The organism is Amycolatopsis samaneae, assembly GCF_039541975.1.
Lineage (GTDB): Bacteria > Actinomycetota > Actinomycetes > Mycobacteriales > Pseudonocardiaceae > Amycolatopsis > Amycolatopsis samaneae.
Genome location: NZ_BAABHG010000005.1, coordinates 564,766 through 680,108 on the forward strand (window position 1 = coordinate 564,766; position 115,343 = coordinate 680,108).

The following is a 115,343-nucleotide window of genomic DNA, read 5'->3' on the forward strand; positions in this document are numbered from 1 at the left end:
GGGTCCGTTGTGGACATACCGGTCGCCCCAGGCCATCAGCCCGAGCAGGATCGACTGGAGCGCCCGGCCCGCCTCGGTCGGCAGGTAGTCGTAGCGGGGCGGGTGATCCTCGTACTGCCGCTTCTCGAGCACGCCCGCCTCGACGAGCTTGCGCAGCCGCGCGGCGAGGATGTCCCGGCTCGCGCCGGTGTTCTCGGCGATCCGGTTGAACCGGCGCTCCCCCAGCATGACCTCGCGCAGGGCGAGCAGGCTCCACCGCTCGCCGATCACCTCCAGCGCCTCCGCGATCGAGCATTCCCGCCCGCGCGCCATCCCGCACCTCCTCAAGTCGTCAAATCCAACCTAGCACGTCATCGCGCTGCTCCTGTGAGCCAGGCGACATCGATCGCGCAGTGGGTTGTGGAATCCAACCCTCGGAGATATACCGGATTCCACACCACAGCTGAAGGAGGAACCGCCATGACCGACGCGGTGATCGTCGACGCGGTCCGCACGCCGATCGGCAAGGGCAAGCCGAACGGCACCCTCGCCGGGGTCCACCCGGTCGATCTGCACGCCCACGCCATCCGCTCGCTCGTGGAGCGGACCGGGATCGACCCGGCCCGGATCGACGACGTCATCAGCGGGACGGTCGGCCAGATCGGCGAGCAGAGCATGAACACCGCGCGCTGGGCCGCGCTCGCCGCCGGGCTGCCCGAATCGGTCCCGGCGGTGACGGTGGACCGGCAGTGCGGCAGCAGCCAGCAGGCCGTGCACTTCGCGGCACAGGGCGTACTGGCCGGGGCCTACGACGTCGTGATCGCCTCCGGCGTCGAGTCGATGAGCCGGGTGCCGATGGGCAGCCAGGTCGCCGGGCAGGATCCCTTCGGCGCCGGCGTCGCCGCCCGGTACCCGGAAGGCCTGGTGCCGCAGGGAATCAGCGCCGAGCTCATCGCGGCGAAGTGGGGGTTCTCGCGCGAGCGGCTCGACGCGTACGCCACCGAAAGCCACCGCCGCGCCGCCGCGGCCTGGGCCGACGGCCGGTTCGCCCGCGAGGTCGCCCCGCTCAAGGCGCCTCGCCCCGACGGCACCCTCGCCGACGTCACCACCGACGAGACCGTGCGTCCCGGTACGACCCCGGAGATCCTGGCCGGACTGCGCCCGGCCTATCGCGCCGACGTCTGGGAGCGGCGGTACCCCGAACTGGACTGGCGGGTCACCGCGGGCAACGCGTCGCCGATCAACGACGGCGCCGCCGCCGTGCTCGTCACGAGCAGCGAGACCGCGGCGAAGCTCGGGCTGCGTCCCCGCGCGCGGCTGCACAGCTTCGCCGTCACGGGCGACGACCCGCTCCTCATGCTCACCGGGATCATCCCGGCCACCCGCAAGGTACTCGCCCGCGCCGGACTGTCCCTTTCGGACATCGACGCGTTCGAGGTGAACGAGGCGTTCGCGAGCGTCGTGCTGGCGTGGCAGGCCGAACTCGGCGCCGATCCGGCGAAGGTGAACCTCAACGGCGGCGCGATCGCGCTCGGGCACCCGCTCGGCGGCAGTGGCGCCCGGCTGCTCACCACCCTGCTGTCCGTACTGGAACAGACCGGCGGGCGCTATGGCCTGCAGACGATGTGCGAGGCGGGCGGCCTCGCCAACGCCACCGTCATCGAGCGCCTCTGATCGGTCCCCGGTGCCTCCCCGGAGGAGCCCGAGTCCTTCGGGGAGGCACCGCGGACAATTCGGCCGGGCGCTCACCCGAAAACACTGGTCTTTTCGCGCAGCGGCGAGTCCCGCTTCCGACACCTCGGCAAAACCGAGGATTCCCTTGTGCGCGCCGGGTCGGCTCCGATAATATCGTCGCGTCGTTAAGCACATGTCCGGGTCAATTTCGACGATGGAAGTGGCCTGATGATCAACGGCTTTCGCAGAAAAAGACTGTCCCGTCATCGGGAAATCACCGTCCCGGTCGCCCTCGGCGACCCCGACGACCGGCTCACCCTGTGGGCTTCCCCCGGGGAGTACCCGGTCTACGATTCCTACGACTACGACTACATGGCCGAAGACAAAGTGTGTGAATCCGCGTACGAATCCGCGTTGCGCGAGGTCGCGGCCGGGCGCACGGTGCTGGACATCGGCGCGGGACGCGATCTGGACTGGGCCACGCTCGCGCTGGAGTACGGCGCGCTGGAGGCCACCGCGGTCGAAGGGATGGAAAGCACCGCACGGCTCGCGCGAAAAGCACTCGAGAAATCCCCGTACCGGGATCGGCTCACGTTGCTGCATTCCTGGTCGACCGACCTGGAAACGGACCGCCGTTTCGATCTCTGTGTCTCCGAGATCATCGGTTCGATCGGTGGTTCGGAAGGGGCGGCGATGGCACTGGCCGACGCGCACGCGCGGCTGCTGGCGCCCGGCGGCGTCATGGTCCCGCACCGGTGCGTCACGCTGGCCGGCGCCGTGTGCCTGCGGGACCTCGTCCCGGATCTGGCCTTCCACCCCGAATCACTGCCCTATCTCGACCGGATCTTCGACAGCACCGGTCATCCGTTCGACGTACGGCTGTTGCTGAGCCATTCCACGCCGGACGCGGTGACCACCGATCACGCCCCGGTGGAAACGCTCGACTTCGCCGAGGGCGCGGTGATCGAAGCGGAGGAAACCGCCGAACTCACCGTGCACACCGCGGGGCGCGTCGACGGGATCCTGTTGTGGATCAACCTGTGGGCCCATCCCGACGATCCGCCGATCGACGCGCTGGCCACCGAAACGGCGTGGGGCACCACCTATCTGCCCTGCTTCGACCAGCCCGTCGCGGTGCGGCCCGGCGACCGGCTGACCGTCCGGTTCGGACGGACGCTGAGCGACGACGGGCGGCATCCGGACTACCGGGTGCGGGCCCGGCTGGACACGGTTTCGGGCACGCACAACGGCGCGTTCCTGTCCACCCACCACGGCGAGGTCTTCCGGAGCAATCCCCTCTACGAAGAGCTTTTCTCCCTCCGCTGAGCCGGTTCCCGTCTCCCGGGAACCGGCGTCAGCCGGGGAATCGGCTGGGTCAGGCACCGGATGCCACCTCCGCCCCAGGCGAGTGCGCGCGCGGGAACGCCGACGACCGAGCGGTCCGGGAACTGTGCGCGGAGCAGCGCGAGCACGGCCTCGTCCTCGGGCACCCCGCCCATCGGCACCACCACGGCACCCGTGGGCAGGTAGAAGTTCACGTAGTTCACCGCGATCGCCTCGTCCCCCAGGAAGATCTCCGGGTACTCACGGATCTCCACCACCTCCAGCGCCCGCCCGCGGGCGTCGGTGCTCGCGCGCAGGACGTCGAGATTGCGCGCCAGCCGTTCCTCGTCCGGACCGCCACAGTCCTTTCCGGACTGGGCGAGCACCCGGCCCGGCCCGAGGAAGGCCGCGACGCCGTCGACGTGACCGTCCGTCTCGTCCCCGAACAGGCCGAACGGCAGCCAGATCACCACTTCGGCGCCGTACGCCCCGGCCGCGATCCGGGTCAGTTCCTCCTTGCCCAGTCCCGGATTCCGGGCGCGCAGGCACTCCTCGCCGAGGATCAGCGTGCCCTCGCCGTCGGTGAGCACGGCCCCGGCGTCGAGCACCGCCCCCGCCCGCCGGGACGGGACGCCGAGCAGCGCGCACAGCTCACGCGCCAGTCCCGCGTCGCGCCACCAGGCGAGGGCCTTCCCGCTCCAGCCGTCGAATCCGGAGTCCAGACCGGACAGCGCGCCGCGTTCGTCGATCGCGAACACCGGGCACGTGTCCCTCGCCCACAGGTCGTCGCAGGCGACCTCGGCGATCTTCACCTGGGGACCGCACCATTCGCGCGCCTTCGGCGCCGCCACGGGATGGGCCAGGACGAGCACGGGTTCGAACCGCGCGATCGTGCGCGCGGCGGTGACGAACTCGCGCTGCGCCGCGGCCAGGTGCCGCCCCCACACCCTGCTCAGCCACGGCCACACCAGGACGCACGCGCTGTGCGGTGCCCAGTCGGCGGGGACCCGGACCGGCGTCACCGCGGCGGACGTTCGCCGTTGGCGCGAGTACCGGGAGCGTCGACCAGCTCGCGGTACACCGGATCCGAGCGCAGCAGATCCTCGTGCCTGCCGACCGCGCGCACCTGGCCGTCCTCCAGGAGGACGAGCCGGTCGGCCTCCGCCGCGACCGACAGCCGATGCGTCACCGCGAGCACGATCCGGTCCCGTGCCTGGTGCGCGAGCGAATCCAGCAGCACCCGCTCACTGATCGCGTCGAGCTGCGAGGTCGCCTCGTCCAGCAGCAGCACGTCCGCGCCGCGCAGCAGGGCGCGGGCGACGGCCAGCCGCTGCCGCTGTCCGCCGGAGATCGCCACCCCGCGTTCGCCGACCCGGGTGTCGAGACCCTCGGGCAGCGAGTCGACCCAGCTCGTCAGCGCCACCGAGGCCAGCGCGTCGCGCAACCCCGCCTCGGCTCCCTCGGTCCCGTACAACGCCGCTTCCCGGACGGTTTCGCCCAGCAGCGGCGCTTCCTGCTGGACGTAGGCCATCCGGTGGCGCAGCTCGGCGCGGTCCAGCTCCCGCACGTCCACGCCGTTCAGCAGCACCCGGCCCTTGTCCACGTCGGCGAACCGTTCCATCAGGCTCAGCAGTGTCGTCTTGCCCGCGCCGGAGGTGCCCACGAGCACCGTGAGCCCGACCGGCGCCACGAACCCGACGTCGCGCAGCACCGGCTGGTCCCGATAGCCGAACCACACCCCTTCACACCGCACCTCGGGCGGCCCGTCGGGGATGCGCACGGACGCCGTCAGTGCCGGGCGGGGACGTTCCGCCGGCAGGTCCCGGACCGCCTCCACCCGGCGTACGGCGGCGAGCCCTTCGGCGATCTCGGAGGCGGCGTGGAACACCTCTTCGACCGGCTCGTGCAGGTACATCAGGTAGAGCAGGAACGCGACCAGGTCGCCGACCCCGAGAGTCCCGTCGGCCACCCGGGTGGCACCGACCGCGAGCACGATGAGGAAGGTCAGGTCCACCGAGGCGCCCGCGATCACCTCCACCCATGCCTCCGCGCGCACCGAGCGCACCCCGGCGCGGTAGGCGGCGTCGGCCTCCGAGCCGATCCGGTGCTCCTCGGCGCGCTCGGTGCCCGACGCCTTGACCGTGCGGAAGGCGATCAGCACCCGTTGCAGCGCCGAGGTCATCGACGCGACCTTGGCCTGTTCCTGTTCGACGGCCTCGCCCACCCGGCGCAACGCGAACTTCTCGGCGAAGGTGGTGACCGCGAAGAGACCGACGACGAGCCCGAGCATGCCCAGGTCGATCGTGCCCATCAGCACGATCGCGCCGAGCACCGCCACCGGCGCCGCCGCGGCGTTGATCACCGCGCCACCGACGGTCTCCTGCAACAGCGTGGTGTCACTGCCCACCCGGGACAGGAAGTCGCCGACCGGACGGCGTTCCACCGCCGCCACCGTCCCGCAGAGCACCCGCCGGGTCAGCCTGCGGCGCATGTCCCGGACGATCCGCATACCGGTGCGGCCGAGCAGGAAGGTGCACACCCAGGACAACACCATGCCGACGAGCGCGATCCCGGCGAGCATCAGCACCGGCCAGATCAGCGCCTGACTGCCCTCTTCCAGGTGTTCCATCACCCAGCGGGCGACCAGCGGCTGGACCAGGGTGGCGCCGTGCGCGAACAGTTCCAGGACCAGCAGGCCGCCGAGCAGGGCTCGGACGGGTTTCAGATAGCCCCACAGCAGCCGCGACGCTTTTCGCCGCGCCGCGGGATCCGCGTCGGTCTCGGATCCGGTTCCGGTTTCGGGGTGCGGTGGTGCCTGCACGGCGATCTCCTCGATCACACAGGTCCGCGCGCGAAAGGGCGCGCGGAAAGGCCGGAAAACAGGACGCCACAAGGATTCCGACGCGATTTCACCCGCGAACGCGGTCCCGCCGGGCCACGCCGGCCGCCCTCCGGGCCGTCCCGGAGGGCACGACCGGCGCTCCCGCGCTCAGATCAGCTGGAACGCGTACGAATACCGGTTGAGGTGCATGACCATGCACGAGAGCAGTGCGCCGCCCTTGTGGTACTCACTGAGGTTGATCAGGCTCAGCTCGAAGGCCAGGTTTCCGGCGATATCCTCCAGTACGCGGTTCTTCGCGAGCTCGGACTGGTAGTCCTCGGTGCCCACCTTGAGATCGTGGATGTGCGAGGCGTTGAGGATCGTGTTGTGCAGCCGTACCGAGTTGCAGATACCGGCATAGCACACATCCGCGCTCACGTCGACAATCTCGGTGTGGCGTTCGAGCTCGGCGATCTCGTCCTCCTCGTACATCTCGGTGCACACCAGCGTCTGTTCCCTGGTGATCGGGAAGACGGTGCAGTCGAGGTGGTAGAGGTAGCGGTCGGCGGCGGCGAGCTTGACGACCGTCATGTCGAACTCGCGTTCCATCCACTCGTAGGTCTCGCGCTGAGAGCGCTGTCCGTACCCGCCGACGTAGACGTTGTCGTGCAGGTGCTTGAGTTCGGCCTCGCCCTCGAACCAGGTCTCCGGCACGAAGGTCCGGTACCCCATCGACTCGAAGAACGGGACACCGACCGCGGTCTCCCCGCGCCGTGGTTCCGAGGCGTAGTTGGACACCACCACGGTGTTCTTCTCGGGCAGGTGCTCCAGGACGATCCCGAGGTTCGCGGTGAACACCAGGTCCTGCAGGCCCTCGGTGCGCGGGGTCGGCAGCAGGTACACCAGGGCGTCGCCCGCGAGGAAGCCGTACAGCTCCAGGAACTGCGTCATCGCCTTCCGGGCGTCCGGCACCCGCTCGGCCTCGTCGAGTTCCTCCATCCAGATGTTGTTGGCCACCTCGGTCCGATAGGAGAACGGCGCGTTGAGCAGGAAGGCGGGCCGTTGCAGCTGGGTCGGGTTGGCCGCGGGTCGCTCCGCGCCGTTGGCCGCGGCGGCGCCCGTCCGCGCCTGTGCCGGGGTGGTCGTGGTCATCGCGCCGCTCCTTCCGTCGCCGCGGCTTCGGCGGCGGGTTCTTCCCTGTCGGTGATCCGCACGAGCGGGTCGACGCCACCCTCGACGTGGTCGCCCGTCCGCTGCAGTGGCGTGAGGTCGTAGCGATCCGACACCGGGATGATCAGGTCCACCTGGGAGCCGTAGCGGATCTGCGAGAACCGGTCTCCCTGCGAGACCGCCTGGTTCTGCCTCAGCTCGAAGGGGGTGATCGAGTCGACGTCGTAGTCGGCGATCTGCAGGACGTAGTAGGGCCCGCTCAGATCGGCGTTTTCGAACCGGTTGACCATGCGCTGGTTGTTGTGCAGGTAGTCGGCGGCGCTGGTGGAGATGCGCAGGTCCTCGACCAGGTCCTTCTCCACCGCGAGCATCGGGAGGTTCAGCGTGTCGATCGCGTCGAGCTCCCGGTAGGACAGGCGCCCGGAATAGGGCACCCGGTTGACGTGCACGTCGAAGAAGGTCATGAAGATGCCGATGACCAGGCTGGTCCGGTCGTAGGAGGGATCACGCAGCGCGTCCCGCAGCGAATACGGCTTCCCCTTGATGTCGACCAGGCACTCGCCGGGCTCGACGACCTCCTGATAGAGGATGACCCCGTCCGCGGGCGAGAAGAAGTAATAGGGGTCGATGTAGGCCGGCCTGGTCGGATCGCGGAAGAAGTAGTACTGGGACAGCCAGGACAACGATTTGTCCTGCACCGCGCGCACATCGGTTTCGATCCATTCTTCCAGAGACTTCGCCATATTTTCGCAACTCCATCGCGTGGCTCTCGCCGCCACCGGCGGACACACCTGTTCGCAAACCCGCGTGGCGACGCTGAACAGAGGACGAAGAAAGACGAGGCCCGGAGGATCTTGTCGCAGACCAAGACGAAGCGTGGCCATCCAGCTCGAACGGCCGGGTCCGGACCTCGTCGCCGGTCACCATACCGCCTCCCGGATATGACGGGAAAGGTCCATTCGCCTGACCGGGATCGGTACCACCACAGCGGCACCGCACCCAGCGTGCATATCGGTCCCGGACGAAACAGTCGAATCGCCGGTACCGGCAAATCCACACCTTATACGCACATCACATGCGCATAACTTTCGACCATTCGGACCCACGCGGTCGGTCAACAGTCGCAAAAACCGGTTTTGTTACACATATTCGGCGACTTCTTCCCCGAGTACAAAAGTCGCGCTCCCCCGAGCCGGGCCGGAGTCCTCAGTGGACGGTGACCGGATGCGCCACCACCGCGCCGAACAGGTAGCCCTGGGTGTTGTACGGCGCGACGTCGGGCTGCGCGAGGCCGTCGGAGCCGGTGGCCCGCGCGCGGACGGTGTGGGAGCCCGGACCCGGCGGCCGCCACGGGATCGTCCAGCGCCGCCAGCCGTGGTCCGCGCCGGTCGGCGTGGCCGCCCGCCAGGTCCGGCCGCCGTCGGTGCTGACCTCCACCCGCCGCACCCGCCCGCTCCCCGACCAGGAACGTCCGCGCAGCAGGTGCGTCCGGCCGCCCGCCAGCTCCGCCGCCCACGGCAGTTCGAAGGCGCTCTTGGTGTTCTGCCGGGTGACCAGCGTGCCCTCGGCCGGGTAGCCGGGCCCGGTCAGCCGGTACCACTGGGTGTTCCACGGCGAGTACAACGGCCGGTCCGCGACCTCGATGCGGCCGAGCCACTTGATCGAGGAGATGCCGATCCAGTCGGGGACCACCAGGCGGACCGGGTGACCGTGATCCGGCGGCAGGGGTTCGCCGTTCATCTCGTACGCGAGCAGGACGTCGTGGAGTGCCTTGCGCACCGGCAGCGGGCGGCGGACCCGCCCGAAGTCGGCGCCGTCGGCCACGTACGGGCGGTCCAGGCCCTCGGGCAGGATGTCCACCGCGTCCGGGGTCAGTCCCGCGCGCCGCAGCACCGTGGCGAGCGGCACGCCGCGCCAGCGCGCGACACCGACCGCGCCGAGGCCCCACGCGGTTCCGGCGACCCGCTGTCCCTGCTGGCTGGTGAAGAAACTCCGGCCGTTCCCGGCACATTCGATCCGCGCGGTGACCGCGCGCGAGGGCAGCCGCCGCAGCTCGTCGTACCCGATCTCGATCGGCCGGTCCTCCGGCGGCGCGCCGCGCAGCCCGCTGCCCCACAGTTCCAGGCGCCACTTCGCGGCGTCGATGATCGGCGTCTCGGTGTGGTCACGCACGAAGAACCGGTCGACGGGCACGAGATCGCCCACCCCGCTCATCGACTCCCAGCGCATCTCGGCGTTGCTGCCGTGGACCACGAACCTGTCCGCGGGCAGCGGCTTCACGATCGGGCCCGCCGCCGCGGCCCGGCCCGTCCACAGTGGACCCGCCGAGGCCGCCGCGCCGAGGACCCCGGCCAGTTTCAGCGCGGTGCGCCGGGGCATGCCGGCCAGGCGGCGCCGGTCGTACTCGATCTCTTCCGTCTCCCGCATGGCACGTCACGATGCCGTGGCCGGGACCCGCTGTCCTCCCCGTCCATCTGGCGGGACACGCCTCAGGAGTCCTGCTCGTCGTCGAGGCCGTCGCGGTCGGCCCACTCCAGGAGCGTGTCGAGCGAGTAGGCCGTGTCGTCGATGCCCGCGTGGAGGTCGCCCAGCTTCGCGAACCGCGCCGGGACCGTCGCGATCGTGCAGTCCCCGGGTTCGACGTCGTCGATCTCGTCCCAGCGGATCGGGGTGGACACCGTGCCCTCGGGCACGCCCCGGACCGAGTAGGCGCTGGCGATCGTGTGGTCGCGGGCGTTCTGGTTGTAGTCGACGAACAACGCCGCCGGATCACGGTCCCTGCGCCACCAGGTCGTGGTCACCTCGTCCGGCGCGCGGCGCTCGACCTCCCTGGCGAAGGCCAGCGCGGCCCGCCGGACCTCGGTGAACCCCCAGCGCGGCTCGATGCGGACGTAGATGTGCAGGCCCCTGCCGCCGGAGGTCTTCGGCCAGCCGGTCACGCCCAGCTCGTCGAGCACCTCGTGCGCGACGTGCGCCACCCGCCGGACACGGTCGAACCCGCAGTCCGGCATCGGGTCGAGGTCGATCCGCCACTCGTCGGGCCGCTCGGTGTCGGCCCGGCGCGAGTTCCACGGGTGGAACTCCACAGTGGACATCTGCACCGCCCAGGCGACGCTGGCCAGCTCCGTCACGCACAGCTCGTAGGCGTGCCGTCCGTAGCGGGGGAAGTCCACCCGCACGGTCTCCAGCCACGGCGGGGCGCCGTGCGGGACCCGTTTCTGGTGCACCTTCTCCCCCGCCACGCCGGACGGGAACCGGTGCAGCATGCACGGCCGCTCGCGCAGCGCGCGCACGATCCCGTCCCCGACCGACAGGTAGTACTCGACCAGGTCGAGCTTGGTCTCGCCGCGGGCCGGGAAGTACACCCGGTCCGGGTTCGAGACGCGCACCGTCCGGTCCCCGACCTCGATCTCCACCGCGGAATCCTTCGCCATGGGAAGAACGTAACCGCACCCCGGCCCGATCCGCCTCCTCTGCCGCCGTCTCCCCGGCTCGGCCGAGGGACGCCCCGGGTGCGTCCACCGCACCGAGGGACGCCCCCGGTGCATCCGACGCGCCCAGGGACGCCCTTGTCGCACCCGGGCGCACCGCGACCCGGCACCGCTCAGACGGCGACCGCGTGCTTGCCGTGCGGCCGGTCGTCGGCGGCCTGGTCGAGGATGCGGTTGGCGACCCGCCCGAGCGCCGCGTGCAGCTCGTCGTGCCCTTCCGGGCCCCAGTCCCCCAGCCGTTCGGCCAGCCACTCCTTCCACGCCGCGATGAGCTTGTCGAGTTCCGCGAGCCCCGGTTCCGTGGTCGCCCACTGGCCACCGCGGTAGGTCAGGTGCCCGGTCAGCTCCAGTTTCGCGAAGGCGGGCTCGAACACCTCGGGCGGGACGCCGTAGCGCTCGCCGATCACCGGCAGCGAGGTCGGTTTGTCCCGGCGCTCGCGCAGCCGGACCTGCCCGACACACCAGAGGCCGCCGCGGTCCAGCTCGCACCCGGACCGCGCCACGATCCCGGCCGACGCGGCACGCCCCTCACGCGCGAGGATCCGGCCGACCGCGCGTTCCAGATCCTGGTCCCGATCACTGGGATCCGGCATCGCGAACCCGTCGCCCAGGTCCGGGGCACCGGCCCGCGCGGTGTCCCGCAGCGGCACCTCCTTGAGGAAGAAGGCCAGCACCAGCGCCACCAGCCCGACCGGGGCGGCGTAGAGGAACACCGAGTGGATCGAGTCGCTGTAGGCCTGGACGTAGGGCGCCGCGATCGGCTCCGGCAGCTGGTGCAGCGCGGTCGGGAGCTGCACCGCGCGTGGATCGATCCCCGGGGGCAGCGGGTGCTCGGCGGTCGCCTTCGCCATGTTCGGGGCCAGCTGGTTGGCGTAGATCGTGCCGAAGATCGCCGCGCCGAACGACGAGCCCATGGACCGCAGGAAGGTCACCCCGGAGGTCGCCACGCCCAGGTCACGGTAGTCGGCCGTGTTCTGCACGACGATGACCAGCACCTGCATGCTCAGCCCGATCCCGAGGCCGAGCACCGCGAAGTAGGCCGACATCTCCCAGAACCCGCTCGTCGGGCTGAGCCGCGAGAGCAGGTACAGGCCGAGGGTCAGCCCGACGCCGCCGAGGATCGGGAAGATCTTGTACCGCCCCGTTTTGCCGACCAGGTTGCCCGCGAAGATGCCCGCGATCAGCAGCGCGATCACCATCGGCAGCATCCGCACGCCCGAGCTCGTCGCGGAGATGCCGTGCACGTACTGCAGATAGGTCGGCAGGTAGGACAGCGCGCCGAGCATCGCGAACCCGACCACGAAACTGAGGATCGCCGACACGGTGAACACCGGGTTCCGGAACAGGCGCATCGGCAGCGTCGGCTCCTTCGCCCGTTTCTCCGCGAAGACGAACAGCACCAACAGGATCACCGAACCGGCGGCCATCCCGATGATGGTCGGCGAGTCCCACGCGTACTGCGTGCCGCCCCAGCTGGTCACCAGCGTCAGCCCGGTCGCGGCGAGGCCGATGAGCAGGATGCCCAGGTAGTCGATCACCGGTTTCGCCGCGGCCTTCACGCTCGGCATGGCGCTCGCCGCGACGATCAGCACCACCACCGCGACCGGGACGTTGACGTAGAACGCCCACCGCCAGGACAGGTGATCCACGAACAGCCCGCCCAGCATCGGGCCGAGCACCGTGACGACGCCGAAGACCGAGCCGAGCACGCCCTGGTACTTGCCGCGCTCGCGCAGCGGGACGACGTCGGCCACCAGCGCGGTCGCGGTGACCATCAGCCCGCCCGCGCCGAGCCCCTGCACCGCCCGCGCCACGATCAGCCAGATCATGTCGTTCGCGAACCCGCAGAAGAACGAGCCGCCGGTGAACACGATCACCGACAGCTGGAACATCAGCTTGCGGCCGAACAGGTCGCCGAGCTTCCCGACGATCGCGGTCATGATCGTCTCGGCGAGCAGGTAGGAGGTGATCACCCAGGACAGGTGCCCGGCGCCGCCGAGATCGCCGACGATCGTGGGCAGCGCGGTGCCCACGATCGTCTGGTCCAGCGCCGCGAGCAGCATGCCGAGCATGACCGCGGCGAACACCGCGTTGATGCGCTTGCGGCTCAGCTCCGGCGGCGCGGTGTCCTGCCGTTCACCGTCCACGGTCGTCGTCATCGCGCCCTCCTGGCTGTCCGGCCTTCAACGTATTGGCCGGGTCAGGTCCGCTCCACTGTGGATTGATCACCTGATGCGGTGAAACCGCCCAGGAACCAGCGCTCCGGCGGTGGTGGTTCGAGCGCCGTCGCGAGTTCGCCCGCCACCGCGTCCGCGATGTCCTCGACCTCCCAGACGTCCCGGTGCGGCACCGGGGGTTTGACCGCGGGCTGCCGGACGACGTGCAGATGTCCGCCGGCGAGCCGGAGCACCTGTCCGTTCAGTGCCGCCGAAAGGTCGCTGAGCAGATACGTGACCAGCGGCGCGACCAGGTCCGGGGTCAGCGCCGGGTTCCCGTGCAGCCGCGCGTCGCGGCTCTCCCGCATCATCCGTGTCCACGCGATCGGGCACACCGCGTTCACCCGCACGCCGTGCCCGGCGACGTCGGCCGCCCAGGAGTAGGTCAGCGACGCGACCGCGCCCTTCGACGCCGAGTACGCGGCGGCCCCGCGCTGCCCGATCATCGATCCGGACGTCAGGTTCACGATCGCGCCGGAACGCCGCGCGACCATGTGCTTCAATGCCGCCGCGCCACAGTAGAGCGGCCCGAGGACGTTCGTCTCGACCAGCGTCCTGGTCCGCGCCGCGTCGTCGTCCTCCCACGGTTCGACGTGGTAGTTCACCGCCGCGTTGTTGACCAGCCCGTCGATCCCGCCGAAGGCGCTCACACACCGCTCGACCAGTGAAGACGCGTACACGGCGTCCGACACGTCCCCGACGTCGGCGACGGCCCGTCCCCCGGCGTCGTCGATACTTTCGGCGGTCTTCACGGCCGTCTCCGCGTCGATGTCGTTGACGACCACCGCGGCCCCGGCCGCCGCCGCGTGCCGCGCGAACGCCCGCCCCAGCCCCTGTCCCGCCCCGGTGACCACCACGGATCGTCCGTCCAGAACTCCCATGGTCCCAGTGTGCGGCTCAGCGCACGGGTGCGCCGAGCCGCGCCAGCTGTTCGAGGTGCCCGGCCGCGGCAGGGGCTCCTCCCGCCGCGCGGAAGGAACGGCCGACCGCCGCCGCGGCGCGCCGGTAGCCGGGCTCGGTCAGCACCGTCTCGACCGCGGCCCCGATCCGCGCGGAATCCGCGCGGCCGAACCGCAGCCGGACGCCCGCCCCCGCGTCGGCGACCTGACCGGCCACGATCGGCTGATCGTCGCGGATCGGCGCGACCACCAGCGGGACGCCGTGCCACAGCGCCTCGCAGACCGTGTTGTGCCCGGCGTGGCACACCACCGCGTCCATCCGCGCCAGCAGCGGCAGCTGCGGGACCTCCCGGCACACCAGCACGTTCTCCGCGACCTCGCCCAGCACGCCACCGGGGTCCACCACGACCGCCCTGCGATCCGCGCCCTCGAACGCCGCCGCGGCCGCGGTGAGGAATCCCGCCGCGGCGTCGGCGTTCGCCGTCCCGAGCGTGACCAGCACCGTGGGCGACTCCGGTTCCAGCCACGACCACGGGAAGTCCGTTGTGGACAGACGGGCGGTGATCGACGGCCCGACCAGCCACACCTCGGGCGGCAGCTCCGCGGCGCCCAGCAGGCGCCGGGTAGTGAAGGCGAGCACGCCGTGCGGGGAGAACCGCGGATCCGCCGTGCCCCGGCCGTCGCCGATCCGGATCCGCAGGCCCGTGAGCAGCTCGTCGACCCACGCGGCGACCTTGGGCATCCCGGCCAGGGGATCGATCAGCTCGGCCGAGGTCGTCGCCGAGGTCACCCACGGCAGGCCGCGTGCCTCCGCGACGAGGCCGCCGGACAGGGCCTGCTGGTCGGCGACCACGACGTGCGGGGCGAAGGCGTCGATCGCGGCGTGCACACCGGGTGTCATCGCGTCGGCCAGCGGGATCAGGAACTCCTCCCACAGGAACCGCAGCGCGGCCGGGCCCTTGAGGTCGGCCCCGCGCGCGGGCGCGGTTTCCGGGACCGCGCAGCCGAAGATCTCCGCGTCGGGCCCGGCGAGCCTGTGCAGCAGCGGCTCGTGCCCGGCCCACGCGACGTGGTGCCCGCGCGCCGCCAGTTCGGCCGCGACGCCGGTCGCCGGGTTGACGTGCCCGACCAGCGGGGGCACGACGAACAGGAACCGCGCCACTAGGCCCGCACCGCCACCCGGCTGGTCACGTGCACCCAGTCGAGGATGACGTCGATCGTCTCCGCGGTGCGTTCCACCAGTACCGAATGGCCCTGGTCCGGCAGCACGACCGTCCGGCAGTACGCGAGGGTCTCCTCCAGGTGCGGTACCTGCTCGGACAGGCCCGAGTCGCCGCCGAAGACCGCCAGCACCGGGCAGCGCACGGCCGAGAGGTCCGGTTCGATCGTGCCGCTGCGCGGGATGTCCTCGGCCATCGTCGTGGCCTGGAGGATCTTGTGGGCGGACTTCGACAGCCGCGCGGTGTGGGCGCCGTGGTGGGCCGCGATCCAGTCGAACGCGCCGTCGAGGGCGAGCTGGTTCTTCGCGTCCGCCAGCCCGTCGGCCATGTGCCGGGTCCACACCGGCGTCGGCGGTTCGGCCTCGATCGCGATGACGCTGGCGACGCGGTCCGGGCGCGCGGCGGCGAGGCCGTAGGCGACCGAGCCGCCGAAGGAGTTGCCCACCACGTGCACCGGGCGCGTGACACCGAGCGCGCCGAGCAGCGCGTCCAGATCGTCGACGAACTGTTCGAGCCGGTAACCCGAGGCGGGACGGGTGGTGCGGCCGTGCCCCCGCAGGTCGTACATGATCACGTCGACGCCCCGCTCGGCGAACGCGGGCCCGAGGGTGAAGTAGTAGCTGGCGAGGCTGTCGGTCAGCAGCCCGTGCACGCACACCAGGATCGGCGCGTCGGTGCCGGGCGGGGACAGGCGCTGGACGTGCACGTCCAGCTCGCCCGCGCGGACCCTGCTCACGGCGTTTCCGCATCTTGCGGGACACCCGCACCCGGTCGACTGTCGCGAGCGGCTTCGCGATTATGGCTCACGCCAGCCTCCGCCGCGCGCAGCGAGGTCACGATGTACCGCACCAGCTCGCCCACGGTGAGCGCGATGATCTCCTCCAGATCGCGTTCGGCGATGAAGGTCGCGAAGTTGACCCGCTCGCCGTACCGCTCACGCAGGCTGCCCGACAACGCGACCAGATCGACGCTTTCCAGTTCGAGGTCGTCGTGGAACGTGGTGTCCATCGCGATCTCGGCGTCGTCCAGCCCGTACTCGTCCAGCAGTTCCCGCAGGATGGCGGTGAGGTCCGCCAGCACGGTCTCCTCGTCCGCGATCGGACGCGCCGTCTCGATGCTCACAGCTCTGTCTCCTTTTCCTCTTCCGTCCAGGCCACCACGTACGCGCGCGGCGCGTGGCCCGGCAGGTTCCCGATGTCGCGGCAGCGCACCGGGTACGTCCGCCCGGCCGCCCGCACGGCCAGGCGGTCCGGCCCGGCCTCGATGACGGCGAAGTCCCTTGGCTCGCCACGCAAACCGGTGCCGCGGAGCTTCGCGACGGCCTCCTTGGCGGTCCAGAACCGGGCGAACCACCGATCCGAGTCCTCCCGCGCGACGTCGTCGAACAACGCCCGCTCCGCCGTGCCGAACGCCGCCGACAGCGTGGCCGCCGCCCTCGGCGAGACCTCTTCGACGTCGATCCCGCACGGCCACGGCCGCGCGATCGCCACCCCGACGTCATCGCGATGCGCCAGCGACACCGTGAGTTCCGGCAGCGTCCGCCCGTAGGCGCCGGTCACGTACGGACGGCCCGCGTTGTCGTTGCCGACCCGCAGCTCCGCCGGGAAGATGTCGCCCTCGCCCCGGTCCCACAGCAGGTGCCGGACGGCGTCCTTCACCGCGATCCGGCCGAGCAGCCACTGCCGCCTGCCGCGCGGCGGACGCGCGTCGTAGGCCTCGCGTTCGGCGCCGGCCAGCAGGTTGCGCATGATCAGCTCGCGGGTCGCCAGGTCCGGCCACTGCTCGTGCACCAGCGCCCAGCCCTCCGGCCGCGCCCGCGACAGCGTATGGCGCTCCGGTCGGCGATCCACGCGGCGGATCACCGGATTGCTGTCGAACCGGCGGTCGCGCCAGCCCCGGAACTCCGCCCACACCTGTCCTTTGTGGACGAGCTGCATGTCGGCCTCGAGCTCGGTCTCGGTCACGTTCGTGACGCGGACCAGGCACTCCAGCCGCTCCCCCGGCGCCGGATGCGGACCGTGGAAGCGGATCTCGCGCATGCCGACCGGGAACACCGTGCTGCGCTCGGGCAGCCGCGACATGATCCAGTAGCCGAGCACCTGGCCGACGTTGTCCAGCAGGGCGCCGGGCGCCGCCGGCGTCGTCAGCACCGCGCGGACGTGCCGTTCCCCGGCCGCGGTCAGCTCCCGTACGCCCTGGAACCGCGGACCGTGGAACATCCAGCGCTCGGTGTACAGCTCGGCCGCGCTCAGCTCGGGTTCGCGCTCGTCGGCGGTGGCGAACCGCCACGGCTCCGGGGCGGTGGGCGCGTAGTCGGGCGCGAGCTCGACCACGGCCTGCGAGTAGCCGTCGAGGGACGCCAGCACCCGGTCCGGTCCCTCCGGCACCACGCGGACCGGGACGGTCACCGCCGGGGTGGCGGTGATCCACTGGGTCAGCCGCACGTCGTGCACGGCCACCGCCCGCCGCCCCGGCGCCGCCTGCTCGGCGAAGCCCATCAGGTGCTCGATCACCGTGGTCGCCGGGACCACCGGCCAGCGGTCGGCGGGCTCGGCCACCTCCGGCTGCCGGAAGAAGCAATGGTCGAGCAGGTACGGCATGGTCTCGACCGACACCGTCAGCGTGGTCCGCAGTTCCTGTGGCGCGACCGGCCGGGCCCGCGGGATGCCGCGGCGGGCGAGCACGTCCGTGGCCAGGTCCGCGGTGTCCTTCAGCAGCGCGGAGAACTCGGCGGCGAGCGGGCCGTGCGCGGCCAGCGCCCCGAGTCCATCCACAGTGGACTCAGGGCGCGGTGGCGTGCCGAAGCGGGCACGGGTCCGCTCGTCCAGCGAGACCAGCCCACCGCCCAGGTCCAGCTTCACCACGCGGCCCGCCCTGGCCGCCGGGCGTCCGCCGGGGAGCGCCGTCGTGTCGACGTCCACGCCGTCGGCCCACAGCGCGGTGGCCACCCGCCGCAGCTGGGCGAGCCCGTCGCGCTGCGACGCATGCGCCGACACCGCGAGATGTTCGCGCCCGTGCAGGGTGTCGCCGACGAGGGACCCGAGCTGGCCGGCGCCGAGCTGGACGAACGCGCGGAACCCCGCCGCGTACATGGCCTCGACGAGCGGGCGGAACCGCACCGGTTCCAGCAGGTGGCGCACGAACAGCTCCCGCGTCGCCGCCGTGCCCGCCGGGTACGGCGCCACCGTGGTGGCCGACCACACCGGCAGCCGAGCCGGGTGCAGGCGCAGCCGCTCCGCGCCCTCCCGGATCGGGCCGAGGTACGGGCGCAGCATCGGGGTGTGGAACCCGGACCGGAAGGGCAGCACCTGGGCGAGCACGCCCCGCGCGCGGAACAGCTCCACCAGCTCGCCGACCGCCGTGGCGGGCCCGCAGATCATCGCCTGGTTCGGGGAGTTGTCGTGGGAGAGCACGACATCCTCGCGCTCGCCGAGTACCTCCAGCACCCGCGAAGCGGGCGCGCCGACCGCGGCGAAGGTCAGGCCGGGCACCACCAGCGCGTCCGGGTCGAACCCGGCGAGGAAGGCGTCCACCTCGTCCTCGGCGTGGATCCCGGCCGCCGCCATCGCCGTCCACTCGCCGAGGCTGTGCCCGGCCAGTGCGTCCGGGGTCACGCCGAGGCGTCCCATGGCGGCGTGCAGCAGCCTGCCCAGTCCGAACACCGCGGCGCCGTGCCTGCCGACGTCGCCGACCTCGACCTCGCCGTCCTGCCACGGCAGGCCGAAGTGCCGCGCGACGTCGGCGCAGTTCGGCGTGAACTCCGCCTCCAGGCCCGGGAAGACGAAGGCGAGTTTTCCTTCGCGCAGCAGGGGTTCCGGGGCGAACCAGACGTCGTTGCGGCCCCGCCAGCCCCGGCCGCGCGCGATCGCCTTGCGCGCCAGCGCGAGACGTTTCGGGTTCGGGTCGACGATGCCGAGTCGCACCGGTCCGTCCGTGCCTTCGCGGGCGAGGACGTCTCGATCGGCGCCATCGAGCAACACCGCCATCTCGTCCACTGTGGACGCAGCGAGCCGAAGAACCCGCTCGGGTTCGCGGACCGTGACCACCGGCGTGGCGCTTCCCGGTGCCTGTTCGAGGACGACGTGGGCGTTGATCCCGCCGAAGCCGAACGCGTTGACGCCCGCGCGGCGCACACCCTCGCCCTCCCACGGGCGGGCGGTGCCGATCGGGGTGAACCGGGTCCGCGCGAGGTCCGGATGCGGATCGTCGCAGTGCAGGGTCGGCGGCAGGACACCGTGGTGCACGGCCAGCGCGGCCTTGATCAGCCCGGCGATCCCCGCCGTGGGCATGGTGTGCCCGATCATCGACTTGACCGACCCGATGACCGCGCTGTCCCCCGGCCGCCCGAAGACCTCGGCCAGCGTGGCGAGTTCGGCCGCGTCGCCCGCCGGGGTCGCGGTGCCGTGCGCCTCCAGCAGGCCCAGCGCGCCCGGCCGGGCGGGGTCGAGCCCGGCCGCCGCCCACGCCTGCCGGACCGCGCGGACCTGACCGCCGGTGTCCGGGCTGGCCAGGCTCGCGGTGCGGCCGTCGCTCGCGACCCCGGTCCCGGTGATCACCGCGTACACCCGGTCCCCGTCGCGTTCGGCGTCGGCGAGCCGTTTGAGGACCACGACCCCGGTGCCCTCACCGATCAGCACACCGTCGGCGTCGCGGTGGAACGGCCGGATCCGCTCGCTCGGCGAGAGCGCGCCGAGCTGGTTGAACACGCTCCAGAACGTGACGTCGTGGCAGTGGTGGACCCCGCCCGCCAGCACCGCGTCGCACCGTCCACTGTGGAGTTCGCGGACCGCGTGGTCGACCGCGATCAGCGAGGACGCGCACGCGGCGTCCACGGTGTACGCCGGGCCACGCAGGTCGAGCCGGTTCGCCAGCCGGGAGGCGGCCAGGTTCGGCACCAGCCCGATCGCCGACTCCGGTGCCTCCGGGCCGAGCCGCGCGGTGAACGCTTCCCTGACCTCGTCGAGCCGGTCAGCGCCGAGCTCGGGCAGCAGTTCGCCGAGGGTCCGGACCAGCTGGGTGGCCGTGCGGACGCGCTGGTCGAGCCGCACCAGCCCGGGCGTGAGGTAGCCGCCGCGGCCGAGGATCACGCCCACCCTGGCCCGTTCGGCGGGCAGCCGGCCCGGCCCGCCCGCGTCGGCGACCGCCTCGGCGGCCACCCGCAGCGCGATCAGCTGGTCGGGCTCGGTCGCGGGCACGGAGTTCGGCATGATCCCGAACCCGGTGACGTCCACTTCGGCCAGTTCGTCGACGAAACCGCCGCGCCCGCAGTAGATCCGGTCCGCCCGGGGCGGTGCGTCCGGGGCGTAGTGGACCGCGTCCCAGCGTCCGGGCGGGACGGTGGTGATGGCGTCGACACCCCCGGCGAGGTTCCGCCAGTAGGTACCGAGGTCGGGGGCGCCGGGCAGCAGTACCGACATCCCCACGATCGCGACCGGGCCGGACACGTCACCACCCCGAAGCGGTGTAGACGACCGAGGTGGCCTCGGCCGGGCCCCAGGCCAGCTCGCGCAGCAGGCTCATGGTGCCCTCCTCCGGGTCGATCAGCTCGATCCCGCGCCGGGCGTAGTCCCGCATCAGCGCGGGGGTGACCATGCCGTCGTGCGTCCCGGTCGGCGCCCACGGTCCCCAGTGGACGGTCACCGCGCGCCCGGACACCGGCCAGCGCCTGCCGAACGCCTCCAGCGCGTCGTTCGCGGCCGCGTAGTCGGACTGGCCCCGGTTGCCGAGCGTGGCCGCGATGCTGCCGAACAGCGCCACGAACCGCGGCGGCGCGGGGAGTTCGGCGGTCGCGTCGAGCAGTGCCTGCGCGCCGTCGACCTTCGTGCCGAACACTCGCGCGAACGACTCCGGCGGCTTCTCGGCGATGAGCTTGTCCTCGATGACACCCGCCGCGTACACGATCCCGTCGAGCCTGCCGTGTTCCGCGTGGATCTCCTTGATCGCGCGGTGCACGGCCTCGGCTTCGCGCATGTCGACCGACTGGTAACGCACCTGCGCGCCGAGCCCGGACAGCGTCCGCAGCGTGGCCCGCACCTCGCGCTCGCCGAGGATCCGTGTCACCGAGCGCTCGATCTCGGCGGGCACCCGCTGCCCGCTCGCGATCAGCGCGGCGCGGATTTCCTGGGCGTCACGGGCGTTCGCGAACGCCGGGTCCTCCTCGGCCGGCGGCACCGGGGTGCGACCGAGCAGTTCGAACCGGCAGCGCGCCGCTCCCGCCAGCGTGGCGGCGAACCGGGCGGTGATGCCCTTGGCCCCGCCGACCAGCAGCACGACCGAGTCGCGGTCGAGACCGATCGCCGCCGCCTCCGCCGCGCCGTCGCCCGCCGGTCCGGCACCGGTGCTGCCGAGCAGGCCCAGCGGTTCCTCGGTCATCCGCAGCCCACGGCGCGCGTCGCCGTCCCGCAGTACCACCGGTTCATAGTCCACAGTGGACAGTTCGGCGACCAGTCCGGCGGCGATGTCGCCGGGATCGGTGCCCGCCGGGTGTTCGACCACCCTGGCGATCGTGTCCGGGTACTCGCGCGCCACCGACCGGAAGAATCCGCGCAGGCCCGGCTGGGGCCCGGCGGCGAGCAGCCAGCGCGGCCCCGTCGCCAGCACGGCGCGGTAGAGCCCGAACGACTCCGGGAACACCGGGTCGGCGCCCGGGACGTGCAGGACACCCGCGAAGGTCTCCCCCTCCGGCACCTCGGTGCCCACGACGGCCTCGGCGCCCAGCGCGCCGAGGCGCGCGGCCACCGCGTCGGCGAGCGAGCCAGTGCCGAGCACCAGGAACCGGGAACCGGCGACGTCCACGACCGGGGGCTCGAGGTCGAAGGGTGTCATCACCAGGCGTTTCGGTGCGACGACGACGGCCTTGTCCGTCTCTTCGGGCTCCGTCCGGGCCGCCTGCCCGGCGACCGCGCCGCCGTCGATCAGCTCGGCGATCCCGGCCGCGGTCCGGGCCTTGGCCACTTCCTCGACGTCGAAGTCCGTTGTGGACAGACCCAGCCTGCCCGCCAGCTCCCCCGCGATCTCCGCCCGCTTGATCGAATCCACACTCAGATCCGCTTCCAGATCCAAACCCGGCTCGATCATCTCCGCCGGATACCCGGTCCGCTCCCCGATCACCTCCACCACCACCGACAACACCGACCGGCCCGGCTCCGCCGCCGCGGGCGCCGACGAGGCGGGCGCGCGATCGCCGATCAGCTCGGCGATCGCCGCGGCCGTCCGGGCCTTAGCCACTTCCTCGACGTCGAAGTCCGTTGTGGACAGACCCAGCCTGCCCGCCAGCTCCCCCGCGATCTCCGCCCGCTTGATCGAATCCACACTCAGATCCGCTTCCAGATCCAAGCCCGGCTCGATCATCTCGACCGGATACCCGGTCCGCTCCCCGATCACCTCCACCACCACCGACAACACCGGCCGATCCGGCTTCGGCGCCGGGACGACCGGCACCGGTTCCGGGAGCGCGGCCCTCGCCGGGGCGGTGTGACTCGGCATCGGCTCGACCTGGCGAAGGACCGGGGTGGCAGGCGGTTCGGTGCCGAGGTAGCCGAGCAGGACGTCCCGCTGCGCCGCGATCATCTCCCGGCTGGTGCGCAGGAAGTCGGCGATCAACGCCTCGGAACCCTGTTCGTGCTGGGGAGAAGTGCCCACGCCGACCTCCGTGTCGTACGACATCCGCGTGCCCGGCGTGATCCGGCGCGCGGGGTGCAGGGCCGCCTCGGGAACTGTCCCGCCGGCGGTACGCAGCAGCTGTCCGTCCACCGTCCACCCCGGACGGCGGGCCCGGGGCGTGGCCGCCGCGTCGACCGCGTCCCGGCCCCGGAACAGCCAGCCGGTCTCGATCGCGGCACCGCACACCGCCAGCTCGGCGAGCGCCGTCAGGAACCCGGGCAGCCCGTGCCCGCCGCTCCGTTCCATCGCGATGGTCCGGAATGGACGGTCACCGAGCACCGCCGAAACCAGTTTGGACAGTACCGCGCCCGGCCCGGCCTCGACGAAGACCCTCGCCCCCGCGGCGTACATCGCCTCCACCTGCTCGACGAACCGGACCGGCGCGCCCAGCTGGGCCGCCAGTTCCGTCCGCACGCCCTCGGCGTCGGCCGGATAGGTCCCGGCCGCGCGGTTCCCGTAGACCGGCACCTCCGGCGCGGCGAGATCGACGTCGGCGAGCGTCGCGCCGAAGGTCTCCCCCGCGGCCGCGACCAGCGGGCTGTGGAACGCGCAGGCGACCGGGATCCGCTTCGCGCCGAGCCCGGCGTCGCGCAGCAGCACGACGGCCCGGTCGACGTCGCCGGTCGGCCCGGAGATCACCGTCTGCTTCGGCGCGTTGTGGTTGGCGACGACCACCGAGGCGAACCCGTCCCCGGCCAGTGCCGTGCCCACGACGTCCGCGGGCCCGGCCACCGCGGCCATCGCTCCCGCGTCCCCCGTACCGGCCGCTTCGAGGATCGCCTCGGCCCGTGCCCGGCTGCACCGCAGCAACGCGTCCGGCCGCAGCGTCCCGGCCGCGGCCAGCGCCACCAGCTCGCCGTAGCTGTGCCCGCCCAGCATCGCCGGTCGTACCCCGGCCCTGGTCAGCAGGTGGTGCGCGGCGAGCCCGGCGATCCCCAGCGCGGGCTGGGCGACCCGGGTGTCGGTCACCCGCGCGGCCTGCTCGCGCCGTCCCGCCTCGTCGAACACCGGGGGCGGGAACACCGCCGCCGCGGTCCCCGGATCCAGCCGCAGGTAGCGGTGCAGTTCGGGGAAGGCGACGAACAGCTCGGCGAACATGCCCGGCCGCTGGCTGCCCTGGCCGGGGAACAACATCGCGACGTCGCCGCGCACCGCGTCGGCCGCGAAGAAGACGCCGGTGGTCCGTTCGCCGTCGATCGCCTTGCGCAGCAGGCCGGTCAGCTCGTCCACAGTGGACGCGACCAGGGCGACCTCGGTGCCGCCGCCCGCCGCCCGTGCCGTCTCCGCGCGCCCGGAGGCGGCCAGCGCGAGGTCCCGCAGCCGCCACGGCCGGTACTCGGCGGGTGTCTCGGCGAGCGTGAGCAGGTCCTTCAGCGCGGTCTCGTATCCCTTGCCCGCGAACGTGAACAGCTCGGCGGGCCACTCGTCGGCGGTCCGTTCGGGCGGGACGTCCGCGTGCGCGGCGAGCACCACGTGGAAGTTCGTGCCGCCGAACCCGAAGGCACTGACCCCGGCGATCCGCTCCGCGGGCGGGGCCGCCCACGGCCGCGCGGACGACGGGAACACGAACGGGCTGCGCTCCGCCTCCCAGGCCGGGTTCGGGTTCTCGACGTGCAGCGTCGGCGGTTTGACACCGGTGTGCACCGCCAGCGCCGTCTTCACCAGTCCCGCGAGCCCCGCCGCGCACTTCGTGTGCCCGATCTGGGATTTCACCGACCCGACCGCGCACGTGCCCGGTGCCGCGCCCGCCCCGGTGAACACGCTGGTCAGGGTGCCCAGTTCGGTCCGGTCCCCGACCACGGTCCCGGTGCCGTGCGCCTCGACCAGCCCCACCTGGGCCGGGGACACGCGCGCGTTGCGGTAGGCGCGGGTGAGCGCGGCGCGCTGGCCCTCCGGCCGCGGCGCGGTCAGCCCCAGCGCGCGGCCGTCACTCGCCGCGCCGACGCCCTTGATCACCGCGTACACCCGGTCGCCGTCGCGTTCCGCGTCCGCGAGCCGCTTCAGCGCGACGCACGCGACACCCTCGCCGAGCGCGATGCCGTCCGCCGCGCTGTCGAAGGTCGCCGAACGCCCGGTGGGCGAAAGCGCGTGCGCGGAGGCGAAGAGCAGGTAGTCGTTGATGCCGTTGTGCAGGTCCGCGCCCCCGCACAGCACGAAGTCGCTCGTGCCCGCGGTGAGTTCCTTGCAGGCGACGTCCACCGCGGTGAGCGAGGACGCGCACGCCGCGTCGACCGTGTAGTTCGCGCCGCCGAGGTCGAGCCGGTTCGCGATCCGTCCTGCGATGACATTCGCCAGCACGCCGGGGAAGGAGTCCTCGGTCAGCCTCGGCAGCTGTTCGTCCAAAGCGGACGGAAGCTCCCCGAGGTAGGAGGGCAGCACCGTGCGCAGGGTCATCGCGTTGGACAGGTCGCTGCCCGCCTCGGCGCCGAACACCACCGACGTGCGGGTGCGGTCGAACGGCCGGTCGGCGTACCCCGCGTCGGCCAGCGCGCGGTGCGCGGCCTCCAGCGCCAGCAGTTGCACCGGTTCGATGCTCGCCAGTGAGGAGGGCGGGATGCCGTAGGCCAGCGGGTCGAACGGGATCTCGGGCAGGAACCCGCCCCAGCGCGACGGCGTCCGCTCGCCCGCGCCGTCCCGTCCGTAGTAGAGGCCGGTGTCCCACCGTTGCGCGGGCACCTCGGTGACCGCGTCGTGTCCGGAAAGGACGTTCGCCCAGAAGGACGCGAGATCCGGGGCGCCGGGGAACATGCACGCCATCCCGACGATCGCGACGTCCAGCGGCTCCGGCTCCGGCGCGGTGGCTTCCGCCGCCGCTCCCCGCTGTTCGGCGCGGGCGCGGAGGAACGCGTCGGCGCCCGGCCCGACCTCGTCGTGCAGTTCGGTGACCGTGGTGGTCGCCGAACGGAGCACCGCGACCTCACCGGCCATGAACATGCCCTCGGCGAGCTGCCGGTCCTCGCCCACCTCGCGCAGTTCGCCGCCGACGCGCTCGATGCCCTTGCTGGCCAACCGGAGCCTGCCGACGTTGAGCTGTTCCAGCCGCTCCCAGGCGTCCCGGCTCGGGACACCGCGCTCGGCCAGCTCCCGCTTGGTCTGTTCGTACTCCTCGGTGAACGGGCTGCGGACGCACCGCGTCGCGTGCCCGGGCGCGGTCTCCAGCAGATCGGTCCGCTCCGCGGCCAGCAGCCGGCGCTGGAACAGCGGCAGTACCGCTCCCGCGTCCACCGCCTCGCGGGTGAACAGGTACGCGGTGCCCATCAGGACCCCCACCGCCGCGCCGCGCGCGGTGAGCGGCGCGGCCATCGCCGCGACCATCGCGCCCGACCGCGCGTCGTGCACGCCACCGGCGAACAGGACCCGCAGTCCCGCCGCCGCGTCCGGCGTGCCAGCGAGGAAGTCTTCCAGCACGCCGAGCTGGGCTTCCCACAACGGGAAGCTCGCGCGCGGGCCGACGTGGCCCCCGCATTCGGCCCCCTCGAAGACGAACTTGCGCGCGCCCGCTTCGAGGAACTGCTTGAGCAGCCCTGGAGAGGGCACGTGCAGGAAGGTCGAGATCCCGGCTTCCTCCAGCGCCGCGGTCTGCGCCGGGCGTCCGCCCGCGATGATCGCGTGCGACGGCCGGATCTCGCGGATCACGTCCAGCTGCGCGGCCTTCACCTCGTCCGGCGCGAACCCGAGCACGCCGACGCCCCACGGCGCCGTGCCGAGCGCGTCCCTGGTGCGTTCGAGCAGCTCCCGCGTCTGCCCGGGACCGGACAGGGCGAGCGCGAGGAACGGCAGCGCCCCGGCGGCGGCGACTTCGGCGGCGAACCCTGCCTGGTCGCTCACCCGGGTCATCGGCCCCTGGACCACCGGCAACGCGGTACCGAGCGCCCTCGCACCGGGCGAGTTCCGGCCGAGCACCGGACCTTCCACCCGCAGCGCGGCATCGATGGCCTCCCGGACGCCGCGGACGGTCGCGGCCACGGTGCCCCAGCGGTCGCGGAACCGCGTCGCGAGAAAGACGTCCTGGCCGACGGGGAGCGCTTCGCCTGCCCGGCCCGCACCGGGACCGCGCCGGGCCAGGGCCCGGACGCCGTCGGCGACCGTCGTCTCGGACCCGTCGAGTCCGCTCAACGCCGAGGTGACGGCGGGTGGGAGGTCGGCCTCGGCCAGCAGCGCCAGCTGGGTGTCGAGCACGACACCGGCCGCGCCGCCCGCCACGGCCGCCGCCGCGGTGTGTGGGCCGATCCCGCCCGCCGCCCAGACCGGGAGAGCGAGGCTTTCGTCCGCGAGTAACGCCTGGAGCAGGACGAACGTGCTCAGTTCGCCGACCGGGCCGCCGCTTTCCCCACCGCGGGCGATCAGGCCGTGGGCGCCGTCGGCCGCCGCGCGCCGGGCCTGCGCGCGCGAGGTGACCTCGGCGAGCACGCGGCGCCCGGGGAAGTCCCGGGCCGTCCGCGAGGAGCCGGGGGTGAGCAACACGGTGTGGGCGGCATCGGGCAACTCACCCAAGTGAGTGACACGTACGGCGAACCCGGTGACCGGCCACTCCGCCAGCAGGGCCAGCTCGTCGGCGGCCGACGGGCCGGGAACGGTCAGGTCGAGCACGCCGAGCACGCCGCCCTTCGCGGCGGCCGCGGTCGCCCGCGCCGACGGCCTGTTCAGCGGATTCACGGCGAGGACCGTGTCGGCGCTCTGCCGGGGAACGCCTTCCGACACACGCATGGGAACTCCCCAACACCAAAAGAGTGAAGCAGTAACGGGGAGTACTTAAGCGCCTCGACCGGAGTACGTCAACAACTCTCCGTGTTTTCTTCGCAGCGCTCCAAAAAGTCGCGGGAGAAACTGGTCCAGGACTCAAGAATTTAACATCCCCGCCATCCGACCACCACGCGGGACCCGCTTGCGCGTACCCCTTAATGCATAGTAGGGGCCACCCGATCACCCCGCCGCCGCCCAGTCAGGGCAACCCATCCCGGTCACCGGCGCGGCACGAATGGCCGCCATCCCCTACCCTGCGCCTTTTGCCCGCCGAGCACCGGAACCCCGCACACAAAGCCACCCGGATACCCCGGAAAGAAGCCCGAATCCGAAGCCATAACGACCATCCCCGGCCGAGTACCGACGTTTCTTTTTTCGCTGCCGAAAATGGCGTAAAGATATTTAGCCCGCACACTCGTTTACCCTCGGCTAACCCGCTCGCGAAGTCAACGGCCTGCCCGGCTCGCCGCATTCACGGTGGTCGGGCGGCCATGGCGGCGCCGAGGGCGCGACCGTGGCGAACCTCAACCCGCGCCCGGCGCGCCACCTGGATCGCCCATCCCGATACAGCGCGTACCACGCAAGCTCGCCGGTGAAAAATTCACCGAAAAGAACGTGAGCCAATTTCCCTAATGCCGCCGTTACCCGACGCGACGACACGCGCACGCGGTTGACAACCCCCCATCGACTTGGACACTCTGTCCACATCTGGACCAGTTGTTCATATCGGAAGGTGACCATGACCGCCCCGGGGTATCTCGACGAGCGATCCGGCCGGACCTACCCCCTCGACCCGCTCCGCTGGCGCGGCGACGACGGAACGCCGCTGACCGTGCCACCCTTGGCGGGCATCACGCGCGCCGATGTCGACTCCGGCACGCGTTCGTTGTGGCGCTACCGGGCCGCGCTGCCGGAGGGCATCCGGCGCCCGATCTCGCTCGGTGAGGGGTGCACTCCCCTGGTCGAGCTGCCCTGGGGCGGCGAAGCCACCCGGTTCAAGCTCGAGTGGTTCAACCCCACCGGCAGCTTCAAGGACCGGGGCAGCACCGTCCTGCTCTCCCTGCTGGCCGGGCACGGGGTGACCGAGGTGCTGGAGGACAGTTCGGGAAACGGTGGCTCGTCGATCGCGGCCTACAGCGCCGCCGCCGGGATCCGCGCGACGATCCTGGCACCGGAGTCGACGTCCCCGGCGAAGGTCCTGCAGAGCCGCGCCTACGGCGCGACCGTCGAACTGGTGCCCGGCACCCGCGACGACACCGCCGCCGAAGCCCTGCGACGCTCCGCCGAGACCTGCTATGCCAGCCACAACTGGCACCCGTTCTTCCTGCAGGGCACCAAAACCCTGGCGTACGAACTCTGGGAGGACCTCGGCTTCACCGCGCCGGACAACATCGTCACCGTGGCCGGCGCCGGCAGCATCGTGCTGGGCTGCGACCTCGGGTTCACCGAACTGCTCGCCGCGGGCGCGATCGAGCGGCGCCCGCGGCTGCTGGTCGCCCAGCCCGCGCACTGCGCGCCCCTGCACGCGAGCTTCCAGGCCGGCACGGACACCCCGGTGCCCACGACGTTCGCGCCGACCATCGCCGAGGGCACCGCCATCCGGGAGCCGGTCCGGCTGCCCGAGGTCCTCGCCGCGATCCGCCGGTCCGGGGGCACCACGGTCGCGATCGGCGAGGACGCCATCGCCGACGCGACCCGCCGCCTCGCCGCCACCGGCCTCTACGCGGAACCAACCAGCGCGACCGCGGCCGCCGCGCTCGACGTCTTCCGCGCCGGCGGCGTCATCCGGCCCGGCGAGACAACCGTGGTGGTCCTCACCGGATCCGGGCTCAAGGCCGCGGCCACGATGTCCGCGGTGTTCGGCCACGACCGGCCGTGAGCCGATCCGAAGTTGTCCGCTCCCTGTCGACCACGAAGGGTTGACCGGCCGTCACCCGAATGTCAGTCTGAGAACAGAACTCCACAACAAGCCACACAGCACTATGTATCCGTGTTGAAGTTTGTTGATATGGCGTGACGAGGGGGTTCGTCGCGCCTCCGCCCCCGGAGTGTTCAGATGACCTTCCGCGTGTCCGCGCGGCGTGCCCCCGCGCTCGCCGCGCTCGCCCTCGTCCTCTCCCTGCTCACCCCGCCCGCGCACGCCGCGGGACCCACCGCTCCCCCGGCACCACACACCGTCGGCTACGACGGCTACTCGTTCCTGCTCGACGGAAAGCGGACCTACCTGTGGTCCGGCGAGTTCCACTACTACCGGCTGCCCAGCGTCGACCTGTGGCGCGACGCGCTCCAGAAGATGAAGGCCGCCGGGTTCAACGCGACGTCGCTGTATTTCGACTGGGGCTACCACTCGCCCCGCGAGGGCATCTACGACTTCACCGGCGTGCGTGACGTCGACCGACTGCTCGACATCGCCGCGGAAGTGGGCGTCTACGTCATCGCCCGGCCGGGCCCCTACATCAACGCCGAGGTGGACGGTGGCGGGTTCCCGACCTGGCTCAGCACCCGGCCGGGCAACACCCGCAGCGCGGACCCGGCCTACCTCCGGTACTCCGACGAGTGGCAGGACCACATCGACCCGATCATTGCCCGGCACCAGTGGACCAGCGGCCGGGGTACCGTGATCGCCTACCAGGTCGAGAACGAGTTCTACAACGGTGGGCCGGACGGCCGCGCGTACCTCGGGCACCTGGAGAACCGGGCCCGCGCGAACGGGATCCGCGTTCCCCTCACCGGTAACCACCAGGGCACCTTCAACACCGGGGAGGCCGCGCTCGACGTCGACGGCGTCGACCACTATCCCCAGGGCTTCAACTGTTCCACCCCGGAGAAGTGGAAGCCGGTGCCGGACATCGGGAAGAACCGCCCGGCGGGCAAGCCGCTCTACACCGCGGAGTTCCAGGGCGGCGCGTTCGACCCGTGGGGCGGCCCCGGCTACGACCGGTGCGCGCAGCTCATCAACGACCAGTTCGCGAACGTGTTCTACAAGGCGAACATCGGCGCCGGCGCGACGGCGCAGAACTTCTACATGGTCTACGGCGGGACCTCGTGGGGCTGGAGCGCGATCCCGCAGAACTACACCTCCTACGACTACGGCGCGGCGATCACCGAGGCACGCCAGCTGGAGGCGAAGTACGGTGAGGACAAGCTCATCGGGTACTTCACCCAGTCCGTCGCCCCGCTGACGAAGACCGACCCGCTCGCCGTCGCGCCACCCGAATCGCCGGACATCCTGGACACCGCGCGCGTCAACCCCGACACCGGTACCCGGTTCCACGTGCTGCGGCACCGGGATTCGACCTCCACCGCGACGACGTCCACCCACCTCGCGCTCGACCTCGGCGCCGCCGGGAAGTACCCGGTCGTCCCCCAGGAACCCGGCACCGCGATCCGCCTCGACGGCCGCCAGTCGAAGATCCTGCTGACCGGCTACGACCTCGGCGCGACGCCGATGCGCTACTCGACCTCCGAACTGATGACGAACCTGACGACCGGCGGCCAGGACGTCGCCGTGCTCTACGGCGATCGCGGGCAGCCCGGCGAAACCGTCCTCCACTACGCGGAACGCCCCACGGTCACGGTGCTTTCCGGGGCCGCACAGTCCACTTGGGACAGTGTGAGGGGCGACCTCCGGCTGAACTACGCCCATGACGGGCTGACCCGTGTCCTGGTCACCGGCGGCGCCCGCCCCCTGCTGCTCCTGCTCGGCGACAAGGACACCGCGAAAACGTTCTGGCGCCAGGACACCACCGGTGGCCCGATCCTGGTTCGGGGCGCACACCTGCTGCGGACCGCGACCGGCCGCGGCGGCTCGCTCGACCTCGGCGGCGACATCGGGGACGACGGGTCCGTCGAGGTCTTCTCCGGCGCCCGGGCGCTGAGCTGGAACGACACCCCGGTCCGGTCGGCCGTCACCCCGAGCGGAAGCCGCGCGGCCACGGTGCCCACCGCGAAACCGGTCACGCTCCCCGCCCTGACGGAGTGGAAGCACCGGCAGGAGTCCCCGGAGGCCCGGCCGGACTTCGACGACTCCGCGTGGCCGGTCGCGACCAAGACGTCCTCGCACAGCAAGACCGCCCCGGCCACGCTGCCGGTGCTCTTCGCCGACGACTACGACTTCCACACCGGGAACACCTGGTACCGGGGCCGGTTCCGGCCCACCGGCAAGGAGACCGGGATCAGCCTGAGCAGCCAGAGCGGCGGGACCGCCGGCCAGGTCTCCGCCTGGCTGAACGGCGTCTTCCTCGGCTCGGCCGGCGACGGGCCGCACAACCTCGTCTTCCCGCCGGGCGCGCTACGCGACGGCGAGAACGTGCTTTCGGTGCTCACCGTCAACATGGGCCACGACGAGGACTACACGCCCTCCAACGGAAACAAGGCCGCGCGCGGGCTGCTCGGCGCGAGCCTCACCGGCGCCCCGCTGACCGCGCTGACCTGGCGGCTGCAGGGCACCCGCGGCGGTGAGACCGGCCTCGACCCGGTACGCGGGCCGCTCAACACCGGCGGGCTCTACGGGGAACGCGCGGGCTGGTCCCTGCCCGGATTCCCGGACCGGGACTGGACACCGGCCCGGCTCCCGGCCCGCGACACCACACCCGGTGTGTCCTGGTACCGCACCACCGCGACCCTCGACCTGCCGGAGCACCAGGACACCTCGGTCGGCCTCACCATCACCGACGACCCCGGACGGCACTACCGCGCGCTGATCTTCGTCAACGGCTGGCAGTTCGGGCAGTACCTCGCCGACGTCGGGCCGCAGCACAGCTTCCCCATCCCGAACGGGGTGCTGAATCCCCACGGTGCCAACACGATCGCGATCGCGGTGTGGAACACCGACGGGGAGACCGGCGGGCTCGGGAAGGTCGAGCTGGTGAACCACGGCAGCTACGCCTCGCCGCTCACGGTCCGCCAGAACGCGAGCCCCGGATACGACGCGCACCGGTACGCGATGCCCGATTCACCGGCCCGAGTCGCCCTCGCCGTACCGGACACCGTCCGGCCAGGAGACCGGTTCACCGTGACCGCGACGGTTTCCGTGCCGTCCGGTGTGGACGGTGTGCGGGCGGTGCGGCCCGAACTGACCCTGCCCGCGGGCTGGACCTCGGGACCGGCGTCGCCGCCGTCGGTGCCCCGGGTGGACCCCGGGCACCCGGTTACGTTCAGCTGGCCGGTCACCGCGGGCACGGCGGTGGCACGGGTCAACCCGCTGTCGGTGCGGGTGGGCTACCGGCACCACGGCCAGGAACTGTCCACAACGGACACCCGGATCACGGGCACGGTTCCGCCTGCCCCACCACCCGGCGCGAACCGGGTGAGCGTGCTGCCCTTCCTCGCCGCGTCCAACGGCTGGGGCCCGGTCGAGCGCGACACCAGTGTCGGCGAGGACAAACCCGGCGACGGGAGGCCACTCACCCTGCGGGGCAAGGTCTTCGCCCACGGACTCGGCACCAACTCCCCCAGCGACGTCCGGCTCTACCTGGGCGGCCGGTGCACGCGGTTCGCCGCCACCGCCGGGGTCGACGACGAGACCCACGGGGGCGGATCCGTGGTGTTCCGGGTGCTGCTCGACGGCAGGCCGGTCGCCACCACCGGCCTGCTCACCGGCACCTCCCCCACGGCGGGGATCGACGTCCCCGTCACCGGCGGGCAGGTGCTCGACCTCATCGTCGACGACGGTGGCGACGGTCCCGGCCTGGACCACGGCGACTGGGCCGAGCCCGTGCTGACCTGCTGACCGGGCACGGCGTGCCGGGACCCATCCCCCGGTCCCGGCACGCCGTGCGCACCCCCGGTCAGTGGCTCACCAGGCCACCGGCAGCTCGTGGACCCCGTAGATCCCCATGTCCGCGCGCATCCGGACGTCCTCGGCCGGGATCGCGAGGCGCAGCCCGGGGAACCGCCGGAACAGTGCCGGGAGGGCGATACGCATCTCGACCCGCGCCAGCTGCTGGCCGAGACACTGGTGCACGCCGTGCCCGAACCCGATGTGCCCGGTGGCCGCGCGGGTGAGGTCGAGCCGGTCGGGGTCGGGGAAGCGTTCCGGGTCACGGTTGGCCGCCGGCACCGAAACGGCGACCGACTCCCCCGCCCGGATCAGCTGGCCCGCCACCTCGACGTCCTCGACCGCGGTCCGTCCCGGCCCCACGTGGATGACGCTCAGGTACCGCATCAGTTCCTCGACCGCGTTCTTGACCACGTCCGGGTCATCCCGCATCAGCGCGAGCTGCTCCGGGTTCTCCAGCAGTACGAACGTGCCGAGCGCGAGCATGTTCGCCGTCGTCTCGTGCCCGGCGACCAGCAGAGTCATGCCGATGGTCGCCAGTTCCTCGTCGGTCAGGTCCCCGGTCTCGATCAGTCCGCTGATCAGGTGCTCGTCCGGCTCGGCGCGCTTGCGGTCGACCAGCTCGGCCATGTACGAGGTGATGCCGCCCATCGCCGTCGTGATCTCCTCGACGCTGGACTTCAGATTGAACAGCACCGAGGTGTTCTTCTGGAAGACTTCCCGGTCCTCGTAGGGAACTCCGAGCAGTTCGCAGATCACCAGCGACGGGATCGGCAGCGCGAAGGCGCGGACCAGGTCGGCGGGCGAACCCGCCGCCGCCATCCGGTCCAGGTGTTCCTCGGTGATCCGCGCGACCCGCGGTTCGAGCATCTGCATCCGCCGCACGGTGAACTGGCCGGTGAGGTGCTTGCGCAGCCGGGTGTGCTCGGGCGGGTCGAAGGCCGAGATCGCGCCCGGCATCGCGGGGCGCGGCTTCTCCTTGGCGAACGCGTGCGGGATCGGGGTCCGCCGCAGTTCGGCGCGGGAGCTGAACCGGACGTCCGCGAGTACCGCCCTGGCGGCGGCGTACCCGGTGACGAGCCAGCCCTCGTGGCCGTCCGGGTACACCAGCCGGCTGATCGGGGAACGCGCGCCGATTTCGGTCAGCGCCTCGGGCGGGTCGAACGGGCACCGGCCACGGGTGGTGGGCAGCGCCTGAACGAGCGGAACGGTCTGCGTCATCGCCGACTCCGAAAGTGGTGGGAGAGGTCGCGGCGTCCGCCCCAGGTCGATCGGCCGCCGCGCTGACTTGGTGGGCCCACTTCAGAAGGTACACAGCTTTCACAGATGTGTGAAGTCAAGAAAACGTATGAACCCGAACGGCCGAGCAAGATCGCCCTTTAGCGCGTCGCCACCCTCCAGACGAGCACACTTTCCCGAAAGGCTCGCGATCGTGTCCGCGTCCACCCCGTTACGGCGGTGTGAGCGCCGCCACACCTTAAGTCTTGCCTTGGTGCGCTAGATCACTAGCGGCTTGCCGTCTACCGTCTGGCAACCATGGATTCCTCCCAACGTCCCGAAGGGGGCGGCAGCTACACGAAAGCACTCGGCAACCGCCAGGTGCAGATGATCGCGATCGGTGGCGCGATCGGCGTCGGGCTTTTCCTCGGCGCGGGTGGAAAGCTGCATCAGGTCGGGCCGTCGCTGATCTTCTCGTACGCGGCCTGCGGCGCGGCGGCCTACTTCGTCATGCGCGCGCTCGGCGAGCTCGTGCTGCACGAGCCCAGTTCGGGCAGTTTCGTCACCTACGCGCGGAAGTTCATCGGCCCGTGGGCCGGGTTCGCCTCCGGCTGGCTGTACTGGCTCAACTGGGCGATGACCGGCATCGCCGAGATCACCGCCGTCGCCATCTACGTGCACAAGTGGCTGCCCGGCATTCCACAGTGGATCACCGCGCTGATCGCCCTCGGCGTGCTGCTGGCGGTGAACCTGTTGAGTGTCAAGCTGTTCGGCGAACTCGAGTTCTGGTTCGCCGTCGTCAAGGTGCTCGCGATCGTCGTGTTCCTCGTGGTCGGGCTCGGCCTGGTGCTCACCGGGACGAACATCGGCGGCACCACCGCCGGGGTGCAGAACCTGACCAACCACGACGGGATCTTCCCCGCCGGGCTCGGGATCACCCTGATGACGCTGCAGGCGGTCATCTTCGCGTACTCGGCCATCGAACTCGTCGGCATCGCCGCCGGCGAGACCAAGGACGCGCGCAAGGTGCTGCCGAAGGCGATCAACAGCGTGGTGTGGCGCATCGCGGTGTTCTACGTCGGTTCGGTGCTGCTGCTGGCGATGCTCTTGCCGTGGCCGTTCTACAGTGGTGACGAAAGCCCGTTCGTGACGGTGTTCTCGCGCCTCGGCATTCCCGGCATCGGCGATGTCATGAACGCCGTCGTGCTGACCGCCGCGCTCTCCTCGGTCAACTCGGGCCTGTACTCGACCGGCCGCATCCTGCGGGCACTGTCCGAAAAGGGCGAAGCGCCGAAGTTCGTCGGCCGGATGAGCAGCCGTCACGTGCCCTACGGCGGCATCCTGTTCACCTCGATCGCCTACCTGCTGGGCGTGGTGCTGAACTACCTGGTGCCGAAGGAGGCCTTCGACATCGCCATCGCGATCGCCTCGCTCGGCGTCGTGGCCACCTGGGCCACCCTGATCGTGTCCCAGATGCGACTGCGCCAGGCCGCGCTGCGGGGCGAGATCGAACGGCCGAGCTACCGGATGCCGGGCGCCCCGTACACCGGCTGGGCCACGCTCGTGTTCCTGGCGCTCGTGATCGCGCTGATGGGCTTCTCCGACGGGCCCGAGAAGATCGCGTTCTACTCGATCCCGGTGGTCGCGATCGTCCTCGTGGTCGGCTGGCGGTTCATCCGCCGCCGCGAGGACGCGCGCGTTCCCGTCGGCTCCCGGGACTGACCGGCCCCGCTTCCCGGCGTCCCCGTCGCACCGCGGCGGGGACGCCTTTTTTCTTGTCGTCCCTTCACTTCCAGCGGCCGAGTTCACCCGGCGCGGGCGGTGGACCGGGCAGCGGCGGACCGCCCCCGGCCAGTCCCGCGACGAGCAGCGCGAGATAACGACGCCGCAGCACCCGCGTCCGGTCCGGATCCGGGGTCCGCACCGCCGCGCAGCATTCCAGGAGCAGGCCGACGTCCTCGGTGACGACGTCCTCGCGAAGACACCCGGCCGCCTTCGCCCGCGCGACCAGCCCGGCGGTCAGCTCACCGGCCCGCCGCGCGTCCTCGCCCATGTCGGGTGTCGGGGTGAACGCACCGGCCAGGTTCACCGTCAGCGAGTGGACGTCGGCGTCCACGACACGGCCGAGGAACTCCGTGAGCGCGCTCCAGGCGTCCGGGTCCCGGCTCGCCGCCTCGGCCTCGGCGATGTACTGGCGCAGGCCGTCATGACACAGCCGGCACAGCAGCGCCTCCTTTCCCGGGTACCGCCGATAGAGGGCGCTGATCCCCACCCCGGCGTGCTCGGCGACCGCCGAGACCGGTGCCTTCGGATCGGCGAGGAACACCGTGCGCGCGGCGTCCAGGATCACCACGTCGTTGCGGGCGGCCTGACCACGACGGCCGGACAGGGCGGCGGATTCGGCATCTCGGGGCATGCGCCGAGGATAGCACTGGAACGGATCATTCCGCTCTGCTACAGTTCGGAACGAACCATTCCGTTCCACCACGAGGAGTCCCCGTGACCGAGATCCACCCCTTCCGCGCCGAAGTCCCCCAGGCCGCGCTCGACGAGCTCGGCGCCCGCCTGCGCCGGGCGCTGTGGCCGGACGAGCTGCCCGCCGCGTACGGCGTGACCAACGAGCGGGTCCGCGAGCTGGCCGAATACTGGGCGGACGAGTTCGACTGGCGCGCGTTCGAGGCACGGCTCAACACCTGGCCGCAGTTCGTCACCGAGATCGACGGCGAACAGATCCACTTCCTGCACGTCCGCTCCTCGCGACCGGACGCGACACCGCTGGTGCTGACGCACGGCTGGCCGGGCTCGATCGTGGAATACCTCGACGTCATCGGCCCGCTGACCGAGCCGGGCCCGGCCGCAGAGCCCGCGTTCCACCTGGTGATCCCCTCGTTGCCCGGGTTCGGTTTCTCCGGGCCGGTCCGTTCGGCCGGATGGGACCGCTACCGCACCGCGCGGGCCTGGGCCGAGCTGATGGGCCGCCTCGGTTACGACCGTTACGGCGTGGTCGGCAACGACGCCGGTTCGATGATCGGCCCCGAGCTGGGCCGTCTCGAACCGGAGAAGGTCGTCGGTGTGCACGTCACGCAGCTGTTCTCCTTCCCCTCCGGGGATCCGGCGGAGATGGCCGGTCTCGACGAGGCCGACCAGGCGGCGCTCGCCCGGCTGCAGTGGTTCTACGAGGAGAAGTTCTCGTTCAACACGCTGCACAGCCAGCAGCCGCACACCCTCGCGTTCGCGCTCGCGGACTCGCCGCTCGGGCTGCTCGCCTGGAACGCGCAGCTCTTCGACGAGAGCCTGGACGCCGAGTTCGTCGTCGCCAACGTGGCGCTCTACTGGCTGACCGGGACCGCGGGCTCGTCGATCCGCTTCTACTACGAGGAGAAGAACAGCACCGAGCGGCCACAGGGGCCGACCACCGTCCCGACCGCGCTGGCCATGTTCCCGAACGACTTCCAGTCGATCCGGCGCTTCGCCGAACGCGATCACGCGAACATCGTCAGCTGGAACTCCTACCCCGGAACCGGTGCCGGGCACTACGCCGCGCACGAGGCGACCGGCGTCCTCACCGGCGATGTGCGCCGGTTCTTCGCCGGGCTCGCGCAGCCGTGACCGGTGCTCGGTGCGGCCCACCGGGCGCTGCGTACCGTCGTGGCCGCCGTCCCCGAGGCGGGCTGGGAGTCGCCGGCACCGTGCGGCGAGTGGACCGTGACGCGGGTGCTCCAGCACGCCGCCGGGGATCAGCTTGCCTTCGCCTCCGCCCTCACCGGGCAGGGCGGCCCGGCCGAGAACCCGTTCGCGCACTCGGGCCGTATCTACGGCGATCGCGAGGCCTATCTCGAATCCGCGCTCACCGCGTCCGCGACGGCCTTTTCCGGGGTCGCCCGGCGGCGAGCGTGCCCACTCCCCTGCCCCAAGGTTCCTTCGCGGTGGCGAAGGAGATCGTGGAGCCACTTCGCCCGTTCGGTGCCTACGCCGCCGCGCTGGACGGCGCAGCGGGGGACGACGCCGTGGCGGCGCTCCTGCGTTACCTCGGCCGGGATCCACAGTGGACCGTCTGAGGCGGCCGAGCACCGTGGGCGACGGCCGGCGACCGTCGCCCACAGGCTGCCCCGCCGGTCTACGCGGTGGCCTCGAACTCGACCACGGAGTCGAGCGCGGCACCCATCGCGGCGTTCGCCTCCCGCTCGATCATGATCTCCACCAGCACCGGACGGCTGGTGCGCTCGGCCTCCTTGCCCGCCCACGCCAGCGCCGCGCGGATCTCGCCCGGCTCCCGCACCCGGGTCCCCGAGCAGCCGTAGGCCTCCATGATCTTGACGTTGTCCGAACCGGAGGTGTCGTAGTGGATGTCGACCTGGTAGTTCATCCCGTACCCGCGCGAAGCCTGGCGGATCAGCCCGAGGTACTCGTTGTTCAGCATGATCAGCACGAAACCGACGTCGTACTGCGCCGCCACGGCGAGTTCCTCCACCAGGAACTGGAACGAGTAGTCGCCGACCACCCCGACCACCCGCGCGTCCGGACGGGCCTTCTTGACGCCGATCGCCGCCGGGATCTCCCAGCCGAGCGGGCCCGCCTGGCCGCACACCTGGTAGTGCCGGGGCTTGTGGGCGCGCTGGAACTGCCCCGACCAGATCTGGTACAGCCCGATAGCGGTGACGAAGTAGGTGTCCTCGCCGTAGAACTCGTTGATCTCCTTGAACACCCTCGGCGCCTTGATCGGCAGGTCGTCGAAGTCCTCCCGCCGCGGCAGCGCGGCCTTCAGCTCGCCGATCCGCTTCACCCACGCCCGGTCGCGGGCGGTGTCCTGTCCGTCCATTGTGGCCAGCAGCGCGTCGAGGAAGGCGCCGGTGTCCGACACGACACCGAGGTCGGGCCCGAACACCTTGCCCAGCTGGGTCGGCTCGATGTCGACGTGGATGAACTTGCGCTCGCCCCGGTAGACGTCGAGCTCACCGGTGTGCCGGTCCCCGAACCGGGCACCGAGCGCGAGCACGAGGTCCGCCTCCAGGAACGCCGCGTTCGCCCAGCGCTGCGAGGTCTGGATCCCGGCCATCCCGGCGAACAGCTCGTGGTCCTCGGGGAAACTCCCCTTGCCCATCAACGTGACCTGCACCGGGATCCCGAGCCGTTCGGCGGCCACGCGCAGCCGGTCGCTCGCCTCGCCGAGCACCACACCACCACCGGCGAGGATCAGCGGCCGTTCCGCCGCGCGCAGCATCTCCAGCGCTCGCTCGACCCGGGCGGGTGCCGGGGTCACCGTGGCGAGCGGCAGCGGCGAGTCGATGCTGGAGTCCCATTCGATCTCCTGCTTCTGCACGTCGATCGGCAGGTCGATCAGGACCGGTCCCGGCCGGCCCGACCGGGCGATCCGGAAGGCCTCGCGGAAGATCCACGGCAGCTGGGCGGCTTCCTTGACCTGCACCGCCCACTTCGTGACCGGTTTCGCGATCTCGACGATGTCGACGGCCTGGAACGCCTCGGTGTGCAGCTTGCGGGAATCCGCCTGCCCGGTGACGCACAGGATCGGGATCGAGTCCGCGTGCGCGGTGTACAGGCCGGTGATCATGTTGGTCCCGGCAGGGCCGGAGGTCCCGATCGCCACCCCGACCTTGCCGGTGGTCCGTGCCCAGCCGTCGGCCATGTGGGTCGCGCCCTCCTCGTGGCGCACCACCAGATGTTCGATGCCGGAATCCTGAAGCGCCTGGTACAGCGGGAGGATCGCGGCGCCGGGGCAGCCGAAGGCGACGTCCACGCCCTCGCTCACCAGCACGTCCACGACCGCCTGCATCACGGGGATTCTCGTCATGTCCACGCCTCCGCCTCGGTGGCCGCCGCGCGGCCGGAAAGTTCTTCGACCACCTTGAGCAGCGCCGAGTGGTCGAGGGAGCCGTGGCCCATCGCCCGGCCCGCGGCGACGAGCTGGGCGACCAGCCCGGTGAGCGGGAGCGCGACATCGGCCTGGCGGGCGGCGGCCAGCGCGATGCCCATGTCCTTGTGGTGCAGGTCGATCCGGAAGCCCGGCCGGAAGTCCCGCGCCACCATGGACTTCCGCTTCAGGTCCAGGATGCGGCTGCCCGCCAGTCCGCCGGCCAGCACGTCGAGCCCGGTCGCGGCGTCCACACCGGACGCTTCGAGCAACACGATCGCCTCCGCGACCAGCCCGTAGACGCCACCCACGACCAGCTGGTTCGCCGCCTTCACGACCTGGCCGGCGCCATGCGGCCCAACGTGCGCGATCGTCTTCCCGACCACCTCGAACACCGGCAGCGCGGCCGCGAAGTCCGCTGCCTCGCCACCGACCATAATGGACAGTGCCGCCTGTTCCGCCCCGGCCTGCCCACCGGAGACGGGCGCGTCCAGCACCCGGATCTCCCTGGCCGCGGCGCGTTCCGCGAGCGCGATCGAGGTCTCCGGCCGGATCGTGCTCATGTCGGCCAGCAACGTCCCCGGCTTGGCGGACTCCAGCACCCCGCCCGGCCCCAGGACCACCGCCTCCACCTGCGGGTGATTGGGCAGCATGGTGATCACGACATCCGCCTCGGCGACGGCGTCGGCGACGCCCGTGGCGGCGCGCCCGCCCGCCGACTCCAGTTTCGCGCGCGCGTCCGCGTGCGTGTCGTACCCGCCGACCTCGTGGCCGGCGGCGGCCAGGTGCGCGGCCATCGGGGTGCCCATGACACCCAGGCCGATGAATCCGATCTTCGTCATGCCCGTCCCCTTTGCGCGATAGGCAGCCATTGCAGTGACGCGACGGTGTCGCCGGTCGGCAGGTACTCCACGCCGACCTCGCCGCGATACCCCGCGGCCTCGAGCTTTTCCAGGTATCCCTCGATGTCCAGCGAGCCGGTACCGGGCTCGTGCCTGCCCGGTACGTCGGCGATCTGGACGTGCCCGATCCGCGGGGTGTGCACCGCGACGAGCGCGTCGAGATCATCGCCGTTCGTCGCGAGGTGATACAGATCGGCGAGCAGCCGGACGTTGTCCCGGCCCAGCTCGTCGAGGATCTTGACGGCGTCGGCCGCCGTCTTCACCGGGTAGCGGTCCGCGCCGGACAGCGGTTCGAGCACCAGCTGCGCCCCGATCCCGGCCGCCGCGTCCGCGGCCGTGGCCAGGTTGCGCAACGCCAGCGCGTCCTGCCGGGCGGGCTCCGCCCCGTCCACTCGGTTGCCGTACAACGCGTTGAAGCTGCGGCAGCCGAGCCGCTCCGCGATGTCCACCGCGATGACGAGACTCTCCGCGAACTCGGTTTCCCGTCCCGGCCAGGACAGCACGCCGCGGTCCCCCGCCGGCATGTCGCCGGCGAAGAAGTTCAACCCGGTCAAGCGGACTCCGGCCGACCGGATCGCCGTCACGAAGGCGTCCACCTCGTCACCGGCGGGAACGGCGACCTCGAACGGCCACCAGAACTCGACCGCGGTGAAGCCCGCCTCGCGCGCCACCTTCGGCCGCTCCGGCAGCGGCAGTTCCTTGAACAGGGTCGACAGGTTGGCGACGTACGCCAGGGAATGACGCGCGCCGGCAGGTTCAGACATCGGTCACCTCGTCGAAGACTCGGGGGGTCGTTCCGCAGCTAGTTCCGTATTGCGGAATTTCTTTTTCGTATATCGATACCCTAGCTCTCCCGAGGAGCGCCGGTCAACGCACGCCACCGTCGAGCGGCGGGACGCGCGAGCCGTGAGAAACAGACAAAGACCGGACTTTTGGCGGTATCAGCCCCCGGCGAGCGCCGGTATACCTTGCGCAACACAGCTGAAAGGTCTGAACCAATCACGACCCCGGTACTGCCGCCGCCCACCACATACGGAATCGACAGTCCGCCTCGTCTCCTGTGGAGGAACCATGCACCGGCTCGACCCGGCCCGCGAACACGTACTCGGGCTTTTTCGCATCGTGACGGGATTTCTGTTCGCCTGTCACGGGGTGAAAACCATCTTCGGTGTACTCGGCGCCAAGGCTCCCGCCGCGGTCGGCCAGTGGCCCGGCTGGTGGGCGGCGGCCATCCAGCTCGTCGGTGGCGCGCTGATCTGCCTCGGCCTCGGCACCCGGGTCGCCGCGCTGATCAGTTCCGGTTCGATGGCGTACGCGTATTTCACCGTGCACATGCCGGAAGCCCTCTTCCCCATCCAGAACGGCGGTGAGGCTTCGGCCATGTTCTGCTGGGCGCTGCTGCTCCTGGTGTTCCTCGGTCCCGGCCGGTTCGCACTGGACAACGTGTTCGCCACCCGGACCGAAACCGCTTCCGCCGACTCCGCCCGGCGCGGACCCGGCGCCCGGCGGGCACCGATTCTGCGGCATCGCTGAGCAAACGCTGTCAGGAAAACGCTGCCACGACGCGCCGGCACGGTGCCGACCGTCGGCGCGTTCCGCGACCGCCGTCCGATTCCCCCTCGCGCCGGGAGGCGGCCCGATCACACAGCTTCGTGGCGTGGTCGGTCGCCGTGATCACCGCCTCCGCCGAGGCGAACCACCGTGGCGCGGCTTCGGTCCCGGCGCGTATCGGGTCCCTCCGAACTCCGACAGCGCGTTGCCGCGCGGCACCAGATCCGGGTGGACGTCCCCGCGATCGGGGCGAGTGCCCGCCACTCCGGCCGCACGCCTTCACCGCCCGGAGGAACCACACGGCAGGGCGAGACCGAGGTCCACGCCGCCGGCACCGATCCGGTTCACCTCGGGCACGGGCACCGGATCGGCCCGCACCGCGGCGGCCACGCTCACCCTCGGGGCCGATCCCGCCGTGGTCGCCGGGCACGGCGCGGCCGGGGCCCGGCTCGCTCAGACGTGCCTGTCCGCCTCACCGGCGGGACCACCCAGGCCGGGCGCGCGTACAGGCCGACGAGGCCTTGCCTTCCGGCCACAGAAAACGCCGGTCCGGGCCCATGTCGAACACGGCGACCGTGGACCGCCGCCGCGCGGTGATCGGCACCCGCCTCGGCGGCCGTCGTGCCCTCCCGCGCGGCGGCCGGAGCGCGATGCGGCCGGAGCGCGATCCGGCGCGGGCCCGGTCCACCAACATCGCCACCTCCGGCAGGCCGCCGCCGAATCGGCGAGACGCCGGTCGTCCCGGGCACTCTCGGCCCGCGTCGCTGACGTCCTGGAGGTACCCGCCGAGCCCGGTGGCGTGCGGGGTGGTGCCGTGGCAGCTGACGATCCGGCGTCCCCTGCCGTCGGGACCCGGGCCGACTGGTCACCACCCTCCCGCTTCCCGCTTCGTCGCCACAAGGCCGTGAAGTCCACAGTGGACATTCACTGGTGCTGGCCGCGCCGCCGAATGGTCAGCGTGCACCGGCGGGCGCGGGCTCGGTCGTCGTGATCCGATTCAGCAGCCCGACCGCCGCGTGCACGTGCCGCAGCGCGGGAGCGGGCACGCCGGTGAGGTCCGCGAGTTCCACGACCGCGCCGATGATCGCGTCGATCTCCAGCGGCTTCCCCGCCTCCAGGTCCTGCAGCATCGACGTCTTGTGGTGCCCGACGCGCCAAGCGCCGTCGATACGTTTCTCGACCGACACCCGCGGATCGCTCCCCGCGGCGCGGGCGATCTCCAGCGTCTCGGTCATCATCGTGGCGACGAGCGCGCGGGTTTCGGTGTGCTCGCACATCTGCGCCATCGTCGCCCTGGTCAACGCGCTCAACGGGTTGAAGGCGACGTTGCCCATCAGCTTGGTCCAGATCTCGTCCCGGATGCCGGACTCGACCGGGGCCTTGAGCCCGCCCGCGACCATCGCCTCACTCAGGTCCGCGCAACGCCCGGAGACACCTCCCGCCGGTTCGCCCAGCGAGAACCGGGTCCCTTCCAGGTGCCGGATCACCCCGGGACGATCGATCACCGTCGAGCAGTACACGACACAGCCGATCGCCCGCCGCAGGCAGAGCACCGCGCTCACCGCGCCGCCGGGGTCGACCGTCTCCACCCGGCGCCCCTCCAGCGGATGTCCGGTCAGCCCGTGGAAGTACCACCACGGCACCCCGTTCTGCGCGGCCACCAGCGCGGTCCGGCCGCCGAGCAACGGGGCGAGCAGCGGTCCCGCCGTCGCGTAGGAATGCGCCTTCAGGCCGAGAAAGACGTAATCCACTTCGCCAACCTCCGCCGGATCGCCGGTGACATGCGGCGCGGCCGAAAAGTCCCCACGAGGACTGCGCACCCGCACGCCATGCCTGCGCATCGCCTCCAGGTGGAGTCCCCGCGCGATCAGATGGACCTCGGCCCCGCCGCGGTGCAGCGCGGCGCCGACATACGCGCCGATAGCGCCGGCACCGAGAACAGCCACCTTCATGCCGAGCCTCCCGTCCTTAGATTGCATACAGTATCCTGTCGACCAAGGATCTTCCAGCGCCCGAACGGGGAATCGCTCCAGGTCACAAGGCTTCGCCGCGACAGAACACCGTGGCGGGACGAGGCTCAGCCAAGGCGGGTATCCCGGCTGTTTTCGAGGATTACGCACCGCGTTTCCGATTGGTCCGTTTTGGTTGACCCGGCGCGACGCGGAGGAACATCCAGGATTTTGCATACCAAAGGCTGTATCCTGGGCTGATCCCGGATTGATTCCCGAACGAGGTGCATCGTGACCCAGCCCGTCTCGCCCCTGCCCGATCGCGGGCCGACCGGACGCCGCACGGCGAAGGGGGCCCTCAGCGGGACCGCCGCCCGCCGGGTCGAGCGCCCGGCGCCGCTGCGTCAGGTCGTCTACGAGGCGCTGGCGGAGCTGATCGTCAACCGCACCCTCGAACCCGGCCAGCACCTCGTCGAAGCCGACCTCGCCGAGTACCTCGGCGTCAGCAGGCAGCCGGTTCGTGAAGCGCTGCAACGACTTCAGACCGAGGGCTGGGTGGATCTCCGCCCCGCGCAGGGAGCCTTCGTCCACCTGCCCACCGACGAGGAGGCCGACCACCTGCTCGGCGTCCGCAGCGTGCTGGAGGCCTACTCCGCCCGCCTGGCCGCCGGCCAGGCCGGGCCCGAGGACGTCAAACGCCTGTGGGAACTGCACCACGAAGGAATCGAGGCGCTGGCCGACGACGACATCGAAGCCGTCGTCGCGGCCAACTCCTCGCTCCACGCGTTCGTCACCGAACTTTCCGGCAACTCCGTGCTGGCGGAGATGATCGCGCTCGTGGACCGCCGGGTGCGCTGGTACTACACCCCCATCGCCCGCCCGCGCGGACACGACGCCTGGCACGAGCACGCCCAGCTGATCGAGGCCATCGCGGCGAAGGACCCCGTCGTCGCGGAGGAGATCATGACCCGGCACACCGAGCGCACCCGCCAGGCGTTCCACGACCGGCCCCGCGAGGAACCCCAGTCCTGACCGGCCTGACCGGACACGGGACTCACGACCCCGCCGCGGTGGACGGCCGGGCGAGGAAACCGGGACGCCCCGCCGGATCCGCGCCGTGGCGCGGACGGCCCGGCTGCCGCAGGAACAGCGTGAGCACCGCGGAAAGCAGCGCGACGCACCCCGCCAGGATGTACGCGCCGTTGTATCCCCACGCGCCGATCACCGCGGCGGCGAGCCCGCCCCCGCCGACACCGCCGACGAGTTTCGCGCTGTAGACCAGACCGTAGTTCGAGGCGTTGTTGTTCTCCCCGAAGTAGTCCGGCACCAGAGAGGCGAACAGCGGGTAGAACGCCCCGCCGCCGAACCCGGTCAGGAACGCGAACACCAGGAACAGCGGGAGGTTGTGCGTGTTGCCGCTGTAGAGCACGCCGAACTGCGCGGCCGCCGCGATCACCAGTACGACGGTCAGCGTCTGCCGCCTGCCGATCCGGTCGGAGACCCAGCCGACCACCGCGCGGCCGGTACCGTTCACAATGGACAGCACACCGGCCGACGACGCCGCGACGAACGGGCCGAAATGGCTCTCCTTCGCGAAGTCGACCTGGAAGTTGATCCCGAACAGCGAGACCCCGCCGATGATCACCAGGCTCAGCCACATCAGCGGCAGCATCCCGGTGCGGATCGCCTCCATCGGGGTGTACTGCCGGACCGCGGGCGGGTTCTTGGCCAGTCCCGTTGTCCCGCCACGATTCCTGGCCCAGGCGATCGGGTCGACGTCGGCGGGCCACCAGCTCTTCGGCGGGTCCTTGAACAGGAATCCGCAGACCCCGACCACCACCAGCATGTAACCGCCGATGACGTCCAGCACCGCCGAATAGTTGTCGTGCGTCAGGAACGCGCTGAACAGGTAGATGAACGGGACCGCGCCGTAGGCGAATCCGCCGTTGACGAACCCGGTCCGCGCGCCTCGTTTCTCCGGATACCATTTCCCGACCATGTTGACGCAGGTCGCGTAGACCAGACCGGCGCCGATACCACCCAGCACCGAATACCCGGCGAACGCGAGCACGAGGTTCCCGCTGTGCGCTATCGTGAAATAACCGATTCCACTGCACAACGCCCCGACGAGCATCGCCGTCTTCGCCGAGACGATGTTCTTCTCCCGCAGGCGGCCCGCCGGGAACGCCACCCCGGCCTGGAACACCGCCCAGATGCTGGCCAGCCAGAACGCGTCGCCCAGCGACCAGCCGTACTTCTGTTCCAGGGTGTGCTCGACGGCGCCCCAGCCGTATTCGAAAACACTGACCGCCATCATGGCGACCCAGGGCAACCAGACCATCCACCCGCGGGAGCGCCCCATGATGTCGTGCGGGCTCTCCCCTACCCGGTACACCCTTCCGTTGTCGTCGACGAGCTCCTGATAGGTCGGTGCGGCTGCGGTCATAAGAGTTCTCTTTCGTCACCGTTGACTACTCATTCCCTTACGTTTTCGTGTGCTCTCCGCCGCACACCCCGCCCGTGTGCGACCACGATCGCCCCGAACCACCGCGACCGGGCGTCAACTGTCGGGCCGCATACCCGCTCCTTCCGTCCTGGGTACGGCGCGGGGCGGGTCGCCGGTGACCCGCCCCGCCACGCCGGTTTCAGCCCACCAGTCCCGCCGAACGCGCCCAGCGGTACTTCGCGCCGAGTACCGCCACTGGCTTCTCGGTGGTGTAGGGGTAGGCCACCACTCCGTTCCGGTACAGGTACTCGCTGGCTTCCTCGACCTCGACATCGCCGGAAAGCGAAGCCACGACAGGCTTTTCGATGCCCTTCTCGCGATACTCACCGACCACTTCGGACACCAGCTTCGCGAACACCATCGGCGGAGTGACGATGGTGTGCCAGTAGCCGAGAATCAGCGCGTGGATCCGCTCGTCCGCCAGCCCCAGCGCGATCGTGTCGCGGTAGGTCGACGGCGGCTCCCCGCCGGTGATGTCCACCGGGTTGCCCGCCGCGCCGAAGGGCGGGATGTACTTCCGGAACGCCGTGTCCAGATCGGGCGGGATCTCCATCAGCTTCAGCCCGTTGTCCACGCACGCGTCAGACAGCAGCACGCCCGAACCACCGGCCCCGGTGATGATGACGACGTTCTCCCCTGTCGGGGCCGGCAGCAGCGGGATCCCGCGGGCGTACTCCAGCATGTCGTTCAGGCCCGGCGCGCGGATCACCCCGCTCTGGCGCAGGATGTCGTCGTAGACCTTGTCGTTCCCGGCCAGCGCGCCGGTGTGCGAGCTGGCCGCCCTGGCGCCCTGCGAGGTCCGGCCCGCCTTCAGCACCACGACCGGCTTGCGCGCGGAAACCCGCTTGGCGGTCTCCGCGAAGGACCGGCCGTCCTTCAGGTCTTCCAGGTGCATCGCGATCAGCTCGGTGTTCTCGTCGTGCTCGAAGAACGTGAGCAGATCGTCCTCGTCGATGTCGGCCTTGTTGCCCACGCCGACGATCGCGGACACGCCCATCTTCGCCGAGCGGCTGAACCCGAGGATCGCCATCCCGATCCCGCCGCTCTGCGAGGAGAGCGCGACGCCGCCCTTGACGTCGTACGGGGTGCAGAACGTCGCCGACAGGTTCTCCGGCGTGTAGTAGTAGCCGTAGATGTTCGGGCCGAGGACGCGCACGCCGTGCTCGCGCGCGATCGCGACGACCTCGTCCTGCAGCGCGACGTTGCCGGTCTCACCGAACCCGGACGGGATCAGGATCGCGCCCGCCACTCCCTTCCTCCCGGCTTCTTCCAGCGCCGCGGGCACGAACTTCGCCGGGATGGCGAACACCGCGACGTCCACATTGGACGGTACGTCCGCGATGCTCGCGTACGCCTTGCGGTCGAGGATCTCCGCGGCCTTCGGGTTGATCGGGAAGATCTCCCCCGCGTAACCGCCGCCGACCAGGTTCTTCAGCACCGAGTTGCCGATCTTCCCGGTTTCGGCCGAGGCGCCGATGACCGCGATCGACGTGGGCTTCATGATGCGGTTCATCGCCATGAGGATCTCCTCCCGCGAGAACCGCACCGGCTCCTTGGCCGCGTCCGGGTCGAGCAGGATCCGGACGTCCACCGCGGTCGCGCCGGTCGCGGTCGCCAGCACCGGGTTCAGATCGACCTCGGCCAGCCGCGGGAAGTCGGTGACCAGCTCGCCCAGCGCGTGCACGATCCCGGCCAGCGCCTCCCGGTCGGCGGGCTCCGCGCCACGCACGCCACGCAGGACCTCCGCGGCCGCGATCCCGTCGATCATCGAAAGCGCTTCCTCCGCCGAGGTCGGCGCCAGCCGGAACGTGATGTCCTTGAGCACCTCCACCAGAACGCCGCCGAGCCCGAACGCGACGACCTTGCCGAACGTCGGGTCGGTCACCGCGCCGATGATGACCTCCTGGCCGCCGGTGAGCATCCGCTGCACCTGGACGCCGACGACGTGCGCGTCCGCCCGGTACGCCCTGGCGTTCTCGATGATCCGCGCGTAGCCCTCGGCGACCTTCTCCTCGGTGTCGAGCCCGACGAGCACGCCGCCCGCGTCGGTCTTGTGCGGGATGTCCGGCGACACGATCTTGAGCACCACCGGCAGGCCGATCTCCCGCGCCTGCCGCACGGCCTCCTCCGCGCTCGTCGCGAGGCACTCCCGCGGCGTCGGGATGCCATAGGCCTCGCAGATCTGCCTGCCTTCGGGCGCCGTCAAGGACGTACGCCTGTCCGCTGCCGCCGCTTCGAGGATCTTCTCGACCGCGGCACGGTCCTTACCGCCTGCCATCAGCCCATCTCCTTCAGATCACGCCCGCGGCGCGGAGTTCGTCCAGCTGGTCGGCGCGATAGCCGAGCTCGCCGAGGATTTCGCCGTTGTGCTCGCCCAGCAGCGGGGACCGGCCGATCTCGACCGGGGAGTCGGACAGTTTGAGCGGGCAGCCGACGGTCTTGTAGCTGCCGCGTTCGGGATGCGGGACCTCGACGACGGTGCCCAGCTCGGCCAGCGTCTCGTCCTCGGCCAGTTCCCTGGTGGACAGGATCGGGCCGCACGGGACGTTGCGGGCGTTCAGCCGCTCCATCACCTCCCACTTGGTGTGCCGCGAGGTCCAGTCCTCGATCAGCGCGAACGCCTTGTCCAGTTTGGACAGCCGTGCCTCCGGCGTCGCCCACTCCGGGTCCTCGGCCAGCTCCGGCCGCCCGATCAGCTCGGTGATCGGCTTCCACCCCACCGGCTGGATGATGACGTAGATGTAGTCGTTCGGGCCGCCGGGCGCGCACCGCACCGCCCAGCCGGGCTGCCCGCCGCCCGAGGCGTTGCCCGAACGCGGCACCTCGTCGCCGAAGTTCTCGTTCGGGTACTCGGTGAGCCCGCCGTGTGCCAGCCGCTGCTGGTCGCGCAGCTTGACCCGGCACAGGTTCAGCACGGCGTCCTGCATGGCGACCTGGACCCGCTGCCCGCGCCCGGAGTGGGTGCGCTGGTACAGCGCGGCGAGAATGCCCGCCACCAGGTGCATCCCGGTCCCGGAGTCGCCGATCTGCGCGCCGGTCGCGGTCGGCGGTCCCTCCTCGAACCCGGTGGTGCTCATCGCGCCGCCCATCGCCTGCGCGATCACCTCGTAGGCCTTGAAATCCGCGTACCGGCCGGGTCCGAATCCCTTGATCGAGGCGTAGACCAGGCGCGGGTTCAGCTCCGCCAGCCGTTCCCAGGAAAAACCGAACCGGTCCACGACACCGGGGCCGAAGTTCTCCACCAGGACGTCCACTTGGGACACCAGCTCGCCGAACAGCTTCTTTCCCTGCTCGCTCTTCATGTTGAGCGTGATGCTGCGCTTGTTGCCGTTGAGCATCGTGAAGTAGAGACTGTCCACTCCGGGCAGATCACGCAGCTGCCCGCGTGTGATGTCACCCCGCCCCGGTGCTTCCAGCTTGATGACGTCCGCGCCGAGCCAGGCCAGCATCTGCGTGGCCGAGGGACCCGACTGCACGTGCGTCATGTCCAGGACACGAATACCCTCAAGTGCCTTTCCCATGGGATTTTCCTCCACTCGCGAGCCGGGTCACTTGTACATGGTCTGGTTCATGGTTCCGGGCGCGTACACGTCCGGATCGACCCAGACGTTGATCAGCGACGGCTTCCCGGACTCCCGCGCACGCCGCAGCGCCGGGGCGATGTCCGCGGGGTCACGGACTTCTTCGCCGTAGCCGCCGAGCATCCGCGCGAACTCGTCGTAGCGGACGTCGCCGAGGGTGTTGCCGACCCGCTCACGCGGCAGGCCGTACTTCGCGGCCTGGCCGTAGCGGATCTGGTTCATCGAGGAGTTGTTGCCGACGATGCCGACGAACGGCAGATCGAAACGCACCAGCGTCTCGAAGTCCCAGCCGGTGAGGCTGAACGCGCCGTCCCCGAAGAGCGCCACGACCTCCTTGTCCGGGCGGGCGTGCTTGGCCGCGAGCACGAACGGGATCCCGACGCCGAGGGTGCCCAGCGGTCCGGGGTCCATCCAGTGTCCCGGCGACTTCGGCTGCACCACCTGACCGGAGAAGGTGACGATGTCACCGCCGTCGCCGATGTAGATCGAGTCCTCGGTGAGGAACTCGTTGATCTCGTGCACCAGCCGGTAGGGGTGGATCGGGTTGGCGTCGGAGTGCTGTAGCGGCAGGCGCTTCCGGTACGCCTTCTCCTCCACGGCCCGGAGCTCCTCCAGCCACGGTTTGCGCGACACGGCGCCGTTGTCCCGGCGCGCGGCGGCCTCGGTGACCGCGGCGAGCACCTGGCCCGCGTCGCCGACGATGCCCAGGTCGATGTCGCGGTTCTTTCCGACCGTCCGGTAGTCCAGGTCGATCTGCACCACGGTCGCGTCGGGGGAAAGCCTTTTGCCGTAACCCATCCGGAAGTCGAACGGGGTGCCGACGATGACGATCACGTCGGCATTGGTGAAGGCGTAGCGGCGCGAAAGCTGGAAGTGGTGCGGGTCGCCCGGCGGCAGGGTGCCCCGGCCCGCGCCGTTCATGTACGCCGGGACGTTCAGCGTGCGCACCAGCTCGGCCGCGGGCTCGGTCGCGCGGGTGGTCCACACCTGGCTGCCCAGCAGGATCGCCGGCTTCTTCGCGTGCACCAGGAGATCGGCGAGCCGCTCGACGTCGGCGGGGTCGCCGGCGCCGCGGGTGGACGCGCGGTACCGGCCGGGGCCGGGGATCCGCGCCTGCTCCACCGGGACCGACGCGTCGAGCACGTCGCGGGGAATCTCCAGAAAGGACGGTCCGGGCGCGCCGTGGAAACACTCCCGGAACGCCATCGAGACCAGGTCGGCCGCGCGCGCCGTATGCGGCACGGTGGCGGCGAACTTGGTGATCGGCGCCATCATGTCCACATGGGGCAGGTCCTGCAGCGACCCCATCTTGTGCTGGGTCAGCGCGCCCTGCCCGCCGATGAGCAGCATCGGGCTTTCCGCGCGCAGGGCGTTCGCCACGCCGGTCACCGCGTCGGTCGTCCCGGGCCCCGCGGTCACCACCGCGCATCCCGGGCGGCCGGTGACGCGCGCGTACCCGTCCGCCGCGTGCGCGGCGACCTGCTCGTGCCGGACGTCGATGACCTCGATGCCCTCGTCGACGCAGCCGTCGTAGATGTCGATGATGTGACCGCCGCACAGGGTGAAGATCGTGTCCACGCCCTCCGCCTTGAGCGCCTTCGCCACGAGGTGCCCGCCGGAGATCATCTCCGGCGCGGACTCGGTGCCACCCTCGCTTCGCGCCGCCTCCTCGCCCGCCGTCGTCCCGGTCGTCGCTGGCGCCATGTCCGCTCCTCCTCGTCGCACGCCGGACCTCTCTGATCCGTGCGCTCGTTGTTCGATCTCGCGGCCCGCCACGGGAATCCTCCGAGGTCAGGGCCACCTTCACGGCAGACTGTAGATTGCATACCGTATGTGGTAGCCATATACTGACTCTCCGACGGCTCGCTGTCCAGCGGTGTTTCCCCGGGGTTTAGCCCGGAGGCCGGAAGCGCGACGAGCCGGTCCGCGCTGCCCTCGGACACCGGCACCGCGGCCGCCCGGGACGGCCCCGCAGGAAGGAAGCCCGCGATGGACCTCTTCGAACACCGGGCACGCGGCCTGTTCGACCGGCACCACGTCCCGGCCCTCGCGGCGAGGTCACCACCGCACCGGAGCGGGCCCGGCGCGCCGCCGCGCCCGTGGGCCCGGTCGTGATCAAGGCCCAGGTCGAGACCGGCGGACGCGGGAAGCGGGCGGGGGTGCGATTCGCCCGCACCGTCGGCGACATCCTGATGTGGACAGCAAGGGGTACACCGCCCACTGGGTCCTCGTCACCAGGGCGAGCGAGATCGCCGAGGAGTACTACGGCTCGTTTCTCCTCGCTCGTTCCCAGCGCGCGTTCCCCGCGATGGCATCGGCCGAGGTGGTGGCCACCAGGCTCGCCGTGGTCCTCGGTGACCCGGAGGTGCGCGGCGTCCTCGTCAACGTCTTCGGCGGCATCACCGCCTGCGCCGCGGTGACGTCCGGGATCCTGCGGGCACCGGGGATCCTCGGGGAGACCGCTACGAAACCTCTGATCGTCCGGCTCGACGGCAACAACGTCGCCGCGGGCAGGCGACTACTGGCCGCGGCGGCGCATCCGTTGCTCACCGTGGTGGGCATGGTGGACGACGCGGCCGTCCCCGCCACGGCGCACACGGAGAGGTCAGGCACCGTGGCGATCTTCCCCGGCAAGTCCAGCAGGATCATGGTGTCCGAGGTGACCGGCGCCGAGGCCACCCCGGCACACCGGCCGCATGCTCGCCACCGGCAGCACCGTCATCGGCGCCACGGCGGGAACGGGTAGCTACGAGCAGCTCGGCCGCGGACCGTATCCGCCTGCTTTTGACCGGGTCGGTAACCCCAGTGTTCCGAAGCCTTTCGCGTCGCCCAGGATCGCATACAGTATGAGATCACCTGAACCGCCACCCGGGAGGACGCGTGGACCTGCGTCAGATGGAAATCGCCGTCGCCGTGGCCGAGGAAGGCGGATTCACCGCGGCGGCGCACCGCCTGCGTACCGTGCAGTCCACTGTGTCCACCACGGTGCGGGCCCTCGAACGGGACCTCGGCACACCGCTGTTCGACCGGACCACCCACCGGGTCGCGCTCACCCCCGCCGGGCAGGCCTTCCTTCCCGCCGCCCGCGCGGCCCTCCTGGCCGCCGACGAGGCACGGGCGACCGTCGACCCCGCCCGCCACCGCCTGCGCGGAGTGGCGGTCATCGGCACGATGCCGGGCATGGGCTCCCGGCTGCACCGCGCCCTCGCCCGGCTCCGCCGCGAGCACCCCTGCCTCGACATCCGGGTCCGCCAGGCGCCCGCCGAGCGGCTCTGCCAGGCGGTTCGTGAGTCCACTGTGGACCTCGCGATCGCGGTACTGGACGAGCGGCAGCGGCACGGCCTGGTCACCCGGCTGCTCGCGCACGAGGACCTGGTGCTGGTGACGCCGCCACTCGCGGCCCCCGGCCCGGTCACGCTCGCCGAGGCCGCCGCGATGCCCCTGGTGGACTTCGCGCCGGGGTGGGCGATCCGCGCGGCCGTCGACCTCGCTTTTCTGACGGCGCGGCTCGACCGGACCGTGACCGTGGAGGCCGACGATCTCACCGCCGCGGCGGAGCTGGTCCGCCACGGCCTCGGCGGCTGCGTCCTTCCCGAGTCGGTCGCCGAGCGGTTCCCCGATCTGCCGGTGCGCCGTTTCGCTGAGGAGGCGCCGAGCTGGCAGGTGCGGCTGGCCCGCCCCGGCGGCGACGTCTCCCCCGCGGTCGCCGCCGTCCTTCGGCGACTGGGCTGAGGACTCTCCCCGCGTTGTGACACGTTGCCCCCCAACGTATCGAGAGTCGCGGCTCGGATCTCGAAGCCCGCGGCGCGGAATGAACCCTTGGCGAACATGTCGCGAAGGCTCGGCGACGGCCGTGACCAGGCGAACCGTCCGGACCGGCGGTATCAGCCGGGGTATTCCTTGGGACACAAGAAGATTTCAAAGACAGGGGCGCGGGAACCCGATCATGGACATGCCCCTACCATTGCGCCGTCTGCTCGCCTCCTCCCTCTCCTCGTCGCTCCCGAAAAGGGGTCCTCATGTCCGACGTCATCAACAGCATCTTCGGCCGCGCCAAGAACGAACCGTCCAGGCCCGGTGAGTACGGCGCCGTCGCCACCCCTGCCCCGTCCACCCCGGCCGACACTCCCGAAACCGTTGTCCCCCAAGCGATCGAGACCGAGCAGGCGGAGCCGGTGGCCGAGGTCGCCGACGCCGGGCAGGTCGCCACGAGCGCGGAGGACGCCGCCGAAACCGCTGGTGAGAACGAGACGGCCGAGAACGCCACCGCTGAGGACGCCATCGTCGAGGCCGGCGAAACCGAGACCGCTGAGACCGCCGAGGACCATGAAGCCGAAGAGGCTTCCGCCGGCGACGAGGACGAAGCCGACACCGAGGAAACCGAAGCCGCCGACGCGGAGGACTCCGCCGACGACCTGGCCGAGGACGACGAAGCCGTGGACGAGCCCGTCGACGAGGACACCGACGAAGCGGTCGCGGACGAGGACGTCACCGCCGACGAGGACGACGCGAGCATCGACGAGCCCGCGTCCGCCGACGTCGAATCCGCTGACGCGCCAACGGATGTCGCCGCCGAACCCGCCGCGGACGACGCCGACCATGCCGACCAGGCCGAGGAGCCGGACGCGGTGACGGCCGAGGCGCGACCCGCCGCCGGGACCCGCGGCAGCACGACGGTCGGCGACGGGGTCGTCGCGGAGGTTGTCAGCATGCTGGCCCGCAAGGCCGACGGCGTGCACGACCTTGGCACGGAAGGCGTTTCGGCCGAGGTCGACGGTGAGGTCGCGACGATCAAGGTCTCCCTGGTGGTCGAGTTCGGGCATGCGGTCAAGGCACTGGCCGAGCAGATCCGGGTCAGCGTGATCGAAGCCGTCGAACAGTTCCTCGGTCTCGACGTCGAGGTCGTCGACGTCCACATCGCCGGTATCCACCTGCCGGACGCTTCCTGACCGACACCGCGTCCGGCCCGGGGTGCGGGGCACACCCCGGGCCGGCCCCGGTCGGGAACCGTTGTGAGACAAGGAATTCAGGCGGCAGGCAGGAGTGACTCCGGACGCCCCGGCTGTGCCACGCGCCCGCCGAGCGCCGCGCCCGCCATGCTCACGACCCCCGCCGCGGCGAACGCGGCGGCGTAGCCGTGCGCGGTGGCCACGAAGGTGGCCAGGCCGATCCCGAGCACCGCTCCCGCGGCCTTGGCCGTGTACAGCACCCCGAAGTTCTGCATGACCGAGTCCTCACCGAAGTACTCCCGCACCAGCCCGGCCAGCAGCGTGTAGCAGCAGCCGTTCCCGAGCCCGGCGAGCGCGACGCCGGCCAGCAGTCCCCAGGCGACGCGGTGTTCCCCCGCGGAGAACAGCACGAACTGCGCCACACCACCGGTCGCGAGCGCGAGCCGGAGGATCCGCCGCCTGCCCAGCCGGTCCGCGAGCCGGCCCAGCACGATCCGGCCGCCGCCGGTCGCCAGTGCGAGGACGGCGAGCGCGTACGCGGCGAGGACCGGACCGCCGCCCCGCGCGGCCACGAACGTCGCCAGGTAGCCGACGTCGAACAGCAGGACGGCGGCGGCGAACGCGACGGTGACGTACAACGGAAGGGTCTTCCGGCAGCGAAGGACCTCTCCCGGCCGGAAGTGCCGCACCGCGGGACGGTTCACCACGACATTCCGGTTGCGCGTCCGGTCCAGTGCCCACGCACGGGGATCCGGTCGTTCGGGCCACCAGTGTTCCGGCGGATAACGGAGCGGAAGTCCCGCGGCGACGAGCACCACCAGCACCAGCGCGGCGGTCACGTCGAGCAGCACCGCGCGGGTGTCCACCGTGAGCAGATACCCGGCGATCAGGACGAACGGCACACTCCCGAAGGCGAAGGCGCCGCTGGCCAGGCCCGCTCGCGCGGTGCGGTCGGGGAACCAGCGCAGCACCGCGCCGACACAGGTCGCGTAGACGAGGCCGGTACCCGCCCCACCGGCCACCGAATAGCCGAGGAACACCGCGCCCATGCTGTCCGCGTGGCCGAGCGTGACCAGGCCGATCGCGCACAGCACCCCGCCGAGCACGACCGCGGCGGCCGGGCCGAGCACCTGCCGGTCGCGCAGCCACGCGACAGGGAACGCCACGCTCGCCTGGCAGACCGCCCACAGCCCGAAGGCCAGCACGATCTCGGTGAAGGTCCAGCCGTGTGCCCTGCTCAGCACCGGGGCGAGCACGCCGAAGCCGTACTGCTGCACCCCGGCGGCGAACATCGCGGCACCGGCCAGCCAGCCGATCCAGGTCCGCGACCGGCCGAGCAGGGCACGATCGCTTTCGCCCACCCGGTACCGCCGCCCGTACACGTCGAGGAGTTCGCGAACCACCGTCTCGGGCATGGCCATCAACTTCCCTCACGGAGGCCAAATTGAAGATTGTATGCAGTATGGAGTACGCTGGATGCAGGAGTCAACCCACTTCGATGGTCACCGCACGCGTGCGCTCCCGAGGCGGCTCAGTGCGAGTGGCGGCCGACGGCGTCCCCGCTGCCGCCGGTCAGGAAGTCCAGATCCGCGCCCTCGTCGGCCTGCTGCACGTGATCGAGGTACAGCCGGACCCAGCCACGCGTGGCGGCGGGCGGGGGCGGCGTCCACTCCGCGCGGCGCCGCGCGAGCTCGTCTTCGCCGACTTCGAGATCGAGCCTGCGGGCCCCGGCGTCGAGTGAGATCCAGTCCCCGGTCCGGACCAGTGCCAGCGGTCCCCCGATCGCGGCCTCGGGCGCGGTGTGCAGCACACAGGTGCCGTAGCCGGTACCGCTCATCCGCGCGTCGGAGATCCGGACCATGTCGTCGATCCCGGCCTCGAGCAGCACCCTGGGCATCGGCATGTTCCCCACCTCCGGGAAACCCGGGTAGCCACGCGGCCCCGCGTTGCGGACCACCAGCACAGTGGACTCGTCCACCGGGAGGTCCGGGTCCTCGCACACCGCGACGTAGTCCTCGACGCGGTCGAACACGAGTGCCCGCCCGCGATGGCGGAGCAACCGCGGGGAGGCGGCGGAGATCTTCAGCACCGCGCCGCGGGGGCAGAGGCTGCCGCGCAGCACGACCGTGCCGGAGCCGGCGGGCCGGAAGGGCGCATCGCGGGTCCGGATGACCTCGTCGTTCCAGCGCGGTGCGCCGTCGACGTTCTCGCCGATGGTCCGGCCCGTCACGGTCGGCACGTCGGTGCGCAGCAGGTCGCCGAGCTCCCGGAGCACCGCGGGAAGCCCGCCCGCGTAAGCGAAATCCTCCATCAGGAAGCGCCCGGACGGCATCAGGTCCACCAGCACCGGGACGTCGCGGGCCAGCGTGTCGAAGTCGTCGAGGGACAGCGGCACCCCGAGCCGCCCGGCGAGCGCGAGCAGGTGCACGACGGCGTTGGTCGAGCCGCCCAGCGCCGCGTTCACCCGGATCGCGTTCTCGAACGCCGCGCGCGTCAGGATCGCGGCGGGACGGAGATCCTCGTTCACCAGCCCGACCGCGCGCCGCCCGGTGGCCTGGGCGAGCGCGAACCGGCGGGCGTCGACCGCGGGGATCGCGGCCGCACCGGTGAGCTGCATGCCCAGCGCCTCGGCGAGACACGCCATCGTCGACGCGGTCCCCATCGTCATACAGTGCCCGCGGCTGCGGGACATGCACGACTCCGCCTCGGCGAGCTCGGCGCCGCTCATCCGGCCCGCCCTCGCCTCCTCGTGGAACCGCCAGACGTCGGTGCCGGACCCGAGGTCCGCGCCGCGGAACTTCCCGTTCAGCATCGGCCCGCCGGTCAGCATGACGGTGGGCAGCCCGACGCTCGCGGCGCCCATCAGCTGCGCGGGGGTCGTCTTGTCACACCCGGAAAGCAGCACGACGCCGTCGAGCGGATTGGCCCGGATGGTCTCCTCGACCTCCATCGCCATCAGGTTGCGGAACAGCATGGTGGTGGGCCGCATCAGCGGCTCCCCCAGTGACATGGTGGGGAACTCCAGCGGCAGCCCGCCCGCCTCCCAGACACCGCGTTTGACGGCTTCGGCCAGTTCACGCAGGTGGGCGTTGCACGGCGTCAGCTCGGACCAGCTGTTCGCGATGCCGATCACCGGCCGCCCGTCGAACACGTCGTCGGCGAAACCCTGGTTGCGCATCCAGGACCGGTGGATGAACCCGTTGCGGCCCTCGGCGGCGAACCACTGGGCGCTGCGCGGTGTTGTCGATGACGGCACTGTCGCTTCTCCTCCCGGGAGGGAACCACCACCGCCAGTGAACCACGACGCGCGCCGGGTACCCGATCGAAGTGTCTACTATGGACACACCGGAAAACGGATGGCGTCCCGCTCCCCCGGCCGGTTCACTGTGGCCATGACGGTTCTCGACACCCGGCCGCTGTACCCGCTCGAACGGCGCGCGCTGCTCGACCTGCTCACCTCGCTCGACGCGGCCGACTGGGCGAAGCCGACCGTGTGCGCGGGCTGGGACGTGCACGACGTCACCGCGCACATCCTCAACGACTACCTGCGGCGCGTCTCGGGCGGCCGGGACCACCACCCCGGCGCGGTGTTCGCTGCCGACGAGACGCTGCCCGCCTACCTCGCCCGCACCAACGACGAGTTCGTCCGCGCCGCGCGGCAGTGCAGCCCGCGGATCATGATCGACCTGCTCACCCATCTCGGACCGCAGCTCGACGCGCTCTGGGCGGACGCCGACCTCACCGGCCCGGCGCCGCTCGGGGTCTCCTGGGCGGGTCCCGGCCCTGCTCCCGCGTGGCTCGACATCGCCCGCGACTACACCGAGTTCTGGACGCATCAGCAGCAGATCCGCGACGCCGTGTCCCGTCCCGGCGCCGCCGAACCGGCGCTGCTGCACCCCGTCCTCGCCACGTTCGCGCAGGCCCTGCCCGTCGCGCTGGGCGAACAGGACCCGCCACCGGGTACCGCCGTCCTGGTGGAGATCACCGGCCCCGCGGGCGGCCGGTGGGTGTGCCTGCGCGAGGCGGGCGCGTGGCGGCTGACGCGGGTGGCCGAGCGCGAGCCCGCCGCGTCCGTGGTCATGGACCAGGACACCGCCTGGCGGCTCGCCACCCGGGGCATCACGGTCGAGGAGGCGCGCCGCCGGGCCGAACTTCGCGGGGACCCCGCGCTGACGGCGGCCGTGACGACGTGGCTGGCGATCGTGGCCTGACCGTCAGAGCCGTTCGATCCGGGCCAGCCAGGCCGGCGGACCGTCCGGGTCGAAGCGGGTGAGGATCCGCTCCGGCGTGACAGCCGTGACGTGCCAGCCGGTTCCGGGAGTGAACGCCGCGGTCAGGTCGTCCCGGCTCACCGGATGCGGGCCGCGGCCGTTTTCCGGGCCGGTGTCGGCGAAGCACAGCACGTGCAGGACCGCGCCCGGCCCGGTCACCGCCGCCAGGCTCGCCACGTACCTTCGTCGCTCACCGGCGTCGAAGGTGTGGAACAGGCCGCAGTCCAGCACGGTGCCGAACACGCGGCCCAGCCGGTCCAGCCGGAACGCGTCGGCGGTCGCGAACTCGGCCTCGACGCCGCGCGCGGCGGCCTTCTCCCGCGCGATCGCCAGCGCCGTCTCCGCGACGTCGACACCCAGCACCGGCAGTCCCAGCGCGGCTACGTGCAGGGCGTTCTCACCGGTCCCGCAGCCCGCGTCGAGCACCACCCCGGTGAAGCCGCCTTCGGCGGCCAGGCGCACGATCGCCGGTTGCGGCTCGCCGATGTCCCACGGCGCGGGGCCGTCGTGGTAGGAGGCGTCCCAGTGCTGCCCCGCCTGCCGCTCGTGGCTCGTCGGCGCCCGATCATCCGCCGCTGGTCCGGACATCTTCGGCCCCTTCCCGGAACTATCCGGCGTCCATCGTCGCACGCGTGTCCACTGAGGACACCGGATCAGCCGAGCGGCACGTCGGCCGGGCGGGACGGGACGGCGTCGAGGGCGGCCAGCGCCGCGCCGTCCAGCCGCACCCCGCCGGCGGCGAGGTTCGCCGCCAGGTGCCCGGCGTCGGCGGTGCCCGGGATGAGCAGGACGTTCGGGGCGTGGTGCAGCAACCAGGCGAGGCCGATCTGGGCGGCGGTCACGCCGAGCGACTCCGCCGCCGCGCGGACGGCCGGTTCGTCCCCGACCTTCGGCATGGCGGGGAACGCGCCACCGAGCGGGAAGAACGGTACCCAGGCGATGCCCTCGGCGACGCAGAGCCGGAGCATCTCCTCGTCCTCGCGCGAGACCAGGCTGTAGGAGTTCTGCACACAGGCGATGCCCGCCGGGAGCGCCCGGCGCAGCACGGCCGGGGTGACCGCGCTCAGCCCGATCGCACCGATCTTGCCCTCGTCACGCATCGCGGTCAGCTCCGCGAGCTGGTCCTCGACGTCGACGACCTGGTCCCCCTGGGCGCGTAACCCGGGCGGGGTATCGAGACGGCGCAGGTTCACCACCGGGAGCTGGTCGACACCAAGGCTTTCCAGGTTGGCCTCGACGCTCGCCCGCAGCTGTTCGGGGCGCTGCGCGGGGCGCAGCGGGAGCGGGCCGCCGGGGTCGGGGTCCGCGCCGACCTTGGTCACCACCACGACTCCGTCCGCCGGGCGGATCGCCTCGCGGATGAGGTCGTTGACCAGGCCGTCGCCGTAGAACTGGGCGGTGTCGACGTGGTCGACGCCGAGCTCGACCGCGCGCCGCAGGAGCGCGAGGGCCGCGGCGCGGTCGCCGCGCAGGCGCTCCAGCTGCATCGCGCCGTAGCCGACGCGGGAGACGACGTGGCCGGCGAGCCGGCCCGCGCCGCCGGGGCGTGGCACGCCCGAAGTGGTGACGCCGGGGGAAGAGGTACCGGTGGCAGGCATGGGATTCCCGTCCTTCGTGCGAAGATGGGCGAAGCGGAGGACCCTCCGCTCTGTCGAGCGTAACACAACCGGAGGTCCCTCCGTTTTGACTCCGCCCGGAACCCCCGGCGACGGCCGGCCCGCCCGCGCCGACGCCCGGCGCAACCGCGAGAAACTCGTCGCGGCCGCCCGCGCCGCCTTCACCGCAGCGGACGACACCGTCCCGCTGGAGAGCGTCGCCCGCGACGCCGGTGTCGGGATCGGCACGCTCTACCGCCACTTCCCCACCCGCGAAGCGCTCGTCGAAGCCGTCTATGCCGCCGAACTCGACGACGTCGTCCAGAGCGCCTCCACGCTGGCCGACCGGCATCCGCCCGAAGAGGCGCTTCGCGCCTGGATGGACCGTTACGGAGAATTCGTCGCGGCGAAACGCGGGATGATCGCCACGCTCCGCACCGGCTGGGGCGTGACCGGCCCGCCGACACCGACCACCCGGGAACGCATCACCGGCGCGATCGGCGAGATCCTGTCCCGTGGCACGCGGTCGGGCGTGTTCCGGGCCGACGTCGAGCCCGACGACGTGACCGCGATGATCCTCGGGATCTTTCTCGCCACGTCGGCGGGCGGCGCCCCGGAGCAGGTGGGCCGCCTCCTCGATCTCGTCGTCGACGCGCTTCTCCCGAAACCGGAATAGCCGGGGCCCGTCCGTTGTCGTGCCTGAGGACGGATCTCGACGACGATGGGGGACGGAGCCGGATGAAGGCGATCGCGGTCACGCGGTACGGCGGGCCAGAGGTGTTGCGGGTACTCGATCTGCCGGAGCCGCACGCCGGCCCCGGCGAGGTCCGCGTCCGGGTCCGGGCGGCGGCGGTCAATCCCGCCGACGTGGTCCTGCGCGAGGGCGGTCTCGCGGCCCGGTTCGACCTCGACCCCCCGTACGTCCCCGGGATGGACGTCGCCGGGGTGCTCGACGAGATCGGCGAAGGGGTCGCGACCCCGCTCGCCCTCGGGGACCGGGTCGTCGCGGTGGTCGTGCCGAGGGGCGAGCGGCGCGGCGGATACGCCGAGCACGTCGTGGTGCCCGCCGCTTCCGTGGTCCGCGCACCGTCCGAAGTGGACGATGTGGCGGCCTCGACGCTGCTGATGAACGGGCTCACCGCGCGGCTGGCGATCGACGCGCCGGCCCTGCCGCCCGGCGCGACCGTGGTGGTCACCGGGGCCGCGGGCGCGGTCGGCGGGTATGTCGTGCCGCTGGCGAAGGCCGACGGGCTGCGGGTGGTCGCGGTGGCGGCGCCGGCGGACGAGCCGCTGGTGCGCGAGTTCGGCGCGGACGAGGTCGTGGCACGCGGGGACGGGCTCGCCGCGCGCCTGCGCGAGGTGGTGCCCGGCGGCGCCGACGGGGTGATCGACGCCGCGCTGGTCGGGTCGTCGATCCTGCCCGCGCTCCGCGACGGCGGGGCGTTCGTGACGGTCCGGGCCTACGACTGGGAGCCCGAACGCGGCATCACGGTGCACCGGGTCCAGGTGAGCGACCACGTCCACCGCACCGCCGCCCTGGAGAGGCTGCGTGACCAGGCCGAACAGGGTGTGCTCCGGCTACGGGTGGCACGGACCTACCGGCCCGAGGAGGCGGCCGAGGCCCATCGGGCCTTCGAACGCGGCGGGCTGCGAGGGCGGCTCGTCTTCACGTTCTGACCGTCCACTCCGGACTCGCCGGGGCCGGTTCGCACCGGCTTCGCCGTCCGGTCTACCGTGATGTGTGGACAGCGCCGCGTTCCTTCTCACCGCCCGCGCGCCGGCCGGATCGAGCGCCGCGGGTACCTGGTTCCAGCACACCATCGTGGACTCCCACCGGCTCCAGCTGTTCTGTTTCTTCGTCAGCATGGTGCTGGCGTTCGGGTTCATCCGGCTCTCGGTCCGGCTCATCCGCGCCAACGTCCGGTGGTGGCCGGGCAACATCACCCCGGGCGGGCTGCACCTGCACCACGTCGTGTTCGGGGTGGTGTTCATGCTGATCGGCGGTGTCGCCGGGTACGCGATCCCGGACGAGTCGACGGTGTGGCGCGCGATCATGGCGGGGCTGTTCGGGGTCGGCTCGGCGCTGGTGCTCGACGAGTTCGCGCTGATCCTGCACCTCAAGGACGTCTACTGGTCGGAGAAGGGCAGGCTCTCGGTCGACGCGCTGTTCGTGGCGATCGCGCTGACCGGTCTGCTGCTGCTCGGGTTCCGGCCGGGCGTGGTCGACGACGTCATCGAACTCGGCCCGGAGGACGGGAACCTCACCAGGACGATGGTGATCGTCGTCGACCTCCTGCTGGCGATCGTGACACTGCTGAAGGGCAAGATCTGGAGCGGGCTCATCGGCCTGTTCGTGCCGGTCCTGCTGCTCGTCGGTGCGTTCCGGCTGGCCCGGCCGAACTCGCCGTGGGCGCGCTGGCGGTATCCCGCGTCCGGCACGAAGGCGAAACGCGCGCAATGGCGCGAAGAACGGCTGCGCATCCCGGTGGTCAAGGCGAAGATCTGGGTCCAGGAACTCATCGCGGGGCGGCACGACCGCAACTCCTGAGCTCACGCGCGTCCCCGGGTCGCCGCGACGTCCCGGCTGTGCTCCTCCCACGCCGCCGCGAGCCGGTCCACCGCCGCGTCGAGGGTGTGCGGGGATTCCGCGAAGGAAAGCCGGACACCGGCGAAGTGCCGCCGGTCGACACAGCACGCGGCGCCCGGGGTGACCAGCACCCCGTACCGCGCCGCCCGGTGCGCGTAGGTTTCGCTGTCCGCCACCGGTAGCCGCGCGTACACCGACAGGCCCGCCGCCGGTGGCTCGACCTCCCAGGCGGGCAGCCGCCGGCGGAGCGCGGTGACCAGCAGGTCCCGCCGGGCGGCCAGCGCGGCGCGCAGCTTCCCGGACCACGCCTCGTCCGCCGCCGCCAGCAGCCGGGTGGCGTACCACTGGCCGGGGACGCCGGGCGCGAGGTCGTTGGCCGACCGCAGGCGCAGCAGGTGCCCGCGCAGCGCGGCGGGCGCGCGGATCCAGCCGATCCGCAGTCCCGCCCAGAACATCTTCGACAGGGACCCGACCGCGACCACGGACTCGTCGGACGCGGCGAGCGGCGCCACCGGCTCGGCGTCCTCGTCCAGGGTGAGCCCCGCCTGGGCGAGATCCTCGACGAGCAGCCCGTCGCCCGCCCGCGCCGCGGCCAGCAGGGGTTCCCGCCGCGACCGCGCGAGCAGCGCGCCGGTCGGGTTGTGCCCGCACGGATCGACGTAGATCACCGGCGAGGCGAGCCTGCTCGCCGCCCGGCGCACCGCCTGCGCGTCGATCCCGAGCGAGTCCACGCCGACGCCGAGCAGCCGCCCGCCCCGGCCGGCCAGGGCCCCGGCGAGCCCGGGGTAGGTGGGGCACGCGGTGATGACGGTCCGGTCCACCGAAACCGCGGCGGCGGCGATCAGGGTCAGCGCGTGCTGCGCCCCCGAGGTCACGATGAGCTGTTCGGCGGTGGTGGGCAGGCCGAGCCGGTGCGTCAGGTGCGTGGCCAGCGCGGCGCGGAGTTCGGGCAGTCCCGCCGGGTGCAGGCCGTGGCCCCGCCACTCCGCCGGATCACCGGCGGCGACCACGGGCAGGTGCTCGGTGCCCGCGGGGACCGACAGGGACAGGTCGATCGTCTCGCGGTCCTCGTCCAGCCGCCGTTGCAGCAACGCCGAGGCCGCGCTCCGCCTCGGCGCCTGCGTCCACGCCGGGCGCGCGCGGACGTAGGTCCCCGCGCCCTGTCTGCGCTCGACCAGCCCGGCACCGGCGAGTTCGTCGAAACACCGGACGACGGTGCCCCGGCTCAGCCCGAGCCCCTCGGCGAGGAGCCGTTCGGCGGGCAGCCGGTCGCCCGCGGCCAGCAGCCCGCGTTCGATCGCGGCCGCGACGCCCTCGGCCACCCGGCGGTAGCGCGGGCCCGGCCGGGCGGCCCAGCCGTCCAGCGCGACCCGCACCCACCAGCCCAGATCCTGGTCCATTTTCCCAGATTGGCCCTGTCTGCATCGCGGGCGCAACCGGCACGCTGGGCGCATGGATCCCAGCCCCACCCTCGCCCGGCGCTTCTGGGAAGCGCTCGAACCCCTGCACGCGACCGTGTACTTCGCCCCGGAACCCGCCGAGGTCGCCAAGGCGCTCGGCCTTCGCGGCTGGTGGATGGGGTACTTCGCGGGCCGGATCGCCCCGCTCGGACCGCTCGGCGCCGCCCCGGTGACGTCGATGTTCTTCGGCTTCGCACCGGGGATGGTCGAACGCGCCCTGCCCGACGCGTGGGCCTACGCGGCACCGGACGCCGTGCTCGCGAGCCGGATCGACGCGGTCACGGCCGCCCTCGACCGGCTCCTGCCGCCCGGCGGGCACGACCGGCTCGTCGACCTCCTCGAACGAGCCGTCGACGGCTGCCGCTACGAGGGCCGCCCGCTCGCGGCGGGCTGGTCGCGGGTGCGGCGCCCGGACAGCGCGGCGGGCAGGCTCTGGCTGGCGGCGACCGTGCTGCGGGAACACCGCGGCGACGGGCACGTGCTCGCCGCGGTGCACGCCGGGCTGCGCGGGCTCGACGCGACACTCACGCACATCGCCACCGGCAACGTCACCCGCGAGATCATCCAGCCGAACCGCGGCTGGAGCGACGCCGACTGGGAGGAGAGCCGTCGCGGGCTCGTCGCGCGCGGCCTGCTCGACCGCACCGGCAGGCTCACCAAAAGCGGCGGCGTGCTGCGCAGACAGGTCGAGGACGCCACCGACCGGCTCGCCGCCGATCCGGTCGTGACGCTCGGCGAGTCCGGGGTGGACGAGGTGATCCGGCTCGCCGCGCCGCTGAGCCGCCACCTCGTCGACACCGGTGTCATCCCCGTCCCGAACCCGATCGGCGCCCCGCGCCCCTGACCGGCAGGAATCCCATGACCATCGCACTCGATCTCGACGACGCCGTCGCCACGATCACCATCGACCGGCCCGCCAAGCTCAACGCGCTCGACTACGCCACGATCGACGCCCTCACCCGCACCCTCGACGATCTCGAATCCGACGCCGCGATCCGCGCGGTCATCCTCACCGGCGCGGGAGACCGGGCCTTCAGCGCGGGAGCCGACATCGGCGACCTCGCGCGCAGCATCGCGGGTGGCAGGGACCGCGCGCTGCGGGAGATCGTCCGCCGGGGGCAGGGCCTCACCCGGCGGATCGAGGAGTTCCCCAAGCCGGTCATCGTGGCGGTCAACGGGCTGGCCTACGGCGGTGGCTGCGAAGTCACCGAAGCCGCTCCGCTCGCCATCGCCAGCGAACGAGCCACGTTCGCGAAACCGGAGATCACGCTGGGTTTCCCGCCGCCGTTCGGCGGAACGCAGCGGCTGCCCCGGCACGTCGGCCGCAAACGCGGGCTCGAACTCGTCCTCACCGGCGACCCGATCGACGCCACCCGCGCCGCGGAACTGGGCATCGTCAACACCGTCGTGGCCCACGACGAGCTCCTGCCCGCCGCCCGCGCCCTCGCCGCGCGCGTCGTCCGCCACTCCCCCGCCGCCGTCCGCGCCTGCCTGGCCGCGGTGACGCGCGGGATCAACGTGCCGATCGACGAGGGCCTCGCCGTCGAGGCCGCGTGGTTCGCCGCGGCCCTGCCGGAGCACGGCGTGCCCGAGGGGGTCGGACACTTCCTCGCCCGCCGCTGACCCGGTGTCGCTTGTGGACGGTCAGGAGGTGCGCAGCCGGGAGGTGGCCGGTGCCCGGCACGCCCGGGACACTGGTCATCACCCCCGAGCCCGCGAGGAAGACGACCAGCCATGAGCGGCACACAGAAGACCCGCGAAAACGCGAGAGCGCTCTTCACCCGTCATCTCCGGCTTCTCGCGGCCGGACGCGTCCGTGACTGGGTGGAGCTGTTCGACGAAGACGGCGCGCTCGAAATCGGCTTCTGCCCGCCCGGGCTCCCGTGGCGCTACGCGGGGCACCGCGAACTCCACGAGTACCCGCGCTACCTCCGGCAGCACGCGAACTCCCGCTTCTCCCCGCCCGCCTTTCACGACACGGAAGATCCGGAACTGGTCATCGCCGAGTACCACAGCCGCGGCGTCGCCGCGACCACCCGGCGCGCGTTCACCCAGACCTACCTTTCCGTGGCGCGGACGAAGAAGTCCCGGATCGTCCTGCTCCGGGACTTCTGGAATCCGCTGGTGGTGCTGGACGCGTTCGGCGCCCCCGCGGAACCGCGGGGGCGCCGAGCGGCCTGAGGCGAGATCAGAACGTCGCGAGGTCCGGCGGCGTCGCGAGTTTCGCCGACGACGGCCTGGGTTCGACCGCGCAGTGGGTGCCACGCGGCGGGACCGCCCCGGTGAACAGGTACTGGTGGATGTACTCACGGGAGCAGCTGCTCACGCGGTACATGCCGTGCCCGCCACCGTCGTAGGTCACCAGCGTCATCCCGGTCTGCTTCTCCATCGACTTCGCCCACGGGTAGGCCGTCGCGGGGTCGTGCCGCGCATTGGTGATCAGCAGTGGCGGCACGTCCCGGCTCAGCTTGAGCGGGTGCGGCGGGTTGACCGGCGCGCGCTCTCCCGAGCACACCAGCGCCCACGGGTTGTAGCCGTTGAACCGGATGTTCGGCGAAACCTTGCGCAGGCCGTCGCTCAGCTTCTTGAACTCCTCGTACCCGGACACCCGGTACGCCCAGTCGTTGCACCAGATGGCCCTGGTCGGATTCGGCGCGGTCGGCGCCGCCGCGGCCAGCAGCTCCGGCTTGGTCCCGCCGTCACGGAGGGTTTTCAGGAAGGTCGCGAGCTCGGCGAATTCCTCCGACAGCGTGTAGCTCTCGATGTATGCCGCCAGGCGGGTCCCATCGTACTTCTTCGCCGGGTCACTGGGATCGGGCAACGTGCCCGCGTCCGCCCGATCGTAGAGCTCCCGAACCAGCTTCTCGACGTCCTGGCCGTGCAGCACGCACTCCGGCTTGTCCGCGCACCACCGCACGAACTGCTGGAAGACCTCTTCGCGCGCCACGCTTTCGGTGCGGACGAAGTCCCAGTTGCTCGTCATGCTGTGATCCATCGTCGAGTCGAGGACCAGCCGCCCGACGTTGCGGGGGAAGTACTCCGCGTACTGCTGACCCCGCAGGGTCCCGTACGAGACGCCGTAATAGTTGAGCTTGCGCTCGCCGAGTGCCGCGCGGATGGCGTCCATGTCCCGGACGTCGCTGCGCGTGTCGACGTGGTCGTAGATCGGGCCGCTGAGCTTGCGGCAGTCGGCGATGTACCGCTTGCTCTTGGCCGTCAGGTCCCGGAACTGCTCCTCGGTGGTGGGCCACTCCCGTGGCTCGGGGCCGTCCGGGCAGACGATCGGCTTGCTGTCGCCGATCCCCCGCGAGTCGTAGCTGACGACGTCGTAGTGGTCATAGATCGGATCGGCGAGGATCTTGCCGTGTTTCAGGCCCTTCGCACCCGCTCCACCGGGGCCGCCGGGCCCGTACATCAACGTGCCCAGCTTTTCCCCGGCACCGGTGCCCTTGCGCCGGGCCAGGGACAGTTCGATCCGCTCACCACCGGGCTTGGCCCAGTCAAGGGGGACGGCGAGGCGTGCGCAGTCGACGCCGGGGGCGTCGGCACAGGGTTTCCAGTCGATCGTGGACGGACTCGCCGACGCCGGAGCGGCGACCAGCAGCGAGGTGGCGAGCGACAGCGCGGCCACCCCGGAAAGCACGGAACGTCGCATGAGATTCCTTTCTCCCTGTCAGTGTTTGGTTACTGTCAGGGAGAAACCGACGTTATCGACAACATCGAGAATGCCTCATCGGCCATGAGGCCCCATTCCCCTCGTCCGCACGGCTTAGGCCGAACGGAGCAGCCGCGCGTCCGGCTCAGCGGACCGGGGCGATCCTGGCCAGATCCACCCGCGACTGGATCTCCAGCTTTCGGTAGATCTGCCGCAGGTGGAAACCGACCGTGTGCGGGGACACGAACAGCTCGGCCGCGACCTGCCGGTTGGTCAGTCCCCGCGCCACCAGCCGGGCGACCTTCTCCTCGGTGCCGGTCAGGCTCGCCCAGCCGGTCTCCGGCCGGGGCGCCGGGCGCCAGTGCCGCCGCCGCACCCCGAGGCCGCGCAACCGCCGGCGCACCCGCGCGACGTCGCCCACCGCGCCGGCCGCGTCGTAGGCGGCCATCGCCCTGGTGAGCTCGGCGACGCCCGCCTCCCGGTCGGTACCGCAGCGCAGTACCCCGGCGTCCTCGATCGCCGAGGCGCGGGCCCACGGGTCCTGGTACTGGCCGGCGACCCCCGCGATCGCCGTGGCGTCCCGGTCGAGCAGTGCGCGCGCGTGACTCGCCGCCACCCCGAAGACCGGGTAACCCGGGTTCGCCGCGCTGACCCGCTCGGCCGCCTCGGCGAACTCGCGGCCGGCGTCGGGGCGGTCCGCGGCGAGCGCCGTGCGGACGTACCACGCGGCGGCGGCCGGATCGGCCAGGATCAGCGCGCGGCGCGTCCCGGCACCGAGCAGGATCTCCAGCGCGCCGGCGGCGTCGCCCCCCGCCGAGGGCACCTGGGCGGCGACGCGGCACCGCAACGTCCACAGTGGATGCACCTCGTCCCTCGGCACGGACTCCGCCAGCGCCCTGGCACGCCTGCCCGCGACCGCGACGTCGCCCCGGCGCAGCGCCACCAGCACCCGGACCGCGTGCAACGTGGGCAGGGTCAGCAGCATCTGTGTTTCGTGGAAGTGCGCGACGGCTCCCTCGGCGTCGGCCTCGGCACCGTCGAGATCGCCGCGCAGCAACCGGACCCACGCCCGCAGGACCAGCGGTACCGAGGCCACCACCTTGACCCCGCCCGCCGCGATGACGTCGTCCAGTTCCGCGATCACCGCGTCCGCCTCGTCCAGCTGGTGCGTCCGGACGAGCATCCAGGCCTTCTGCCACAGCGGATACGCCGTCAGCACCCCGGAAAACCGCCGCCAGCGGTCCACCGACCGCTCCATCGCCCGGAACGCGTCCCCGATCCGGCCGTCGTTCCAGCAGGTCACCGCGCGGACCGCGAGCGCGGTCGCCACCAGGTCGTCGCACCGCGGCACGCCGGGCTCGCCGAGCAGCCCGTCCGCCGTGCGCTCCGCGGCCACACAGTCCGAAAAGGACAGTGCGGTGAGCCGGACCACGTCGGCGCACGGCGGCCCGCAGTCCGGCGCCCGCCGGGTCTCGGGCGCGAGTGAAAGCGCCTTCCGCACCTCCCCGCGCAACACCAGGATCGTGGCCAGGTTCGCGCGCACCGCCTGCTCCTGCGCACCCGCGGGCACGCCGTCGCCGCCCACGACACGGTCGGCGACCTCGGCGGCGCGGCCGAGGCTGCCCGAGCGCATCAACGCCGTCATCGCGGTGGTGGCCAGCGCGAAGTGCTCCGGCGCGCCGCGTTCGGTGATCTCCATGCCCCGCAGCGCCAGCGTCGCCGCCGTCTCGGGCGCGGCGGCCAGCAGCCGGTTCGCGGCCCCGGCGATGGTCGCGATCGCCTCGGTGTCCCCCGGCCGGGCGCAGCGGACCAGGTGACAGGCCGCGGCGGCCTCGTCGGCGTGCGCCTCCCCCCTGGCCAGGTGCATCGTCGCGGCCTGCCGGTGCAGCAACGCGAGCAGGTGCGCGGGTACCAGCGCGACCGCGGCCCGCCAGAGCAGATCCGCCCGGAAGGCGAACCCCTCGCCCCTCGTGGTCAGGATCCCCTCGGCCTGTGCCTCCCACAACGGGCGCAGCAGCGCCGCGGGCGGTTCGTCGAGCATCTCCGCCAGATCGCGCGGGGTGAACGACCGGCCGAGCACCGCCGCCACCTGCAACAGCTGCCTGCTCGCCGTCGACAACCGGCCGAACCGCTCCCGCATCAGCGCGAGGAACCGGTCCGGCAGCCGCGTGCCCGTGTCCGCGACCGAGGACGGCGTGCTCAGCTCACCGGCGGCGAGCCGCGCCGCGCCGCCGTCGAACTCCACCGCCCGGTCCGCCCGCAGTCCCTCGACCAGCGCCACCACCGCGCCGGGCGATCCGTCGAGACATTCGCTCAGTGCCACCAGGTCCGCGTCCGGGCGCGCGCCGAGCACGTCGCCCGCGATCTCCGCCAGCACCGCGCCGGGCAACGCGTCGAGCGGCTCGATCCATTCCGCGTGCCCGGTCCGCGCCAGCGCCCTGAGCAGCAGCCCGTGCGGCGACCGGCCGTCCCCGGAGCGCGCGGCGAACAGCCACACCACCGGGACGGCGGCGAGCCTGGCGCTCAGGCTGCCGAGCGCCGACAACGTGAGCGCGTCCACCTCGTGGAGGTCGTCGACGACGACCAGGACCGGCCCGCGCTTCATCGGCGCGAGCAGGCGGCGGTGCAGCAGCGCGGTGCACGCGGCCAGCCGGTCGATCTCCCGCGCCGTCGCCCGGGAATTCCCCGTTTCCGCGGCCGTGCCGGCTTCCGGCGCGTCCGGTGCGACGCGGTCGGCCACGGCGAACCCGAGCCCCTCCGCGAGCCGCGCCGCCTCGCGCAGGAGGCGGGTTTTCCCGCTCCCCGCGGGGGAATCCAGCAGGAGGACCCTGCCCCGCCCGTCCTCGCACGTACCGCGCAATGCCGCCGTGATCTGCGCCACCTGCGCCGCGCGGCCGCGCACCGGCCCCCGCGAAGTCGATTCCCGCCCTGCGTTCGCCATCATGAACCTTCGGTTATCGCTGCCCGCCGTCTTTCGTTCGCGCGCAGCCGAAACCAGCCGAACCCTCCCCCGTGGACACGCGGCCGTATGGCCTCGAACAAGACTGTGCCGTTCGTTACCAACCCAACCACGGTCACGGCGGAAAGGGGCCGCTACGAGCAGGTCGGCCGCGCCCGTATCCGCCTACCTTTGGTCGGATTAGCAAAATCCGCCGGTCTCCGCGACTATCCGGGGTCCGGCGGAAGGTGCACGGAGCAGGATCTCGGTAGCGAACCGGGAAAGTCAAGACCTGGAAGTCGGGCCACGCCCGCGATGGCCGCTTTTTACCTCTTCCGGCCGAAAGCGCGAATCCGGAACCGGCGCGGCGTTTTTTACGGCACCCGGGCGAATTCGAGCGGCCGACAGGAACAACCGGTCCGGACCAGCGTGCCGGGGAGCGGGACACCGTCCCCGGCCCACCAGGACGCGAAACGGCCGGTGCCCGCGTTCGCGGGGCACCGGCCGTGGGAAGCGAACCGGACGGGCTAGCCGAGCGCGCGGGCCAGGTCGTCCAGGACCTTCGTCGCGCCCGCCGGGCCGAGGCCGAGGAACCACACCTCGTCGTCGACGCGGACGGCGTGCTTCGCCTTGACCGCGCCGAGACCGGCCCACAGCGCGCCGCCGGTCACCGTCTTTTCGTCCTGGCTGGGCCCGGCACCATAGCTGGAGTAGAAGATCCAGTCGGCGTCGGCCTGATCGATGCGTTCCGCCGCGACTTGGACGGCGAGGTCGGCGACGTCCTGGTTGGCCGGCCGGGCGAGACCGACGTCCTTCAGGATGACGCCGATGAAGGAAAGGTTCCCGTACAACCGGATGTTGCCGGACAGAAAACGAACCAACGAGATCCGGGGGTTGCCGGTGATTCCCTTCTTTACCTCGTTGGCGCGCTTCTGGTAGCCGTTGAGCAGTTCGACCGCCTTGGTCTCCTCACCGAGCGAAGCACCCGCCAGCAGGAGGTTTTCCTTCCACGGGAAACCGGGACGGATACTGAATACCGTCGGCGCGATCTTCGACAGTTTCGGGTACAGATCCTTCGCGCGCAGTTTGCTGCCGAGGATGAGATCCGGGTTCAGCCCCGCGATCGCCTCGAGATTGACGTTGTCGATCTTGCCGACCGAGGGGATCCCCTTCGCCCGGTCGGCCAGGTAGGACGGGACGCCGTCGGCGCCCGCGGTCGTGGCCATGCCCACCGGCGTGATCCCGAGCGAAAGCACCTCGTCGAGTTCGCCGCTGTCGAGCACGACGACCCGCGCCGGTTTCTTCTCCAGTTTCGTCTGCCCCAGCGCGTGGTTCACCGTGCGGGGGAAGACCCCGGGCCCGACGTCGGCGCCGAGCTTCGCGGTCTCCGTGTCGGCGGTGTTGAACAGTTTCCCGCCCTTGGCGACCTCGGTGTCGCCGACCCCGGACGAGCTCTGCGGGGCGGGCTGCCCGCACGCCGCGACGAGACCGCCGAGCGCGAGCACGGTCACCGTCGCGACCACCCTGATCCCTGTCGTGGCGCCCCTGCTTGTCGCACGCATCAACGTTCCTTTCTCTCGCACGGGCATCAGATCCGGCCCGCCCGGTTCGCTCTCGCGAGCAACAGCAACAGATAGGGCGCGCCGACCGCGCCCGTCACCACGCCGACCGGCAGCTGGGTGGTGCCCAGCAGGTGCGCGGCGGCGAAGTCGCCGGTCAGCGTCACCAGCGCGCCGGTCAGCGCGGCCGGGACCAGCGAGGGACGCGCCCCGCCGACCAGGCGGGTGGCGATCGGGTTCGCCACGAAGGCGACGAACGCCACCGGTCCCGCCGCGGCGGTGGCCAGGCTCGCCAGCGCGACGCCGACGAGGATGACCCCCAGCCTGCCGCGTTCGACGGCGACGCCGATCCCCCGCGCGCTGTCGTCTCCCAGCTGCAGGGCCGCGAGCGTGCGGCCGAGCAGCAACGCGGCCGGAACGAGGACGGCGAGGCACAGCGCGAGCGGCTGTACGTGCTCCCAGCCCCGGCCGTTCAGGTTGCCGGTCAGCCAGACCAGCGCCTGCTGGGCGAGCTGGACGTCGGCCCAGGTCATCAGGAACGAGATCACGCTGGAGAGCACCGCGGCGACCCCGATGCCGACGAGCACGAGCCGGTAGCCGTTCATGCCCCGCCGCCAGGCCAGCAGGTAGATCACCGCCGCGGTCAGCACCCCGCCCGCGAGCGCGCCCGCCGAGACCAGCGCGCCGGAGGCGCCGAACACCACCAGGCAGGTCACCCCGGCGGCAGCCGCGCCCGAGGTCACGCCGACGACGTCCGGGCTGGCCAGCGGGTTGCGCAGCAAGCGCTGGAACAGCGCGCCCGCGAGGCCGAAGGCGATCCCGACGAGCAGGGCGCACACCGCGCGCGGCAGCCGCAGCTCGGTCACCACGTAGACCGCGCGCCCGGTGCCCGAACCGGTCAGGATCCGGACCAGGTCCGGGAGTCCGACGGTGAAGTCGCCGACGGCGAGGGAAGCGCCGAACACGACCACCATCGCCGCGGCCAGCAGCAGGGAGACCACCCGGACGCGGCGGACGCCGTGCCGGTGCGCGGCCGTGACCGCGTGCACGGCCTCGGCCGGGACGGTGCGGTTCACAGCCGCACCGTCTTCCGGCGCCGGACCAGCACGACGAACACGGGCGCGCCGATCACCGCGGTGACGATGCCGACGGCGAGTTCGGCGGGCCGGAGCACGACGCGGCCCACCACGTCCGCCACGAGCAGCAGCAGCGGTGCGAGCACCGCCGCGTAGGGCAGCAGCCAGCGGTGGTCGGGGCCGGTGATCAGCCGGGCCACGTGCGGGACGGTGAGCCCGACGAACCCGATCGGCCCGGCGATCGCCGTCGCCGATCCACAAAGGACGATCACGGCCAGCGCGCACAGCAGCCGGGTCAGCAGCACGTTCTGGCCAAGCGCGCGGGCGAGGTCCTCCCCCAGCGACAGCGTGTTCAGCGTCCTGGCCGACCCGAGCGCGAGCACGACACCCACGGCGAGGAACGGGAGCACCTGCCCGACCGCGGCCGGGTCCCGCCCGGTCAGCGAACCGACCTGCCAGAACCGGAACTGGTCGAACGTCATCGTGTCGGTCAGCAGGACACCGCTGGTGACCGAGGCGAGCGCCGCCGTCACCGCGGCGCCGGCGAGCGCGAGCTTCACCGGGGTCGCGCCGTCGCGGCCGAGCGAGCCGACCGCGTAGACGACGGTGCCCGCGACCGCCGCGCCGAGAAAGCCGAGCCAGACGTAGCCGGTGACACTGGTCAGCCCGAACGCGGTGATGCCCAGCACGACGAACAGCGCCGCGCCCGCGTTCACGCCGAGGATCCCGGGATCGGCGAGGGGATTGCGGGTGACACCCTGGATGACGGCACCGGCCAGGCCGAGCGCGACCCCGGCCAGCAGGCCGGTCAGCGTGCGGGGCAGGCGCAGGTCCCGGACCACGACGTGGTCGGGGTTCGCCGGGTCGAAGTGGGCCAGCGCGTCGAACACGGCGCCCGGCGCGACAGCACGGGCACCGACCGCGATGCTGAGCACGACGGCGAAGGCGAGCACCGCCACGAGGACGAGCAGCCCGGCGGCCAGCGTCACGCCACGATGGCGACGCCGGACCTCCGCGCGTGGTGGGCTTTCGGACACGCTCGTCACGGGCGGCGCCGGCGTCGGGGCTGGGTCATCACGGGCTTTCGGTCGATCGTTAGGCGCGCCTACCCTAACCCGCCGTTCCGCGCCCCTCGCCGAGGTCCCCGGCCCGACCTGCGGTTCTACACCGTCGTACGTGACGAGCGATACAGCTGGAAGGCCAGGATCAGCATGATGATCCCGAAGATCAGCGCGTAGATCCCGGCCATCACCGCGATCACGAGGGCGCCCGCGTCCGGCCGGACGAAGATCAGCACCCCGAGCACCACCGAGAGCACACCCGCGAGGCCGAGGAACACTTCGCCGCGGATCCACTTGCGCAGCCGGATCGCCGTGCTGATCTCCATGATCCCGGTGACCACCGCCCAGATCCCGACCAGCAGCGCGAGGGTCAGCGCGGTGATCGCGGGCCACACCAGCGTCAGGATCCCGGCGAGGATGCCCAGCACCCCGGCGAAGATCGTGCCCCAGCGGCGTTCGGCCCCCTTCGGCTCGGCGAGCAGCGCGATGCCGTCGACGATCGCGTAGATCCCGAACACGAACGCCAGCGCGAGCACCGTGACCCCGGGCCACACCAGGGCCACGACGCCGAAGAGGATCGCGAACACACCCCGGATCACGAGCAACGCGACCGCAGTACCCGAACCACTCATCACGCCGACCTTCCTGTCCGTAACCGGCCGATCACGAACGTAGCCCGGCCGGTGCGCCACCGCCTCTCGAAACCACCACCCGGGCAGGGGATTTCGGGACCGGCGCGGGCAGCCGCCCCGCCGGCGTCGGATCGCGGTGACGGTCCCCGTCGGCCACCGGCCAGCTTTTCACTGTCCACAGTGAGGTTTTCTCAGTAGCGGTTGGGGGTGTGCTGGTGTCGCGAATGTCGCATTGCCGACGTTCAGCGTCGCGAATGTCGCATTCGTGACATCGTCTGAGCCGGAAGCCCGCGTCCCGAGCGGAGCGCTGGGGATGGCGAGTGATGCTGGTGGCCTTTCGCGGGGTGAGCAGGGTGCTGAAGGACGCTTTCAGTGCGTTGGCCGCGCTGAAGGACGCCTTCAGTGCACTGAGCGCACCGAAGGCGTCCTTCAGCACAACCCGCCGCCAGAACCCACCACTCCCAGTGAGAGAACCTCAGTGGTCGCTCGATAACGCGGCAAAAGCACCATAAATGACGTCAACGAGCAAAACGTACTCGTCGTGAATGCGCCCGAACACACTAATATTAGCAGTTGTGATAACTCGCACACAGGGACACCGAACCGATTACATGATCGAGTGTCCGGCAATCTTCCGGTTCCGCCTGTACCACATATCGGACCAGGTCGACGACGCCGCCGAACGGGCCAATGCCTTGCGTACCTGGGCAGACGGAGCCCTCACCGACCGGTATCACCGCCGGTACCGCGACGCCGTACTCGGCACGAAGGGGAACTTGCGCGAATAAAACAAGTGCGACCCGCCCGGAATGACCGTCCCCCATATCGGCCGATCGACGACCGCACGCGCCCCGCACTACAATCGCCGCCGGATGTGTTTTCCGGCCGTCAGTCCTTCCTCCCGAAACGACGACTCGAGGGCCTGCGCCGAATCGCGGGCCCAGCACCGCCGACCATTCCCAGGAGCGGCTCGCCGGCCTCCTGGACACCTGATGGAGGTGAGTCCGTGTCCCGCACACCACCCGGGCCACGTCTGCCGACGCCCGTCCAGACCCTGTTGTTCGCGATGGTCCGGCACCGCTGGCTGCCCCGTCTGACCCGGCGGCACGGCCCGGTGATCCACCTCAGGATCCGTCCGGAGGGCGACGTCGTGGTGCTGTCCGACCTCGACCAGATCCGCGACGTCTTCCTCAGTCCGCCCACCGTCTTCCACGCCGGGGAGGCCAACGAGGTCATGGAGACGCCGATGGGCGAGCACTCCGTGATGAACGCGGACGAGGACGCCCACCTGCGCCTGCGCAGGCAGCTGACGCCGGCCTTCCGCAACTCCGCGCTGCGCGGCTACCAGCGCATGGTCGCCCGGATCGCGGTCGAAGAGGTCGAGCGCTGGCCGACCGGCATGCCGTTCAGCGCGATGGAGCGGATGAACGCGGTCACGCTGGAGATCATCCTGCGGGTGATGTTCGGCGTCGAGGACGAACACCGGCTGGAGGAACTGCGTACCCGGCTGAGGATGGTGCTGGAGATCGACCCCGCCGGGACGGGGCCCTGGCTGCGACGCCTCCTCCAGCGACGGCAGGCGGCGACGAACCGGCCCCGGGTGGACGAGCTGCTGTACGCCGAGATCGCCGACCGCCGCCGGGCCGACGACCTCGCTTCCCGGCCGGACATGCTGTCCCGGCTGCTCGCCGCGCCCCAGGCCAGGGAACTGCCGTCCGACGCGGAACTGCACGATCACCTGCTCACCCTGCTGCTGGCCGGTCACGAAACGATCTCGACCGCGCTCGCCTGGTCCTTCCACGAGCTGGCCCGGCATCCCGCCGCCCTGGACGCCGCCGCCCGGTCCGCCGCGGCGGGCGCGGACGACTACCTCGAAGCGGTGCTCAAGGAAGTGCTCCGGCTGCGCCCGGCGATCGTCGACGTGACCCGCAAACTGACCGAGGCGGCCGAAGTCGGCGGCTACCGCGTCCCGGCGGGATGGACCGTCATGCCCTCGATCCTGCTGGCACACCACGATCCGGCGAGCCACCCCGAGCCGGCCACGTTCCAGCCGGAGCGGTTCCTGGACGGCGGCCCGCCCGCCGCGAGCTGGGTGCCCTTCGGCGGTGGCGTCCGTCGCTGCCTCGGCTCCGGTTTCGCACTGCAGCAGGGCACCATCGTGCTGCGAGAAGTGCTGTCACGTTTCCGGGTCGAGGCAGCCGACGCCGCACCCGAGCGGCCCCGGCTCCAGCATCTGACCCTCGTACCCGGCAAGGGAGCCCGGATCATCGTGCACCGCCTGCCCGTGGCGGCGTCCCATGCGGCCGCGCCCTGACCACGGGGAGGAAGGCTTCCGCGCTCCACTGTGGACGGATCAGGCGGCGTGGTGGCAGGTCGGGCACGCGCAGTCCGCGCAGACGCAGTGCGCGCAGTCGTCGGCGCAGTGCGCGCACTGGCAGGTCGCGTGGTTGCACGTCGGGCAGGTGCAGTTCGCGCAGACGCACACCGCGCAGCTGTCGGAACAGTCCGGGCACGAACACTTCGCGCATTCGTCGTAGTGCACCCCGTCGGCGTCCCGGTGCTCGCGGTGCAGGTGTCCGTCGTGGACGTAGTCGACGTGGTCGTCGTGCAGCACGGCCGCGTGGCCGCAGCCGGGTCCGTGCGTGTGCCGGTGGGTTTCCGCGGCGGGGTGGTCGAGGGTGGTCATCGCCGGTCCTTTCGCGACGGTCAGGTGGACACCCCGACGGTCATATGCACGTTCACGCACGTCAAATCGGAGCGTGCCGGTGTCCCCCGATCAGGTCACCAGGTCGGTCGTGCGCCGACACCGCCGTCCACCACGAGGTTGTGCCCGGTGATCCAGGAGGCCATGTCCGAGGCGAGGAACACGCACGCGTCGCCGACGTCCTCGCCCCGCCCGAGCCTGCCCAGCGGCGCGGCCCGGCGCCACCGGCCGACCCCCTCCGGCCAGTCCCCCGCCAGACCGGGCCGGTCGATCAGACCGGGGGAAACGCTGTTGACGCGGATGCCGTGCTCGCCGTACTCCAGCGCGGCCGAGCGCGCGTGCATGATCAGCCCGGCCTTCCCGGCGCTGTAGTGGGCGTGGCCGGGAGCCGGCTGGAGTCCCTCGATCGAGGCGATGTGCGTGACGCTGCCGCCACCGTGCTCCCGCAGCACCGCGGCGGCGGCTCGCGTGCACAGGAAAGCGCCGGTCAGGTTGGTTTCGATCACCTCGCGCCAGCTCTCCGCCGTCATCGTCGCCAGCGGCTCGACCGGCTGGATCCCGGCGTTGTTGACCAGCGCGTCGAGGCGTCCCGCCGCGGCCACCGTCTCCGCCACGATCCGGTGACACGCCGACTCGTCGGTGAGGTCACCGGCGACCACGAACGCGCGACCTCCCTCCGCCGTCACGCGCCCGGCGAGTGCTTCGGCGTTTTCCGCACCGCGGCGGTGGTGGAGGACCACGGCCGCGCCCGCCCGCGCGAACCGCAGCGCGATCGCCCCGCCGATCCCGCCGCCCGCGCCGGTGACGAGCGCGACCTTCCCGCTCAGGTCCGGCAGCGCGGCCTCAGGCATCGGGGTCCTCGCTCATCCGCGACGCGGCGTCCGGGCGGAACAGCGCGTGGATCCGGGCGGCCTGCTCGGGGTGGCGCGCGGCGAGTTCGGTGGCGTCGCCGCCTTCGTAGTCCTCGGGCACGAACCCCGGCGCCATCGTGGTCCCGCACAGCGACCAGTGCCCGCCGGGCACGACCCGCGCGCCCATCCACGTCCCGGCGGGCACGGTCAGCTGGACGTGCTGGCCCGCCGCGTGCCCGAGCAGCTCGACCCGGGCTTCGCCGTCCTCGGGCAGCAGCAGGAGTTCGAGCGGGTCACCGCGGTAGAAGTGCCAGACCTCGTCGATGGGCAGCCGGTGCAGCGCCGAGAATCCCCCGTCCGCGGTGAGCAGCACGATGATCGCCGACCCGGCGGGGCGGCCGGTGGCGTCCGGCGGTCCCGCCCAGGTCCGCCGGTACAACCCGCCCTCGACCGGCAGTGGCGCGAGCCCGTACTGCCGCGCCACGGCGTCCACGTCCGTCATCCCGCCCCCTTGTCACGTCGTTGCCCGCCAGCCTAGGGGGATACGGGCGACCCCGGCGCCGTGGTCAGGGGCGGGTGGTGGTGTCCGGGACGTAGCCGGAGTCCCGCCAGACGGTACAGCCGGCACCGGCGGGTCCGGGCGCGATCTGCTCGAAGCCGAGGAACCCGCCGGTGCCGGGATCGAGGGTGAGCACATACCGCTCCGCCGGTGTGCTCTGGGCGCTGACGGCGACGCCGGGACGGCCGACGCGGTCGGTGACCGGCCCGTCCTGGCTCAGCTCGGGCTGAGCGGCCAGGATACGCAGGACCGCCGCGTGCAGGGCGGGGGAAACGACCTGTCGCGTCCACAGTTCCTGCGTCAGCTTGAGCCATCCCTGGGGTGACCGGGTGGGATTCCGCCGCAGGAGCGTCGCCTGGAGCGCGTCGACCGAGTCGCCGGTGACGAACTCGCCCAGCAACCCCGGCGGCTCATACGTCCCGCTCATCCGGGACGGCCGGCCATCCCGGGTCTCGGCGATCCGCCCGGAACCGTCCTCGGCGACCCAGAACTCGCGGTCGGTCGGCTCGATACGGGAGTCCAGGACCCGCCCGCTGGTGGTCTGCGCGGTGGCGAGATACCAGCCCTGGGTGTGGACGTAGTGGTAGCGGCCGGTACCGCGGGGCGGCGGCTGTCGCAGCGCCTGGTCGGCCAGCTTTGTCAGGATGTCCATCGCCCTCCCAGTTTAGCCGCCGAGACGCGCCTGGATGGCCTTCACCGCCGCCACCGCTCCCCCGCCGTCGCCGAGCGACGCGCCCAGTTTCTCCGCCGCCGCCCGCCGGGACGGGTCGGTCAGCGCCTGCGCGACGGCGGCGCGCAGTTCGGCGCCCGGGACCGGGCGGCCGGAAAGATGGTGCCGCAGCACGGTTCCCGCGCCGCGCTCGGCGAGCTTCAGGCCGATGATCAGCTGTTCGGCCTGCTGGGGCACCACCACCAGCGGCACGCCCGCGGCCAGTCCCTCCAGCGCGCTGTTCATCCCGCCGTGGGTCACGAACGCCGCCGCGCGCCGCAGCACCGCGCGCTGGGGCACCGACGGGCGGACCAGCGTGTCGGCGGGGATCCGCCCCAGCCCCGCCGGATCGGTGCCGCCGGTCGCGATCAGCAGTCGCGCGGACAGCCCGTCCAGCGCCTCGAAACACGTGCGGAAGAAGGCGTCGCTTCCGGCGTGCAGGGTGCCCAGCGAGACGAACACCAGTGGCCGGGGGGCGTCGAGGAACGCGGCGAGCTCGGCGTCGAACCCGCCGTCCCCGCCCTCGTCGAAGGTGGGACCGACGTAGTGGCAGGTCTCGTCGACGCGCGGGTTGTCGGTCTGCAACCAGCGCGGGATCGGGAAGATCGTCACGTCGCCCCGCATCGGCAAGGTCGGGTACGGCGGGTAGAGGTCCTTGCCGAACCGCCGCACCACGCGCCGCTTCGCCGCCAGTGTCGCGGGCAGGTCCCGGATCGTGGGCCCCAGGAAGCGGCCGAGCTCGCGCGCGGTCAGGCAGGAGAAGTCCTTGCCACCGACCATGAGCGTGGTCATCAGCGAGATCATCGGCAGGCCGAGGCTCGCCGCGGCCATGCGGCCCCAGAGCGCGTTGGAGTCGAACGCGATCGCCGAGGGCCTGTCCCTCTCCAGCTCCCCCACCAGGAACGGCAGCAGCACCCCGGTGGCGTCCAGGCCCCGGGTGACCACCCGCAGGGTGCTGCCGGTCCGGGTGGCCTCCGCGATGTCGCGCACACCGATCGAGCCGGGCGGATAGGCGCGGAACTCGGCGCCCGCCCGTTCGACCGGCTCCCGGAACTCCGGGCCGGTGTAGTAGGTGACCTCGACACCGCACCGCGTCAGCTCGCGCACGATCGGGAGGCTCGGGTTGACGTGCCCCCAGGCGGGCATCCCCGCCAGCACCACTCGGCTCATGGGACCATGATGACTACACTCGATGTAACTTCGCAACCTGTCCAATCATACAGTTGATGTAATCTGCATCGCGTGGACGAGTCACGGCGCGAGCGCAAGAAGCGGCAGACCAGACGGCTGATCGCGGAGACGGCGATCAGGCTGTTCGCGGAGCAGGGATACGAGCAGACCACCGTCGCGCAGATCGCCGCCGGCGCCGACGTGGCCACCAAGACGTTCTTCAACCACTTCCCCGGCAAGGAAGCCGTGCTGTTCCCCGAAACCGGGCGCAACGGCGCGCTCGCGGTCGAGGTGATCACGAACCGGAAGCCCGGCGAGACCGTGCCGGAGGTGCTCTCCCGCGCCTACGAGGCCATGCTCGCCGATTTCCACACCAACGGCCTCGGGCACGACGACCACGTGCCACTGGAGGTCTACGCCCGGCTGATCATGACCGTGCCCGCGCTCCAGGCCAGGGCGCTGCACCTGGCCCACGCCGAGCAGAAGGAGATCGCCGCCGCTCTGCGCGCGGCCTATCCGGACCTGCTCGACCCGATCAGCGCCGCCGCCGTGGTCGGCGCACTGGCCGGTGCCGCGCAGGCGGCGGCGCTCACCAGTCTCGAAGCCGGTCAGTCCGAAGAGGACTTCTGGAAGGCACTGCGGCGCGGCATCGACATCGCGCTCAGCGGGCTGCCCGGCGAAGGCCGGGATCGAGGCTGATCGCCGGTCAGAGGTGATTGACGTACTCGCGCAGTTCCCAGTCGCTGACCCAGGAGCGGTAACGCTCGACCTCGTCCCGTTTGAACGCGGTGAACGAGGCGGCCAGCCGTTTGCCGAGCTTCCCCTGCAACGCCGCGTCGGCCTCGAAGGCGTCGAGCGCGGCCGAAAGCGACGTCGGCAGCACGGGCGCCTTGGCCGGGTCGTAGCCGTAGCCGTCCAGCGGTGCCGGCGGTTCGGCCCCGGCCTCGATGCCGAGCTGCATCGCGGCCAGGACACCGCCGTAGAGCAGGTAGGGGTTCGCCGAGCTGTCGGGCAGGCGCAGTTCGATGCGCGTGGCCTCGCCCCGCTCGGGCGGGACGCGGACCATCGCGCTGCGATTGTCCAGCCCCCAGTCGATCAGCCACGGCGCGAGGGTGTCCGGGCCGAACCGCTTGTAGGAGTTGACCGTCGGGTTGGCCAGCGCCGCCAGCGCCGGGGCGTGGGTCAGCACCCCGGCCAGCGCGTGCCGCAGCACCGGCGCGAGCCCGAACTCCCCGGCGGGATCCACGCCGACGTTGCGGCCGTCCTCGTCGGTCAGCGAGACGTGCAGGTGGAAGCCGGACGCGCCCTCGCCGTTGAACGGCTTGGCCATGAACGTCGCCATCCGGCCCGCGCGCCGCTCCAGCTCCTTGATCGCGGACTTGAACCGGAAGGCGCGGTCGACCGAGTCCAGTGCCGCCGAGTGGGCGAGGTTGACCTCGAACTGGCCGGGACAGAACTCGTGGTTCCCCGCCGTCACCCCGAGCCCGAAGTCGCGCAGGTGCCGCAGCGTCGCGGTCAGGTGCCCGTCGGGATCGCCCTTCGCGCCGGTGACGTAGATGTTGCCGGACTCGTCGCCGTAGCGCCGCCAGCCGTCCCCGTCCCGCTCCAGCACGAAGTACTCCAGCTCGGGGCCCACGACCGGATGCCGTCCGGTGGCGTGGAACGCCTCGACGATGCCGCGCAGCACGGTGCGGGGTGACTCGTCGCTGGGCTCGCCGGAGGGGTCGAACACGTCGCCGAGGCAGGACGCGACGCCCTCCTCCCACGGGATGTCGGCGATCGTGCTCAGATCGGGGAAGACCTTCACGTCCGGGAGCCCGGCGTCGAGCCCGCCCGCGACGTCGAGGGTCTCCCCCCGCGTCGTGGTGTGGAAGACCGCGCGGCAGAACGCCAGGCCGTGCTCCAGCACCGCGGGCAGCTGCTCCACGAGCACCTCGCGGGACCGCTCCGTGCCCATCAGGTCGGGATAGCCAACGCGCAGGACGTCGATCCCCCTCGCGGTGAGGTCCTCGACAACGCGGCGCACGCCGTCTCGATCGGTCGGGCTGTCCATCCGCCGGCCTCCCAGAGGTAGTTGTTTGGGTCCGAACTATAAGTCGGCGCACGGCCTTCGACAAGCCTTTTCGATCACCTTCTCCCCCGCGCCGCGAGTTGATATCGTTAGCTACCAAACGTTCGCCTGTCGCTGGTTGGAGGCCGTCTCATGGCGCCGGTCCGAGGATTCTTCTACCCCCGCACCCCGACGGGGCGCGCGGCGCTCGTCCCCCCGCCGCCCTGGCACTACTCCGGCGACCTGCTGACCGTCGAGTACCGCACCGACCCGGCGAAGGTCGCCGCCCTGCTGCCCGCGCCGCTGCTGCCCGCCGAGCAGGACCCCGGCGCGGTCGCGCTCATCTGGGCGGACTGGCAGTCCTGCTCGGCGGACGGCCGTCAGCTGCTCGACCCGGTACTGGCGCAGTACAAGGAATGCTTCGCGGTGGTGCGCTGCCGGTTCGAGGGCCGGACGTATTCGCGCTGCGTGTACATCTGGGTGGACAAGGACTTCGCGATCGCGCGGGGAATCCACCAGGGGTATCCCAAGAAGCTGGGGTCGATCCACCAGACACGTCCGCATCCCCACGGCCCCGCGCCGCGGCTGGCGCCCGGCGCCCGCTTCGGCGCCACCCTCGCCGCGGCCGACCGCCGCCTGGCCGAGGCGGTGCTGACGTTGGAGGAACAGAGTGACACCGGCGGGTTCGTCAACGGGCACCCGATGGCGCACCACCGCTGGCTGCCGGGCATCGCGAAGGACGCGCCGGACACCGTCGCCGAGCTGATCTCCTCCGGCGCCGCCGCGTTCGAGGGCGGGCCGATCTGGCGGGGCAGCGCGGAACTGCGGCTGTTCCCGTCCCCGGTCGAGGAACTGGCCGAACTGACGGTCGAGGAGCCGATCGGTGCCTACTACCAGCAGATCGGGGTCGTCTGGGACGGCGGCACGGTCCTGACCCCTCGGGCCTGAGACGCGTCCGGTCCGGGAATGCCGCCCCGGGGACTCCCTCGGGGCGGCATTCACGGACCACGACGTGCCGGGGAAGATCGTGGCCTCGGTTCACTGCCCGCCGAGTTCACGGGGCGGTGGGACGGCGCGCGGTGTCCCGGTTTCCGATGGCCTCGGCGACCCCCTGGATACCCGAGCGGATCAGGTCGCCGTAGGGCCCCTCGGGGAGCCGGGAAACACGCCGCTCGGCGGCGTCGATGTGCCCGGCCGCCGCCTCGAACGCGCCGAGGCGACGGAAGTTGTCGGCGAGGTTGAGGTGGAGGCTCGGGTAGAAGCCGGCGACCTCGAGGCTCGCGTGGTGCCGCCGGGCGCGCTCGTCGGTAAGGGCGTCGGCGGCGTCGAGGGCGCGGACATCCCACACCAGCGATTCGGCGGGGTCTTCGTAGAGGTCGGCCAGGTAGTGCGCCAGGGTACAGCGGTGGAACGGATCGCCCAGCACCCCGATCCGGTGCCAGATGGCCAGCAGGTCGCGTCGAGCCGACTCGACGTCGCCCTCGCGTCCGAGGCCCACGGCCGCGCCGATCGCTTCCATCGTCAGATCGGGCGTGGCGGCTGGTGTGGTCATGAAATGGTTCGTCCCTTCGTCTTTCTCGGGCATCGCCGGTCACGATTCCGGGGTCCGGCAGGGCATCACGAGCGTGGTGAGGTCGCCGTCGTCGGCCGACCTGACGGTGGCGGGCTGGTCGGGACCTCGCAGGTCGAGCAGCACGTCGCCGCCGATCGCGTGGCTCAGGGCGGGATACAGGGTGGTCAGCTCGAACCAGATGGTCAGACCGGGGCCTGTCGCCGAGCCGTCGAGAGCCATCTCGTCCTGATCGGGCAGCAGCAGGCTCGGGCGGCCACCGGACACCCGCAGCCCGGCTCGTTCCGGGGCCCACCGCTCCAGTGCCCGCACGATCTGCCGCTTGCCCGCCGTGACGCGATGCGTCACCGCCGGGAGCGAGTCGAGGAGGAGGCGGTGGTCCGGGAAGTCCTCCGTCAGCAGGCGGCAGTGCAGGACGGTGCCGCCTGCCGTCCGGATGCCCAGAGTCCGCTCGCCCGCCTCGATCGTCACGGTGCGGCTGCGCCGGAGCCGGGAGGTCATGGCTCGGAGGTCGTCACCGGCGAGAGTGCCCGCCCAGGAACCGGCGGCGGGTTCCGCGGGCACCAGCGTTCTCGTGGCGAGCCGGTACCGATCGGTCGCGGTAAGCGCCACGGAGCCGGTGTCGGTCTCCAGCCGGACGCCGCTCAGGACCGGTGCGTCCGGATCGTGCACCGTGGTGGCCAGGACCTGGTCGACGGCCGCCGCGAGGACCGGTCCCGGCAGCACGCAGATCGTGCGGCGCGGTTCCTGACCGAGCGACGCCTTGAGCGTCTCGGCCGCCTGCCGGACCCCGGCGGCCTCCGTCGTGACCCTGGCGACCTGTTCGTCGATCAGCCGCGCCGCCTCCTCGGCGCCCGCGGTGAAGAACTCGCCGATGGCGGGCAGGGGCATCCCGATCTCCCGCAACCGGCGCAGTTGTGCGGCGCGGGCCACCTGCGACGCGCTGTAGAACCGGTACCCCGTCAGCGGGGCGACCTGCTCGGGGCGGAGCAGACCGGCGTCGTCGTAGAACCGCAACGCACTCGCGGTCAGGCCGGCGAGTTTCGCGAACGCGCCGATGGACATCAGTTCCGGATCAGTCACCCGGCCATCGTCAGGCCTCGACCGGCTCGAAGGTCAAGCCGGGCCGGGTCAGGCGCTTCCGCCGGTCCCGGTGTCGCGGCGCTCCGCGGTCAGCAGGTCGAGCAGGCCGGGGAGCCGGCGGTTGATTTCCGCCCGGCGCAACCGGATTCCCTTCCGGTTCCCGTAGTTGATCTCGTGGATGAGTCCGGCCTCGCGCAAAACCCGGAAGTGGTGTGTCTGCGTCTGCTTGGACACCGGAAGATCGAACGAGTTGCAGGTGTGCTCGCGGTCACTCCCGTCCGCCGCCAGCTTCACGATCACGGTGCGGCGATGCTCGTCGGCGAGCGCACGGAACACCGTGCCCAGATCGGCGTTCCCGGCGTCGTCTTCGGCCGGACCTGACCCGGTCATCGCCCCACCCCCTTCAGGTACGTCTTGCATCGTACCTCACGAACGTGCTTGACTGAAGGTACGACGAGTTACGTACCTGAGCGTGCGTGGCAACGCGCCGGGCTTCGCTCGCCCGCGATGCCCGCCCGCGGCGCTCGTCACTTCCCCTCGGAAAGGTTGCGGCCATGACGCCTGCACGCGTCCTGATCCACGGTGCCGGTATCGCCGGTCCCGCTCTCGCCTACTGGCTGGCCCGGCACGGGTATCGGCCGACGGTCGTCGAGCAGGCCAAGGAGCTCAGATCCGGCGGCAGCGCCGTCGTCGTCAAGGAACCGGCGCTGACGGTCGCCAGGAGCATGGGCATCCTCACGCGGTTGCGCGAGGTCGCCACCGGTTCGAACGTCCTCTCGCTCCTCGATCCGGACGGGCGGCAGCTCCTCCGGGCCCCGACCACTTCCCCGCGGTCGGTGGAGGTAACCCGATCCGACCTGTCCACGGTGCTCCACCAGGCAGCGCGAGACGACGCGGAGTTCCTCTTCGACGACACGATCACCAGCCTCCAGCAGGACCGATCGGGGGTCGAGGTCACCTTCCGCCGGTCACCGCCGCGCCGTTTCGACCTGCTCGTCGGCGCGGACGGCGTCCATTCCCCGGTGCGCCGCATGGTCTTCGGCCCCGCGGAGCGGTTCACGACCGGCCTGGGCATGTACGGCGCGACGGTGCCGCTGGAGCCCGGTGCCCTCGACGACCCGGAGGTGGCGGTGATGCTGACCGCGCCCGGCCGGATGCTCACCATTCACCCGTCCCGGGGAAAGCCACTCGCGACGTTCACCTTCCGCGGCGGGCGGGTGCCCGGCTACGACCGCCACGACACCGCGCTCCACAAGCGCATGGTGGCCGAGGCGTACGCGGGACTCGGCTGGCGAAGCCCCGAACTGGTCGAGGCGTACCGGAACCACCCCGCGCCCTTCTTCGATCCGCTCGCCAACGTGCGGATGGACGAGTGGTCGCGTGGCCGCGTGGCATTGCTCGGCGACGCGGCCTCCGCGGTCGCCCTGCTCGGCGACGGGTCGAGCATGGCGATGGCCGGCGCACACACGCTGGCCGAGGCGCTCGCGGCGCATCCCGGTGACCATGCGCGGGCCTTCCGGGCCTACGAGGCGAAGCACCGGCGGCAGGTGGACCCGAGGCACCGGCGCGTCGGCCTCGTCGCCGCACTGCTCGTTCCGCGAACCCGGCACGGGCTGGCGTTACGCAACACCGCCGTCCGAGCCGTAGGCCTCGCTGCCCGTGCCCGGAACAGCACGCCCGCCAAGCAGCACAGCAGGGCCTGAGCGGCAGAGTCCGAAGAGGACGGTTCACAGTGGACGGTGCGGGCCGGGGTGCCACGGCGGCAGGCACCGCTCGTTGGCCGCGAAGAACGCGCGGACGATGCCACCGCGGGCGATCCGGACCGCGGGCGGCCCTTCCAGCGCGGCGAACTCCCTGGCCTTGTCGCGGTAGAAACCCTGTCTCCGATAGCGGCGAGTACGTTCGTCGAAGATCTCTTCGACCATTTCGTCCGGGGTCCGCCCGACGAACTCGGCGAACTGCTCCAGTGCCGCCAGGCGCGCCAGGCGGTCGACCTCGGGCAGGTCCGCCAGCGCGTGCGCGTACCGCCGCACGGTGATGAACTCGGTGAACGCCACCTTGCCCATGAGCCCCTCCCTTCGCGAAGACCCGGCGGCGGGTGGATCGGGGCGGTGGGGGTGAACGCCCCGATCCACGGCCGCGGGCGGATCGCTCCGCGCGCCTCCTAGGCTGTGGCCCGTGCCTCAGATCCGCACCAACCGAATATCAACAGTTGCTCAACACCCGCCCCGGCCCTGTTGCCACCGGCGGGAACCGGAGAGCAGCATGAGGTTCCGCAGCACGGGAGGTACGGCCGAGGTGACACCGAGCGCTCGACGCCGGATCCTCGTCGTCGACGACGACGAGCGCGTCCGCACGGTCGTGACCTGGCAGCTGGAGGCCGACGGCTTCCTGGTGACCGAGGCGGGCGACGGGCGCGCCGCGCTCGACCGGATCGCCGAACAGGCACCGGATCTGATGGTCCTCGACCTGTCGCTGCCCGGGCTCGGCGGGCTCGACGTGCTGCGGCGGGTCCGGCTCGACCAGGCGCGCCCGCCGCTGCCGGTGGTCGTCCTCAGCGGACGGAGCGGGGAGACCGACCGCATCATCGGGCTCGACCTCGGCGCCGACGACTACCTCGTGAAACCCTTTTCCCCCGAGGAACTCGCCGCGCGGGTGCGCTCGGTGCTGCGCCGCAGCGCCCCGGTGGCCACAGTGGACGGCGCGGCCGAGGACGGCCTCCGCATCGACACCGCGGCCCGCCAGGTCGTCCTCGACGGCGCGTTCGTGGAACTGACCGCCAAGGAGTTCGACCTGCTCGTGTTCCTCGCCCAGCACCCCGGACAGGTGTTCACCCGCGCGCAGCTGCTGCGGGCGGTCTGGCGGTCCTCGCCGGGCTGGCAGTCCGACGCCACGGTCACCGAGCACATCCATCGCCTGCGCGCCAAGCTCGAAGCCGATCCCGGCCGGCCACGCAGGCTCCGCACGGTCCGCGGTGTCGGCTACCGCTGGGAACGCACCCCGTGATCCCGGACCCCTCCCCGATCGGCTCCGCGTTCGGCCACGCCGACAGCCTCCTGCTGCTCGAACGACAGCGGCGGGTGCTGGACCTGCTCGCCTCCGGCGCCGAACTCGGCGACGTCCTCGGCGCGGTGACCGAGGCGCTGAACGAGCTGCTGCCGTACTCGCGGTGTTCGATCCTGCTGCTCGATCCGGTCCGGGCCACGCTGCACCACGGCGCCGCGTCCGGGCTGCCCGCGCACTACGTCGAGGCGATCGAGGGCATGTCCATCGGGCCCGAGGCCGGGTCCTGCGGCTCCTCCGCCCACCACGGGGTCCAGGTGATCGTCGAGGACATCGCGGCCGACCGCCGGTGGGACGACTTCCGCGCGCCCGCCGAGCTGGCCGGCCTGCGCTCCTGCTGGTCCCAGCCCATTCTGGGCCGTGACGGCGGCGTGCTGGGCACCTTCGCCGTGTACCACACCGAGCCGCACCTCCCGCCCGAGCGGGAGGTGCGGCTCGTCGAGCAGTTCACCCACTTCGCCTCGGTCGCCATCGAGCACGCGCGGCTGTTCGGCGCGCTGGCCGAAAGCGAGGAACGCTTCCGGCGCGCGTTCGAGGAAAACGCCGTCGGCCGGGCACTCGTCGGCCTCGACCGCCGCTTCACCCGGGTCAACCGCGCGCTGCGACTCATGCTCGGACTGTCCGAAGTGGACCTTCTCGGCGTCGAGCTGGGCGCCGTGCTGCGGCCGGACCTCGTCGAGCGCACCGCGGACATTCTCACCGATCTCGTCGACGGCGACGCCGACAACGTCCAGTTCGAGACGGTGTGCGTCGGCAGCGACGGTGCCGAGATCGTCACCGCGGCGAACGCGTCGGTCGTGCGGCGCGCCGACGGCGAGAAGATGTACCTGAGCCTCAACCTGCTCGACATCACCCAGCGGCGCGCCGCCGACCGGGAACGGCGCGCCCGGCGGGAGGCCGAGGTCGCCCGGCACGCCGCCGAGGCGGCCAGCCAGGCGAAGTCGGAGTTCCTGACGTCACTGTCCCACGAGCTGCGCACCCCGATGCAGGCGATCACCGGGTTCGCCGAGTTGCTGCGGCGTCTCGACCTGCCCGCAGACCGCCGCCAGTCGGCCCTGCACCACATCACCGAGGCCAGCGATCACATCCTCGCGCTCGTCGACGACGTCCTCGACATCGCCAGGATCGAGGCGGGGGCACTGGAGGTCAGACCGGAACCGCTCGAACTGCGCCAGCTCGTCGGCGAGGTCGTCGCGTTGCTGGAACCGTTGTCCCACCAGCGGATCACGCTGCACCAGGACGGTCCGCAATGCCGGCTCACCGCCGACCGGCGGCGGCTGCGCCAGGTGCTGATCAACCTGGTCACCAACGCGATCCGGCACAACGTGCCCGACGGCTGGGTGCGCGTGGAGACCGCGGTGAACGGGACCACCGCGCTGGTCCGGGTCACCGACTCCGGGCCGGGGATCGGCGCGGAGCTGCTGGCGCGCCTGTTCGTCCCGTTCCAGCGGCTCGACGCCGAGGCACGCGGGGTGCCGGGCGTGGGGCTCGGGCTGGTCCTCGCCCGCGGCCTGACCGAGGCGATGGGCGGGACGCTGCGGCTGACCAGTACCCCCGGCACCGGCACCAGCGTCGAGGTCTCCCTGCCCACCGGCTGACGCGTGGCCGCGGCGTCCGCCCGGCGGATTGAGCGGCCGGTCCGCCGCCGGATAGCCTGGCCGGGCCACCGGACCGGTGGGTACCCCCGCACACCGGCCGGACCGCGAGGAGGCCGGAGCGCATGGGCGGGAGCCGACGGACCGGCCCGCGTCTTTCGGTGCTGGACACCGCGCCGATCGTGCGTGGGTCCACCCCGAGCCGGGCACTGCGTAACACGGTCGACCTCGCGATCCTCGCCGACGAGCTGGGCTACCACCGCTACTGGGTGCCCGAGCACCACGACATGCCCGGCGTCGCCAGTTCCGCTCCCGCCGTGCTGATCGGCCACCTCGCGAACGCCACCCGGCGGCTGCGCGTCGGCGCGGGCGGCGTGCTGCTGCTCAACCACGCGCCGATCGTGGTGGCCGAGCAGTTCGGCACCCTGGCGGCGCTGCACCCCGGACGGATCGACCTCGGCATCGGCCGCGCGCCGGGCGGGCCGCCCGCCGCGGTGGAGGCGGTCCGGCGCGGGGGAACACGGACCGCGGAGTCGTTCCGCGAGCGGCTGAAGGAGCTCCTGGCCTACTTCGCGCCCCGCGAAAACGTGCGGCCGCGGGCGATTCCCGTCCTCGGCGGGAACGTCCCGCCGGTCTGGCTGCTCGGCTCCTCGGCCACCGGCGCCGAACTCGCGGGCGAACTCGGCCTGCCCTACGCCTTCGCCCACCACCTCAACCCGGACGCGGCGCCGGAGGCCGCCCGCGCCTACCGGGAACGGTTCCGCGCCTCGGGGCACACCGACGGACCGGCGACGCTGGTCAGCGTGTCGGTCATCGCCGCCGAGGACGACGACCGCGCCGAATGGCTCGCCGGGTCCACCCGGTTGAAGGTGCTCAGCCGGGTTCGCGGGCACCCCGTCCCGCTGCCGAGCCCCGAGGACGCGGCGGCCTATCCCTACACCGACGACGACCGCGCCGAGATCTCCGCCCGCTCCGGCAGCGTCCTCACCGGCGGTCCGGAGACGGTGACCAAGCGCCTGCAAGCGGTGCTCGACGACACCGGGACCGGTGAGCTCATGGTCACCACGCCGGTGTACCACCACACGGACCGCCGCCGCTCCTACGAGCTGGTCGCCGCCATCGCCGACCGGCTCCGCCCTCGCGAGTCTCCCCCTTCAGTGTGATCGCCTCGGCCCCGAGGAGGAAACCATGTCCGGTCTCGTCCACGCCGCGCTCACCACGGTTCTGCTCGCACCGGTTCTGCTCGCGCCGCCCGCCGTGGCCCCGCAGGACCCGCCCCCGGAGCGGGTGATCATCGACGTCGCCACGATCAACGGGCCGGGGTGCCGTCCTGGCACGACCGAGGTCTCCGTGGCGCCGGGGAACACCGCGTTCACCGTGTCCCATCGGGACTTCTCCGCCAAGGTCGGCGCGCACCTCCCCGAGATCGACCGGCGTAACTGCCGGCTCGGCCTGAACATCCACCTCCCGGCCGGCTTCACCTACGGCCTCCGGCACGCCGAGCACACCGGCGAGGCCGTGCTGGCGGCCGGGGCCGAAGGCACGTTTCGCGGAGCCTCCTACTTCGCGACCGATTCCGCCCCACCGGTCATCAGGCGTACCTTCCGCGGGCCGCTGAACGAGAGCTGGACCGTCGGCGCGGACATCGAACTCGACAAGCCGTGCGGCCTGCCGGGATTCCTGAACCTCAACACGGAGGTACGCCTGCGCGCCGGAACCTCCGGCAAGGGGACCCCAGTCAGCTGGGTGACGCTGGACAGGTCCACCTACCAGCTCACCTGGCGGACCTGCCCACGCTGAACCGGCACCGGTCAAGATCAGCGAGGGTCCGTGAATGCCACATTGAGGGACTCTGAGTCCCTCAATGTGGCATTCACGGACCCGCCTGGCTGGCCCTACGAGACCCCGCGCGCGGCGGTGACCAGCGCGTCGAACAACGCCTGCTGCGCGGGATCCGCCGCGGCGGTGTCCTCCGGATGCCATTGCACGCCCAGGAAATCCGCGCCGGGCAGCTCGGCGGCCTCCACCGTGCCGTCCTCGGCCCACGCCACCGCCCGCAGCCCCGTGCCGAGGCGGTCGAGGCGCTGGTGGTGGAAACAGGACGCCTCGACCTTTTCCCCGACCAGCCCCGCCGTGCGCGAACCCGGCTCGACGCGGACCCCGTGCACGACGTGCCGGTGTGCCTCGGGCATGTGCTGTTCCAGGCTCCCGCCGAGCGCGACGTTGACCACCTGCAGGCCACGGCAGATCGCCAGCAGCGGCCGGCCGGTGTCCAGCGTCCACCGGGCCAGCGCCAGGTCGAACTCGTCCTGCGCGGTGTCCACGTCGTACACCTCGGCCGAGCTCGTCGGCTGCCCGTACCGCACCGGGGCGAGATCCCCGCCGCCGGGCAGCAGGACCCCGTCCGCGAAGGACAGCCGCGTGACGTCGCCCTCCGGGTGCACGGTGAGCGGTTCGCCCCCGGCGGCCAGCACCGCGGCCGACAGGGCCCGCGCGGTGACGACCGCGGAGTACCGCAGCGCCGAGGTCGACGCGGCGAACCGGGCGGGGACGACGATCAGCGGACGGCTCACGGCAGCGCGATCCAGGTCGTCTTGAGGTCGGTGAACTTCTCCAGCGCGTGCAGGGATTTGTCCCGCCCGTGCCCGGAGAGTTTCGTGCCCCCGAACGGCACGGTCAGATCGCCCTCCTCGTAGCAGTTGACCCACACCGTGCCCGCCCGCAGCGCCCGTGAGATCCGGTGCGCCCGGCCGAGGTCGCGTGTCCACACGGCCGCGGCCAGCCCGTAGTCGGTGTCCGCTGCGAGCGCCACCGCCTCCTCGACGGTGCGGAAGGTCAGCACGGACAGGACCGGGCCGAAGATCTCCTCCCGCGCGACCCGCATCCCCGGGGTCACCCGGTCGAGCACGGTCGGCGCCAGGTAGCTGCCGCCGCTGTCCGCGCGGACCCGTTCGCCACCGGCCCGCACCCGCGCGCCCTCGCCGCGCGCGCCGGCCACGTGGGCTTCGATCGTGCCCAAATGATCCTCGCTGACGACCGGGCCCATCCTCGTCGCCGGGTCCAGCGGGTCGCCGGGCGCGAAGTCCGCGGCGCGGACGACGACGCGCTCCAGCACCTCGTCCGCGACGGCCTCGTGCACCAGCAGCCGTGAGGGCGCCGTGCACATCTCGCCGGAGTTGAAGAAGATGCCCCACGCCGAGGTGTCCGCCGCCGCGCCGAGTTCCGGGGCGTCGTCGAGGACGATGTTGGGCGATTTCCCGCCGAGTTCGAGCCAGACGCGTTTGAGGTTGGAATCCGCGGCGTAGCGCAGGAAGTGCCGGCCGACCTCGGTCGATCCGGTGAACGTCACGACGTCCACCCCGTGGTGCAGGCCCAGCGCCCTGCCGGTGACCTCGCCGGGCCCGTTGACGACGTTCAGCACGCCTTCGGGCAGCCCCGCCTCCTCGGCGAGGCGCGCCAGGTGCAGCGCCGACAACGGCGACTGCTCGGCCGGTTTGAGCACGACAGCGCATCCGGCCGCCAGTGCCGGGCCGAGCTTCCAGCCCGCCATGGTGAGCGGGAAGTTCCACGGCACGACGGCGGCGACCACCCCGGCGGGCTCGCGGGTGACCAGCGCGAGCGCGTCCGGCCCGGCGTCGGGTACCTCGCCCGCGGTCTTGTCCGCCGCCTCGGCGTACCAGCGCAGGGTGTTCACGAGCGCGGTCAGTTCGATGCCGCGCGCGTCGGAGATCGGCTTGCCCATCTCCAGCGAGACGGTCAGCGCGAGCACGTCCGCGTCGCGCTCGACCAGGTCCGCAAGCCGCAGCAGGTGTTTCGCGCGCTCGCGCGGTTTGAGGCGCGGCCACGGGCCGCCGTCGAAGGCCCGCCGGGCCGCCGCCACCGCGCGGTCGACGTCGGCCTCCCCCGCCGTGGCGACGTCGGCCAGTGCGGTGCCGTCGCGGGGCGAGACGACGGACATCGGCACGCCGTCGACGGGATCGGTGAACGCGCCACCGATGAACAGCCCGCGGGGGTGGGACACCCGCCCCGCCAGCCGCAGCCAGTCGTCGTGACCGAGGGACATGGCACCTCCAAGAGTGCGCGAACCGGACTTGACCACGTTGGTGCGGTCACTTACGTTTGGGCCCGAACGATATCGCGGACACGGCGATCGGTCCACGACTTTCCAGCGGGAGGAACCAGGGATGACGCACCAGCCGACGGTGGCCGGGGTGCCCGTATCCGGCGAGCACTGGATCGGGGGCCGCCGCGTCGGCGGCACCGGCCGGTTCACCGACGTCTCCCCCATCGACGAGACACCGGTGGCCGAGATCTCGCGCGGCACCGCCGCCGACGTCGACGCGGCGGTCGAAGCGGCCCGAACCGCCTTCGCGAGCTGGTCCCGCACCAGCCGCGAGGAGCGCGCGAGCCTGCTGCACGCCATCGCGGACGGCGTCGAGAAACGGCTCGAGGATCTGGCGATCGTCGAGACCACCGACAACGGCGCGCTGCTGCGCTCCCATCGTCGCGGGGTCATGCCGCGTGTCGCGCACAACTTCCGGTTCTTCGCGAACTGGCTCGTCGACGAGCTGGACCATCCGGACTTCGACACCCGCGGCCACCGCAACCACGTCTCCTGGGACCCGGCCGGGGTGTGCGCGCTCGTCACCCCGTGGAACGCGCCGCTCATGCTGGCCACCTGGAAGATCGCGCCCGCGCTGGCCGCCGGGAACACCGTCGTGCTCAAGCCCGCCGAGTGGACACCGCTCACCGCGTCGCTGTTCGCCGACATCGCCGCCGAAGCGGGGCTTCCCGACGGTGTGTTCAACGTCGTCCAGGGGTACGGGGCCGAAGCGGGCGCGGCGCTGGTCGCGCATCCCGGCGTCCGGCGGATCAGCTTCACCGGATCCGTGCCGACCGCGCGGACGATCGCCGCGGCCGCGGCGCCCAACCTCGTGCCGACCTCGTTCGAGCTCGGCGGGAAGTCGCCGCTGGTGGTGTTCGCCGACGCCGACCTCGACCTCGCGGTGGACCTGGCCGTCGAGCAGTACGACAACGCGGGGCAGGTGTGCCTGGCCGCCGTCCGGCTGCTCGTCGAAGAGTCCGTTGTGGACGAGTTCCGCGCCCGGTTCCTCGCCCGCGCCGCGAAACTCCGCCAGGGCGATCCGCGGGACGAGACCACCGATCTCGGCCCGCAGGTGCACCGCCGCCAGCACGAGAAGATCGACGGGTTCGTCCGCCGCGCGGTCGAGGCCGGGGCCGAGCCGCTGCTCGGCGGCGGCCCCAACACCGAACTGGGCGGCCTCTACTACCGGCCGACGCTGCTCGCCGGGGCCGCCGAGGGCAGCGAGATCCTGACCGAGGAGGTCTTCGGCCCGGTCCTGACGCTGCAGACCTTCCGTGACGAAGAGGATGCCGTCCGGCTCGCCAACTCCACCCGGTTCGGCCTCGCCGCGACGCTCGTGACCGGTGACGAATCCCGGGCGGAGCGGGTCTCCTCGCGGCTCGTCGCGGGCACCGTCTGGGTGAACTGCTTCTTCGTCCGCGACCTGCGGGCCCCCTTCGGCGGCTCCCGCGAGTCCGGGATCGGCCGCGAAGGCGGCACCTGGAGCTTCGATTTCTACTGCGACGTGAAGAACAGCGTCTTCGCGCCACGAGAGGGGAACTGATCATGGGTGAGATCGTCGGCGCGGGCCTGCTCTCGCACGTCCCGACCATCATGCTGCCGGAGAAGACCCGCCGGGAGCTCAACAACGGCGAGGAAACCAGCCTGGTCACCGGCCTGCGGCGGCTCCGCCGCGAGGTGTTCGACGTCCTCGACTACGACACCGTCGTCGTCCTCGACTCGCACTGGGCCACCACGGTGGAATACGTCGTCACCGCGCAGCACCGCCGCGCCGGGCTGTTCACCTCCGAGGAACTGCCACGCGGCATGTGCCGCATCCCCTACGACTTCCCCGGCGACCCGGAACTCGCGCGCGCCGTCGCCGCGCACGCCACCGGACAGGGCACCTGGATCACCCCGATCGACGATCCGTACCTGCCGATCTACTACGCGACCGTGAACCCGTGGAGCTACCTCGGCGTGCCGGAGAAGCGGTGGATCTCCATCGGCGTCTGCCAGACCGCCGACGCCGAGGACAACCTGCGGCTCGGCCGCGCGCTCGCCGCGGGCATCGCCGACACCGACCGGAAGGTCCTGCTGATCGCCTCCGGCGCGTTGTCGCACACGTTCTGGCCGCTGCGCGAACTGCGCGCGCACGAGGCGTCCGGCATCGAGCACATCTACACCCGTGAAGCCGCCGAAGCCGACCTCCAGCGCATCGAATGGTTCACCGCCGGGGACCACGCGAAGGTGCTCGACACCATGGACGAGTTCGCGCGTTTCAAACCGGAAGCGGCTTTCGGGCACTACCTGATGATGGCGGGCGCGCTCGGCGAACAGGCGTGTGTCGCGCCGGGACGCCTCTACAGCGAGTACGAGAACTCCGTCGGCACCGGCCAGGTGCACCTCTGGTTCGACCGGCCCGCCGACGGATGGACCCTGGAGGCCACGCGATGACCGAGTACCGCAGGATCCTGCTCGACGGCGCCGCCGTCGAGGTCGTGCGCGACGGCGACCGGCTGCTCGCCCCGGACGGCCGCGCGGTGGGCGTCGACGAGGCCGTCCACCTGCCGCCGGTGGTGCCGTCCAAGATCATCGCCGTCCACCTGAACTACCACAGCAGGGTGACGGAGTTCCAGGGCAGGCTGCCGCCCGCGCCGACGTACTTCCACAAGCCGACCTCCGCGCTCAACGCGCACGGCGGCGCCGTCGTGCGCCCGGAACGCTGCGAATGGCTGAACTACGAGGGCGAGATCGCGATCGTCATCGGCCGCACCTGCCGCAACGTCTCCCCCGCCGAGGCGGGCGAGTACATCCGCGGCTACACCGTCGCCAACGACTACGGGCTGCACGACTTCCGCGACACCGACGCCGGTTCGATGCTGCGCGTCAAGGGATCCGACACGCTGTGCCCGCTCGGGCCGGGGCTCGTCACCGGCTGGGACTTCCACGGCAAGCGGATCCGCACGCTCGTCAACGGGGAGGTCGCGCAGGACGGGAACACCGCCGACATGGAGTGGGACATGCACTACCTCGTCGCCGACATCGCCCGCACGATCACGTTGTACCCCGGCGACGTCCTGCTGTCCGGGACCCCGGCGAACTCGCGCCCGGTGCGGCCGGGCGACGTCGTCGAGGTCGAGGTGGAGGGCCTGGGCACGCTACGCAACCACATCGTGTCCGGCCCGGTCCCGGTCCGCGCCGACGTCGGCGCCCAGCCGACCGAGTCCGAGGAGGTCCGCTCCACCGCGCTCGGTGGGGACTGGGAGTTCCGCGGCGTCCGGGCTCCCCGGCGTCCTTGATCTCGTTCGCACGGTCCGGAAGGATCGGCTCCACGCCCTATACGGCCAGGCATCCAAAAAAGACGCCTGGCCGTATAGGGCGTTATACATTCAGGTGGCCGGTGGTCTTGCCGGGGTAGTCGGCGTCCGCTCGCGGGTTCAGGCCTGTCCGGCCGAAGGGACTCGCGGCCGGAAGAACCGGTTCGCGGAGCGGGTGTAGAGGGTGCTCACCGTGGCCAGGACGAGCACGAGCTGGACGAGGTCGGTCACCGTCCACCGCTGCTCCCCCGGCCCGACCGGCTCGGCGATCGACCATCCGATCAGAGCCAGCCAGAAGGCGGCGAACACGGTCAGCGCGACCCGTGCCCAGTTTCGCCCTCGATGCGCGAGGAAGACCAGCCAGATCCACGCGATGGCCTGCACCGTCACGATCGCGACCACCAGCATGAAGACGAAAGCGCGGAAGTCTTCACTGTCGGCGAAGCTGGTATCGGGGTCCGGCTCCAGGACGGGGGCTCCCGAAAAGTCCACGAACAGGGAGAGCACCGCCCAGAGCGCGCAGCCGATACCGAGGTACCGCATCCAGGTCAGCACGGGCGGGCGATCGGGCCTGTGTTTGTCCACGTCCACCTTTCGCGCGAAGGCCCGCACGCGTTAGCTGACCGGTTCCTCCCCCACCGTCTCGCCGCGGCCGATGACGGCGAACACCTCGGGGCGGGCCGAGCGCAGCCGCGCGCCCCAGCCGACGCCGGCGAGGCCCGCGACGAGGATCAGGCCCGGCAGAATCCAGCGCAGCGGCGATCCGGGACTGGTGCCGAGCATGACGTCGAAGTTCACCAGCACGAGCACGAACAGGCCGCCGAGCGCGAGCCCGGCCAGTCCCGGCGCCAGCAGCCGCTGCAGGACGGAGTGCCCGCGCGCGTCGCGCCGGAAGTAGCCGACGACCGCGAACGAGGTGAGCGCCATCAGCAGGATGACCCCGGTGGCCCCGACGTTGGTGAGCCAGGTGAACAGCTCCAGCACCGGATCGCGGCCGGTCACCGCGAAGACCGCGAGCACCACCACCGCGAGCACCGTCTGCGTCAGCGAACCCGCGCGCGGGGCACCGGCCCGGGTGGTCGCGGACAGCCCGCGCGGCAGCACCCCTTCCCGGCCGAGCGCGAACAGATACCGCGCCACCGCGTTGTGGAAGCTCAGCAGCGCCGCGAAAAGACTCGTCACGAACAACACGGTCGCGACGTCGGTGAAGATCCGCCCGAGCCGGGCCTCGCCGAGGGTGAACAGCAGGTTCGGGCCCTGCTCACGCGCCTGTGCCACGATCTTGTCGCGCCCGGCGGCCTGGGCGATCGCCCAGGCGCTCACCGCGTAGAACACCCCGATGACACTCACCGCGACATAGGTCGCCCGCGCGACGGTCCGCTTCGGATCACGGCATTCTTCCCCGTAGATGGCAGCGGATTCGAAGCCGACGAAGCTCGCGACGCCGAAACACAGCACCGCGCCCACCCCGGCGACGAACAGGTTCGAGGGCGCGAACCCGGACAGCGTCACCCCGCCCCGGCCGGGGTCGGCGATGCCCGCGACGTCGAACACCACGACCGCGATCGTCTCGAGGACCAGGAGCACGGCCAGCACCTTGGCGTTGAGGTCGACGCGGAGCACGCCGAGCACCCCCACCACGACCACGGCGGCCAGCACCCCGGCCCACCACGGGACTTCCAGCCCGAAGTACGTCCGGCAGAGCTGGGCGCTCGCGGCGCCGAACATGCCGTAGATGCCGACCTGCATGGCGTTGTAGGACACCAGCGCGACGAACGACGCGCCCACGCCCGCCCGCCGGCCGATGCCGTGGGCGATGTAGGCGTAGAACGCGCCGCTGTTGGCGATGTGCCTGCTCATCGCGGCGTAGCCGATCGTGAAGACGATCAGCACGGCGGCCAGCACCAGGAAGGACAGCGGGATGCCCTCGATCCCGGTGACCGCGTAGCTGGTGCTGATCCCGCCCGCCGCCACGGTGAGCGGCGCCGAGGCGGCCACGATGAAGAAGACGATGTCCGGTACCCCGAGCGATCGGGAGCGCCGGACCTTGGCAGGTGGGGACGGGGCGTCGGACACGGGCGACCTCCGGGAACGGACAGCATCGTTCGTTTGGCACCATACGGTTCGCAGGATCGTATGGACCCAAACGTTTTTGCGCAAGACGCGTTGCCGAAACGTCGCCGCGCCTGCCGGGACCCGGCCTGACGAGCAGGTACGCTGTCGCCACTGGACCGATCGGGACACAGGTGACGCATGACCGGGTACTACACGCTCCGCGAGACCGAGAAGGCCGTGACGGAACGGCTGGGCGGACTGGAACTCGACTTCGGCGCGATGGCGGCCGTGTCGAACCTGCACCGGGCCGCCTCCGCGGTGCGCAACCACTTCGAGCAGTCCGTGCTGCGCGACGTCGACCTCACCTGGACCGGCTTCGTCGTCCTGTGGGTGGTGTGGATCTGGGAGGAGATGGAGACCAAGCACGTCGCCGAGGAGTGCGGGATCTCCAAGGGCACGCTGACCGGGGTCGCCAAGACGCTCGAATCACGGGGCCTGCTCGTGCGCACCGTCCCGCCGGACGACCGCAGGCTCTCGGTACTGTCGCTCACCGGCCGCGGCCGTGAGCTGATGACCGAGCTGTTCCCCCGCTTCAACGCCGAGGAGCAGTTCACCCTCACCGGCCTGACCGACCGGCGGACGCAGGAACTGACCCGCACGCTGCGGCACATGGTCAAGCACATCGAAGAGAACGGCGAAGAACGCGAAGCGCGGGTGCGGGCGTCCATCTCGGACAGCAAACTGCCCGAACTCGCCACGGGCGGGCGGCAGCAGCAGAAGCCCGCGGGCACGCGCCGCACCGATCCGCGACGGCGCACCTCTCCCAAGCCCGGCTGACCGGCCGCGCACAGCACGGGCCCGCCGGTGTCCGCTGTGGACGGTGGAGGCGAGCCCCTGGGAAGTCACGGCATCCGGGTTTACCCGGCCTCCCGGCGCGGTACCCGGAAGGACCTGATCGCCTGTCTCGGAGGAGAGGATCATGGTTCACCCCGTGCCGCCCCGGCCCGACCCGATGCGGCCGCCGCCGGAACCACCACCGACACCGCCCGCGCCGGGCCCGCCACGTCCGCCGATCCCGGAGCCGGGCCCGCTCCCGCCGCAACCGGATCCGCCGCGTGGTCACCTCCGCGCACGAGCCGCGCCGAGCACCGCGACGACCTCCCGGTCGGTGGTCTGACCGAAGTCGTCGTACCACTGGCCGACCGCGCGGAAATCCTCCGGCGCCGCCACACAGACGACCTCGTCGGCCACCCCACGCAGCGCCGCCACCGCGTCGGGGGCGCACACCGGCGCGGCGAACACCAGCCTGCGCGGCCGCCCGGCCCGGACGGCGCCCAGGGCGGCCCGCGCGGTGACACCGGTCGCGAGCCCGTCGTCCACGACGAGCACGTCCCGGCCACGCCGGGGCTCCGGTGTCCGGTTCCCCTGGTAGCACGCGACGCGGCGCCGTGCCTCCGCCCGCTCGGCGGCACAGCTCTCCGCGAGATCGCCGGCGTCCAGTCCGAGCACGGCGAGGGTGCGTTCGTCGTAGGTCGGCGGCCCGTCCGGGGTGACCGCGCCGAGCCCGAACTCCGGGTGGCCCGGCGCCCCGATCTTGCGGGCCACCACCACGTCGAGCGGGGCGCCGAGCGCGGCGGCCACCTCGCCGGCGACCGGGACCCCGCCGCGGGCCAGGCCCAGCACCACCGGATCGGACCACGGCCGCTCGCGCAGGAGACCGGCCAGCCGCCGTCCGCCGTCCCGCCGGTCGGTGAACATCCGAGCCGTGCCGTCGCGAAGGAGACGCATCGGATCCGTCCTTTCTCCGATCGTGAGCGGAAGCCGTCCCCCTTCGGGCTACCCGGCCTCGCCGGCCGTCATGCGGCGCGACCGCGAAAGCGCCCCCTCACGACCTGGGGAGACATACGGACCGAACATGTCACACTACGCTCCGCCCCTGTGACCTGCGACAACGCACCTCCGGCGGGTTTGCACACCCGCGTTACGGAAGTCATGATGTCGAACATGAGTTCGACCGACGACGGCGTGCGGCCCGCGGGGGCACGGCGGGTGCAGCCGCCCCGGTGGGTGACGGTGAACCTGCCGCTGTTGTTCCCGCCGCCGTCGCGCCATCAGCGGACGAACACCCCGGCCGGGCTGCAGACCGGGCACGAGGTGACGGGCGAGCTGGTCGGCTGGGCCCGCACCGCCGACGGTGCCTGGCTGGCGCTCGTGCGCTACCAGCTGCACACCGCGGACGAGAAGTGGCAGACGACGTTCACCCACTACCTGCCGGCGCACCTGGTCCAGCCGGTTTCCCTGGTGCGACGGCGCCGGGAGAGCTGGCGATGAGAAAGCGCTTCACAGATCGCCGCCGAGCAGCCTCCCCCTGACCACGGAAGTCCACACTGGACACATACGGGCGGGTCGTCGCGCCGATCGAGGCGCCGGTCACGGGACGGGGTCAGGCCCCGTCGCCACGGGGCTCCGGCGGCGCCCCGGCGGTGAGCCTGGTCCGCGCCTGCGCCGCGTACGGATGGCCGAGCCGGTCGAAGAGTTCGACCGCCCGCAGCCAGGCCCAGGTCGCGCCCGCGTGGTCGTCGGCGGCCGCCCGGGTGTCGCCGAGGCCGAGCAGGGTTTCCGCCTCCTGGTACAGGTCGCCGGTCTGGCGCAGCAGCGTCACCGCCCGCCGGTAGTGCTCGGTCGCGGCGGCGTACCCGCCCAGCCGGTGCTGGATGAAGCCGAGGCTGTCGTGGGCGTATCCGGCACCGTTGGCGTCACCGGCGTCCTCGAGGATCGTCGCCGCCTGGTGGCAGTAACGCAGAGCCGGCTCGTACTCGCCCAGATGCGCGTGCTGCCAGCCCAGGGTGTTGAGGCTGAGCCCCTGCCCCGCCCGGTCACCGGCGATGTCGTGCAGCCGGACGGCGATCCGCGCGTGGGTCACCGCTTCCCCGCGGTCCCCCTCCCGTCCGAGGCACCAGGAGAGCGTCCGGTAGGTGTGCGCGAGTTCGGTCTCGTCCGCGACGGCGGCGTAGTCGCGCAGCGCGTGCCGCAGGTGCCCGCGAGCCCGGCCGAAGTTCTCCAGCCATACCTCCGCGCGGGCGTGACTGCGGTGCAGGCGTGCCTTCCGGACGACGTCGCCCAGCCGTTCGGCGGACGTGTGCGCGAGTTCGGTGACCGCCGCCCAGTCGTGCCAGTGTCCTCGGCGGTCGAACAGTTCGGTCAGGGCGTGGACGAGATCGCAGACCTCGGCGTCGAGCCCGGCGCCGGGCGCGTGCCGGGCCACCGCGAGCAGGGTGTGCCGCTCGGCGTCGTACCAGCGCACCGCCTGCTCGGCGGTCAGCGGGCCGTCCTCGCCCGCCTCCGTCCTGGCCGGGGTGCGCCAGCTCGGCGTGACCGAAGCCGCCGCCAGGCTCGCGGCGCGGACGTAGTGCCGCACGAGCCGCCGGACGGCCGCCGCGCGGTCCTCGACGCTGTCGGACGTACGGGTCAGCTCGCGGCCGTAGCCGCGGAGCAGGTCGTGCATCGAGTACCGGCCGGGAGAGTGTTCACCGATCAGGTGCGCGCGGGCCAGTTCCGTCAGTGCCGCGTGGGCTCGCGCTCGCGCGACGGCCGCCAGGCTCGCCGCCGCCGGCGCGGTGACGTCCACGCCGGGGACCAGCGCGAGCAACCGGAACATCCTGGCCTGGCCGGGATCGAGCTTGTCGTACGACCAGGACAGCACGGCCCGGACGTCGGCGTCGCCGCCGTCCAGCGAGTCAAGGCCACGCTGGAGGCCGCCGAGTTCGGCGGCGAGATCCGCGAGACCGAACCGCGGGTTCGCGATCGCGCGGGCGGCGACGATGGTCAGTGCGAGGGGCAGCCCGGCGCATCGGTCGACGATCCGGCGCGCCGCGGCGGGCTCGCGCGCCACCCGGTCCGCGCCGACGCGGAGCGCGAGCAGGGCGGCGGCCTCGTCCTCGGGCAGGAGATCCACCGTGACCTGGCTGGCGCCGCCCGCCAGCAGCCCGGTGAGCCGACGCCGGCTCGTCACCAGCACGAAGCACCCGGCCGAACCCGGCAGCAGGGGCCGGACCTGTGCTTCGTCCTCGGCGTTGTCGAGCACGACCAGCAGCCGCCGATCGGCCGCCAGCGTCCGGTACAGCGCCGTGCGGGCCGCGAGCCCGGCGGGGATCGCGTCCGGCGCGACGCCCAGTGCCGCGAGGAAGTCGTGCACGACGTCGGCGGGCACAGCCGGCACACCGGCGGGGTCGAAGCCGCGCAGATCCACGTACACCTGCCCGTCGGGGAACCGGTCCCGTACCCCGTGTGCCCACCACACGGCCAGTGCCGTCTTGCCCACCCCCGCCCAGCCGGAGAGGACACCGATCACCGGCCCCGCCCGATCATCCACAGTGGACAACAACTCGTCCAGGCCACGCAGGTGCGCGGCCCGCCCGACGAACGCGGGCACGGCGGGCGGCAGCTGGGCGGGTACGGTGACCGCCGCGGCCGGTGCCGGGCCGCGCCCGATCGGCCCGGTCTCCTGACGCAGCACCCGCAGGTACGCGTCGTGCACGACCGGGCCAGGAGAGATCCCGAGATTGTCCGCGAGCCGCGCGCGCAGGCCGGTGAACAGGTCGACGGCGGCGGCCTGCTGGCCGGTGCCCGCGAGCGCGAGCATCAGCCGGGCGTGCAGGCCCTCGTGCAGTGGTTCCTCCTCGACGTGGGGGCGCAACCGGGCGACCGCGTGGTCGTGCGCGCCGGAAGCCAGTGCGGCGTCGGCGTAGGCGATGAGCGCCGACATCCGGCGCGCCGCGATGGCGACCGCCGCCGGATGCCGGACCAGCCGGGTGCCGACGTCGGCGAGCAGCGGACCGCGCCAGCGGTCCAGCGCCCGCGTCAGCAGCCGCCAGGCCGCGCGGTGGTCGCCGGTGGCGCCCGCCCGCAGACCGCGATCGAGGAGATCGTCGAAGGTGGTCAGGTCGAGGCCGCCCGGTTCGAGCCGGTACCCGGTCGCGGTCCGGACCACGACCCGGGCGGGCCTGTCCGGGGCCCGATCCGGTTCCAGCAGGTCACGCAGCCGGGCGATGTAGGTGTTCACCAGGGCGAGGCAGGTCCGGGGTGGGCGCTCCTCCCACAGCCAGTCGACGATCTCCCCTCGGCCGACCGCGTGCGGCGTGCGGATCGCCAGCAGGCCCAGCAGTTCCCGCAGCCGGCGCGAACGCAGGTCCACGACGTCCTCGCCCCGGTGGACCGACAGCGGGCCGAGGACGTCGATGCGCGGTGCCACCGGCCCGGGCCCGGCGGCGTCCTCGTCGACGGCGGGAGCGTCCGGGCCGACGAGGCCGGCGGGCCGGGGAATGCCGAGCGAGGCCAGCAGCCTGCGCAGCGAACCGTCCCTCGGCGCGGCGACCCGGTTACGTTCGATGTTGCGGACGGTGCGGACGCTCACCCCCGCCCGCGCCGCGAGATCCTCCTGCCGCCACCCCGCCGCGAGCCGGTGCCGGCGCACCAGGCCGCCGAGATCCGGCGTGCGTCCGTCCCCGCTCATCGCGCCTCACCTCCCGGGTGCGCCCCGGGCGTCCGCAGCTGACAGGTTACGCCGATTCGTCCGGATTTCAGCGGGTCACGGAGTACCCCGAAAACCGTCGATGCCGCCAGTTGCCGGTCGAAGGGCGACAGTTGCCGGTCGTCGGCGCGCCTGCACCGCGCCGGGCGGCGAATCCGCGCGGCTCACCGGCACCGGCGCCGCCCGTGCATCGGCGGTACACGGCGCCTGCGAAACCGGTCCATACCGTCGTTTCAGCCGGGCAGTGCCGGTGGCGCTGCCCGGCATCGAACCGTTCGACGGCCATCCGTCGACCGGCGACCGGCCGGTGACGCGTGGTCCACGAGTGAGGGAGGCACCTCCATGAAGATGAGTCAGTCGGTCAGGCCGTTCCGGCGGATCCCGGTCCTGCTGGGCGCGACGCTCGCGATGACCGGGCTCGCGGCCGGCACGGCGTCGGCGGCCGGGCCGGGCGCCGCCAACCACCTGCAGTCCCCGGCGAGCACCCACGGCGCCCGTGTCGCGGGCGTTACGGCCACCACCTGTACGGCGTCCGTCGGCGCCCCGGTCCGGGCCGGTGCCTCCGACGTGGCCCTCGACTACCGGGTCAACTGCGATCAGGAGGTCGTCAGCATCGGAGGCTTCGTCGCGATCTTCCGGGGGGCCGAACAGGTTCCCCTCGGCGGCACCACCGACCCGTTCGTCATCCTGGGACTCGGTGGCGGGAACCAGATCAAGCGGCGGTGTGCCAGCGGCATCCTCTACGGCAAGATGGACGTGGTGGTCAACTTCAAGACCGGCGAGCCGAAGCAGATCTCCCGGACATTCTTCGGCCCGGCGTCCCGCATCACCTGCTGAGCCCGTTCCCGGCCGGGGCGGGCGACCGTCCGCCCCGGCCGCTCCGTCCTTTGTGGACCGGTGTCAGGAGTCCGCGCGGGGGAAGCGTTCCTGGCCGAGGAAGATCGGGTTCGTCATCGCGACCATGGCGTTGGGCACGGTGGTCTTCGGGCCGCCGGACGGGCGCCGCACCTCGGCCCGCACCCACCGGCTGTAGCGCGGATACGTCGTCCACGTGACGGTGGCGGTGCCCGAGGCGGGGACGGTCTCGGTGTGTTCGGGGCCCAGCTGGTCGAGGAAGGTGACCGTGGTGCCCGGGACGCCGCCCACGACGGCCTTGACCGTGACCGGGGTGCCGGTCCCGGCGGGCAGCCGCTCGCCGATGCCGGCCGTCCTCGTCCCGTCGGTGACGGTGAACTCCAGTGACACGTCCGCGGACTCCGCCAGCCAGGAGTGCCCGGCCTTCAGCCCGGCGAGGAGGTCCTTCCTGGCGAGGCCGTCCGCGCGGACGACGGTGTGCGGCAGGCCGACGGTGTGGTCCGGGGTGTGCGCGTCGGAGTCGCCGATCGCCGGGATCCAGCGGCCGCCGCGCAGGAGCCCGTCCCAGTGGATGACGGCGGCCTGGTCCTCTTCGGTCCACGGGCCGTTCCACACCTCGACGAGGTCGGCGAGTTCGTAGGCGTATTCGTAGGTGCAGCCGAAGCAGTTGGCGAACGGGTGCGCCGCGGTCACCAGTCCGCCGTGGCGGTGCACCTGGTCGACGAACCGGCGGAACTGGACCGGGTCGGACGCGCGGTAGCGCCAGTCGATCCATTTCCCGGCGGGGAGGCCGATCGCGGGCCAGTGCCCGGAGCGGGTGGTGACCTCTTCGCCGTTGAGGATCAGCAGGTCGTCGGTGGCGTGCCCGCCCCACTGCAGGGACGCGCTCGGGGTGTTGTGCTCGGTGGAGACGATGAAGTCGAGTTTCGCCGCGCGGGCGGCGGCCACGAGTTCGGCCGGGGTGCGCTTGCCGTCGGAGTGCACCGTGTGCAGATGACTGTCGCCGCGGTACCAGGACGCGCCGCGCTGACGGGCGGGCGCGGTCTCCGGCGCGGGATCCGGCCGGAACGCCGGTCCCGGCGGGCCGAAGGTCAGCGTGATGTCGACGCGGTAGCGCAGGCCCTGCGGCGCGACCGTGTAGGGCCCGAGGATCACGTGCCACCGGCCCGGCGTGATCGGCCCCGGCAGATAACCCGGCGTCGCCTCCGAAGCGCTGATCGAGAACCGGTCCCGGAATCCGCCGGACCAGCCGCGGAATCCGCGCTCGTTGCCCAGCTGGTGCCCTTCCGGGCCGAACATCCCGATGTCGCAGGCGTTTCCCCGGACCCCGCCGGGCACCTGCGGCCGGTCGTAGGAATAGACGACGTCGACCCGGCTCACCCCGCGCGGGACGTCGACCGGGAGGTAGTACCAGTCCGGGATGTCCGGGGTGAAGGTGCCGGTGACGGTCTTCGTCACCGGGCCGCCGCCCGGTCCGGGCGCCGCGAACGCCACGCCCGGCAGCATCGCCATGGCCGCGCCCGCCGCGACCGCGCCGCCGCCCCACAGCGCCGAACGCCTGCTGATGTCCCCAGTAGACATACGTACCTCCGCATTCCGCTCGGCTCGACGCTAGGTCACCGTGTCGCGGCCGCTCAACCACCAACGGGTGAACACTGACCCGGGGTTAAGCTGCCCCGGTGACAGGTGAGCCGCGGATTCTCGTCGTCGAGGACGCCGAAGCCATCCGCGTCTCGGTGGAGACGGCGCTGACCTCGGCGGGCTTCACCGTGCGCGCGCTCGCCGACGGCGCCGCGCTGGAACCGGAACTCGCCCGTTTCCGCCCGGATCTGGTGATCCTGGACGTGATGCTTCCCGGCCGCGACGGTTTCGAGCTGCTCGGCGTGGTGCGCAGGCGGTCGGCGGCCGGGGTGGTGATGCTGACCGCCCGTGACGGCGTCGAGGACCGGCTGCGCGGTTTCGGCGAGGGCGCGGACGACTACGTCGGGAAGCCGTTCGCGCTGGCGGAACTCGTGGCCAGGGCGGGCGCGGTGCTGCGCCGGACCGGACGGACCCGGCCCGCGATCGAGATCGGCGAGCTCGTGGTGGACGTCGAGGCGGGCACGGTGCACTACGGCGGGAAACCGGTCGATCTCACCGCGACGGAGTGGAAGCTGCTGGGCTACCTCGCCACGCACCGCGACCGCGTGGTCGGGAAGACGCAGATCCTCACCGCGGTGTGGGGTTACGAGGACTACGCCGCGAACCTGGTCGAGGTCAATGTCAGCACGCTGCGTAAGAAGCTCGAGGCGCACGGGCCGCGGCTGCTGCACACCGTGCGCGGGCAGGGTTACATCCTGCGCGGGGACGCTGGGTGAGCGGGCTCCGCACGGCGTCGCTGTATCGCCGGGTCACCGTCACCGCGCTCACCGTGCTGGTGGTGGTGCTGGTGATCGTCGGTTTCGTGGTGAACGCGGTGTTCCGCGCGCAGGCGGAAAAGGACGTCAACGCGCTGCTCGCCGCGCGTGTCCAGCTGGCCCAGCAGCTGGCGAAGCAGAATCCGAGCCCGCCGAACCTGCTGCGGCGGGTCGAGACGCGCGGGGTGCGCGGACAGCTGGCCATGCCCGACGGCGCCGTTTACGGAGCGTTGCAACCGCCGTCGTCCACCCGGCTGCGTCAGGTGAAGGCGACGTTGTCCGGTGGGGCGAAGGTCAACGGCGCCAAGCTGACGTTGACCGCCGACGATTCCATCGTGGCCGGGGCGGAACGGACGCTGAAGCAGCTGTTGCTGATCACCGGCCTGATCGCGGTCCTGGTCACCGCGGTCGCGCTGTTGCTCGGTGTCCGGTTCGCACTGTCCCCTTTGGACGCCATGACACGGCTCGCGCGCTCGATCGTGTCCGGCAGGCGCGGTGGCAGGCTGGCGCCGGTGCGCACCAGCACCGAACTGGGCCGTACGGCGGCGGCCTTCGACGCCGCGCTGGACGCGCTCGAAGGCGCCGAACGCGCGGCCAGGGCCTCGGAGGAACGCACCCGCCGGTTCGTCGCGGACGCCGCGCACGAGCTGCGGACCCCGATCACCGGGGTCCAGGCGGCGGCCGAAGCCGCGGTGCAGCTGCCGCCGGACGCGGACCCCGAACAGCGGGAGCGGCTCCAGCTGCTGGTGGTCCGCGAATCGCGGCGGGCCGGGCAGCTGGTCAACGATCTGCTGGAACTGGCCCGGCTGGACGCGGGGGCGGAGATCGGGCGGGCGCCGGTGGAGTTGCTCGCGCTGGCCGAAGCGCAGGCGGAGCGGGCGCGGCTGCTCGCCCCCGAGGTCACGGTGACCGTCGGTGGCGCGGACGGCCGGGTGCTGGGCGACGCGGACCGGCTCACCCAGATCCTGGCGAACCTGGTCGACAACGCGCTGCAGGCGATGTCCGGGCACGGGAAGTTGACGATTTCCGTGGCCCCGGACGGATTCGTGGTGACCGACAGCGGCCCCGGTGTGCCGGAGGCCGACCGCGAGCGGATCTTCGACCGGCTCGTCCGGCTCGACGAGGCCAGGGACCGGCGTGCCGGCGGCTCGGGCCTCGGCCTGGCCATCGCCCGGGGTTTCGCCCGCGCCCACGGCGGCGACCTGCGCTGCGCCGCGGCTCCCGGTGGCGGCGCCGCCTTCGTCCTCACCGGCCTCACCCCGGCCTGACGCGCTCCCCCGACGCCGTGAAGGCGCCTTCACAGTGCTGGTCGCGGTCCGTGGGGGCCTCCCCGAGAGACCTGGAGTCCCTCAAGGAGGCCCCCACGGACCGGCCCCGCTCTCGACCGTTTTCGTCGGTCCCTCCCCCTAGGATGTTCGGCAAGGGGGCCTCGGGGTGTCCTGAATCTTCCGTTCATTCCTTCGCGGCGTGCCGCGAGCCGCTTGCCTTGCGCCCCAATGTGGCGTTCGGTGCGTCCAACGCACCGAACGCCACATTCGCTGCGTCCAACGCACCCAATGCCACATTGGGGCGTTCGACCGCCGGGCAGCCGGGCCCGCGCGAGGGTCAGGTGAGGAGGCCGTCGAGGCGGCCGGTGTGACCCGGCAGCACCCGGCCGGCGTCGGTGCCCAGTACCTTTTCCAGCATGGTCGCGTAGACGTCCCGGAAGTCCGTGCTCTGCTTGAGGTCACCGTTGTCCAAATCGGACAGACTCGGCTCGGTGCCGTGGAAGCCGCCGCGGACCCCGTTGCCGAGCACGAACATCGGGCCCGCGGTGCCGTGGTCGGTGCCGTCGCTGGCGTTCGCGGTGACCCGGCGCCCGAACTCCGAGTACACCACGACGACCGCCTGCCTGCCGCGGTCGGTCTTGCCGAGCCGCTGCGCGAACGGGGTCAGCGCGCCGTCGAGTTCGGTCAGCAGCCGCTGCTGGGTGCCGCGCTCGTCGGCGTGGGTGTCGAAACCGCCCAGCGACACGGAATACGCGCGCGTCGGCACGCCGGCCTCGATCAGCCCGGCGACCAGGTCGAGCTGAGCCGCCAGCGCGCCCTTCGGCCGTTGTCCCTTGGCCTGCTGTCCCTTGGCCGGGTGTCCGCCCGGCGGGTGGGTGGCGCCGCCGAGCACGCGGACGGCGTTGTGGAGGTCGCCGATCGACTTCGCGGCCTTCGCCTGCCAGAACCCCTCCCCCGGCTGGGCCGCGCCGAGTCCCTCGAAGGACTTGCCGAGGCCGCCCTTCGGCAGCGCGAGTCCGCCGACCGGGAGCGAGGCGGCCGCGGTCTGCGCCCCGGCCAGCAGCGGCGGCAGCACGGGTTCCACCGACACCGCGCGCAGCGGGTCGTCCCCGGCGCTGTCGAGCCACCGCCCAAGCCAGCCGGTCGGCACCGAGGTCTCCGGCGAAGCCGTCTGCCAGATCGCCATCGACCGGAAGTGGCTGTGGTCCGGCTTCGGGTAGCCGACCCCGCGCACGATGGCGAGTTCCTTGGCGTCCCAGAGTCCTTTGAGGCCCTTCATGCCGGGGTTCAGGCCGAGTCCCTCGCCGAGGTCGAGCACGTCCTCCGGCTGGTAGGCCAGCTCGGGCCGCGCGTCCTGGTAGCGGCTGTCGCCCGCGGGCACGACCGTGTTCAGCCCGTCGTTGCCGCCGTAGAGCGTGACCACGACGAGCACGCCCGCCTTCGGGTCGAGCGGCGTCCGGTCGGCGGCGGTCATCAGGTCCGCCCAGTCGACCTGGGTCGCCCCGGCCGCGAGCGCGCCCGCCGCGGTGACACCGGAGGCGATCAGGAACCTCCGCCGAGTCAGCTTGTTCATCGGATCTACCCGCTCACCACGTACTCGGGGGCACATGCGGCCACAGTGGACAGTTGCTTGACGTCGCCGGCGACCCCGGCCAGCGCGGCGCGGGTCCGGTCCGACCAGGCGTCCACGCCGAGGAGATCGCCGATCGCGGCGGCCTTGTCGGAGGCCTTCTCGACGGCGCCCAGGTCCGCGTGCTGGGCGACCAGCTGCGCCAGGTGCAGCCGGGCCACCCCGGCCGAGGTGGTCAGCCAGGCTCCGCCCGCCGCCCAGCCCCCGACGCTGGGCGGGGAGAACGGGACCTGGCCCATCCCGCGCAGCCCGGCCAGCAGCTGCGTCTTCCCCTTCTCGTCCAGGCGGGCCGGCCGGACGCCGAGCGCGCGCATGAGCCCGGCGAGCCATTCCACCGGCTGCTTCACCAGCGCGGTCGAAGGATCCCGGAACAGGGGTTCCGCGGCGATGGCGGTGAGCAGCGCGCGGATGTCGCGGGCGCCGCCGTAGGCCGCGACGAGGCGGTTGAGCACGTCGGCCGGGGGCGGGGCCGGGGAGACGAGCCGGAACCACAGCCGCCCGACCACGAACGGGGCCGATTCCGGCCTGCTCAGCACGAGTTCCACAAAGGACTTCGCGTCGAAGTCCTTTGTGGCGCCGAGGATGCTCTTCGCGGTGTTGTCGTGCCGTTTCGCGGCGAACTGGGCGGTGGTGGTGTCGCGTTTGGCGGTCCAGCCGGTCAGCGCCCGCGCCGCCTCCCGGACGTCGTTCTCGCTGTAGTGGCCGACGCCGAGCGCGAACAGCTCCATGAATTCGCGGGCGAGGTTCTCGTTGGGCTTGCCCGCGCGGTTGCTGTTCCCGTCCAGCCACAGCAGCATCGCGGGGTCGACGATCATCGCCTGCGCCAGCGCGGTGAAGCCGCCCATGCCGAGCGTGCGCTGGGCCTGGTTCTGCGCGAGCATCAGCTGCGGGCTCTTCACCTTCTGCTCGCTCGTCGCGAAGTGCCCGTGCCAGAACCAGGTCAGTCGCTCGACCGAGGCGATCTCGGCCGCGACCATCCGGTCCAGCCACCAGATCACCGCCTGGGTGGCCTGCCCCTGGAGTTGTTTCGCGGCGGCCTGTTTAGCCGCCTTGTCCTGCTTGTTCTGCTTGCCCGGCCGGTCGGGTGGCGCACCGAGCTGCGGGATCGGCGTCGCCTTCGCGCCGGCGTCGTCGCCGGGCGTCAGCAGCCGTGCCGCCGTCTCGGCGAAACCCCGGTCCAGGTCGCCGGGCCGTGGCCCGAACCCGAACCGGTCGTGGAGCCGGCGCACCGCCGCTCGCTCGGAAATACCCGCCATGAGGTGATCGTCCGGTGGATGCCCGTGCCGGGCGAGCCGCGGACGATCACCTTAAGCAGATCTTCAGCCAGCGGGCACCGTCGGTGACCAGACGGGTACTCCCGGCCGGTCAGAGCACGTCCACGTCGTACCCGATCACCGAGGCGGGCGAGAGCAGCCCGCCGACACACTCGGCCGACGAAGAACCGAAGGGGACCCAGTAGCCCACCGTCGTCCAGAAAGCGTTCCCCGACGCGCAATGCGCGACAGCTCGGTAGGTGAAGCCCGGGTAGGGCGGGAAACAGCGCACCGTGATGCCCTCGCCGAACAGGACACTGTATTCCGCCGCGGCGCAGGAGCGCGGCGGGCGGCTGTTCTCCGCGGCCGACGCGGGCGCCCCGACCAGGAAAGTCAGCGCGACAATTGTCAGAACAAAGGCCGCCATCCGTTTTCGCACGGCAGTTCTCCTGTCTGGAAGGACTGAACCATTTCCGGAATGAGCGTACGGATCGGCGGGAATCACCGGCAATTAACCGGGTAAGTGAACGACAATCGCACGGCGTCACCCACGCTGCTCCGAACGAGCGAGCACCGGGGCGGGCCGGGCGGTAGTGGGTGAGGCGGGGTCCGCGCCGGTCGCTGTGGGACACCGCTCGTGGCTACAGGCGCAGCCGCGCGGCGTTCTCCCTGACGTGGGCGAGGGTGCCGCAACCGAGGTCCAGCTGCCGACGGCGTTCGCCGGTGAACGCCCGGCCCAGCGCGGTGCGGTCCGAAAGGGACAGTGTGCGCCGCAGTTCGTTGAGCAGCCCGCGTTCCTCGCCCCGGATATGCGCGTCGACGACGGCTTCCAGGCCGATCAGCGCCTCGTCGAACCCCGCGCCCTCGAGCGGGTCGGCCTCCAGCACGGCGAGCAGTTCGGCGCCGAACCCACCGTCCTGACCGGACGGACGCACCACGCGCTCGACGGCGGTGGCGTGCGCGACGAGCAGAGCCGACAGCTCGGCGCGCAGCGTTTCCCGGTCGGCGTCCTGGTCGCGCAGCTCGCGGCACAGGCGTTCGAGCTCCCGATGGTCGCCGAGCAGCACCTCGGTCAGCTCCGAACCGGGCTGCCGTGGTGTCCCGGCCGGGCGCATCCAGCCGAAGGTCAGCTCCACGGCGTGGCGCCACTGCGCGTACTCGGTGTCGCGGCGCGCCGGATCCATCGCGGGCAGCCACTGGCCCGCCCGGTGCCAGTTGCGCCGCAGCCCTTCGAGGTCCGGCCAGTACCCCACGGACAGACC

91 protein-coding genes and 3 pseudogenes (2 of these 94 only partly in view) are annotated in these 115,343 nt (G+C 71.9%); 38 read left to right on the forward strand and 56 right to left on the reverse strand.

Annotated features, from left to right (window positions below):
- Nucleotides 1-312, reverse strand: the 5' portion of a protein-coding gene (locus tag ABD987_RS16075) for a winged helix-turn-helix transcriptional regulator (protein WP_345393076.1). 123 nt of this gene lie to the left of the window's left edge; only the first 312 of its 435 coding nucleotides appear in the window; its start codon is at nt 310-312; its stop codon lies beyond the left edge, outside the window.
- 147 nt (nt 313-459) lie between these two features.
- Between ABD987_RS16075 and ABD987_RS16080 the strand changes: the two genes are divergently transcribed.
- Both ABD987_RS16080 and ABD987_RS16085 read left to right on the forward strand, forming a co-directional pair.
- Complete coding sequence (locus ABD987_RS16080; RefSeq protein WP_345393079.1) at nt 460-1,653, forward strand: thiolase family protein; 1,194 nt, start codon at nt 460-462, stop codon at nt 1,651-1,653.
- Between the two features lie 228 nt (nt 1,654-1,881).
- Entirely contained in the window at nt 1,882-2,979 is a 1,098-nt protein-coding gene (locus ABD987_RS16085) for an SAM-dependent methyltransferase (RefSeq protein WP_345393082.1), read from the forward strand.
- On the opposite strand, the gene ABD987_RS16090 is transcribed toward ABD987_RS16085, so the two are convergent.
- The 13 genes and pseudogenes from ABD987_RS16090 to ABD987_RS16150 form a co-directional block, all read right to left on the reverse strand.
- Nucleotides 2,952-3,998, reverse strand: a complete 1,047-nt coding sequence (locus tag ABD987_RS16090) for an agmatine deiminase family protein (protein ID WP_345393085.1) — start codon at nt 3,996-3,998, stop codon at nt 2,952-2,954. The two genes, ABD987_RS16085 and ABD987_RS16090, sit on opposite strands and share 28 nt — an antisense overlap.
- Nucleotides 3,995-5,815 carry an ABC transporter ATP-binding protein gene (locus ABD987_RS16095; RefSeq protein WP_345393088.1) on the reverse strand — a complete coding sequence of 607 codons (1,821 nt, stop codon included), beginning with the start codon at nt 5,813-5,815 and terminating at the stop codon, nt 3,995-3,997. Before ABD987_RS16095 ends, ABD987_RS16090 begins: the two co-directional genes overlap by 4 nt.
- A gap of 150 nt (nt 5,816-5,965) precedes the next feature.
- Nucleotides 5,966-6,949 carry a dimethylarginine dimethylaminohydrolase family protein gene (locus ABD987_RS16100; protein WP_345393089.1) on the reverse strand — a complete coding sequence of 328 codons (984 nt, stop codon included), beginning with the start codon at nt 6,947-6,949 and terminating at the stop codon, nt 5,966-5,968.
- A complete protein-coding gene (locus ABD987_RS16105; protein ID WP_345393092.1) occupies nt 6,946-7,710 on the reverse strand; it encodes a phosphatidylserine decarboxylase in 765 nt (254 codons plus the stop codon). Before ABD987_RS16105 ends, ABD987_RS16100 begins: the two co-directional genes overlap by 4 nt.
- A gap of 463 nt (nt 7,711-8,173) precedes the next feature.
- Nucleotides 8,174-9,394, reverse strand: a complete 1,221-nt coding sequence (locus ABD987_RS16110) for a sulfite oxidase (RefSeq protein WP_345393095.1) — start codon at nt 9,392-9,394, stop codon at nt 8,174-8,176.
- Between the two features lie 62 nt (nt 9,395-9,456).
- Nucleotides 9,457-10,401, reverse strand: coding sequence for a non-homologous end-joining DNA ligase (gene ligD, locus ABD987_RS16115; RefSeq protein ID WP_345393098.1), 945 nt, complete (start codon nt 10,399-10,401; stop codon nt 9,457-9,459).
- 170 nt (nt 10,402-10,571) lie between these two features.
- Nucleotides 10,572-12,617, reverse strand: a complete 2,046-nt coding sequence (locus ABD987_RS16120; protein WP_345393101.1) for an MDR family MFS transporter — start codon at nt 12,615-12,617, stop codon at nt 10,572-10,574.
- A 41-nt stretch (nt 12,618-12,658) separates the two neighbouring features.
- A complete protein-coding gene (locus tag ABD987_RS16125) occupies nt 12,659-13,555 on the reverse strand; it encodes an SDR family NAD(P)-dependent oxidoreductase (RefSeq protein ID WP_345393104.1) in 897 nt (298 codons plus the stop codon).
- 16 nt (nt 13,556-13,571) lie between these two features.
- Entirely contained in the window at nt 13,572-14,735 is a 1,164-nt protein-coding gene (locus ABD987_RS16130; protein WP_345393107.1) for a glycosyltransferase, read from the reverse strand.
- Nucleotides 14,735-15,529 carry an alpha/beta fold hydrolase gene (locus ABD987_RS16135; protein WP_345393110.1) on the reverse strand — a complete coding sequence of 265 codons (795 nt, stop codon included), beginning with the start codon at nt 15,527-15,529 and terminating at the stop codon, nt 14,735-14,737. The genes ABD987_RS16130 and ABD987_RS16135 overlap by 1 nt, the downstream gene beginning before the upstream one ends.
- An 83-nt stretch (nt 15,530-15,612) precedes the next feature.
- Nucleotides 15,613-15,915, reverse strand: a pseudogene (locus tag ABD987_RS16140) (acyl carrier protein); the annotation flags it as partial.
- Nucleotides 15,912-20,210, reverse strand: coding sequence for a beta-ketoacyl synthase N-terminal-like domain-containing protein (locus ABD987_RS16145; protein ID WP_345393409.1), 4,299 nt, complete (start codon nt 20,208-20,210; stop codon nt 15,912-15,914). The gene ABD987_RS16145 and the pseudogene ABD987_RS16140, both read right to left, overlap by 4 nt.
- 28 nt (nt 20,211-20,238) lie before the next feature.
- Complete coding sequence (locus tag ABD987_RS16150; RefSeq protein WP_345393113.1) at nt 20,239-27,162, reverse strand: SDR family NAD(P)-dependent oxidoreductase; 6,924 nt, start codon at nt 27,160-27,162, stop codon at nt 20,239-20,241.
- A gap of 775 nt (nt 27,163-27,937) precedes the next feature.
- Here ABD987_RS16150 and ABD987_RS16155 point away from each other — a divergent pair.
- On the forward strand, nt 27,938-29,077 hold the full coding sequence (locus ABD987_RS16155; RefSeq protein ID WP_345393117.1) for a threonine synthase: 1,140 nt from the start codon (nt 27,938-27,940) through the stop codon (nt 29,075-29,077).
- A gap of 177 nt (nt 29,078-29,254) precedes the next feature.
- On the forward strand, nt 29,255-32,929 hold the full coding sequence (locus ABD987_RS16160; RefSeq protein WP_345393120.1) for a beta-galactosidase: 3,675 nt from the start codon (nt 29,255-29,257) through the stop codon (nt 32,927-32,929).
- A gap of 66 nt (nt 32,930-32,995) precedes the next feature.
- Here ABD987_RS16160 and ABD987_RS16165 read toward each other — a convergent pair whose 3' ends face one another.
- Entirely contained in the window at nt 32,996-34,198 is a 1,203-nt protein-coding gene (locus ABD987_RS16165; RefSeq protein ID WP_345393123.1) for a cytochrome P450, read from the reverse strand.
- 315 nt (nt 34,199-34,513) lie between these two features.
- Here ABD987_RS16165 and ABD987_RS16170 point away from each other — a divergent pair, with 315 nt between their 5' ends.
- A complete protein-coding gene (locus ABD987_RS16170) occupies nt 34,514-35,917 on the forward strand; it encodes an amino acid permease (RefSeq protein ID WP_345393125.1) in 1,404 nt (467 codons plus the stop codon).
- A 64-nt stretch (nt 35,918-35,981) separates the two neighbouring features.
- On the opposite strand, the gene ABD987_RS16175 is transcribed toward ABD987_RS16170, so the two are convergent.
- The gene (locus ABD987_RS16175; RefSeq protein WP_345393128.1) at nt 35,982-36,611 is read right to left on the reverse strand and encodes a TetR/AcrR family transcriptional regulator; all 630 of its coding nucleotides are present in this window, start codon (nt 36,609-36,611) and stop codon (nt 35,982-35,984) included.
- An 83-nt stretch (nt 36,612-36,694) separates the two neighbouring features.
- On the opposite strand from ABD987_RS16175, the gene ABD987_RS16180 reads away from it, so the two are divergent.
- The 3 genes and pseudogenes from ABD987_RS16180 to ABD987_RS16190 all read left to right on the forward strand — a co-directional run bounded on the left by ABD987_RS16180 (nt 36,695) and on the right by ABD987_RS16190 (nt 38,253).
- Entirely contained in the window at nt 36,695-37,804 is a 1,110-nt protein-coding gene (locus ABD987_RS16180; protein WP_345393131.1) for an epoxide hydrolase family protein, read from the forward strand.
- A gap of 39 nt (nt 37,805-37,843) precedes the next feature.
- Nucleotides 37,844-37,990 (forward strand): annotated as a pseudogene (locus ABD987_RS16185) (maleylpyruvate isomerase N-terminal domain-containing protein); the annotation flags it as partial.
- Nucleotides 37,991-38,121: 131 nt separating this feature from the next.
- Nucleotides 38,122-38,253, forward strand: coding sequence for a hypothetical protein (locus tag ABD987_RS16190; protein WP_345393421.1), 132 nt, complete (start codon nt 38,122-38,124; stop codon nt 38,251-38,253).
- Between the two features lie 59 nt (nt 38,254-38,312).
- On the opposite strand, the gene gcl is transcribed toward ABD987_RS16190, so the two are convergent.
- Genes gcl through ABD987_RS16205 form a run of 3 tightly spaced genes read right to left on the reverse strand, consistent with a single transcriptional unit; the run spans nt 38,313 to nt 41,730 of the window.
- Entirely contained in the window at nt 38,313-39,986 is a 1,674-nt protein-coding gene (gcl, locus tag ABD987_RS16195; protein ID WP_345393412.1) for a glyoxylate carboligase, read from the reverse strand.
- Between the two features lie 14 nt (nt 39,987-40,000).
- Nucleotides 40,001-40,906, reverse strand: a complete 906-nt coding sequence (locus tag ABD987_RS16200) for a 2-hydroxy-3-oxopropionate reductase (protein ID WP_345393134.1) — start codon at nt 40,904-40,906, stop codon at nt 40,001-40,003.
- Complete coding sequence (locus ABD987_RS16205) at nt 40,903-41,730, reverse strand: hydroxypyruvate isomerase family protein (RefSeq protein ID WP_345393137.1); 828 nt, start codon at nt 41,728-41,730, stop codon at nt 40,903-40,905. Before ABD987_RS16205 ends, ABD987_RS16200 begins: the two co-directional genes overlap by 4 nt.
- A 307-nt stretch (nt 41,731-42,037) precedes the next feature.
- Here ABD987_RS16205 and ABD987_RS16210 point away from each other — a divergent pair, with 307 nt between their 5' ends.
- Nucleotides 42,038-42,499: a DoxX family protein gene (locus ABD987_RS16210; protein WP_345393140.1), complete on the forward strand. Its 462-nt coding sequence runs from the start codon at nt 42,038-42,040 to the stop codon at nt 42,497-42,499.
- Between the two features lie 971 nt (nt 42,500-43,470).
- Here ABD987_RS16210 and ABD987_RS16215 read toward each other — a convergent pair.
- On the reverse strand, nt 43,471-44,469 hold the full coding sequence (locus ABD987_RS16215) for a 2-dehydropantoate 2-reductase (RefSeq protein WP_345393143.1): 999 nt from the start codon (nt 44,467-44,469) through the stop codon (nt 43,471-43,473).
- Nucleotides 44,470-44,757: 288 nt separating this feature from the next.
- On the opposite strand from ABD987_RS16215, the gene ABD987_RS16220 reads away from it, so the two are divergent.
- The gene (locus ABD987_RS16220) at nt 44,758-45,498 is read left to right on the forward strand and encodes a GntR family transcriptional regulator (protein ID WP_345393146.1); all 741 of its coding nucleotides are present in this window, start codon (nt 44,758-44,760) and stop codon (nt 45,496-45,498) included.
- Nucleotides 45,499-45,520: 22 nt separating this feature from the next.
- Here the strand turns inward: ABD987_RS16220 and ABD987_RS16225 are convergent, their stop codons facing one another.
- The 4 genes from ABD987_RS16225 to ABD987_RS16240 all read right to left on the reverse strand — a co-directional run bounded on the left by ABD987_RS16225 (nt 45,521) and on the right by ABD987_RS16240 (nt 52,257).
- Nucleotides 45,521-46,912, reverse strand: coding sequence for an OFA family MFS transporter (locus ABD987_RS16225; RefSeq protein WP_345393150.1), 1,392 nt, complete (start codon nt 46,910-46,912; stop codon nt 45,521-45,523).
- A 199-nt stretch (nt 46,913-47,111) separates the two neighbouring features.
- Complete coding sequence (locus ABD987_RS16230; RefSeq protein WP_345393153.1) at nt 47,112-49,250, reverse strand: acetate--CoA ligase family protein; 2,139 nt, start codon at nt 49,248-49,250, stop codon at nt 47,112-47,114.
- 13 nt (nt 49,251-49,263) lie between these two features.
- Nucleotides 49,264-50,493, reverse strand: coding sequence for a formyl-CoA transferase (frc, locus tag ABD987_RS16235; protein WP_345393156.1), 1,230 nt, complete (start codon nt 50,491-50,493; stop codon nt 49,264-49,266).
- 27 nt (nt 50,494-50,520) lie between these two features.
- Nucleotides 50,521-52,257, reverse strand: coding sequence for a thiamine pyrophosphate-binding protein (locus ABD987_RS16240; RefSeq protein WP_345393159.1), 1,737 nt, complete (start codon nt 52,255-52,257; stop codon nt 50,521-50,523).
- 285 nt (nt 52,258-52,542) lie between these two features.
- Between ABD987_RS16240 and ABD987_RS44565 the strand changes: the two genes are divergently transcribed.
- The 5 genes and pseudogenes from ABD987_RS44565 (at nt 52,543) to ABD987_RS16255 (ending at nt 55,502) form a co-directional block, all read left to right on the forward strand.
- Complete coding sequence (locus ABD987_RS44565; protein WP_425551083.1) at nt 52,543-52,668, forward strand: hypothetical protein; 126 nt, start codon at nt 52,543-52,545, stop codon at nt 52,666-52,668.
- On the forward strand, nt 52,653-52,973 hold the full coding sequence (locus tag ABD987_RS44570) for a hypothetical protein (protein WP_425551084.1): 321 nt from the start codon (nt 52,653-52,655) through the stop codon (nt 52,971-52,973). The genes ABD987_RS44565 and ABD987_RS44570 overlap by 16 nt, the downstream gene beginning before the upstream one ends.
- Nucleotides 52,865-53,131 (forward strand): annotated as a pseudogene (locus tag ABD987_RS44575) (ADP-forming succinate--CoA ligase subunit beta); the annotation flags it as partial. The gene ABD987_RS44570 and the pseudogene ABD987_RS44575, both read left to right, overlap by 109 nt.
- A gap of 302 nt (nt 53,132-53,433) precedes the next feature.
- Nucleotides 53,434-54,285 (forward strand): LysR family transcriptional regulator, encoded by an 852-nt coding sequence (locus ABD987_RS16250; RefSeq protein ID WP_345393162.1) that lies wholly within the window; start codon nt 53,434-53,436, stop codon nt 54,283-54,285.
- A 287-nt stretch (nt 54,286-54,572) separates the two neighbouring features.
- Nucleotides 54,573-55,502 (forward strand): Asp23/Gls24 family envelope stress response protein, encoded by a 930-nt coding sequence (locus tag ABD987_RS16255; protein WP_345393165.1) that lies wholly within the window; start codon nt 54,573-54,575, stop codon nt 55,500-55,502.
- 77 nt (nt 55,503-55,579) lie between these two features.
- Here the strand turns inward: ABD987_RS16255 and ABD987_RS16260 are convergent, their stop codons facing one another.
- Complete coding sequence (locus ABD987_RS16260) at nt 55,580-56,917, reverse strand: OFA family MFS transporter (RefSeq protein WP_345393168.1); 1,338 nt, start codon at nt 56,915-56,917, stop codon at nt 55,580-55,582.
- A 116-nt stretch (nt 56,918-57,033) separates the two neighbouring features.
- Nucleotides 57,034-58,758, reverse strand: coding sequence for an IlvD/Edd family dehydratase (locus tag ABD987_RS16265; RefSeq protein ID WP_345393171.1), 1,725 nt, complete (start codon nt 58,756-58,758; stop codon nt 57,034-57,036).
- A gap of 136 nt (nt 58,759-58,894) precedes the next feature.
- Here ABD987_RS16265 and ABD987_RS16270 point away from each other — a divergent pair, with 136 nt between their 5' ends.
- Nucleotides 58,895-59,713 (forward strand): maleylpyruvate isomerase family mycothiol-dependent enzyme, encoded by an 819-nt coding sequence (locus ABD987_RS16270; RefSeq protein WP_345393174.1) that lies wholly within the window; start codon nt 58,895-58,897, stop codon nt 59,711-59,713.
- Between the two features lie 3 nt (nt 59,714-59,716).
- On the opposite strand, the gene ABD987_RS16275 is transcribed toward ABD987_RS16270, so the two are convergent.
- Both ABD987_RS16275 and ABD987_RS16280 read right to left on the reverse strand, forming a co-directional pair.
- Nucleotides 59,717-60,361 (reverse strand): class I SAM-dependent methyltransferase, encoded by a 645-nt coding sequence (locus ABD987_RS16275; protein ID WP_345393177.1) that lies wholly within the window; start codon nt 60,359-60,361, stop codon nt 59,717-59,719.
- 65 nt (nt 60,362-60,426) lie between these two features.
- Nucleotides 60,427-61,371 carry an aldo/keto reductase gene (locus ABD987_RS16280; protein ID WP_345393180.1) on the reverse strand — a complete coding sequence of 315 codons (945 nt, stop codon included), beginning with the start codon at nt 61,369-61,371 and terminating at the stop codon, nt 60,427-60,429.
- A gap of 85 nt (nt 61,372-61,456) precedes the next feature.
- On the opposite strand from ABD987_RS16280, the gene ABD987_RS16285 reads away from it, so the two are divergent.
- The 3 genes from ABD987_RS16285 (at nt 61,457) to ABD987_RS16295 (ending at nt 63,916) form a co-directional block, all read left to right on the forward strand.
- Nucleotides 61,457-62,044 carry a TetR/AcrR family transcriptional regulator gene (locus ABD987_RS16285; RefSeq protein ID WP_345393183.1) on the forward strand — a complete coding sequence of 196 codons (588 nt, stop codon included), beginning with the start codon at nt 61,457-61,459 and terminating at the stop codon, nt 62,042-62,044.
- Nucleotides 62,045-62,106: 62 nt separating this feature from the next.
- Entirely contained in the window at nt 62,107-63,045 is a 939-nt protein-coding gene (locus tag ABD987_RS16290; protein ID WP_345393186.1) for an NADP-dependent oxidoreductase, read from the forward strand.
- A gap of 64 nt (nt 63,046-63,109) precedes the next feature.
- Nucleotides 63,110-63,916, forward strand: coding sequence for a hypothetical protein (locus tag ABD987_RS16295; RefSeq protein ID WP_345393189.1), 807 nt, complete (start codon nt 63,110-63,112; stop codon nt 63,914-63,916).
- A gap of 2 nt (nt 63,917-63,918) precedes the next feature.
- Here ABD987_RS16295 and ABD987_RS16300 read toward each other — a convergent pair whose 3' ends face one another.
- Nucleotides 63,919-65,355, reverse strand: a complete 1,437-nt coding sequence (locus ABD987_RS16300) for an aminotransferase-like domain-containing protein (protein WP_345393192.1) — start codon at nt 65,353-65,355, stop codon at nt 63,919-63,921.
- A 52-nt stretch (nt 65,356-65,407) separates the two neighbouring features.
- On the opposite strand from ABD987_RS16300, the gene ABD987_RS16305 reads away from it, so the two are divergent.
- The 3 genes from ABD987_RS16305 (at nt 65,408) to ABD987_RS16315 (ending at nt 67,596) form a co-directional block, all read left to right on the forward strand.
- Nucleotides 65,408-66,259, forward strand: coding sequence for an SCO6745 family protein (locus ABD987_RS16305; RefSeq protein ID WP_345393195.1), 852 nt, complete (start codon nt 65,408-65,410; stop codon nt 66,257-66,259).
- Between the two features lie 14 nt (nt 66,260-66,273).
- Nucleotides 66,274-67,038, forward strand: a complete 765-nt coding sequence (locus tag ABD987_RS16310) for a crotonase/enoyl-CoA hydratase family protein (RefSeq protein ID WP_345393198.1) — start codon at nt 66,274-66,276, stop codon at nt 67,036-67,038.
- A 111-nt stretch (nt 67,039-67,149) separates the two neighbouring features.
- Entirely contained in the window at nt 67,150-67,596 is a 447-nt protein-coding gene (locus tag ABD987_RS16315; RefSeq protein ID WP_345393201.1) for a nuclear transport factor 2 family protein, read from the forward strand.
- Between the two features lie 7 nt (nt 67,597-67,603).
- Here the strand turns inward: ABD987_RS16315 and ABD987_RS16320 are convergent, their stop codons facing one another.
- The 6 genes from ABD987_RS16320 to ABD987_RS16345 all read right to left on the reverse strand — a co-directional run bounded on the left by ABD987_RS16320 (nt 67,604) and on the right by ABD987_RS16345 (nt 76,336).
- On the reverse strand, nt 67,604-69,070 hold the full coding sequence (locus tag ABD987_RS16320) for an alpha/beta fold hydrolase (protein WP_345393204.1): 1,467 nt from the start codon (nt 69,068-69,070) through the stop codon (nt 67,604-67,606).
- Nucleotides 69,071-69,215: 145 nt separating this feature from the next.
- Nucleotides 69,216-72,014, reverse strand: coding sequence for a helix-turn-helix transcriptional regulator (locus ABD987_RS16325; RefSeq protein WP_345393207.1), 2,799 nt, complete (start codon nt 72,012-72,014; stop codon nt 69,216-69,218).
- 521 nt (nt 72,015-72,535) lie between these two features.
- Nucleotides 72,536-73,570, reverse strand: coding sequence for an ABC transporter substrate-binding protein (locus tag ABD987_RS16330; RefSeq protein WP_345393210.1), 1,035 nt, complete (start codon nt 73,568-73,570; stop codon nt 72,536-72,538).
- Between the two features lie 26 nt (nt 73,571-73,596).
- Nucleotides 73,597-74,643, reverse strand: coding sequence for a FecCD family ABC transporter permease (locus ABD987_RS16335; RefSeq protein WP_345393213.1), 1,047 nt, complete (start codon nt 74,641-74,643; stop codon nt 73,597-73,599).
- Nucleotides 74,640-75,689 (reverse strand): FecCD family ABC transporter permease, encoded by a 1,050-nt coding sequence (locus tag ABD987_RS16340; RefSeq protein ID WP_378214023.1) that lies wholly within the window; start codon nt 75,687-75,689, stop codon nt 74,640-74,642. The genes ABD987_RS16335 and ABD987_RS16340 overlap by 4 nt, the downstream gene beginning before the upstream one ends.
- A gap of 116 nt (nt 75,690-75,805) precedes the next feature.
- Nucleotides 75,806-76,336 carry an HdeD family acid-resistance protein gene (locus ABD987_RS16345; protein WP_345393216.1) on the reverse strand — a complete coding sequence of 177 codons (531 nt, stop codon included), beginning with the start codon at nt 76,334-76,336 and terminating at the stop codon, nt 75,806-75,808.
- A gap of 1,006 nt (nt 76,337-77,342) precedes the next feature.
- Here ABD987_RS16345 and ABD987_RS16350 point away from each other — a divergent pair.
- Complete coding sequence (locus tag ABD987_RS16350) at nt 77,343-78,650, forward strand: cytochrome P450 (protein WP_345393219.1); 1,308 nt, start codon at nt 77,343-77,345, stop codon at nt 78,648-78,650.
- A 39-nt stretch (nt 78,651-78,689) separates the two neighbouring features.
- On the opposite strand, the gene ABD987_RS16355 is transcribed toward ABD987_RS16350, so the two are convergent.
- The 5 genes from ABD987_RS16355 to ABD987_RS16375 form a co-directional block, all read right to left on the reverse strand.
- The gene (locus ABD987_RS16355) at nt 78,690-79,022 is read right to left on the reverse strand and encodes a hypothetical protein (protein WP_345393222.1); all 333 of its coding nucleotides are present in this window, start codon (nt 79,020-79,022) and stop codon (nt 78,690-78,692) included.
- 95 nt (nt 79,023-79,117) lie between these two features.
- Nucleotides 79,118-79,891, reverse strand: a complete 774-nt coding sequence (locus ABD987_RS16360; RefSeq protein WP_345393225.1) for an SDR family NAD(P)-dependent oxidoreductase — start codon at nt 79,889-79,891, stop codon at nt 79,118-79,120.
- Nucleotides 79,884-80,393: a cupin domain-containing protein gene (locus ABD987_RS16365; RefSeq protein ID WP_345393228.1), complete on the reverse strand. Its 510-nt coding sequence runs from the start codon at nt 80,391-80,393 to the stop codon at nt 79,884-79,886. Before ABD987_RS16365 ends, ABD987_RS16360 begins: the two co-directional genes overlap by 8 nt.
- A 64-nt stretch (nt 80,394-80,457) precedes the next feature.
- The gene (locus tag ABD987_RS16370) at nt 80,458-81,102 is read right to left on the reverse strand and encodes a hypothetical protein (RefSeq protein WP_345393231.1); all 645 of its coding nucleotides are present in this window, start codon (nt 81,100-81,102) and stop codon (nt 80,458-80,460) included.
- Nucleotides 81,103-81,114: 12 nt separating this feature from the next.
- Nucleotides 81,115-82,329: a nucleotide disphospho-sugar-binding domain-containing protein gene (locus ABD987_RS16375; RefSeq protein WP_345393234.1), complete on the reverse strand. Its 1,215-nt coding sequence runs from the start codon at nt 82,327-82,329 to the stop codon at nt 81,115-81,117.
- Nucleotides 82,330-82,401: 72 nt separating this feature from the next.
- On the opposite strand from ABD987_RS16375, the gene ABD987_RS16380 reads away from it, so the two are divergent.
- Nucleotides 82,402-83,028, forward strand: coding sequence for a TetR/AcrR family transcriptional regulator (locus tag ABD987_RS16380; protein ID WP_345393237.1), 627 nt, complete (start codon nt 82,402-82,404; stop codon nt 83,026-83,028).
- 7 nt (nt 83,029-83,035) lie between these two features.
- Here ABD987_RS16380 and ABD987_RS16385 read toward each other — a convergent pair whose 3' ends face one another.
- Entirely contained in the window at nt 83,036-84,382 is a 1,347-nt protein-coding gene (locus tag ABD987_RS16385; RefSeq protein ID WP_345393240.1) for a glutamine synthetase family protein, read from the reverse strand.
- Nucleotides 84,383-84,532: 150 nt separating this feature from the next.
- On the opposite strand from ABD987_RS16385, the gene ABD987_RS16390 reads away from it, so the two are divergent.
- Nucleotides 84,533-85,327, forward strand: coding sequence for an acetoacetate decarboxylase family protein (locus ABD987_RS16390; RefSeq protein WP_345393243.1), 795 nt, complete (start codon nt 84,533-84,535; stop codon nt 85,325-85,327).
- Between the two features lie 106 nt (nt 85,328-85,433).
- Here ABD987_RS16390 and ABD987_RS16395 read toward each other — a convergent pair whose 3' ends face one another.
- Genes ABD987_RS16395 through ABD987_RS16405 form a run of 3 tightly spaced genes read right to left on the reverse strand, consistent with a single transcriptional unit; the run spans nt 85,434 to nt 87,422 of the window.
- Entirely contained in the window at nt 85,434-85,931 is a 498-nt protein-coding gene (locus tag ABD987_RS16395; RefSeq protein WP_345393246.1) for a hypothetical protein, read from the reverse strand.
- Between the two features lie 39 nt (nt 85,932-85,970).
- Nucleotides 85,971-87,032 carry a DNA polymerase III subunit beta family protein gene (locus tag ABD987_RS16400; RefSeq protein WP_345393249.1) on the reverse strand — a complete coding sequence of 354 codons (1,062 nt, stop codon included), beginning with the start codon at nt 87,030-87,032 and terminating at the stop codon, nt 85,971-85,973.
- Nucleotides 87,033-87,080: 48 nt separating this feature from the next.
- A complete protein-coding gene (locus ABD987_RS16405) occupies nt 87,081-87,422 on the reverse strand; it encodes an ArsR/SmtB family transcription factor (protein ID WP_345393252.1) in 342 nt (113 codons plus the stop codon).
- A 164-nt stretch (nt 87,423-87,586) separates the two neighbouring features.
- Between ABD987_RS16405 and ABD987_RS16410 the strand changes: the two genes are divergently transcribed.
- A complete protein-coding gene (locus tag ABD987_RS16410; protein ID WP_345393255.1) occupies nt 87,587-88,735 on the forward strand; it encodes an FAD-dependent monooxygenase in 1,149 nt (382 codons plus the stop codon).
- A gap of 24 nt (nt 88,736-88,759) precedes the next feature.
- Here the strand turns inward: ABD987_RS16410 and ABD987_RS16415 are convergent, their stop codons facing one another.
- A complete protein-coding gene (locus tag ABD987_RS16415; RefSeq protein ID WP_345393258.1) occupies nt 88,760-89,098 on the reverse strand; it encodes a hypothetical protein in 339 nt (112 codons plus the stop codon).
- A gap of 199 nt (nt 89,099-89,297) precedes the next feature.
- Here ABD987_RS16415 and ABD987_RS16420 point away from each other — a divergent pair, with 199 nt between their 5' ends.
- From ABD987_RS16420 to ABD987_RS16435, 4 genes are all read left to right on the forward strand, one after another.
- Nucleotides 89,298-90,038: a response regulator transcription factor gene (locus ABD987_RS16420; RefSeq protein ID WP_345393261.1), complete on the forward strand. Its 741-nt coding sequence runs from the start codon at nt 89,298-89,300 to the stop codon at nt 90,036-90,038.
- On the forward strand, nt 90,035-91,693 hold the full coding sequence (locus ABD987_RS16425) for a GAF domain-containing sensor histidine kinase (RefSeq protein WP_345393264.1): 1,659 nt from the start codon (nt 90,035-90,037) through the stop codon (nt 91,691-91,693). Before ABD987_RS16420 ends, ABD987_RS16425 begins: the two co-directional genes overlap by 4 nt.
- Nucleotides 91,694-91,815: 122 nt before the next feature.
- The gene (locus ABD987_RS16430) at nt 91,816-92,853 is read left to right on the forward strand and encodes an LLM class flavin-dependent oxidoreductase (RefSeq protein WP_345393267.1); all 1,038 of its coding nucleotides are present in this window, start codon (nt 91,816-91,818) and stop codon (nt 92,851-92,853) included.
- A 25-nt stretch (nt 92,854-92,878) separates the two neighbouring features.
- The gene (locus ABD987_RS16435; protein WP_345393270.1) at nt 92,879-93,490 is read left to right on the forward strand and encodes a DUF4360 domain-containing protein; all 612 of its coding nucleotides are present in this window, start codon (nt 92,879-92,881) and stop codon (nt 93,488-93,490) included.
- 95 nt (nt 93,491-93,585) lie between these two features.
- On the opposite strand, the gene ABD987_RS16440 is transcribed toward ABD987_RS16435, so the two are convergent.
- Together ABD987_RS16440 and ABD987_RS16445 are read right to left on the reverse strand one after the other, a co-directional pair.
- Nucleotides 93,586-94,263 (reverse strand): gamma-glutamyl-gamma-aminobutyrate hydrolase family protein, encoded by a 678-nt coding sequence (locus ABD987_RS16440; protein WP_345393273.1) that lies wholly within the window; start codon nt 94,261-94,263, stop codon nt 93,586-93,588.
- Complete coding sequence (locus ABD987_RS16445) at nt 94,260-95,753, reverse strand: aldehyde dehydrogenase (protein WP_345393276.1); 1,494 nt, start codon at nt 95,751-95,753, stop codon at nt 94,260-94,262. Before ABD987_RS16445 ends, ABD987_RS16440 begins: the two co-directional genes overlap by 4 nt.
- Before the next feature lie 121 nt (nt 95,754-95,874).
- Between ABD987_RS16445 and ABD987_RS16450 the strand changes: the two genes are divergently transcribed.
- The 3 genes from ABD987_RS16450 to ABD987_RS16460 are packed head-to-tail and all read left to right on the forward strand — an operon-like array spanning nt 95,875 to nt 99,076.
- Nucleotides 95,875-97,338, forward strand: coding sequence for an aldehyde dehydrogenase (locus ABD987_RS16450; RefSeq protein ID WP_345393279.1), 1,464 nt, complete (start codon nt 95,875-95,877; stop codon nt 97,336-97,338).
- Between the two features lie 2 nt (nt 97,339-97,340).
- Nucleotides 97,341-98,231 carry a 3,4-dihydroxyphenylacetate 2,3-dioxygenase gene (locus ABD987_RS16455; protein WP_345393282.1) on the forward strand — a complete coding sequence of 297 codons (891 nt, stop codon included), beginning with the start codon at nt 97,341-97,343 and terminating at the stop codon, nt 98,229-98,231.
- Nucleotides 98,228-99,076: a fumarylacetoacetate hydrolase family protein gene (locus tag ABD987_RS16460; RefSeq protein WP_345393285.1), complete on the forward strand. Its 849-nt coding sequence runs from the start codon at nt 98,228-98,230 to the stop codon at nt 99,074-99,076. The genes ABD987_RS16455 and ABD987_RS16460 overlap by 4 nt, the downstream gene beginning before the upstream one ends.
- A gap of 138 nt (nt 99,077-99,214) precedes the next feature.
- Here ABD987_RS16460 and ABD987_RS16465 read toward each other — a convergent pair whose 3' ends face one another.
- Both ABD987_RS16465 and ABD987_RS16470 read right to left on the reverse strand, forming a co-directional pair.
- Entirely contained in the window at nt 99,215-99,679 is a 465-nt protein-coding gene (locus tag ABD987_RS16465; RefSeq protein ID WP_345393288.1) for a hypothetical protein, read from the reverse strand.
- 30 nt (nt 99,680-99,709) lie between these two features.
- Complete coding sequence (locus ABD987_RS16470) at nt 99,710-101,170, reverse strand: APC family permease (protein WP_345393291.1); 1,461 nt, start codon at nt 101,168-101,170, stop codon at nt 99,710-99,712.
- A gap of 177 nt (nt 101,171-101,347) precedes the next feature.
- Between ABD987_RS16470 and ABD987_RS16475 the strand changes: the two genes are divergently transcribed.
- The gene (locus ABD987_RS16475; protein WP_345393294.1) at nt 101,348-101,986 is read left to right on the forward strand and encodes a MarR family winged helix-turn-helix transcriptional regulator; all 639 of its coding nucleotides are present in this window, start codon (nt 101,348-101,350) and stop codon (nt 101,984-101,986) included.
- A gap of 282 nt (nt 101,987-102,268) precedes the next feature.
- On the opposite strand, the gene ABD987_RS16480 is transcribed toward ABD987_RS16475, so the two are convergent.
- Nucleotides 102,269-102,937: a phosphoribosyltransferase gene (locus tag ABD987_RS16480; RefSeq protein ID WP_345393297.1), complete on the reverse strand. Its 669-nt coding sequence runs from the start codon at nt 102,935-102,937 to the stop codon at nt 102,269-102,271.
- A 216-nt stretch (nt 102,938-103,153) separates the two neighbouring features.
- Here ABD987_RS16480 and ABD987_RS16485 point away from each other — a divergent pair, with 216 nt between their 5' ends.
- On the forward strand, nt 103,154-103,480 hold the full coding sequence (locus ABD987_RS16485) for a hypothetical protein (RefSeq protein WP_345393300.1): 327 nt from the start codon (nt 103,154-103,156) through the stop codon (nt 103,478-103,480).
- Nucleotides 103,481-103,592: 112 nt separating this feature from the next.
- Here ABD987_RS16485 and ABD987_RS16490 read toward each other — a convergent pair whose 3' ends face one another.
- The gene (locus tag ABD987_RS16490) at nt 103,593-106,661 is read right to left on the reverse strand and encodes a BTAD domain-containing putative transcriptional regulator (RefSeq protein ID WP_345393303.1); all 3,069 of its coding nucleotides are present in this window, start codon (nt 106,659-106,661) and stop codon (nt 103,593-103,595) included.
- A gap of 360 nt (nt 106,662-107,021) precedes the next feature.
- On the opposite strand from ABD987_RS16490, the gene ABD987_RS16495 reads away from it, so the two are divergent.
- Complete coding sequence (locus ABD987_RS16495; RefSeq protein ID WP_345393306.1) at nt 107,022-107,516, forward strand: hypothetical protein; 495 nt, start codon at nt 107,022-107,024, stop codon at nt 107,514-107,516.
- A gap of 63 nt (nt 107,517-107,579) precedes the next feature.
- Here the strand turns inward: ABD987_RS16495 and ABD987_RS16500 are convergent, their stop codons facing one another.
- Nucleotides 107,580-109,115, reverse strand: a complete 1,536-nt coding sequence (locus tag ABD987_RS16500) for a CehA/McbA family metallohydrolase (protein WP_345393309.1) — start codon at nt 109,113-109,115, stop codon at nt 107,580-107,582.
- A 98-nt stretch (nt 109,116-109,213) separates the two neighbouring features.
- Between ABD987_RS16500 and ABD987_RS16505 the strand changes: the two genes are divergently transcribed.
- Together ABD987_RS16505 and ABD987_RS16510 are read left to right on the forward strand one after the other, a co-directional pair.
- On the forward strand, nt 109,214-109,891 hold the full coding sequence (locus tag ABD987_RS16505; protein WP_345393312.1) for a response regulator transcription factor: 678 nt from the start codon (nt 109,214-109,216) through the stop codon (nt 109,889-109,891).
- On the forward strand, nt 109,888-111,198 hold the full coding sequence (locus tag ABD987_RS16510) for a sensor histidine kinase (RefSeq protein ID WP_345393315.1): 1,311 nt from the start codon (nt 109,888-109,890) through the stop codon (nt 111,196-111,198). Before ABD987_RS16505 ends, ABD987_RS16510 begins: the two co-directional genes overlap by 4 nt.
- Before the next feature lie 337 nt (nt 111,199-111,535).
- On the opposite strand, the gene ABD987_RS16515 is transcribed toward ABD987_RS16510, so the two are convergent.
- The 4 genes from ABD987_RS16515 to glpK all read right to left on the reverse strand — a co-directional run.
- Entirely contained in the window at nt 111,536-112,771 is a 1,236-nt protein-coding gene (locus ABD987_RS16515) for a DUF1501 domain-containing protein (RefSeq protein ID WP_345393318.1), read from the reverse strand.
- A 5-nt stretch (nt 112,772-112,776) separates the two neighbouring features.
- Nucleotides 112,777-114,084, reverse strand: coding sequence for a DUF1800 domain-containing protein (locus tag ABD987_RS16520; RefSeq protein ID WP_345393321.1), 1,308 nt, complete (start codon nt 114,082-114,084; stop codon nt 112,777-112,779).
- A 109-nt stretch (nt 114,085-114,193) separates the two neighbouring features.
- Entirely contained in the window at nt 114,194-114,520 is a 327-nt protein-coding gene (locus ABD987_RS16525) for a hypothetical protein (RefSeq protein WP_345393324.1), read from the reverse strand.
- Nucleotides 114,521-114,722: 202 nt separating this feature from the next.
- Nucleotides 114,723-115,343, reverse strand: the 3' end of a protein-coding gene (glpK, locus tag ABD987_RS16530) for a glycerol kinase GlpK (protein ID WP_345393327.1). Its footprint extends 1,344 nt past the window's final position; 621 of the gene's 1,965 nt are visible here — the last part of the coding sequence; its start codon lies beyond the right edge, outside the window; the stop codon is at nt 114,723-114,725.

Bases quoted from the DNA above. Each gene is read 5' to 3' on its own strand.
- ABD987_RS16345 (WP_345393216.1), bottom strand. From the start codon at position 76,336: ATGAGTGGTTCGGGTACTGCGGTCGCGTTGCTCGTGATCCGGGGTGTG.
- ABD987_RS16215 (WP_345393143.1), bottom strand. From the start codon at position 44,469: ATGAAGGTGGCTGTTCTCGGTGCCGGCGCTATCGGCGCGTATGTCGGC.
- ABD987_RS16120 (WP_345393101.1), bottom strand. From the start codon at position 12,617: ATGACGACGACCGTGGACGGTGAACGGCAGGACACCGCGCCGCCGGAG.
- ABD987_RS16460 (WP_345393285.1), top strand. From the start codon at position 98,228: ATGACCGAGTACCGCAGGATCCTGCTCGACGGCGCCGCCGTCGAGGTC.
- ABD987_RS16155 (WP_345393117.1), top strand. From the start codon at position 27,938: ATGACCGCCCCGGGGTATCTCGACGAGCGATCCGGCCGGACCTACCCC.
- ligD (WP_345393098.1), bottom strand. From the start codon at position 10,401: ATGGCGAAGGATTCCGCGGTGGAGATCGAGGTCGGGGACCGGACGGTG.
- ABD987_RS16475 (WP_345393294.1), top strand. From the start codon at position 101,348: ATGACCGGGTACTACACGCTCCGCGAGACCGAGAAGGCCGTGACGGAA.
- ABD987_RS16230 (WP_345393153.1), bottom strand. From the start codon at position 49,250: ATGGCAGGCGGTAAGGACCGTGCCGCGGTCGAGAAGATCCTCGAAGCG.
- ABD987_RS16145 (WP_345393409.1), bottom strand. From the start codon at position 20,210: ATGTCGGTACTGCTGCCCGGCGCCCCCGACCTCGGTACCTACTGGCGG.
- ABD987_RS16410 (WP_345393255.1), top strand. From the start codon at position 87,587: ATGACGCCTGCACGCGTCCTGATCCACGGTGCCGGTATCGCCGGTCCC.
- ABD987_RS16395 (WP_345393246.1), bottom strand. From the start codon at position 85,931: ATGACCACACCAGCCGCCACGCCCGATCTGACGATGGAAGCGATCGGC.
- ABD987_RS44565 (WP_425551083.1), top strand. From the start codon at position 52,543: ATGGACCTCTTCGAACACCGGGCACGCGGCCTGTTCGACCGGCACCAC.
- ABD987_RS16415 (WP_345393258.1), bottom strand. From the start codon at position 89,098: ATGGGCAAGGTGGCGTTCACCGAGTTCATCACCGTGCGGCGGTACGCG.
- ABD987_RS16490 (WP_345393303.1), bottom strand. From the start codon at position 106,661: ATGAGCGGGGACGGACGCACGCCGGATCTCGGCGGCCTGGTGCGCCGG.
- ABD987_RS16360 (WP_345393225.1), bottom strand. From the start codon at position 79,891: ATGCCTGAGGCCGCGCTGCCGGACCTGAGCGGGAAGGTCGCGCTCGTC.
- ABD987_RS16325 (WP_345393207.1), bottom strand. From the start codon at position 72,014: ATGATGGCGAACGCAGGGCGGGAATCGACTTCGCGGGGGCCGGTGCGC.
- ABD987_RS16365 (WP_345393228.1), bottom strand. From the start codon at position 80,393: ATGACGGACGTGGACGCCGTGGCGCGGCAGTACGGGCTCGCGCCACTG.
- ABD987_RS16320 (WP_345393204.1), bottom strand. From the start codon at position 69,070: ATGCGACGTTCCGTGCTTTCCGGGGTGGCCGCGCTGTCGCTCGCCACC.
- ABD987_RS16305 (WP_345393195.1), top strand. From the start codon at position 65,408: ATGGATCCCAGCCCCACCCTCGCCCGGCGCTTCTGGGAAGCGCTCGAA.
- ABD987_RS16175 (WP_345393128.1), bottom strand. From the start codon at position 36,611: ATGCCCCGAGATGCCGAATCCGCCGCCCTGTCCGGCCGTCGTGGTCAG.
- ABD987_RS16485 (WP_345393300.1), top strand. From the start codon at position 103,154: ATGAGTTCGACCGACGACGGCGTGCGGCCCGCGGGGGCACGGCGGGTG.
- ABD987_RS16290 (WP_345393186.1), top strand. From the start codon at position 62,107: ATGAAGGCGATCGCGGTCACGCGGTACGGCGGGCCAGAGGTGTTGCGG.
- ABD987_RS16330 (WP_345393210.1), bottom strand. From the start codon at position 73,570: ATGCGTGCGACAAGCAGGGGCGCCACGACAGGGATCAGGGTGGTCGCG.
- ABD987_RS16085 (WP_345393082.1), top strand. From the start codon at position 1,882: ATGATCAACGGCTTTCGCAGAAAAAGACTGTCCCGTCATCGGGAAATC.
- ABD987_RS16105 (WP_345393092.1), bottom strand. From the start codon at position 7,710: ATGGCGAAGTCTCTGGAAGAATGGATCGAAACCGATGTGCGCGCGGTG.
- ABD987_RS16480 (WP_345393297.1), bottom strand. From the start codon at position 102,937: ATGCGTCTCCTTCGCGACGGCACGGCTCGGATGTTCACCGACCGGCGG.
- ABD987_RS16435 (WP_345393270.1), top strand. From the start codon at position 92,879: ATGTCCGGTCTCGTCCACGCCGCGCTCACCACGGTTCTGCTCGCACCG.
- ABD987_RS16210 (WP_345393140.1), top strand. From the start codon at position 42,038: ATGCACCGGCTCGACCCGGCCCGCGAACACGTACTCGGGCTTTTTCGC.
- ABD987_RS16515 (WP_345393318.1), bottom strand. From the start codon at position 112,771: ATGAACAAGCTGACTCGGCGGAGGTTCCTGATCGCCTCCGGTGTCACC.
- ABD987_RS16260 (WP_345393168.1), bottom strand. From the start codon at position 56,917: ATGCCCGAGACGGTGGTTCGCGAACTCCTCGACGTGTACGGGCGGCGG.
- ABD987_RS16300 (WP_345393192.1), bottom strand. From the start codon at position 65,355: ATGGACCAGGATCTGGGCTGGTGGGTGCGGGTCGCGCTGGACGGCTGG.
- ABD987_RS16310 (WP_345393198.1), top strand. From the start codon at position 66,274: ATGACCATCGCACTCGATCTCGACGACGCCGTCGCCACGATCACCATC.
- ABD987_RS16370 (WP_345393231.1), bottom strand. From the start codon at position 81,102: ATGGACATCCTGACAAAGCTGGCCGACCAGGCGCTGCGACAGCCGCCG.
- ABD987_RS16225 (WP_345393150.1), bottom strand. From the start codon at position 46,912: ATGACCGCAGCCGCACCGACCTATCAGGAGCTCGTCGACGACAACGGA.
- ABD987_RS16275 (WP_345393177.1), bottom strand. From the start codon at position 60,361: ATGTCCGGACCAGCGGCGGATGATCGGGCGCCGACGAGCCACGAGCGG.
- ABD987_RS16495 (WP_345393306.1), top strand. From the start codon at position 107,022: ATGAAGATGAGTCAGTCGGTCAGGCCGTTCCGGCGGATCCCGGTCCTG.
- ABD987_RS16385 (WP_345393240.1), bottom strand. From the start codon at position 84,382: ATGGACAGCCCGACCGATCGAGACGGCGTGCGCCGCGTTGTCGAGGAC.
- ABD987_RS16375 (WP_345393234.1), bottom strand. From the start codon at position 82,329: ATGAGCCGAGTGGTGCTGGCGGGGATGCCCGCCTGGGGGCACGTCAAC.
- frc (WP_345393156.1), bottom strand. From the start codon at position 50,493: ATGGGAAAGGCACTTGAGGGTATTCGTGTCCTGGACATGACGCACGTG.
- ABD987_RS16500 (WP_345393309.1), bottom strand. From the start codon at position 109,115: ATGTCTACTGGGGACATCAGCAGGCGTTCGGCGCTGTGGGGCGGCGGC.
- ABD987_RS16420 (WP_345393261.1), top strand. From the start codon at position 89,298: ATGAGGTTCCGCAGCACGGGAGGTACGGCCGAGGTGACACCGAGCGCT.
- ABD987_RS16445 (WP_345393276.1), bottom strand. From the start codon at position 95,753: ATGTCCCTCGGTCACGACGACTGGCTGCGGCTGGCGGGGCGGGTGTCC.
- ABD987_RS16080 (WP_345393079.1), top strand. From the start codon at position 460: ATGACCGACGCGGTGATCGTCGACGCGGTCCGCACGCCGATCGGCAAG.
- ABD987_RS16240 (WP_345393159.1), bottom strand. From the start codon at position 52,257: ATGGCGCCAGCGACGACCGGGACGACGGCGGGCGAGGAGGCGGCGCGA.
- ABD987_RS16455 (WP_345393282.1), top strand. From the start codon at position 97,341: ATGGGTGAGATCGTCGGCGCGGGCCTGCTCTCGCACGTCCCGACCATC.
- ABD987_RS16205 (WP_345393137.1), bottom strand. From the start codon at position 41,730: ATGTCTGAACCTGCCGGCGCGCGTCATTCCCTGGCGTACGTCGCCAAC.
- ABD987_RS16270 (WP_345393174.1), top strand. From the start codon at position 58,895: ATGACGGTTCTCGACACCCGGCCGCTGTACCCGCTCGAACGGCGCGCG.
- ABD987_RS16315 (WP_345393201.1), top strand. From the start codon at position 67,150: ATGAGCGGCACACAGAAGACCCGCGAAAACGCGAGAGCGCTCTTCACC.
- ABD987_RS16520 (WP_345393321.1), bottom strand. From the start codon at position 114,084: ATGGCGGGTATTTCCGAGCGAGCGGCGGTGCGCCGGCTCCACGACCGG.
- ABD987_RS16390 (WP_345393243.1), top strand. From the start codon at position 84,533: ATGGCGCCGGTCCGAGGATTCTTCTACCCCCGCACCCCGACGGGGCGC.
- ABD987_RS16280 (WP_345393180.1), bottom strand. From the start codon at position 61,371: ATGCCTGCCACCGGTACCTCTTCCCCCGGCGTCACCACTTCGGGCGTG.
- ABD987_RS16100 (WP_345393089.1), bottom strand. From the start codon at position 6,949: ATGACCACGACCACCCCGGCACAGGCGCGGACGGGCGCCGCCGCGGCC.
- ABD987_RS16355 (WP_345393222.1), bottom strand. From the start codon at position 79,022: ATGACCACCCTCGACCACCCCGCCGCGGAAACCCACCGGCACACGCAC.
- ABD987_RS16165 (WP_345393123.1), bottom strand. From the start codon at position 34,198: ATGACGCAGACCGTTCCGCTCGTTCAGGCGCTGCCCACCACCCGTGGC.
- ABD987_RS16405 (WP_345393252.1), bottom strand. From the start codon at position 87,422: ATGACCGGGTCAGGTCCGGCCGAAGACGACGCCGGGAACGCCGATCTG.
- ABD987_RS16160 (WP_345393120.1), top strand. From the start codon at position 29,255: ATGACCTTCCGCGTGTCCGCGCGGCGTGCCCCCGCGCTCGCCGCGCTC.
- ABD987_RS16450 (WP_345393279.1), top strand. From the start codon at position 95,875: ATGACGCACCAGCCGACGGTGGCCGGGGTGCCCGTATCCGGCGAGCAC.
- ABD987_RS16150 (WP_345393113.1), bottom strand. From the start codon at position 27,162: ATGCGTGTGTCGGAAGGCGTTCCCCGGCAGAGCGCCGACACGGTCCTC.
- ABD987_RS16430 (WP_345393267.1), top strand. From the start codon at position 91,816: ATGGGCGGGAGCCGACGGACCGGCCCGCGTCTTTCGGTGCTGGACACC.
- ABD987_RS16170 (WP_345393125.1), top strand. From the start codon at position 34,514: ATGGATTCCTCCCAACGTCCCGAAGGGGGCGGCAGCTACACGAAAGCA.
- ABD987_RS16125 (WP_345393104.1), bottom strand. From the start codon at position 13,555: ATGGGAGTTCTGGACGGACGATCCGTGGTGGTCACCGGGGCGGGACAG.
- ABD987_RS16110 (WP_345393095.1), bottom strand. From the start codon at position 9,394: ATGCGGGAGACGGAAGAGATCGAGTACGACCGGCGCCGCCTGGCCGGC.
- gcl (WP_345393412.1), bottom strand. From the start codon at position 39,986: ATGCAGGCGGTCGTGGACGTGCTGGTGAGCGAGGGCGTGGACGTCGCC.
- ABD987_RS16255 (WP_345393165.1), top strand. From the start codon at position 54,573: ATGTCCGACGTCATCAACAGCATCTTCGGCCGCGCCAAGAACGAACCG.
- ABD987_RS16200 (WP_345393134.1), bottom strand. From the start codon at position 40,906: ATGACGAAGATCGGATTCATCGGCCTGGGTGTCATGGGCACCCCGATG.